The following is a 115,343-nucleotide window of genomic DNA, read 5'->3' as shown; positions in this document are numbered from 1 at the left end:
GCTTTAACCACCTCATAAACGTGGCTGAGACGATGAAGAGCATAGAGGCGATGAAGAAGCTTGAGCTCATCGTAGTGAGCGATGTCTATCTAAACGATATGGCGACCTTTGCTGATGTCATCTTGCCTGAGAGCAGCTACCTAGAGCGCGACGAGGGCATAGAGGACAAGTCAGGTCTAAAACCAGCTTATATGATAAGAAATAAAGTCGTTGATCCAGTTGGCGACACGAAAGATGGAGCGTTTATCTTTAGAGAGCTAGCACGCCGCATGAAGATAGATGAGCTTTACACTTGGAACGACATACGCGAGTTTAGGATGCAACAAGCCGGCGGAGATGTAAATTTACTTGCCGCACTAGAAAAAGATGGCTTTATCACGTGGGATGAGCCGGGAATTTTGTTTAGAGAAAAAGGTATGATCGATAAATTTATCGCTAAATATCCAGTCGCTGCTAAATTTGTAGGCGAGAATGGCCTAATGGACGATATGGCTAAGCTTAAAACAAAAAGCGGCAAGATAGAGCTATTTTTACCTGATGTCGAGGCGCAGTTTGCAGGATATGGCGCGCTAAATGATAAAGATATGGACACATTTGACGGACACGAGCTTTGCCTAACATGCGGCAAAACGCCTATTCATACCAACGGTCACACTCAGGCAGTTCCATTTTTAAATGATCTTATGAGCGATAGCCCTATCTGGATCAATCCAAACACCGCTAAAAAGCAAAATTTACGTGACGGCGACACAGTCTTAGTCAAAAATAAATTTGGCGAGCAAAAGGGCAAGCTTATGGTGACTGAGGGCATTAGAGAAGATACGCTCTTTATCTATCACGGCTTTGGACACATCACGCCAGGCCTTAAGAGCATAGATCACGTAGGGCTTAACACAAGCGTGCTTCTTGATCCAGCTGAGGGTCCGGTGGCTGCGACTATGGTTACAAATGTTGGCGTTAGCATAAGTAAAGCGTAAGGATAAAAAATGAAAAAATATATGATGATACATGATGAAAATTTATGCATCGGCTGTCAAGGCTGCTCGGTAGCTTGCAGAAGTGCAAACAACGTGCCAAGGGGACTTTACCGCTTGCAGGTGCATGCAAAGATGAGTGGGACATTTCCAAATTTAAAGACTGACTTTTTACGTCAAAGCTGCGTTATGTGCGAAGATGCACCTTGCGTTGAGGTTTGCCCAACTGGCGCTAGCTTTAAAACGGCTGATGGCGTGACACTGCTTGATCATAGAATTTGCGTTAGCTGCAAGTACTGCATCCTAGCCTGTCCATACGATGCTCGCTACGTCTTGCCAGATGGTGAGATAGGCAAATGCACATTTTGCTACGAGAGTAGGCTAGAAGAGGGCAAAGAGCCAGCTTGTGTTAGCGTCTGCCCTACAAATGCCCTAACTTTTGGCGACGTAAATGATGAAAACTCTAAAATTTCAAAAAAACTAAAAGAGAGCAAATACTACTTGCCAAAAGCGGAGTTAAACACAAAACCTTCACTTGCAATGATCGCAAATACAAAAGGAGCACACCATGAATAACATGTCAGGAAGCCTAGCTCAATACACAGAAATTTACTGGGGCTGGCCGATAGCTTTTTATCTATTTTTAGCAGGACTTAGTGCAGGTGCTAGCATCGTTGCTGTGCTCATCTCAAATAAATTTGGCAAGGACAACTACTACTTTAAAGCAGCCGTCATTATCGCTCCAGTGGCGATCATCCTTGGACTTGCTCTTTTGGTGCTTGATCTTGGCAAACCGCTTAGCTTTTACTGGATACTCTTGCTTTACAACTTTGACTCAGTTATGTCAATAGGCGTTGCGCTGCTTCTAGTTTATACGCCTCTTAGCGTTATATACGCGCTTGGTGCGTTTAAAAATGAGATCGCGTCGCTTAAAATTTCTCTTTTTGACGCGCTTGCAAATTTAGCTGAAAAACTTTCAGGTTTAATAGGAATTTTACTTTTCATCCTTGGCATTGGCGTTGGTGCATATACAGGCTTTTTGCTAAGTGCAGCTCACAAGATCGCACTTTGGAACACGCCAGTTTTGCCACTATTATTCTTAGTTTCTGGCTTAAGCTGTGCTGGTGCTTTTACATTGCTTCTTGGCGTGCTAAAAGATGAAAAGAGAGCACAAAACCAAACTGCACACTTTTTATTAAAATTTGACTTTTTAGCGATAATAGTCGAGTTTTTGCTAATAGTTGCTCTTTTTATGGTCGTAAAAGGTGCAAGTGCAAGTGGTGCGCAGAGCGTAGCAAACGCACTTAGCGCAAATTCTCTTGGGCTGATGTTTTATATCGGCGTCATAGGTCTTGGTATGGCTGTGCCTATCATTTTAGACTTAAGCGTTTTAAAGGTGCATGATTTCAAACGCGAATTTGCCGTGTTAAACGCTATTTTAGTCATTTGTGGTGTCTTTTTGCTAAGATATTACATAGTCTATGCAGGACAAATTTTTATTTAATACTTAAAAAAGAATTTTAATTTGAAATTTACCTATTAAGTATTACAATAGATACAATTCTTATTAAAGTTTGTTTTTTAGGAGAGCATTTTGAAGATTTTGCTTTTAGAAGATGATTTGGGGTTTCAAGAGAGCGTCTGTGAGTTTTTGCAGACGCTTGGTTATGAAGTTACAGCGGTGAGCGACGGTCAAGAGGCTTGCGATCTGATAGAGAAAAATTTCTATCACCTTTTTATACTTGACATAAAAGTGCCTGGAGTAAATGGTCACGAAGTCATCAAGTATATAAGAAGTCTAAATCCAAACGCTCCTATCATGATAACGACATCTCTAGTCGATATAGACGATATGGCGATTGGCTACGAACTTGGCTGTAATGAGTATCTAAAAAAGCCATTTGAGCTAGCTGAGCTTAAATTTAGAGTTGCTGAGCTTATGCGAAAATACTATGGCACTGACGATAAAAACATAGTAAAGATAAATGACGAGTTTAGCTTTAACCTAAATAAACGTGTGCTACTTAAAGATGGCAAGATGGTTGATCTTAGCGCAAAAGAGGTCGCTTTGGTCGAGTGTTTGGTCTCGCATCTAAATTCTTACGTCAGCATGGAGGAGCTTAGAGATCTTGTCTGGAACGACAAAGAGATCGAGGGCGCTGATATAAGGATGCACGTTTTAAAGATAAGAAACAAGACAACAAACGACTTTATCATCTCAAAGAGGCGCATAGGCTACAAGATAGATGCACAAGAGCTTTAAGATCCAGATCATAGCGACATTTGTCATAATGTCGCTTTTTTGCTTTCAAAGCTTTGTGATCTTAAATTTAAGCCAGAAAAACAGCAGCTCAAAAGCCCTTTTTGGTGCTATGAAGCATGAAACTATCATCAAAAATTCATTTCTCAAAAACGAAAATATAGTTAGCTCATTAAAATATAAATTTGCGATTTACGACGTAAATTTTAAACCCATCATCTCAACACTTAGCAAAGAGCCAAGCAGCTTTAAATTTGTAACCCTAGAAGAGGGCGGGTACCTTTTTTACAAGAGCTTTTTTATAAAAGACAAGACCCCTTACTACATAGTCGTAGAAAAGGAGCTTGATAATAAAAAGAACATCTTTTTAACAGCCATCATGCTGCTTGTCATCCTTGTGGCAGTGCTTTTCATCGTCTATTTTTTATATCTAAGCAGTGTTAAGCCTTACAAAGAGTTTCAAAAGTATATGAACAACTTCTTTAACGACGCCATGCACGAGCTAAAGACCCCGCTTGGCGTAGCTGGCATGAACCTTGAGATGCTTGGACTTGAAAACAAGTATATAACCCGCATCAAAAACGCCCTAAAACAGATGCAGATAACCTACGAAGATGTCGAGTACTTCATAAAGCGTGGCTACATCAAATTCCCACTTGAGAGGCTAAATTTAGGCGAGTATGTTAAAGAGCGAGTGAAATTTCTCTCAAGTGTAGCTGATGTCAAGCACATCGTAGTAAAGACAAATTTAGCAAGCGAGGCATTTACTATGCTAAGCAAGGTCGAAGCCCAGCGCATCATCGATAATACCATCACAAACGCTATAAAATACAGCCCAAAAGAGAGCGAGATAATAGTAAATTTAGAGCTTGAAGATGAGCGCATAAATCTTAGCGTGCAGGACTTTGGCAAGGGGATAAAGGACGTAAAAAGGGTCTGGAAGCGCTACGTCAGAGAGGATGAAATCCAAGGCGGCTTTGGCCTTGGGCTAAATATCGTCAGCGAAATTTGCCAAAAACATGACATTTTATACGGCGTTGATAGCGTTTATAATGAAGGCAGCACCTTTTACTATAAATTTAAACGAACTTAGATTAAGCATAAAAGCGTAAAATGAAGCCTTAAATTTAGAAGGAAAAACTTTGGATAGAATCGTTGAAATCGAAAAAGTAAGCTTTGAAAATGACTTTGAAGTCTCGCTTAGACCGACAAAATTTGAAGACTACATCGGGCAAGAAAAGATCAAGCAAAATTTAGACGTCTTTATAAAAGCAGCCAAAAAGCGAAACGAGTGCCTAGATCACGTGCTATTTTACGGCCCTCCAGGACTTGGTAAGACGACCTTAGCTCACATCATCGCAAACGAAATGGGCGTAAGTATCAAAATGACTGCGGCTCCCATGATAGAAAAGAGTGGCGATCTTGCAGCGATCCTTACAAATTTACAAGAGGGTGACGTGCTTTTTATCGACGAGATCCACCGCCTAAGCCCAGCTATCGAAGAGGTGCTCTATCCTGCGATGGAGGACTTTAGACTTGATATTATAATTGGCTCAGGGCCGGCTGCCCAAACTATCAAGATAGACCTGCCAAAATTTACACTTATTGGCGCAACGACGCGTGCTGGCATGATCTCAGCGCCTTTAAGAGACCGCTTTGGGATGGACTTTAGACTGCAGTTTTATACAAGCAGCGAGCTAAGCCGTATCGTGCAGATAGCCTCTGCCAAGCTTGGCAAAGAGTGCGACAAAAACGCCTCGCTTGAGATCGCCAAACGCTCACGTGCCACGCCTAGGATCGCTCTTAGACTACTAAAGAGGATTCGCGACTTTGCCGAGGTAAATGACGAGCTAATCATCAGCCACGAGCGCGCAAAAGAGGGGCTTAACGCACTTGGGGTAAATTCGCTTGGATTTGACGAGATGGATATTAGGTATTTAGAAATTTTGATGCAAGCAAGGCGCCGTCCTATGGGGCTTAGCACGATCGCAGCGGCTCTTAGCGAGGACGAGGGCACGGTTGAGGACGTCATCGAGCCATATCTACTTGCAAATGGCTTTATCGAGCGCACCGCAAAGGGCAGGATTGCAAGTGCGAAGTGTTTTGAGACCTTTAATGTCAAGATCGACATCGAAAAAGGGCTTTTTGAGTAGAGAAATTTAAATTTGGAGCAAAAATGGGCGAGCCACATCTTTGTCCTAAGTGCAAGCAAAGGACGATTTACTTTGACGGGATCTGCTACTGGTGCAGGCAAAAAGAGAAGCTGGAGTTTTATAAGAGCTTAAGCGAGGACGAGATAAAAAAGAGGCAGAAAAATATCCTTGCACACATTGACGAGCTAGATAAATATGATGAAATTTACAGCGACCTCACATATATTTTTTACGTGCATGGCATTTGCGACGAGCAGATCATTGAAGAGCTTACAAAAAACGGCGAGTACTACCCACCTGAAATTTACAAAAAGGCTTCAGAGGGGCTTAGAGATGAGCTTATAAAGAGACTTTCAAGCGAAGAAAATATAGTCAAGCTAAATCACATCCTCTCGGCACTTGCCTGGCAGGGCGATGAGGTGGTAAGGGAGCTATTTTTTAAGCTCTATAATGCGCCAAAGCCTTGGAAGACGAAGCTTTATGCCGACACTGATGGATACTCGCAGACTGCTGGCTGGAGCTTTGATAGCAGTGGCAAGAGAAGAAGCCTAGTTTTTGATAAGTGCTTTACCTGCCAGCCAAGCCAAAGCGCAGAGACAAGCGTTAAATTTAAAGCATCAAATGATGAGAAATGTAAATTTTGTAGCGGCGAGATGCTAGAACTCACCATTAAAAAAGAGAGCCTTAGGCAGTTTGAGCTAGAGCTTAAAAATGACGCTGTGCTTAAATTTTGCCCGACATGCGTGGGCTTGGTACAATATTTTTGCCAAAATGACGGCAATAACGTGCAAACAGAGGTAGTAGGCGAGGGTGAGAGCGAAGACTATGTAAGAGACGCTGTGGCGGTGCTTGACGGGCAAAAATTTGAGTTAGCAAACGAGGTCTGTATGCACTATGCGGCTATGATCGATGGTGAAATTTTACTTGGCGGATATCCGCAGTGGCAGCAAGACAGCGAGTATCTAGCCTGCCCAAAATGCGCTAAAACGATGAAATATCTAGCGCAAATCCCTTTTGGTGGCTTGATAGACGGCGAGGGTACTATCTATATGCAAATTTGTGATGAGTGTGAGGTCGTCGGAGCAAATTTTCAGTGCACGTAAAAGGCTAAATTTATAGAAGCTTTTGAGCTAGAAAATTTACGTAAGGTATAAATTTATCTAAATTTATTAAGCGGTGGCAGGCTAAATATGCCAAAAGCCTGCTCTTTGCAAATTTGGCGCCAAAGCGTTTTAGTAAATTTATCAAGCAAATGAGTAGCTTTGATAAATCTGCTATAATTACCCCATTTTAAGGGAGCGAAATGAATAACAGGCTGTTTTTTGGAATTTTTGCGTTTTGTGCTTTGGCTTTGGTGGTCTATCTTTTTAAACCATTTTTACTTGACATTTTTATCGCAGCACTGCTCGCGGTGGCTGTTGCAAACGTGCAGATCGCATTTTTAACGCTTACTAAAAACCGCAAAACGCTCTCGTCAGGACTTACGACATTTGCACTTCTTTGTTTGTTTATCGCGCCACTTCTTTACGCAGTCGTAGAGATCGCAAAGTACGCAGCTGGCTTTGATATAAACAACGTTACAAAGACGATCGAATTTATTAAAAACTACGACTTTAGCCTGCCAGAGTCGATAAATTTCTTAGAGCCAAAGATCAAGGAATTTATAGGCGGGCTTGATATCAAGATGCTCTTTTCGCAAGTCGCTGCTAATCTTGCAAATTTAGGCAAACTAAGCCTTAAATTTGGTGTTGATATGATCATCATCCTAGTCTTTTTCTTCTTTTGCAACCTTTATGGTAACGAGCTTATAAACTACCTAAAAGAGGCGCTTCCGCTTAAAAAAGAGGACACTGAGTCGATACTAAGCGAGGTTGGCAACGTGATGGGCGTCGTTTTTTACTCAACCATCGCAAATATGATCATCCAGGGCTTTTTATTTGCCATTGTCACCAGTTTTTACGGCTATGATGGCGTGCTAACTGGCATATTTTTTAGCTTCGCTTCACTCATCCCAGTCGTTGGTGGCTTTTTGGCGTGGGCGCCTATTAGCATTTATGAGTTTGCAAATGGCAACACAGCAGCGGCTATCACGATCGCGCTTTACACCATCATCGTGATCTCGTTTGCCGCAGATACCTTGCTAAAGCCGCTTGTCATTAAATTTATAAACTCAAAATTAGTCAAGATACCAACAAAGATAAACGAGCTACTCATCTTTTTTGCGATGATCGCTGGCATCACCACTTTTGGCTTCTGGGGCGTGATCCTAGGACCTGCGATCGTGACATTTTTTATCTCAACGATCAAGCTTTACACGCTTTTGCGAGAGAGAAATTTCGTATAAAATAGGGGCAAAATATGATATATGAAGATAAATTTATAAGAGTTGAGCGCGAAGAGAACGAGCTTCCGTGGGTGAAAATTTTTACCGCTAAGCCCTACCGCGAGCTAAGCGACTGCGATGAGGCGAGTAGAGCTAGGCTTTTTGAGGCGATGCTGGTTGCTGAAAAGGCTATGCTTGAGTTTTATAAGCCAACTAAGATAAACATCGCAAGCTTTGGAAACTACGTGCCACACGTGCATATTCACGTCATTGCGAGATTTGAAAATGATGCGTTTTTCCCAGATAGCGTTTGGGCTAGCCCCAAAAGAAAAAGCGAGCTTGAGCTGCCTAAATTTGATGAGTTTGCTAAATTTTTAGAAAAAAAACTAAGGCTTAGTTTTGAGTAAATACAAAAAATATTTTAATATCTATATCGTTTTAGTCGTTTTTGCGCTGCTTGGTAGCCTCTTTTACTTTCTTTATAGCTCATACATGGCTGAAAAAAAGCAAAACAACATGCGCGTCTTTTTTGACTACCATGTAAAGCAGCTAAACAAAAGCATCGATGATGAGAAATTTTCATCAATGGCGATCTCGATCTTGCTTGCTCAAAATGAGTCTATACAGATGTGCTTGCTAGGTCAAGACCGCGACGAATGCGTAAAAAATATCGAAAATTTAACCAAAACTCTTGGCGCAGCATCGATGTATAACAACATCAAGCTTCATCTTTACGACAAAGATCTAAAAAGCTACGTAAGAAGCTGGGACCTAAACAGATATGGCGACATGATCGCTAGTGGCAGGTTTTTAGTCCAAGAGTCAAGGCGGCAAGATAGGCCCATGGTTGGCATCGAGGCGTGGTATGCTGGAGTGCATATAAGGGCTGTTTCAAATGTGATGCATGAGGGTAAAAACATCGGTAGCATCGAGGTTTTGCTAAACTACGACTCACTTGGAAATTTTTATAAAACGCAAGGCATAGACCTTTTCGTGCTACTATCAAAAGATAAGATGCCAGCACACAAAAGCGCGCCGAGTGATCAAATTTTGAGCGATTATTACATCGAAAATTTAAGCAGTGCAAATTTAAATATAGTTGGAATTTTGCGTGATATCGACCTTAAAAAGTATGAATTTTACGTATATAAGACGCACTATTTTTGCGTTGTGCCGCTACTTGATGCTAGCAACACGCAGATAGGCCACTACGTCCTTCACGTAAATACCGACGAAAAAGAACGAAACATCTCGCAAAACTATCTTGAATCAGAAGAGCTTTTTTAAATTTACCTCTTTAAAAAGCTCTCTATAAGATCTTTTAGCTCACTTTCGCCAAGTCTATATCTAGAGATCAAGATTATGCTATTTTGTACCGCAAAAGCAAAATTTTCTATAGCGATTGGCATCTTGTTTAACAATATAAAAAAGATACCAAGCATTAAAGCTGTGCTTTTATTGACATCTAAAAATGGGCGAAGTACAACACATGAACAGATGAGGTGAGCTAGCTTGTCGCTAAAATTTGGATAGCAACTGTCATCTTTGATCTTGTCTAAAATATCCTCTAGCTTTACTATAAATTTGGCGTCATAACCAGCTTTACCACCTATCTCTTCGGCGATCTTGGCTTGTAAATTTATGGCGTCTTTTATATCAAAATATCTCATTTTTACTTTAGCCATTGCAAAATTCCTTTAATCTTTATGTTTGTGGAGATTAGTTTTTTGGTCTCATTTAGATAGTCCTCCACACTCTCATAAAGGTGATCTGGTGCTATCAAACGCTCGTTTTTTACCTCCCAATCCAAAAAACTCCACTCATCTTCATACCAGTCATAATCAGGCTCCGCAGAATAATAGTAGCTATTCCCAATAACAATCAAATAATCAAGAATAGAATAACTTTTTTTATGGTCATTTAGCGTGTAAAAGGGTGGGTGTTTTTCTTTTGCAAAGTTATAGAAAAAATAGCTTCTATAGCTCCTTTTCTTTTTTGTAGGTTGCAGTTTGCCAGCACTTTTCATCTCGTCATGCAGGCTCTTTATATCCATCGCCCACCTTTTATCTGAAAAATTCTTTAAAATTTCTATCGCTACTATCTTAAAAGATGGCGTATCGTCCGCAAGAGTGGTCGCCTTTTTGATGATCTTTATTTTTTGATCATTGCTTAGAACGTTGTAGTCTAGCACATCTATAAGCTTCATTATCTCTTTTTCACGTGCTATAAATTGATCAAAAAAGCTATCCTTTGTCGCTTCGTCAAAGATATCCATTTGACTAAGGTTAAAATAGTGAATTGCCCTGTTTGGAAAGGGGCTTTTGTTAAAAATCTCCCACATCATATCTTTATCAAATTTATAAACCATATTAAGTAGGTTTTCAAACTGAGAAAATGTTTTTACAAACTCAGAGGCTCTTTGGTAAAAGGCTTTTGTTAGTGAAATTTCACGCGGTAAGTGACGATACAGCTTTATTAGCTCATCAAATTCGTTAGTTTCGTTTATCAAGTCTGTGAACTCATCAAAAAAAGCTAGCTCATTTGATGTCTTTTTGAAATTACTAAGCAAGATATTTTTGCGTTGCTCTTTGCTAAATTCTTTTTTCATGGCTTGCTTGAAAAACCTTATAGCCAGCTCGCTATCTTGCAAAAGCCATAAAACATGCCTGCCAAGCTTAACTAACATGCCGCTTCTATTTGTATCAAAAAGTGCTCTTTCATAAATTTCTCTAGCCAGACTATCGTCTTTTAGTTCAAATTTAGCAAGTTCGGCTAGTTTTAAATACTCTTTTGTGCTGGCTATATTGTCAAGCTGCTCGTAAATTTGATCTTTTGTTATCTTGCTCATCACCTCTCCTTTGTTTTTGCATTTTACAAAGAGGATATGACAGGATGTGTCGTGTGGTTAAAATTTGCTGTAGTGAATTTACGTTTTGATTTTAGCTATAAATTTAACCCTTATACGAAAACTCTTCGCTTGGGAAAATTTTGCTTTTTACTTCGCTAGTGTAGCTTTGCACGCCTTTTCGCACAAGAGCGGCTCCGTCAAGATAGCGCTTAACAAATTTAGGTTTAAAGTCCTCGAAAAATCCCAACATATCAGACCAGACAAGTACCTGCCCATCGACGTCTGCCCCAGAGCCTATGCCCACAACTGGCACACGAACCTGTCTTGTTATCTCGCTTGCTACGTTGCTAAGTGTGCCCTCAAGAAGTATGCTAAACGCGCCAGCTTGCTCAAATGCCAAAGCCTCATCAACTAGCCTTTTTGCCTCAAGCTCGCTTCTGCCTTTTATCTTGTATCCGCCCTCAAATTTAAAAAATTGTGGCTTTAGTCCGATGTGAGCCATCACGTTTATGCCCTCTTCGCAGAGGCGTTTTACTAAATTTACCTGATGCATGCCAACTTCAAGTTTCACCGCATCGGCATTTGTCTGCTTAAAAAATTTCATCGCATTTTTGATCGCTTGTTTTTCGTTTGTGTAGCTGCCAAATGGCATATCAGCTAGGATAAAAGTCTTTTTAGCTCCGGCGCAAACGGCCTTTGTGTGATAAAGCATGGTGCTCATATCAGCACTTAGCGTGCTCTCTTTCATATTAAAGCTCATATTTAAGCTATCGCCAACAAGTATCACATCAGCATAATCATCAAAAATTTTAGCAAAAAGCGCATCGTAGGCGGTTATCATCACGATAGGCTCGGCGCCTTTTTTGTTTTTTATATCATTTATAGTTAGTTTTTTCTTTGCGATTTTTTCATCTCTCATGGCTAAGTCCGGTAAAATTTGTGATAATGCTAACAATTTTATCAAAATTTTGCTACAATTACGCCAATTTCTTAAGGACATGAAAATGGGTATATTAAAAAGGCTTGAAGTCGATTATTCTTATGATATAGTTGAGGAGTTTCTCTCTCACTACACTTTGATGTGCGATTTACTAGAGCCTTTGATAATAAATTTAGGAAGAGCTGATAAGTATAAGGAGAGCATTTTAGAGCTTTCTAGGATCTTTCACAATATCAAATCAGCAGCAGGTTTTATGCATCTTGACCCGATCTTGAAACTCACTACTTTGGCTGAAGAGGTCACTCAAGAGGCTAGAAGCTTAAAAGGTCCAGCAAATGATAAATTTATAGATTGGTTGCTGCTTATTAGCGATCAGTTTCATAAATACAAAGGCGACGTCGAGAGAGACCTAGAGTATTTTAGCGTCCTTGAGCCAAAGATCATTGACGTACCTGCAAAGCTTGACTAAACAATCCAACTAAACCATTTCATTTTTTATGGGAGCGACTTGGCTTCGACAGGAGCAGAGTGTGTACGGTGGCACGTCGCTTTGAGCAAAGCGTAAAAAGCTCAAATTAAATTTAAACGCAAACAACGTTAATTTCGCTCCTGCTTACGCTAAAGCTGCGTAAGTTCAGTTGAGCCTCGCTTTGTCTCATTCTAGCTAGGATGTAAGCGAGTGATTTAGCTAGAGTAGGCTAGCAAAATGACTGCTTGCTAGCTGAAATTTTAGTCTTAGTCTAAATTTTGGTTTTGGAAAGTGAGCCTTTTTAGATGAAATTTTCACTTTTGCTAAGCGTGTAGAGGCTGTATGGATTTTGCTTTTGGACAGGGGTTCGATCCCCCTCGCTTCCACCATCTTACTTTAAATTTCTATTAAATTTACTTACTTTTTAAAATAATATAAACTAAAATAACACAACTCATATAAACAAAGGAGAGGGATATGTTTTGGGGATTTGATGATGTTAGTATTTTTAAAGAAGGTCTAGCTCCAGTATATAAAGATGGCAAATGGGGATATATAAACACCAAAGGTGAGCAGACAATAGAGTGTGAATTTGATAATGCTGGTGATTTTAAAGAAGGCTTTGCTTGTGTTAAAAAAGATGGCAAATGGGGATATATAAACACAAAAGGTGAGCAGATCGTAGAGTGTAAATTTGATTATGCTATGAATTTTAACGAAGGCTTTGCTGTTGTTAAAAAAGATTACAAACGGGGATATATAAACACCAAAGGTGAGCAAGCCATAGAGTGTAAATTTGATGACGCTAAGTATTTTAACGAAGGCTTTGCTGCTGTTAAAAAAGATGGCAAATGGGGATACATAAACACCAAAGGTGAACAGATCGTAGAGTGTAAATTTGATTGGGCTATGGATTTTAACGAAGGCTTAGCTAGTGTTGAAAAAGATGATAAATGGGGCTATATAAACACAAAAGGTGAGCAGATCGTAGAGTGTAAATTTGATGATGCTCAGAGTTTTAACGAAGGCTTTGCTGTTGTTAAAAAAGATTACAAATGGGGATATATAAACACCAAAGGTGAGCAGATAGTAGAGTGTGAATTTGATGATGCCAGTTATTTTTACAATGGCTTTGCTAGAGTTGAGAAAGATGGTCGGAGTTATGAGATTAATACAAATGGAAATTTTATAGTACTTGATAGAGAATTAATAGATGATAATGAAATAGAAATTTCAAAAGAAATTGATGACATCTATGACTTTAACGAAGGCTTTGCTAAAGTTCAAAAAGATGGCAAATGGGGATATATAAACACCAAAGGTGAGCAAGCCATAGAGTGTAAATTTGATGACGCTAAGTATTTTAACGAAGGCTTTGCTTGGGTTAAAAAAGATGGTAAATGGGGTTGTATAAACACAAAAGGTGAGCAAGCCATAGAGTGTAAATTTGATGATGCTGATTATTTTAACGAAGGCTTTGCTTGTGTTAAAAAAGATGGCAAATGGGGATATATAAACACCAAAGGTGAGCAGATAGTAGAGTGTGAATTTGATGATGCTTGGAGTTGTTTTAGAGAAGGCTTTGCTTGTGTTAAAAAAGACGGCAAATGGGGATATATAAACACCAAAGGTGAGCAGACAATAGAGTGTGAATTTGATAATGCTGGTGATTTTAAAGAAGGCTTTGCTTGTGTTCAAAAAGATGGCAAATGGGGATATATAAACACCAAAGGTGAGCAGATCGTAGAGTGTAAGTTTGATGTTGCTTGGGTTTTTAACGAAGGCTTTGCTAAAGTTCAAAAAGATGGCAAATGGGGATATATAAACACCAAAGGTGAGCAGATAGTAGAGTGTGAATTTGATGACGCTCGGGATTTTAACGAAGGCTTTGCTAAAGTTCAAAAAGATGGTAAATGGGGTTATATAAACACAAAAGGATGTTTTGTCATTTTTGACAAAAGCAAAAATGAGATAGAGGTGTTTGATAAGGTTATAGACAGGTCAAATAATACTTTCTACTTATCACGACTAGGTGATAAATTTGGACTTTTGGATGAAAAGTTTAATGTCATTATCAAAAATAGCATTTATGGTAAATTTGAGGTGCTTCAAAGGATAAATGAAACTACTTTTTTGATAAAAATAGCAGAGCGAGAACTCTTTGTGGATAGCGAAGGGAATTTCAGATAAACTAGCCATAAAAGGCCCTGCCAGCCAGTTAAATTTAACTTGGCTGGCTTTTTATCTAAGTTTTGTTTCAAAAAATGCGCCAAAAAGCGAGTTTATGCCTTGCTTTGTAAATTTCTCCATTATCTTTTCGATCTGCGGTTTTTCTTGCCAGACGGGCTCATCTACGAGGCTCATTTTTGCTAGTTCATTTTGAGCGTCTATGTAGCTACCAAGGCTGTCTATTAGTCCCATTTTTAGGGCATTGTGTGCCAAAAAGACCCTTGCATTTGCCCACTCGTCTTTTTTCTTGATATCTAAATTTCTAGCCGCCGCCACGTCGCTCACAAAGAGCATGTAAGCGTCATTTACGAGCCCTTGCAAGCTCTCACGCTCCTGCTTGCTCCAGCTCCTCATAAAAGTGCCAGCCTCTTTAAACTCGCCAGCCTTCACCACCTGCTCGCTCACGCCTAAATTTTTGGCTAAATTTTCGATGTTTGCCCCTTGCATGATGACGCCAATGGAGCCTATGAAAGCACCTGGGTTTGCTACGATAGTGTCGGCATTTACGCCAGCGTAGTAGCTACCACTCGCCATGTTGCCAGCTGCGTATGCGAGCACTTTTTTGCTCTCTTTTAGCCTCTTGACCGCCATGGCTAGCTCCACGCTAGGACTTAGCGCGCCTCCTGGGCTGTCGATGTAGAGCAGTACGCCTTTGATGTTGCTATCACTCCTTGCTTTTTCTAGCGCTTCTAAAATTTCGCTTGTGTCCATTATCGTGCCGGTGATGTCTATGCGGGCTAAATTTGGCTCTTTCATCTTGCCATCTGGCGCGAAAATAAAAAATAAGATGAGTAAAAATATGAGCGCCTTAAAGTAGTTATTGATAAATTTAAAAATTCCCAAAATTCCTCTAAAAATAAGCCTTAAAATTTGCAAATTTTGCCTCCGATATATAGTTTTTTAGCCTCATTTGTATGAAGTATGAGCTGAAGTATTAGCTCGCTATCATCGCACTCTAGGTCGTTATAGATTGCGATATCAGCTGCGCGTCCTGCCTTTATCTCGCCGTTATTTGTCCTAAGCGCCTTTGCGCCCCCATGCGTTGCAGCGACAAAAAGCCTGGTGGCAAGCTCGTTTAGATCAAGGCTAGCATGGGTAAAAAGGGTGGCTCGTAGTTCATGCCAAAAATTTAGGCTGATATTTGAGCTAAGGCCATCTGTGCCGATGTTTAGACTGACGTTGTTTTTGAAAATTTCTTTTAAATTTAGCGCCTTTTTGCCAAGTAGCCTGTTTGAAACGGCGCAGTGTGTCACGCTGTGATGAGGCTTAAATTTAGCAAAATCACTCACATAAATGCAGTGCGTAAAGAGAGTATTTATCTCACGAAACATCGCAAAGTAGCCCTGCGCGTCATACATCGGCTTTGGATCTTGGCTAAATCTTAAAAGATGCCTTTTAAAGCCACCGCTGCCGTGCTCTAGCCACTGCTTTTCAGCCTTGCTCTCTAAAAAGTGCGTGCTAACTAGCAAGTCATCTTTTTTGGCTATCTCAAGGGCGGCTTTAGCTAGCTTTGGGTGCACAGAGTAGGGCGAGTGCAGCGAGATGGCTGGGGTGAAATTTTGGCTTTTATAGCCCTTTGTTTTTTCAAATTTAGCTAAGAAATTTTGCAAATTTTGCTGAACCATCTGCTCGCTTGAGCCCAAAATTTCACTAAAAAGCACTACTTTTAGCGGACTAGCGGCTAAAATTTCAAGCTCCGAGCCAAAGCTAGATATCTCGCCAATGGTACAAACTCCGCTTTTTAACAGCGATTTTATAGCTTCATTCATCGCTTTTTTAGCGTCCATTTTAGCTAGCTCGCCGCCTTTATCAACGATAGAGCCAAGCCACTTTATAAAGTCGCCATATTTTAGTGTGCTAACATTTGAGCTAAACTCCAAATGAACGTGCGTATTTACGAACGCTGGGGCGATCACGCTCTCACCAAAGTCGCAAATTTTCGCATCTTTAAATTTTTTTTGCGCCTCTTTTTCGCTTGTAATTTCTAAAATTTTATCGCCCTCGATGATAACACAAGAATTTCTTAAAATTTTTGGATTTTCTCCGCCAGTGATGATCTTTTTTGCTTTTAAAATTTCCATTTATAACCTTAAATTTTTGTTATTGTAGCGAAAATTTAGGAACGAAAATGTATAATTTGGGCTATTTAATCAAAAAGGAGTGACATGGATAAGAAGCTAAAAATAATGGTTATCCAAGGCCCAAATATCAACATGCTTGGCGCTAGAGAGCCAGGAATTTACGGCGTTATGAAGATGGAGGATATCCACTCTCAAATGAAGATCGTTGCCGATCAAAATGACGTTGAGATCGAGTTTTTTCAAAGCAACCTTGAGGGCGAGCTAGTCGATAAGATCCAAGAGTGCTTGGGTGAGGCTGATGGCATCATCATAAACCCAGCCGCTTACACTCACACCTCTATCGCTATCCGTGACGCGCTAAGTGCGGTTGCACTGCCAGTTATCGAGGTGCATATCAGCAACGTTTATAGAAGAGAAGAGTTCCGCCACAAAAGCCTCATCGCACCAGTTGCAGCAGGCCAGATCGTGGGCTTTGGACCAGTTGGCTATCATTTGGCGATGATAGGCATGCTTCAAATTTTTGAGCAAATCAAAGCAGTAAGAGCAAATCAAAAAGCACAATGAATTTCATCTTAAAGGACGAAAACGCCGTATTTTACGAGTGCGGCTACAGCTGCGACAATGAGTTTTTGTTATGCGTTGATGGCGTGAAATACTTTTTCACGGACGCGAGGTATTATTTTGAGGCAAAAAGCTGCGTAAATGCAGGCGTGGTCGTTCTTTTGGCTCAGAGAAATTTAATAAACGAGGTGAGGGCATTTTTAAGAAAGATGAAGCCAAGCAGCCTCATTTTTAACCCTGATGAGCTAAGTCTAAGCGAGTTTAACGCGCTTAGCAAGGGTTTTAAGATAAATTTCAAGCCAAAGCCAAATTTCTCTAGGCTAAAGAGAATTTGCAAAAGTGAAGATGAGATAAAAATTTTAAAAAGAGCTAGCGAATTTGGAGCAAAATGCTTTGATGAATTTGCTAAATTTGTGCGTGAAAATGGCGAAGGGATGAGCGAAAAAGAGCTTCATTTCAACGCCTCGCTCATCTTTAGACAAAAAAATGAGCTAGGCCTTAGCTTCGATCCTATCGTGGCGATAAACGAAAATACCGCAAAGGCGCATGCGCTGCCTGGGGATAAAATTTTAAAAAGGGGTGACTTGCTGCTACTTGACGCTGGGGTTAAATTTAAGCGTTACTGCTCTGATCGCACCAGAACTGCTTGCTTTGATGAAAATTTTAACTTCTCAAAGGAGCAAAAATTTAAAAACGCCAAGATGCAAGAAATTTATGAGATCGTAAAAGAGGCTCAGGCTGCTGCGATAAAGGTCGCTAGAGCTGGAGTTAGGGCGTGCGAGATAGACCTTGCAGCAAGAAGTGTGATAGCAAAGGCTGGATATGAAAAGGCCTTTTTTCACTCGACAGGACACGGCGTGGGAGTCGATATACACGAGCTTCCAGTCATCTCAGCAAGGAGCGAAACGCTCATAAAAGAGGGCATGGTCTTTAGCGTGGAGCCTGGAATTTATCTAGAAAATGAATTCGGTGTGCGCATCGAAGACGTGGTGGTCGCAAGAGAAGGTGGGTGCGAAATTTTATGAGGCTAGCTGGAGCAAGAAAGATCGTAAAAAGCCGTTTTTGCCCTAGTTTTTTTCATAAAAAAGATGAGTTTAGGTATGAGGCGCTAGTTGGCATGGGTGGCAACATCGGCGATAGCGCAAAGAGGTTTGATAAATTTATAAGAGCGATTAGTGAAGATAGGCGTTTTCACGTGGTTGAAGTCTCGCCGATCCTTATAAATGCGGCGTTTGGCTACGAAGCGCAGGATGATTTTAGTAACGCTGTTATAAATTTACAAACGTCTATGAGTCCTAGAAATTTGCTAAAAATTTTGGGGCACTATGAGAGTAAATTTAAGCGCGTGAGGACGTTTAAAAATGCGCCACGCACGCTTGATCTGGATATTTTGTATTTTAGTAAAAAGGTCTATAAGACGCCGCGCCTTATCGTCCCGCACCCAGGGGCAGATAAGAGGCTTAGCGTGATCGTGCCACTAGGGCTTATGAGAGGTTAAAGGATATAAATGGCTACAAAATTTCATACTTTTACAGGCGAGAGCACCATTGAGGCTTTGAAAAAGGCTCAAGAGGCGTGCGGCGAGAAGGCCATACTCGTCACCACAAAGCAAATTCAAGCCAAAACGATAAACAAAAAGCCGCTTTATGAAATTTTAGTAAGTGTCGAAGAGGACGAGGTAAAGCAGCCGCCAAAACCAAATGTAAAAGCAATAAACTATGAAAATGCCTACTCTAAATTTAGCAAAAACTACGAGCCACCAAAGCCAAAATTTGAGATAAAAGAGGAGCCTGCTAAATTTGAGGCAAAGACGACGTCGCCTGAGCCTTACGATCCAAATGAGAGTGTGCTTTTAAACATCTCAGACGTCGCAAAAGAGATAAGCGCGATCGCAAATGTCGATATGAACGAGATAAAAGAGCCAAACACAAATGGCATGAATAAAAAAATAGACGACGTGGCAAAGCAAGTAAGCGTGCTAAGCGAGAAAATAGGGCTGATAACTGACATGATCTGGGACGAAAAAGCCCCAAATCGCAACAATCTCTCGATCCCGCCAGAATTTGCTAGCATCTACAAGCTCGCAAAACAAAGCGGCATGAAAGAGGAGCATTTAGAGGCGATCATGCAAACGACGCTTGAAAATTTGCCAGTCTCTATGAAAAGCAACCCAACCGCGGTAAAAAGGTACTTCTACTCACTTTTGAGAAACATGCTGCCTTGCAGAAAAGAGCTAAGTGATAAAAAACAGCGCATAATGATGCTAGTTGGTCCAACCGGAGTTGGCAAGACGACGACTCTTGCAAAGCTTGCGGCTCGTTTTGCATACGGCAACGAAAAGCGCTATAAAACGGGCATCATCACGCTTGATACGTACCGTATAGGAGCGGTCGAGCAGCTATTTCAATACGCTAAGATGATGAAGCTACCGATCCTTGATGTGATAGAAGTCGAGGACTTTCAAAATGCCATAAAGCAGCTTAGCTACTGCGACGTGATCTTAATCGACACCACCGGAAATTCGCAGTATGACAAAGAAAAGCTTGAAAGACTTGATAAATTTTTAAAGCATAGCGGCGCAAAGATCGATGTAAATTTAGTCCTCTCAGCTGGCTCAAAGGTCGAGGATCTGATAGAAATTTATAATGGATTTTCATTTTTAGAGATCGACACTTTAATAATCACAAAATTTGACGAGACCAAAATTTTTGGCAACGTCTTTTCGCTGATCTATGAGACAAACACGCCAGTTAGCTACTTTAGCGTGGGTCAAGAGGTGCCTGATGATCTTGTGGAGGCAAAGAGCGAATTTTTAGTAGAGTGCGTGTTTGACGGCTTTACAAAGCAAAAGGCTAGCGATGAATAACCAAGCGCAAAAACTACAAAATTTAGTCCAGTCTCAAAATAAGGCTAAAAATACGCATTTTATAGCGATTACAAGTGGCAAAGGCGGCGTTGGCAAGAGTACGATAAGTGCAAATTTGGCAAATGTCTTGTCACAAAATGGCTATAAAGTAGGGCTTTTTGACGCTGATATCGGCCTTGCAAACCTTGATGTGATCCTAAATGTAAAAATGGGCAAAAACCTGCTTCATGTGCTAAAGGGCGAGTGCAGCTTAAAAGATATCTTGATACCTATAAATAAGAATTTGATCCTCATCCCTGGCGAGAGCGGCGATGAAATTTTAAAATTTAATAATCAATTTTTATTTGAGAGATTTTTAGATGAGGCGAGCGAGCTTGATCAGCTTGACTTTTTGATCATCGACACTGGTGCTGGCATAGGCGGCAGCACGCAGCTCTTTTTAGAGGCGGCTGATGAGGTTGTCGTGGTGACTGTGCCTGACCCTGCGGCGATAACCGATGCATACGCTGTCATAAAGATCGTTTCAAGGTTTAAAAATAACGAGCTTTTGCTACTAAATATGGTAAAAAACGAGGCTGAGGCTACTAGAATTTATGAAAATGTAAAGCGAGTGGCAAATGCAAATATCGGACCAAACTTAAATTTAGAGCTAATTGGCTACGTGGCTTCTGATAAGAGCGTGGCAAGGAGCATAAAGCAAAGGACACTCTTTACAGATGACGAAGCTTACGGCTCTGCTAGCGTGCAGATCAAGCAGATAGCTTCGAATTTGCTTTATAGGTTGGAACGAAAAGTGCTTAAAGATGAGCAAAGCAGGAGCTTTGGGGGCTTCTTTAAGCGTTTGATAGAACAATTTTAATGGAGATTGAGCTTTGCGTGCAGAAAATTTTATAGCATTTTTTACGGTTTGTGGATTTTTCATAGGCATAGTTTTTACCTTGCTAAAGGTGAGCGAGCCTATCGAAATGCTCGTTTATACGCTAGTTATTACTTTATTTTTTTACCTTATAATTCACATCGTGATAATGAACTACGTCGATGTAAAAAGGACTTTGAAGAAATTTTTTGACAAGCAAAGACATGAGGAGATCGCAGACTATCTCATCTCTGAGCTAAACGTTAGGGAAAAACGGATGGAAAATATCATGCTAAAAGTAACCACCGAAAATTTAGACTCTGGTAAGCAAAATGTACGAACTAAAGCAAAAGCAGCTTAACGCTTATAAAAGCACCATTAAAAAAGAGCAAGACGAGATCGTCTTAAAATACATGCCAGCTCTGCGCGCGATGGCGTTTAGGCTAAAGGAGCGCTTGCCTTCAAGTATCGACGTAAACGACCTTATAAGCGTTGGCGTTGAAGAGATGATAAAGCTTAGCAGGAAGTATGACAAAGAGCAAAACGACTCATTTTGGGGATATGGCAAAAAGAGAATTTATGGCTCGATGTTAGATTATCTAAGAGCGCTTGATGTCGTTAGTAGAAGTGACAGAAAGCTAGTAAAGAGCATAAATACCGAGATAGATAACTACTTTAACACGCACGAAGAAGAGCCAAGCGACGAGTATCTGGCTGAAAAACTAAATGAAGATATCGAAAAGATAAGAGAGGCAAGGGGAGTTAGTGGCATCATCACCATCTTGCCAATAGACGAGCAAATGGAGCTAATCGGTCAAAGCGATGTTGAAAAAAGCGTAGAAAAAGAGGATCTTATCTTAAAGATCGAAAGTGCGTTAAAAGACTTTGATGAGCGCGATCAGATGATAGTTCAGCTCTACTACTACGAAGAGCTAAATTTAAAAGAGATCAGCGAGATAATGAACATCAGCGAGAGTAGAATTTCACAAATTCATAAACGTTTGCTTGATCGCATCAGACGCAGCTTGGGGGTTTAATGGCTGATATTTTAAGTCAAGAAGAGATAGATGCGCTACTTGAAGTCGTCGATGAAGACGGCGATACGAGCAATATCGAGATAGAAGAGAGCCCACAAGGCGAGCAAAAACAGATCATTATCTATGACTTCAAGCGTCCAAACCGTGTCAGTAAAGAGCAACTCCGTGCGATAAAAGGTATCCACGACAAGCTTGCTAGAAATTTAGCCAGTCAAATTTCAAGTGTCATGAGAAGTATCGTCGAGCTTAGACTTCACAGCGTCGATCAGATGACATACGGCGAGTTTTTGATGAGTTTGCCAAGCCCAACTAGCTTTAACGTCTTTTCGATAAAGCCACTTGATGGAAACTGCATCTTAGAGATAAACCCAAGCATAGCATTTCCTATGATAGACCGCTTACTTGGTGGAACTGGTGAAAATTTCGAGGCAAACAGAGAGCTAACTGACATCGAGGTAAATTTACTTGATGCGGTGCTTAGGATGATCATGCAGCGCCTAAAAGAGAGCTGGTCGATGATAACTGATATGTATCCAAACGTCGAGGCTAAAGAGAGCAGTCCAAATGTCGTTCAGATCGTCTCGCAAAATGAGATCGTCATCATGGTCGTCATGGAGATCATTGTTGGTGGCTCAAGCGGCATGATAAATTTATGCTATCCAGTCATTTACCTAGAGCCGATCCTATCGCGCCTTGCAAACAGAGACATCATGCTTGGCGAAACTAGCGCTAAAAAGAGTAGAAACAAAGAACTAAAAACTCTAATAGGCCGTGCCGAGGTGCTTTATGAGGCGATCCTTGGTAAATCAATCGTTAGCGTAAATGAGTTTTTAAATTTAAAAGAGGGCGATATCTTAAGGCTTGATAGAGGAGCTGATGATAAGGCGATCGTTTGCATCGATAAAAAAGAGGTATTTTTGGCTGAAGTTGGGCTTCATAGATTTAGAAAGTCTATCAAGATCGAGCAGCTAATCCGCTCTGACAAAGACGAGATCAAGCACATCCTAGAAAAATACGAAGAAGAGCGAAAAGCAAAACTAATGGCATACGACGAGGCCAACGAACACAACAACGAAGAAGAGAGCGAAGATAATGACGAATGAATTTTTTAACATCTTTTCAAATGAACTAAAAGCGACCATCGAAGGGCTAACTGGCAGAGCGCCAGAGATCGGCGAGAGAAATGAATTTGACGCACCAGCGCAAAATGGCATAAAACCGCCAGTTGTCATGGCTAGTGTGACATTAAGTGGCGACATCAATGCAAAAGCTGAGATCGCCTGCACGCCAGTGCTCATAAGCGCAGTTAGCGAGTGGATGATGGGCGAGGAGGAGATTTCACATAATGAAAACCTCGGTAGCGACGAGCTTGACGCTGCAAAAGAGATATTTTCAAACCTCCTTAGCGCCTTTAGCACCTCTCTTGGAGCGCAAAAAGGCATGCCAAAGATCAGCTTTGAGGTGATAAATGTAAATTTCTTAGATGAAAACTCATCGCTTGATTTTAGCGTTTTTGAAAAGCTTTTTTTGTTTAACATAAAGATCGAGGATCTAAATGAGCATGTGGCTTTCGTCTGCGATCACACGCTTATGAGATTTTTTGAGCCAGCTAAAAGTGAGCCAGTAGATGCTGCAAAAGCTGCAGCTGCTCCCCATGCACTAAAGGGCGAATTTAGCGCAGAAGAGATGAGAAACATCGGCCTTATCATGGACGTAAGGCTACCAATGCGTGTTCGTATCGGCTCAAAAAGGATGCTCTTAAAAGATGTGCTCACTATGGATATAGGCTCAGTCATCGAGCTAAATCAACTCGCAAACGACCCGCTTGAAATTTTGATAGGAGATAAGGTGATAGCCCTTGGCGAAGTTGTCATCATAGACGGTAACTTTGGCATCCAGATCACTCAGATAGGCTCAAAACGCGAGAGGCTTCAGCAGTTAAAATAATGAATGAATTAGTAAATGACCTCTTAAAATTTCCAAGCGTTTTAAAGTATAAAAACAAAAATGTAACCTTCTTTGGCTCGGCTAGATTTGATGAAGAAAATTTCTACTGCAAAAAGGCATACGAGCTAGCTTACAAGCTAAATGAGCTAGGTTTTGCCATCTTAACTGGCGGAGGAGATGGCATAATGAGAGCGGCAAATAAGGGTGCATTTGATAGCGCAAAGTCCCCTAGCGTCGCACTAAACGTGAGGCTTCCGTTTGAGCAAAATACAAATCCATACGTCACCGCAAAATATCTCTTTTCAAATTTAAGCCCAAGAAAATTTGCCCTAACTGATAGCTCTATCGCATTTGTCGTCTTTCCTGGTGGCTTTGGCACACTTGATGAGCTATTTGAAATTTTGGTGCTAGCTCATGTTGGCAGCAAAAAAGTGAAAATTTTTCTTTATGGATGCGAGTTTTGGCAAGGGCTTGATGAGTTTATACGAAAGACGCTGATCCCTCAAAAAACGATAAACGAAGAAGATTTAAATTTATATAAAATCACCGATGATATAGAGCTTATCGTAAGCGAAATTTTGGCTATTTAAAAATAAGATATAAAATATCGCCTTTAAATTTAAAAAAGGTAAAAATATGAAAATAATGGTTGCAATGAGCGGCGGCATAGATAGCACGATGACGGCTAAATTTCTGCAAGAGGCTGGACATGAGGTAGAGGGCTGCTACATGATGCTTCATCAAAAGCCAGGATACCACGAAGAAAATATCAGAAAAGTTAAAAAAGTGGGCGAATATCTTGGCATCAAGGTGCATATACTCGATCTGCAGGATAAATTTAACGAATATGTCTATGATCCATTTGTCAGGCTCTACAAAGAGGGCAAAACGCCAAATCCTTGCGCCTTGTGTAATAAATTTATAAAGCTTGGTGCGCTACTTGACTTTGCAAAGGTAAATGGCTGCGAGAAGCTTGCTACTGGGCACTACGTGCAGGTGGTTGATGGCTTTATAACCTGCGCCAAAGATCCTAGCAAGGATCAGAGCTACTTTTTAGCTCAGGTGCCAAAAGAGGTGCTAAAAGATGTCATTTTCCCACTTGGAGATAAATTTAAAAAAGATATAAAAGAGCTAGCAAGAGGCGTAAAAGTGCTTGAAGAGTTCGCTACTCAGGCAGAAAGCAGTGAAATTTGCTTTGTTGAAAATACCTACATCGAGGTTTTAAACAAACACTACAATACAAATTTACCAGGTAATGTGGTGGGTAAAGACGGCAATATCATCGGCCGCCACCAAGGCTACATGCACTACACTATCGGCAAACGCCGTGGTTTTGAGGTTTTTGGCGCTCATGAGCCACACTTTGTCATCAAGATAAATGCCGAAAAAAACGAGATCGTTGTCGGCACGAAGGACGACCTTGCTCAAAAGGTGGTCGAGCTTGAAAATGTAAATTTATTTATCGATGAAGATAAATTTGAGTGCGAAACCAAGATAAGATATAGAAGCCCTAAACTTGAGGCTTTTGCTGAGGTTGATAAAGCTAACAAAACCGCAAAACTAACGTTAAATCAAAACGCACTTGGCGTCGCACAAGGTCAGCTTTGCGTGATGTATGAGGGCGATCGTGTCATCGCAAGTGGCTTTATAAAGAACTAAGCGCCTCTTTTATCACCTTAACGTGGCTAAATTCTGGCTCTTTGACAGCAGTTAGAAGCGCCACGTTTTTATACTCTTTTTCTAGCTTTTTAAGCTCTTTTAGCCCCTCTTGCTCCTCTTTGCCATTTAGCTCCTGCCTAAATCTTTTGCAAAACTCATCAAACCTAGCCTCTTTATCTTCATGAAACCATGACCTTAGCTCGTTTGACGGAGTGACTGATTTTAGCCAGATAAAGCTAGAAAATATCTCTTTTTTCACGCCTCTAGGATAAAGTCTATCGATAAAGACACCTTTAAATTTCTCGTCGTCGCTTTTAATAAAGTCATAAATTCTACATATCTTAAACATGTTTGTTATCTTAGTCCTCATAAATTTACAAATGTAAAATGGTTTAAAAATTTGGTGTAAATTTTGGCTTTTGGAGTAGAAAATTTGACTAAAAATAGTTGGTAAATAAATTTAAATTTAAAGCTCATTTTGATAAAATCACAACATAAAAATCACTAAAAAAGGTTACTATTATGAGAGGCTATAAAATTTTCTCAGGCACCGCAAACATCGAGCTTTCGAAGAAAATTTCGCAATATTTGTCGCTTCCACTCAGTGAAGCTAGCATTAAAAGATTTAGCGATGGCGAGATCAGCGTGCAGATCGGCGAAAGCGTGCGTGGGAAAGATGTTTTTGTCATCCAGCCAACATGTGCCCCAGCAAATATAAATTTAATGGAGCTTCTTATCTTAACTGACGCTTTAAAGCGCAGCAGTGCAAGCTCTATAACAGCGATAGTGCCGTATTTTGGCTATGCTAGACAGGACAGAAAAGCAGCTCCTAGAGTGCCTATCACTGCAAAACTTGTGGCAAATATGATGCAAACAGCAGGCATCGACAGGGTCGTTACTATGGACCTTCACGCAGGACAAATTCAAGGATTTTTCGATATCCCAGTAGATAACCTCTATGGTAGCATCATCTTTAACGACTACGTAAAAGCTAAAAATTTACCAAATCCAGTCGTCGCAAGCCCAGATGTAGGCGGTGTGGCTCGTGCTAGAGCCTTGGCAAAAAATCTAAATTTATTAGATATGGTCATCGTTGATAAGCGCCGCGAGAAAGCAAACGAGAGCGAAGTGATGAACGTGATCGGCGATGTGAAAGGCAAAGATGTGATCTTGGTTGATGATATGATCGACACCGCTGGCACCATCGTAAAAGCAGCTGAGATTTTCAAAGAGCGTGGCGCAACTAGCGTAATGGCGTTTTGCACGCACCCAGTGCTTAGCGGACCAGCCTATGATAGACTAAAACTTGGCTTTTTAGATGAGCTAGTGGTGACTGATACGATCCCATTAAAAGAAGAACTCCCTTGTATAAAAGTGCTAAGCACAGCTTCACTCTTTGGCGAAGTGATACGCCGTGTTTATCACAACGAAAGCGTAAATAGCTTATTTTAATAACCATTGCAGGCTAAAGCGTTAGCCTGCTAAATTTATCCGTTTTGGCTGATTGATATTTATCTTTTGGGTTAAATTTCTAGCCCAAAAGACTTAAAATCCTGCTTGTAACAAGCCTAGCTTCGAAGTCAAATAAACAAAAATCACAATGAAATCTCGCCGCTAAATTTCTACATGCTAGCTACTAAAATTTAAATAAGCCGTAATTAAGGTGCAGTGCCGATCAGATCCGCGTTGGAGCTGCGACAAATGCCGTCAGGATCGCACAAAAATGGATCGCGATGCAGGAGTAGTTTGCACTAAATTAATTGCGATTTTGCACCTAAATTTTAAGGAAAAAACTATAAAATACCCCCTTTTTAAATTTCACAAAAAGGGTTTTTATTGCGTAAAATATTCGAGAAAATTTTGCTTGCAAGCAACAGTTTCACGCTTTTTCCAGTAGTCTTTGGACTTTTAGGTGCGATCGTGCTTTTCATCATCGCAAGTTATGATGTCGGCAAGGTGCTTTTAGAGGTTTATAAATATTTCTTCGCTGCAGATTTTCACGTTGAAAATTTCCACTCAGAAGTCGTTGGTGAGATAGTTGGAGCGATCGATCTATACTTGATGGCGCTTGTTCTTTATATATTTAGCTTCGGAATTTACGAGCTTTTCATCTCAGAGATCACACAGCTAAAGCAGTCAAAGCAGAGCAAGGTGCTTGAAGTGCATTCACTTGATGAGCTAAAAGACAAGCTTGGCAAAGTGATCGTCATGGTCTTAATCGTAAATTTCTTCCAAAGAGTGCTTCACGCAAACTTCACAACTCCGCTTGAGATGGCCTATCTTGCAGCTTCTATCCTTGCACTTTGCCTTGGACTTTACTTCCTTCACAAGGGCGAACACTAAAATTTTAAGCGTTTTTACGCTTAAAATTTCTCCTACATCTTTTCTTTAGCTATTTTTGGATAATATCCATTTAAAAATTTAAAGGAAATTTGATGATTTTCATAGACGCTTGCCTTAAAAAACCGACCCCATACACGCCTGTTTGGATGATGCGCCAAGCTGGCAGATATCTGCCAGAATATATGGCTGTAAGAGCTAAAGCAGGGGATTTTTTGTCACTTTGTAAAGACTATAAAAAGGCTAGCGAGGTCACGCTTCAGCCAGTTGAAATCCTTGGCGTTGATGCGGCGATTTTGTTTAGCGATATCCTTGTCGTGCCTCTTGAAATGGGCATGGATCTGCGCTTTGAAAAGGGCGAGGGACCAGTTTTTACAAAGCCTTTGCGTGATGAGGCCGCACTTGATGCGCTTAGCATCGAAAGATCAGTTAAAAGCTTAGCATACGTCTATGACACGATCAAGCTTACAAGAGAAAATTTAGCCAAAGATAAGGCGCTCATTGGTTTTTGCGGAGCACCTTGGACGATAGCTACATATATGATAGAGGGTGGCGGCAGCAAAAACTATGCGGTCTGCAAAAAAATGCTCTATGAAAACCCAGAATTTTTACATCAAATTTTAGAAAAAGTGACGCAAGCGCTCATTCTTTACGTCAAAGAGCAGATAAAAGCTGGCGTAAATGCCGTGCAAATTTTTGACAGCTGGGCGGCTGCACTTGAAGAGCAGGCATATTTTGAGTTTGGATTTAACTACATAAACAAGATAGTTGATAGCGTAAAGGCTGAATTTCCAGAGATCCCAGTCATAGTTTTCCCAAAAGGTATAAGCGGCTATTTAGATAAAATTTCAGGCAAATTTGATGTTTTTGGCGTTGATTGGAGTACGCCGATCGAGCTAGCAAAAGAAAAACTTAGCCCAAGATACGTCCTTCAGGGCAATATGGAGCCAACAAGGCTATATAGCAAAAAGGCGATTGATGAGGGCGTGGATAAAATTTTAAGCACGATGAAAGGCGCACCGCACATTTTCAACCTTGGTCACGGGATCTTGCCTGATGTGCCAGTTGAAAACGCAAAATATTTCATAAAAGAGGTTCAAAGAAAAAGTGCAAGATAGCACTATTGTCTTTGGGCCGATAAATTCTCGCCGTTTTGGCATGAGTCTTGGCGTCGATCTAAGCCCAAAGCAAAAATCATGCAATTTTGACTGCGTTTATTGCGAGCTAAATGGCGCAAAGCCGGTTGAAGAGATAGAAAATCCGCCAAGCGTTAATGAGATCATAAGCGCTTTAAAAGAGGCCTTAAAAATTCATCAAAACATCGATGTCATCACGCTTACAGCAAATGGCGAGCCAACTCTTTATCCGCACTTAAAAGAGCTGATAGTAAAAGTAAATGAGATAAAGGGCAAGGCAAAAACTCTTATCTTAAGCAATGGCACAGGTGCGAGTGATCAAAAAAATTGTGAAGCCTTGCAAGGGCTTGATATAGTGAAATTTAGCCTTGATAGCGCCGTGCAAAGAACATTTAAAAAGATAGACCGCAACAAAAGTGGCATAGAAGTAAATGAACTTATAAAAGCAATGGCTAAATTTCGCAAGGAATTTAAAGGCGAGCTTGTACTTGAAATTTTGGTCGTGGCTGGATTTAACGACAAAGAAGAGGAATTTATAGCGCTTAATGAGGCCATAAACGAAATAGCTCCGCACCGAGTGGATGTGGGCACGATAGATCGCCCGCCAGCTTACAACGTAAAAGGCGTTGATGCTAGCAGGCTTGAAGAGCTAGCAAGCAAGATAAATGGCGTGCCAGTTACCATAGCTAGGGCTCACAAGATAGAGCAAAAGTATGAATTTAGCAAGAGTGAAATTTTAGCCATGCTAGAGCGACGTCCGCAAACTGCGGCAAATGTAGAAGAAAATTTCTCAGAGCACTCAAAGCAAATTTTAAACAAGCTCTTGCAAGATGGCGCGGTTTATCAAACTGACGTTGCTGGCGTTAAATTTTATAAATTAAGATGATAGATGAAGCGAATTTTAACTATACAAGACATCTCGTGCGTGGGTAAATGCTCGCTCACCGTCGCACTTCCCATAATCAGCGCCCAAGGCATCGAGGCGTGCATCTTGCCAACGGCACTGCTCTCAACTCACACTGGCTTTAAAAATTTCACTTTTCGTGATCTAACTGATGAATTTGACGCTATAACGCAGGTTTGGCACAAAGAGGGCATCAGTTTTGATGGAATTTACACTGGATTTTTAGGTAGTTTTAGGCAGCTTGAGCTTATAGAGAAGGTCTTTGCTGAATTTGACAGCAGCTCTTTGCTAAGGCTTGTGGATCCTTGCATGGGTGATAATGGCAAGCTTTATCACGGCTTTGATGAGAAATTTGTGGCAAAGATGAGGGAACTTTGCACAAAGGCTCACGTCATCACGCCAAACATAACTGAGGCAAGTTTTATGTGCGGCAAGCCATTTTTGAGCGAGGGATATGGTGAGGATTACATTTTAGAGCTGCTTGATGGCTTGGCTAGTTTTGGTGCGCGAAAGATCGTTTTAAAGGGCATTAGGTATAGGCAAAATGAGTGTGGCATCATAGCATATGACGCAAAGACGAAAGAAAAAGTGGAGTACTTTCACGAATATTTGCCATTTCATGCAAGTGGCACTGGAGATATCTTCGCTTCAGTGCTTTTTGGCTCGCTCATAAATGGCGAAAGCATGCAAAATGCTATCAAAAAGGCAGCAAATTTTGTGCTTGAGAGCATCAAGATCACGCTAAAAGATGATAATCGCACAAAATATGGTGTGCAGTTTGAAAAATTGCTTAGAAATTTTTAGCACTTTATGACAGGGAGTGATTTAAATTTGTGTCATTATAACCTCACAAAGTGACATAGTTAAAACAAAATTTCAGATTTATTTAAATTAATTTTACTTTTATATAAAAAGTTGAATAATTACGTAAATATTGATCAAGGAGTGATTTATGAAATCAATAAGGACTAAGATTTCTGTTATTTTGACAGCTGTGATCGTGCTGCTACTAGTTGGTGTTAGTATCATTAGTTACAACATAGCTCGCAATCTATATACAGAAAAAGTTGTGAAAGATGAGCTGCCACTAGCTGTCTCTAACGTTGCAGGTGAGATCGGCTACGCTATAGATAAGGTCATCAACACCTCTTATCAGATGACCAAAAACGACTATCTTCTAAAGTGGATCGACGAGGGCGAACCAAAGGACGGATTGGCAACGCTTTTTAACTATAACACCGACCTTATGAAGGCGTTTAATCTCTCAACGGCGATGTTTGTCTCTGACAGAACACTAAATTACTACACAAACGACAAAATTTTAAAGCAGCTTAGCAAGGACAATCCACGTGATAGTTGGTATTTTGACGTTAAAAACGGCAAAGAGATAAATTCTCTAAACATCCAAGTCTCAGAAGCTACTGGCTCGCTAACACTTTATGTAAATAGCAAGGTTGAAAAAGACGGCAAATTTTATGGCGTCAGCGCGATAGGTATGAACCTTGATGACATCGTAAATTTAGTCACTTCAAAAACCATGGGCGAGGGCAGTAAATTCCTAATGGTTGATTCAAGTGGTATCGTAAAGATAGAAAAGAGCGACAGGGTCGGCAAAGTAAATGTAAAAGACGTCCTTGGCAAAGAGAAATTTGATGTCTTGATGAATAAAAATGGCGGCGTCATTCATCACTTTAACGGCACGAGAAATTTGATAATTGGCTCAAAATATATCCCTAGCCTTGATTGGTACCTCTTTGGCGAGATGGACGAGGATGTGCTTTTAAAAGATTTGCATACGCTATTTTACTCAGCTATCGGCGTTATCTTAGCAGCGATCATCATCTCTGTGATAGTGTCACTTCTAATGTCTTCTTACCTCCTAAAAATCATCCTCAAACTAAAAACAGGCCTACTATCTTTCTTTGATCTACTAAATCACAAGACAAACAAAGCACAGCCTATAGAGATAACATCTAAAGATGAATTTGGCCAAATGGCAGAGCTAATAAACAAAAACACAAAGGCCATTGAAGATGGTATGAAAGATCAAAGTATCTTCATCCAAAAAGCCAACACCTTTGTAAATGAGATAAAAGATGGCAACTATGAAGCAAGCTTAGAAGCAGATACTAATAACCCAGCTCTAAATCAACTAAAAAATACATTTAAAGACCTACAGCTTGCTTTAAAAGAAGCAATATCAAGTAATGGTAAAGATGTACTTGATCTACTAAACACCTATAAAAACCAAGACTTTACAAAAAGACTTGATGATGATGGTAAGATAGCAAGTGGTATAAACTCTCTAGGCATAGAAATCTCTAAAATGCTAAATGACAATCTAAACCAAGCACAAGTACTAGAAGAAAAAGCTAAACTTCTAGCTGAATCAGTATCAAAAGTAGCTAGCTCAGCAAACACTCAAGCAAATAGCTTGCAAGAAAGTGCTGCTGCAGTAGAGCAAATGTCTAGCTCAATGAATGCCATATCTCAAAAGACAGCTGATGTTATAAGACAAAGTGATGAGATCAAAAACATCATAACTATCATTAGAGATATAGCAGATCAAACAAACCTACTAGCTCTTAATGCTGCAATAGAAGCAGCACGTGCAGGAGAGCATGGTAGAGGGTTTGCAGTTGTTGCTGATGAAGTTAGAAAACTAGCAGAAAGAACTCAAAAATCTCTTGGTGAGATAGAAGCAAATACAAATGTCCTAGCTCAATCAATAAATGAGATGAGTGAATCAATCAAAGAGCAAAGTGAAGGCATCAATATGATAAATCAATCAGTTGCTCAAATAGATCACCTAACAAAAGAAAATGTTGTAATTGCAAACCAAGCAAACGAAGTAACATCAGAAGTAGATGAGATGGCTAAAGCCATAGTTGAAGAGGTTAGGAAGAAGAAATTCTAGCTTTTTTATCCAAAGGGGGACAAGGGGACTTGAATTACGAAGCCGTCCCCTTATCCCCCTTTAAATCCCCTAAACCCCTCGCACGTTAGAGGTGCATGCGATAGCGCTTTGCGCCGCATGCGGTTTTGTTAAATTCCAGCAAATTTTAAAATTTCATGAATGAGTAATTTCGGCTCTAAAATTTGAGCTAAGCGATAAGCGAAGCCAAATTTTAGTAGTCAATTCTTGCGAGTGAATGGAATTTTAAAATTTGCTTTGAGATGTAAATTTATCAAAAGGGAGACAAAGGGACTCGAGTTACAGTCTGCTTGCAGTTGCGAGCCTGCGAAGTAAAAGAGCTCCCTTCCCCCTTAACGATCCCCTAACCCCTACACGTTAGAGGTGGCATGCGATAGTGCTGGCGCACTGCATGTGGTTTAAAACTATAGTAAATTTCAGATATGTTTGCTTATAAATTTTTAAAATTTGCCTAGCTTTCTTTAGTATGCTAAATGTGCTTATATTGTTTAAATTATTAATTGTATTTATACGTTATATGGCTTTTTGTTTGGATTTTAGAATTGTCAAAATTTATAAATTTCTCTAGCCCCAAGTGAGACCAAACAGGGCTAGGAAATTTTATTATTTTTTAGCTACAAGAGCGTTTTTTAGCACATCATCGATCGTATCAACGGCGATGATCTTCATATCAGCTTTTACTTCGGCTGGGATATCGACAAGGTCACGGTCATAGTTTTTACGAGGTATCAGAGCTGTTTTGATGCCAGCTTTGTGAGCGGCGATCAGCTTCTCTTTTAGTCCTCCGATAGGTAAAACTCTACCAGTTAGTGTGATCTCGCCAGTCATTGCGATGTCGTGTTTGACTTTTGTATCAGTTAGTATCGATGCGATCGCAGTTGCCATCGTGATACCAGCGCTTGGACCATCTTTTGGCACCGCACCTTCTGGCACGTGTAAGTGAAGGTCATAGCGTCTATAAACGTCGCTGGCTTCGAGCTTGTGCTTGTCGTCGTCAAATTTTGGCACGATAGCCATCGGCACTTTTAGCTTTTTGTTGTCTATCAGCACTTTTACGACGCTAAATGCGATCTGAGCGCTCTCTTTCATCACGTCGCCTAGCTGGCCGGTGATCTGCATATTGCCTTTGCCTTGGATCCTGATAGCCTCGATCCTTAGCACGTCGCCACCGACACTCGTCCACGCAAGGCCATTTACCAAGCCGATCTGGTCTTTCTTGTCAGCTGGCTCGATCTCATAGACCTTTTTCTCTAAAAACTCTTTTAAATTTTTAGCCGTGACGCTGATTTTGCCTTCATTCTTTTTGGTAAGGATGTTTTTGGCGACTTTTCTTAGTATATCAGCGATCCTGCGGCGTAAATTTCGCACACCACTCTCTCTTGTGTAGTCGCTGATGATTAGCTCAAGCGCCTCTTTACTGATGCTCACATCACTTGGTTTTAGCCCGTGCTTTTTAAGCTCTTGAGGCAAGAGATATTTTTTAGCGATCTCAAATTTCTCTTGTGGGGTGTATGAGCTAAGCTCGATAAACTCCATCCTGTCACGAAGTGCAGCTGGTATCATGCTCACGTCATTTGCTGTGGCGATGAAGATGATCTTGCTAAGATCAATGTTGAAATTTAGGTAATAGTCTCTAAATTTATTATTTTGCTCTGGGTCTAAAATCTCAAGTAAAACAGCAGTCGGGTCGCCTCTGTAGCTTCTGCCAACTTTGTCAATCTCGTCTAAAACAACCACTGGATTCATCTGCTTGGCTTCTATGAGCCCTTGCACGATGCGGCCTGGCATAGCGCCTATATAGGTGCGGCGGTGGCCTCTTAGCTCGTTTACGTCCTCAAGTCCGCCAAGAGCGATCCTGACTAGCTCACGCTTTAGCGCCTTTGCGATCGAGTTTGCAAGGCTTGTTTTACCCACGCCTGGGGGTCCTGCAAAGCATAAAATGGCGCCGTTATTTACCTTTTCACCAACACCTCTAAGCTCCAAAAGCTCACGCAAGGCAAAATACTCCTCTATGCGCTCTTTTGGCTTTTCTAAGCTGTAGTGATCGGCATTTAGGTGCTTGCTCACTTCGGCGATAGATGACTTTTTCTTAGTTACATTCTCAAATGGAATTTCAAGTACCCAGTCAAGGTAGCTTTGCAAGGTGTTCGCGTCTGCTGAGTCTGGGTGCATGCGAGAGAGCTTATCTATTTGTTTTTTGATCTCTTTATAGGCGTCCTCAGCCATAAATTTCTTCTTCGCATCAAGCTTTTTGCGGTACTCCTCAAGCTCCTCTTCACGGCTCGTATCCGCTCCAAGCTCAGCTTGAATTTGCTTTAGCTGCTCTTTTAAAAAGTACTCTTTGTTTGTCTTGTCGATCTTTGAATGAACCTTATTTTTGATCTCTTTTTGAAGCTTGTTTGCCTCGATCTCTTCGATGACGTAGTCGATGAGCTTTAGTAGGCGCTGCTCTAAATTTTCTTCGACAAAAAAGCTATAAGCGATCTGTTTTTTTAGGCGAAGCGCGCTTGAGACTAGGTCGCAAACTCTGATCGCCTCAGCACTCTCTTCGATCGTCTTTAAAAGATCAGGCGGGAAAAAGTGGCTAAACTGCGAAAGTTCTCTTACTTTTTCTCTTAAAACTACGATGAGAGCGTCAGTTTTGACCTGTGATGGGCGCTTTACGTGGAGCATATCGACGATGCCACGGAGTGGGTTTATGCCTGATTGTTTTAAAATTTTACCCTTGTCGATGCCCTGAAATAGCACTTTTACGCGTCCGTCAGGTAGCGGCACACGGCGCATTATCGTGCCGATCACGCCTGCATCATAGATGCCGTCAAAGTCTCTAGCGCCGTCTTGCTGGGGCTTTGTAGGCACGACAAGGATCGGCGTTTCTCCTTGTATGGCAAGCTCAAGCGCTTTTAAATTTTCTTCGTCGCTTAAAAAAAGCGGTGTTATCATAAATGGATATAAAAATAGCTCGTCCTCAACTATGATAGGTATCTCAGTTGGGAAGCCTTTGTTTTCGTTTATTTGCAAAATTTCTCCTATTCAAACAGTTTTCTATACCATGCCACGTCAGGTTTGATAAGGTCTGAGTTTTTAAACGGCGACTCTTCTAGCTTTTGCTCGTAAATTTTAGCCGAAACGTCACGGCCAGTTCTCTTGTAAAGATCTGCTATTTGCATGTCTAAGAAGTAAAGGGCTAGCTTAAATTTGATAAGCATGGTCTCAATAAGCGGCTTATACTCGGTATTTGGATACATATAAAGAAATTTCTCGATTTCAGTTACGCTATCCTCCATTAGCTTTTGGTTGCGGTTTGGCTGGGTAAATGAGTCAAAATTTGCTTTTATCTTTAGATATTGAGCAAATTCTGTTTTTGGGCCGTTATCGCCGTATCTTTTGATGTATTCATCAAGATAGTGATTTGCCATGAGATACTCTTCGTCATTTGCGTGAGCTTGGGCAAGGATGAGTAAAATTTGCTCCAAAAGCGGGCTTGCAACGTGCTCGCTAGCCATTGAAACGTAGTGTTTATCAGCTGACTCCAGATCGCCATCTTTTATGTCAGCGATAACTTGAGCGTACCACTCGTCTGGAGTTAGATTGTAAAGTTCGGTGTATTTTTCAGCACAACCACTAAAAAGCCCTAAAAGAGCTACAACTGCTAGAAATTTAGAAAATTTTTTCATGCTTTTCCTTAAAAATTTTAAATTCGCTTATTTTACATTTTTTGGCATTATTTTTGTATAAATTTTTTAAAACTATGCTAAAATAAGGCAATTTTACAAAACAGGAGTTAGTATGATTTTTAGTGTTAAAAGCCCTATTTTAGGCTTTGAGCATATCAAGACGATGGAACTGATTGAGCTCGATAAATTTTTTGTTAAGCTAGCAAGCAAAGATGACGAAACATCTTTTACAATGATAAATCCTTTTGCGTTAAGAAGTTATGAATTTGACATCCCAAGCTACTATGAAGAGCTTATGGACATTAAAGAGAGTTCGCAACTTAGAATTTACAACATCATCGTAGTTGCCCTCCCTCTTGAGAAATCAACCGTGAATTTCGTGGCTCCTATTGTTTGCAATATGGACAATATGACTTTATCTCAAGTAGTGCTTGACGTTACAAAGTATCCACAATACGGACAAGCTGAAATGATAGAAAATTTCATACAAAAGTAAGTCGCAGGGAAGCTTTTTAAAAACAATCCTTGGTTTTCTTTCGTATCAAGGAGATTACAATGAAAACTATATGTCTTCTTCTCTTTATTATTACATTTAGCTGGTGTGCGCCTAGGGAATGCACATCAGACGAAGCAAAGTCTATCGGTTGTAAAATTACTAAACCTTATATTGAAAATGACACGAAGGTACAGTATTTATGCTTTATAGATGCCGAAGAGTATGTTGATGGTTCTTCTAAAAATATCCCTCACTGCATAACGACCTATCCTAGAACTTGGACAGTAGATACAAAACCTTTCCCTCTTTTTTCTTCGCTAGCGCAAGATCACTTTCATGGTTATATTTCAAACGGATTTAAGTCATTAAAAACTGCTGTTGATGACCATTCTTCATTAGGGCTAAAACAAAGAGTTATAAATGGCAAGCTAAATACAAGAGTAAATGGCGATATGGCAACCATCGGTGCTACTGTTATGATTCAACGAGATGGTGAATATGACTTTGATCCTATCCCAGATAACAACAAATCATCGGTTTATTCTGAAAAAATTTTTAAAAATGATGGTGGCTTTAGTGTTAGTAACTATACGCAGTGTCAAAGTGATTTTGTTTATAATCCAAATAAACTTAGTTGTTGCCAAAACTCGGCATCATCTACATTCGACTTTAGTGAAAAAAACGATCATGTACAAAAATATCTAACTGGGAAAAACGTGGTCTACGCCAGGCTTTACTGGGGTGGCTCCATCTATCAAAACTGGAAATTTAAAAATGAAGTAGCGTCAGATTTTATATCAAACGCACTGAATTTTATAAAAGGATATAGCAGGATAGACTTTAAAGTCCCTGGCAAAGAACAAGCCATAACGATAGACGCTAGACCAGAAGATATCTTTTGGACAGGTTCATTTAGTGAGTATCAGCCAAAGTCAATGACTTTAGAAGCATACGATGGAAAGCCAAATGAGCACCACAAAACGGCCGTAAAAGCTGGCATAAACTACGTATATGTTGCAAGTGCTGATGTAACAAAGATCGTTCAAGATAGTCTTGGAACAACAAAAGAGGAGAGAACTTTTTATGCTGGAAACATCAGAGCTACGACCACCCCTATTAAATACGATTTGCTGGAAGATAGTGATAGGTATTTTCAAAGAAGCAATGGTGAACAAGTTGATTTAGGAGGTGTATGGGGTTCATTATTATTTTCGCCAGTTAATGGACATAAATATGGTGGATATTGGATGCAGACAAATCCAGCACAATATGCTGGTTGGAGCTTGGTTATCATCTATAATTTTGACGATGAAACTGCCAGAGAAAATAATATAGAGCCAAAGATGGTTAGTATATTTGACGGTCTTGAAAAGCTTGCTCCAGAGTGGCTTACAAATTATGAACTTGAGCATGGGGCTTCTAAACCAAAAACATCTATCGTAGAAATTAAATTTAACAATCTTAATAATCCAAAACATGGGGATATAAACGCAACACTTACGATGCTTTCTTTTGGCGCTAAAAGGGAGGTTGTAGGTGATGATATAGAGATAAAACATAAAGGTGTTTTTAAAAGTGTAACTAGCAAATATAATGAAAAAGGCAATCAGTTTAACTCAACTATGACAAAATTTGGAAAGCTTATAAATCCCGATAAGTTTTTTAATAACCAAATTGACCTAGATATATTTGATATCTCAAATTTTATAGAAAATAAAGATCCAGCAGTCCAGATGCGTTTTGCAGTTGCATCGACCTTGTTAAATAAGGGCGGAATTAAAATAGTAAATGCTGATCGTCCAAATTTAACATTAGTTGGTTTTTCTAGTCGTATGTATAGACCAGAAGTTTGCTATGTAGAGGATTTGTATTATAAAGAGCCTGGTAAAAGCGGGTTTGTAAAAGCAGATAAAATTAAGATAATGGACAAAGGAGTGTTAAAAAAAGAGATAATAGAGGCAAAAGGCATAAAAAAAGAGACTATATTAAAATTTATTGTAAAAATAATGAATAAATCAACAAATGAAGATGCTGAAAATTTTGTGCTAAAAACCATTATAGATCCGAGCCAAAAATATGAGCCAAACTCAACGAACATAGTTAAGACAACGACAGCGTCTAATTATTCTGATGGTATGCCTGGACAAAAGCATGATGCGGATAATGTTGGCTTACAACGACTTAGTGGCAATAGTCTGACTTTCTTTTTGGGACAAGGCGCTATGTCAAATAGAGGTGGTACTATCAAGAAAAATGAAGATAATTATGCCTACGTTATATATAAAACCAAACTCGAAAATAATTTTAAAGAAAATAGCTACAAAACAACTATTACAAGCACAAATCCTGCTATAAATTTAGATCCTTATGACACATATATTAAAAAATGCCAACCTTACGATTTTAATATAACACTAGAAGGAGAAGATAAGCCAAATGACTTCGTGCCAAGTAGCAAGCCAGATGATGGCACAGGTGCTTTTAAAAACAGACTTTTAACCCAGATAGTCTCAAAGCCATTTGATATCTATATCACAAACTACGGAGAGGACGGCAAAAAAAGAGCGCCACACTCTCCAGTAGATGTAAAGGTGGAGTTGGTCACATCATGCGATGCCACATCAAATTTATATGAAAAAAATATAAATTTTAGTGAAGATATGATTACAAATAAAAAAAATGAGATCTTACTAAAAGATATCAAAGTAGATAAGGCTTATAGCACTCTTAAATTTAGAATTTCTCATCCTAATCCTAAGAAAAAAACAGATCCTACAGCACCAGATAAAATCACAGCATGTGAAAATTTAGATGACTTTGCCGTTAGACCAAGCCACTTTAGACTCTGGGACAATGAGGCAGGTGCTATTATGAGTACTTCAACAAAGTCTTTTACGGGCGGCGAGACATATAATGACGCCATTTCGCTTGCTGCTATGAAGCCAAACGATAGTGATCTAGCAAGAGGCTATGCAAATAGCCTACTTGCAAGCCTTGTAGCTAAAAATGGTAACGTCTGTAATGCCATTTTAGATAGCAAAAACAGACTAAATGTAAATTTTACAGAGGCAAGCGGAGGGCTTGGCAAGATCACACGTAGCGCAAATAGCAATGATGGCTTTTCATACTCAGATATAGGCGATACAACTTTTTATGTAGTAGATAGCAGTTATACTTCAGTAGATCAGCACATTTCTCCAAGAGGTGATGACTGCGTGAAAAAATACAAAAAACCAGTGTTTGATCCAAACAACCCAGCAGATGATCCAGATGGTATCGGCAGGGTTAGCTGTGATATCGAGCTCAAAAAAGAAGGCAATGTCACATTTCAGTTTATCCCAGAAGATATGCAAATAAGTAATTTAAAAATCATAAAAGACGATGCCGTGACCTATCTTGACAATGACGGCATACAAAAAGTAAAACTTTGTTTTGATGTGACTGCAAAACTATCTGATACATTAAAAAATTTGCATCCAGAGCTTTATGGTGACTATAGATATTTAGATGAAAAATATCTACCTGCAAAGTTTTATGTCGATGCTTGCTATGCAAATGAGGCTAATTTTGAGCTAAAACTGCATAAAGTCCCTTTAAATTTCACAGATAACAACGGCAATGCTGGCACACTTGAAAAGGCAAATGAAGAAATTTTATTTTTTGAAGTTCTTGGATCAAACACTAAAAAATTAACTGATCCTAACGCTAAAAAAGGTATGTTTTATATTAAAAAAAGTGCATTTGAAGAAGGCAAAGCTAGCGCTGAGGTCTTTTTTAACTTTGCTAGAAAAGTAAATCACGCTAAAAATCCTTTTACGGTATCTAGCGATGATTTTAGTCTTGATAATTTAGATACGATCATAAATTCTAAGTCTTATAAATATGAATCTCCAGCCAAAAAAACATCGGCAAATTTCTACTATGGCAGGGTCTATGCGCCTTACTACGAGGGTCCAGCAGATGGATTTTTTGCCAAAATTTATTATGGTGCATATTGTGATGATTGCGACAAAGCTACATACTTAACAAGCGGTACTGGTATATGGCAAGCTTTTCCAGCGGCTACTTCATGGTATGTAAATCCTTCACATAAAGTAGGAGTGCTTAAATTTGATGATTTTAGCTTTTCTAATAATACAGTTTTAGGAAATAATGTAAGTGCTGTAAATAATGGTGAACAACTAATTTTCGTAAGCAACCAAAAGCCAGTTAAAGACATAGCAAAGATGCATGCAAATATGTGTCTAATATATAATGAATTTAATAAAGATGCTACAACAAATGATTTTACATTAAAATTTCTAGTGCCAGATGGCAACTGGGCTGGTAAGACGCTAAAAGAAGGCTCAGAAAAGGGCGATGTCGGAAATGTAGTGGGCGCAGAGGGAAATTTCAAAGACCTAAGCAAGAAGACAAATAGGAGAATTTCTTGGTAGATTCTAGCCATTTTTTTGCAGATTTTAAATTTCAAAAAATAAGCGTACATTTAGAACCAAAAAGATATACTTGCCCACTATGGCAAGATGCCACTATGTTAGTTACATTACGGAGATTGTAATTTGAAAATTCTTTTTTTATTCATATTTTCTTTTATCTATGTTTTTGGTGATGCTGATCCTGATGAGCTTGAGTTGCCTGCTACTGTTAGAAAGTGTACTACTGTTGAGGAGGCGGCTTGCGGTGCTAGTTTTATTTGTAGGATTGATTATGATGGCATTAGACACTGTGTAGGTGGATCTCAGGAAGTAGGACCAGTCTATCCGAAAAAGCCAGAAGTGATTAATGGTGGTTCAATAAGCCTAAGTGGATACAGGGATGTAAGCTATTATAAAAACCTAAACAATAGCAACCAAATGAACGGAAAAGATAAATTTGTAAGAATTATCGGAGATATGGATGTTGTTGGTGCTAGTGTTGTTATGCCAAGAGTGAGTGGCTTTGGTTTTGAACCATCACTAAATGGTACAAAGGACGATCCTAGTGCAAATACTTCACAAGTAATAGAAAAAATATATATAAATGAAGAACCTGGTCTTGGCACAAGTAAATTTCCAAATTCATCTCGCGCGACTTTTAATTTTGAAGATAAAAGCGAATTTGAAAGAACAAATATAGATAAAACTAAGATCATATATGCCAGGCTTTTCTGGGGCGGTGCAGTTTATGACGACTGGAAAAAAAGTAGTGGCTTACTGAATGCCATGTATGAGAATATTTTTGGTTATTCAAGTGTTAGATTTAAAACTCCTGATGGCTTAGTCCATGTTATAAAGGCTGAAGAGGGTGATATCAAATGGGATGCATCATTTACTCCGTATAATCCAAACACTGTAACACGTGATACATATTATAAATATTGTAAAAATCCGAACGACCCTGATGATACTGGTGGTTGTGATGCAAAATATACTATACCACTTCATCTTGATGATAAAGGTAATGCTGCAAAATCAACCGTTGGTGTAAGAAGTGGTATGTACTTTACTTATCAGGCGAGCGCTGACGTTACCGATCTAGTAAGGGCTAGTCTTGGTAAAACTAAAGAAGGTAGGACGTTTGCAGTTGGAGGTATAGCATCAACTATCAAAAAAACTACTCCAAGAAGCTATAAAGTAACGATAGATGCGCAAGAGCAAGACGCAAAGGTGGCTCATGGTACAGCTTTGTATGCTGATGGTGACTGGAGTATTAGCTATGTTGCATCCCAGTATGGCGGCTGGAGTCTAGTTATAGTTTATGACTTTAAAGAAGAAGGGGAGTTGAAATTGCCGCCAAAAACGGTAAATATCTATAGGGGTATGTCAAATATCTCGCCTCTTGTAAAAAGAAAAAAATCAACTTCAACACAAACTACTCAAAATACTTTATTGGATTTAACCTTTGATGACCTTTTTACACCGACTACAGGAACTGTAAAATCAACTCTGGCTTTTATGGGCTTTGGCGGACGTAAAGAGCTTAAAGGGGAAGATATAAGAATAAAAAAAGGCGATAATTTTCAGAGTGTTTTTAGGACACCATCTTCACCAGAAGATAATTTGCCAAACTATGGAAATTTAAAACACAATCAATTTGATTCATCTATAACAAGATTTGGTAAGCTTGCTAATGATAAGAAGAAATTTAATGCGATGATGGATCTAGATATCTTTGATGTATCAAATTTTGTGGGTAATAAACTAAAAAAAATAAACATGCAGTTTGAGACGGTTGCTTTAAATACTGGTGGAGATACTCAGGGTGATAGACTAAATCTTGGCATGGTTGCCTTTTCAACTGAGCTTTATGATCCTAAGGTTTGCTATAGTGAGATATTGCAAGTACTTGATGCTAAGACAAATGTTTGGAAAGATGTTGCCATAAAAGGAGCCAGTGCCAAAGAGAATGAAGGTAAGGCAAAAACAGCAAAAACTGGAGATAAGTTAAAAACCATAGTAACCATACAAAATAATGGCAACGAAGATGCAGAAGAAACTTTTTTAAAGATAAAATTTGATCCTAAATTTATAAGCTATGAACAAAATTCAAGTTGTTTACTTGTAAACACTACTAACCCAAAAGCAGTTGACTGCAATCCTTTTAATGATAAAGATAAGAGAGTGGAAATAAATCAAAAAGAACATAGCCTCGAGTACGTAATAGGTGATGGTGCAGATGTAAAGAAAGGTGGTAGGCTTAAAGCAAACCATGAAAACTATGCTAGGCTGAGATTTATAGGTGTATTAAATTCTGAATATAAAAAGACAGAATATAGTGTAAGGTTTAAAAATAGCTCAATAGGCTTAAATTACAACGGTAAGATAAAAGAGTGCGATCCTATTGCATATGATCTAAAAGTTTTAAATGAAGAAGAAAATGACTTTTACCCAAGAAGTAGAAAAGATGATCCAAGCGGAAATTTTAAAAATAAGCTTTACACAAAGATAGCAAACAAGCCTTTTGATATAACTATCTCAAACTATAAAAAGACCGATGGTACACTAAAAGCACCAGACTCGGATACTGATGTGACATTAAAGCTAGTGACTGATTGTAGTTCTGATAAATCAGTCATACCAGCTGAGACTTTGCACTTTACTACTTCAACTCACACTATCACAAGAAGAGTGACCGTGCCAAGACCATATCCTGACTTACATGTAAAGCTTAGCTATCAAAATAAAATCACAAATTTAACCGATGAAAAATGTGCTGCTTTTGATAGTTTTGCAGTAAGGCCAGCAACATTTGGTCTTTATGATGCGATTACAAATTCAGCCTATACGGACAAAACTTTAATAGGTGGCAAAAGCTACAGTGAGATCACTCTTGGAGCTTATGACGCAAATGGAGGCTTGGCAAACGGCTATACAAACACCTTAAAAGCTGATAGCACAACTGACAAAGTACTACTTGCTTCAGTAAAAAAAGGAACAAGTGATTGCATCTTGCCAACAGCTATAAGTGACGGAAGTAGCGATCAGCTTCAAGTAAGTTTTAATGATCCTGATAAAGCTATAGGGATTATAAGCAAGCTTGGATCTACAAGCGATGATGATAGTGGATTTTCTTTTTCTGATATAGGTGAAGCGTACTTTGATGTAAGGGATGCTAGCTATACAAAAGTAGATCAAAAAGCGACACAGCAAGACAGTGACTGCGCACTTGGCAAGAGTTATAATGAAGAGGATGGGGATGGTAAATTTGGTTGTGATATAAATTTTAATCAGCATAAATTTAATTTTGCGCCAAAGGATCTTGAGGTAAGCGACTTTAAGATATTAGGGGGTGGTGTTAGTTATATTGCAAATGAAAAAGAAGCCCCATCTCCAACTTTAAGTTTTAAAGTAAGAGCAAGACTTTTTAATGACAATCCAGCACTTCTTTACCAAAATGGTTGCTATGCAAACAATACAACATTTAAAATAAAAGCCGGAGAGATCATAGCTGAATATACTGATAATAGTGGCTCAAAGTTAAGCAGTGATGCTGCTGGGGTAGACAAGCTAAATAGTGAAATAATATTTTTTGATGATAGCAATCCTGCCGCACTTGTAAAAAAGGTAAATTTATCTCCACATGATGGAGCTTATAGTGTTAAGAAAGAGGCATTTGGAAGTGACGGCTATGCTGATGTAAGTCTAAAATTTAACTTCACGCGCGAAAAAAATGTAGCCAAAAATCCTTTTGAGGTGACAAGTGATGTATTCACTTTTGAAAGCTTGGCTGAGGAACAAAGTAGTAGAAATAAAACAAAGGGAGATAACTACAAAAAGCCAACTACAAAAACATCGGCGAAATTTTACTATGCTAGGACATATGCACCTTACTATGAGGGGCCAAACACTGGCTTTAAGGCGAAAATTTACTACGGAGTGTATTGCAATGGCTGCGACGAGAGTAAATTTATGTTGCAAAAGCCAGGATCAAGCGCTCGCTGGGAGGAGTTTGCAGGTACGCACTCATGGTATGTAAATCCTCTTCACGATGCTAGTTACGGCAATGTAGATAGATACGAATTTTCAAATCACACTATGCGAGATACAACCAAAGAGACGGCGCTTAGCGATGGCATAAGTTATATTTACGTAAAAAATAACCGAGCAGTTACAGATATAGCTAAGATGAAGACAGAAAACTGGCTCATATATAATGAATTTGATAAAGATGCAACGACAAATGATTTTACGCTGAAATTTCTCGTGCCAAATGGCGACTGGGCTGGCAAGACCCTAAAAAGTGGCTCTAACAAAGGTGACGTAGGAAATGTCATAGGCGGCGAAAATAACTTCAACGATCTAAGCGATAAGACAAATAGGAGAATTTCTTGGTAAAAAGAGGCTTTTCTCTTATAGAGCTTATCCTCTCGATAGTCGTTGTAGCGATCATCAGCACGTCGATACCGCTTGTACTAAAGACCACATCTGAGCTAAATCAAAAGGCGGTTACGCAAGAGAGCTTGATGAATGCTAAGACCTACATGGGGCTTATCTTGAAAGCTCCTTTTAGTAATAGGATCATAAAAATCTCAAACGTTAGTGCTAGCGCTGAGACGGCTTACTTTTTTCCTATCATATTAAAGCCAGGTGATAAAAGAAACGAATTTTATAAGATAAATAAAATAACAGGCGACGGACATAGAGTTTTTGCCTATACAAACTCACCAGATCTAGCGCCTGATACGGCCGTGAGGTCTGTGGATTATTACAAAACAAAAAATAAAAATTTAAACACGGCAAATCAAAGCAGAGACTATATAGTTGGCTCAGACTATGAAGTAAGAGTTAGCGATGATAAGGGCTGGTTTAAGCCAAATTTGGCGCTAGATAACAGCGACGTAAAAGAGATAATTGTAACTGCTACTTCATACAAAAATGATACAAAACAAGAGACGACATCAGTGCTAAGAGCCTACGCTTTTAACCTAGGTGAGGGCGGCTCGCTAAATACGAAAGCGTGGAAATGAAAAGAGCTTTTACTCTTCTTGAACTTGTAGTCGTCATCGTCGTGCTTGGTATCATCGCTATGATGAGCTTTAACGCCATAATGAACATCTACTCAAACTACTTTCAAACAAAGACTGTAAATGAGCTCGAGACGCAAACGGAGATCGCACTGGAGCAAATTTCAAAGAGGCTAGAGCACCGCATAAAGCCAAGCGTGATCGCTAGAAAAACTGATGGAGCTTTTTTGGCGCTAAATGATAGTGGGGTAAATTTAGATGCTAAGTATGAAATTTTAGAATTTATCCCCTATGCGTATGAAATTTTTAACGATGTGCCTTCTGGTAATAAAGCAGGCAGATATAGTGGCTACGTAGATCTTGCTAAGAGCTCACCAGCAACTGGTCTTATAAGTCCTGGAAGCAATTTTTCTACCGAAGTTGTTGAAACTATAAAAGATCTAACTTGTAGGGAAGATACAAATGCTACTTGTGTGGATTTCGCAAAAAAAGATGGTGGCGTTGTAGCGATATTTTCTGATGTTTATTACAATGTGCAAAGCTCTTTTGGCTATAGCAACGGAACTGTGCCTGTCAGTCTAGACATAGCAAAAGTTGGTGTAAAAGGCGGTCAAAGTGGGTTAAACGGCGATACGCTAGAAATTTCAGGATTTGATGGCAAACAAATTTCAGAGCAGTATCATCTAGCCTACACAGCAAATGCCATAGTGCCAGAGCAAAGCGCTGATCCAAAAGATACAGCAAACGGCGTCTTTGATCTAAATTTATACTACGACTATCGTCCATGGATGGGAGAAAAATATAAACAAAATGGCGAAAAAGCAACCCTCGCCAAAAATGTTACGAGGTTTGTCTTTACTGAAAAAAATGGCGTCATCGTGCTAAAACTTTGCATGAGGGCAAAAAACTCAGAGATAACCATCTGTAAGTCAAAGGCGGTTTATTGATGAGGCGAGGATTTACGCTCATTGCAGCGATATTTTTTGTGGTGATCGCAAGCTCTATTTGTATGCTAGCTCTTTCGATAGCTAGCACTTCAGTTAAGCAAAATAGTGAAATTTATCTAAGAGAGCAAAGCGAGCTAGTAGCCCGCGCAGCGACAGAATACGCCATGCTAGCTATCATAAGCAATGACTTTAGCACCACTTGCCTAGGGAACCAAAGTGAAAATGCAAGTGAAGATAATCCAATAAGTGGCGAATTTGGTGATCTCTTTACCTTTAAAGTATATGTAAAATACTTTGGCGATATGGGCATTTGCTCCGGTGACGCAGTGGCTGCTACTGGAGCAAATCAAGGCACAATAATGCTTGATGTCTTTGTCAGCTCAAAACCAGGAAAAGCCTCAAATCCTATAAATTTTCACAAACGAACTCTTCAGAAACTTTAAAATTTTATAAAGATTTTACTTTAATTTGCTTTTAGTTTCGTCGTGTTATAATCATCTCACTTTCTATAAAGGAGATTGCGATGAACATAAGCATTGTAGGAAAACAATTTGAGCTAACAGAGCCCATCAAAAACTACATCCAAGACGCTTTTGACACCCTTGGCAAGTACAACCTTGACATCATCTCAGCAAGATGCGTAGTAGGAGCGGATGAAAAGCAAGGTAAAAAGGGCTTTAATGCAGAATTTTCTCTAAATATGGCTCACAAAGACACGATAGTCGTTCGCCAAAAAGATAAAGATCTCTATGCGGCGATAGATCTTGCTATCGAAAAGGCTTCAAAAGTTTTAAGAAGAGAGCACGATAAGAAATTTACAGTAAAAGGCAAGGCTGATGATAAAGAATTTCGCTCGAGAATAGGCGAAGAAAAGATCGAAGGTGTCGAAGAGATCGTGCCTATGGAGCTTGAAATTTACAAACCTCTTGAGGTAGAAGAAGCACTTGATAAACTAAAATCAAGCGATAAACAATTTTACGTATTTAACGACGTTGATGCCAAAATGCGAGTCATCTACAAAAGAACAGACGGAACTTTTGGTCTTTACTAAAACATAGGGGCGCTTTGCCCCTAAATTATTTTTAATATAAATTTTATAATCTTTAGTTATTTAAGCTATTTTTAAATGATTGCTAACTATAATACGACTTCTTTTAAATGTTCCGGATTAGCTCAGCGGTAGAGTAGGTGACTGTTAATCACTTGGTCGCTGGTTCGAACCCAGCATCCGGAGCCATTTATCTTCAAAAAGCCTTTTAAAACCCCGATTTTAATGATGTTTCAAGAACTTTAAGTTTTCTTATTTTTTGTATTTTTCCCCTTTATTTCCCCTCAGTTTTATTGCTATTTCAAAGTATATCATTTTGCTTTGTTATCAAAATATGATTATATGTTCGGCTTTTGGCGAAGTTAAAATAATTTCTTCATTCATCCTAGCTTCATTTAAGACTTTTATAATGCGCTCATCCAAACAAATATTTGGAAATCAAAAATAAAAGGATCAAAAATGAAAAAGGTACTAGGCGCAGCAGTTTTAGCAGCAGTTTTAGGAGCGACAGGTTTGCAAGCAGCCATCACATCAAAAGAGGCTTTAAACATAGCTGAGAAAAACTTTCCAGGCTCAAGCGTCAAAGATATTGAGATGAACGTCAAAAAGGGCGTGATTTTTTACAAGATAGAGTCATTTAAAGACGGCGTCAAACAAGAGATCAAGATCGATGCTAACAGCGGTCAGATCGTTAAAGTAGAGAATAAAAATAAAAAACATATCTTGCCGATCGAAGCGGTAGATTTTTCAAAATTTGCTCTTAGCATCGACGAGGCTGTGACTAAAGCTCAAGCGCTTGAGGCTGGCTGGAGCCTTGATGAGGCAGAGCTTGATAATAAAAATGGTGCTTGGATATACAAAGTAGAGCTTAAGCGCGACAGGAGCGAGAAAAAAGTGATCATAAACGCTCAAAATGGTGAGATAATCGGCAACTACACAAAGTGATCTAGCGCCCTTTTTGGGCGTTAAATTTTTGTAAAGGTGAAAAAGATGAGTGAAAATTTAGAGAAAAATTTAAACGATAAAGTTGGCGAGCAGGTTTTGGAGAAAAATTTAAACGAAAATTTTAGCCAAAGCGCGAGAGAAAATTTAAGTAAAAATGCCGAGGCTAGTGCTAATAAAAATAGTTGCGAAAATTTAGGAGAGAGCGAGCAAATGCCTGAAAATTTAAATAAAAATTCAAGCCAAGCAGCTCCAAAATGCAAAGCTCAAAATTTCTTTAAAAATGCGCTTGAGCTTTCGCTTCAAGGTGCAGCGGATTTGCTTATCTACACTGGCAAGGCTGGAGTTTGGCTATCAAACGCTTCAAACTGCCTAAAAAACGAGGCGCAAAGGGCGGAGCTATCAAAGATAAATGAAGAGCAGGCCAAATTTGAAGGGCTGGCTCACATCTTGCCAGAAAGAGTTAAAGAGCTCATTTTAGAGCGCCTAAAAACAAAGCCAGAAGAGGTGGAATTTTCGCCGATCTATCTAGCGAAAAAACAAAGTTTTGGTACGCTTGGAGCGGAGTATTTTTATGACGCAAGGGCTAAATTTAACGGCTTTTTATATGATTTTAAGATAGGCGCAGCAAATGGCGAAATTTTAAATCTAAAAATAAAAAGCCAAATTTGATAAAATAGCTGGCAAAACCAAGCGAGGCAGGTAAGGCAGGGATGAAAATTTTAGTCGTCGAGGACGAAATGGACCTAAATAGCGTCATCACAAGGCACCTAAAGAAAAACGGATATAGCGTCGATAGCGCGTTTAACGGCGAGGAAGCGATGGACTTTACCGCCGTCGCGCACTACGATCTTATCGTGCTTGATCTGATGATGCCGGTGATGGACGGACTTACATTTTTGCAAAGATCGCGCGCCGCAAAGCTAGCGACCCCTGTGCTGATACTAACGGCAAAGGACGATGTGGATGACGTTGTAAAGGGGCTTGACGCGGGTGCGGATGACTACTTGGTCAAGCCATTTGACTTTAAGGAGCTGCTAGCTAGGGTGCGTACGCTCATACGCCGAAACAGTGGTAACGTGGTTAATGAAATTTACGCAGGCGAGCTAAAGATCGACCTTTCTAAAAAGTCAGTCGAATTTAGCGGCGAGCGGGTAGAGCTCACCGGCAAAGAGTATGAAATTTTAGAGTTTTTGATGCTAAACAAGGGCAGAATTTTAACTCGCGACCAGATCAAAGAGCACGTCTGGGACTTTGACTACACGGGCGGCTCAAACGTCATCGACGTGCTTATAAAAAACATAAGAAAAAAGCTTGGCGAGTGCGAGGCGATCCAGACTAAAAGAGGGCTTGGCTATGTTGTTAAGGATTAAACAAGCGCTTGCAAACATCCCGATAACCGCGCGCGTAACGCTTTGGTACTCGTTTTTTATCATCGTTATCGTGGCGGCTCTCATTGTCATCTCGGCGGTCGTGGCGGATGAGGTTTTTGAGGACGTGAGCCAAAAAAAGCTAGCCAAATCAGTCACCAAAATAGCCAACAATATGGATGAGTTTGAGCCATACGATGATGGGATATTTTTTATAAAATATAACGCAAAAGGCGATGTAGTCGGTGGTCTAGCACCAAAACACTTTCAAATTTCACTTAAAATGAACAGCGGTGCGGTGCAGCTTTATGAAGAAAGCGAAAACCGCTTTTACTACTACGATATCGCAGCTAAAGGCAAAGAAGTCTGGGTCAGAGGCGTGATAAATGCGGAGAAATTTTTCAAAAAAGAAGGGCTATTTTTACTAGCACTTGGCGTTTTTGTGCCGGTTTTGTTTCTCTTTGTGCTTTACGGTGGCTATAAAACGATAAAAAACGCGATGAAACCAGTCGCCACGATGTCAAAAACTGCGCTTGAGATAGGTAGCAGCCGGGACTTTTCAAAGCGCATAGACCTACCTGCTGGCAAAGACGAGCTACACGCGCTTGCAAGCGTTTTTAATCAGATGCTTGACTCCCTTGAAAAGGTCTATCAAAACGAAAAACAGCTCACCTCAGACGTCTCGCACGAGCTACGAACGCCGCTATCTGTCATCATGGCTGAGAGCGACTATGCTGCGAGCTATGCGCAAAATTTAGGCGAGGCCAAGGAATCGCTGGAGGTCATCTCTAGGCAGTCAAGAAAGATAACCTCGCTGATAGATCAAATTTTGGAGCTCTCAAGGCTAGAAGCTGGCAGAAATTTGGAGCTAAAGCGCATAAATTTAAGCACTATCTTGCAAAATTTAGCTACCGACTATGAAAAGCTAGCAAGTGCAAAGGGGCTAAAATTTAGCTGCGTGGTAGCACCAGATGCCGTAATCCTCGGCGATGAGCTGATGATATCAAGGCTGGTGGATAACTTTTTAAGCAACGCTCTTAAATTTGCAATGGCTAAGATCGAGCTAAATTTAAGCGTGTCGAAAACGCACGCACTTTTGTCTGTAAAAGACGATGGCTTAGGCATCTCAAAAAAAGATAGCGAGCTAATCTGGAATAAATTTTACCAAGTTGAAAGCTCAAGAAACAAAAGCCAAAACAGAGGTAGCGGCCTTGGTCTTGCTATCGCTGCAAATATCGCTAAAATTCATGGCGCAAAGCTTGGCGTAAAAAGCGAAGCAGGAGCTGGAAGCGAATTTTTGGCTGAATTTGAACTTGTAAATTCAAAAGAAGCATAAATTTAAGCAGTTTGCTAGACAAAATTTACGCAAGAGTAAAACAAATATAAGAGCGAATTTAAATTTCACACAAAACGGCATCTATTCACAAGCACAAAACTATCAAGGCTATAAGATAGATGAATATTGAGCAAAGTATTAAGATGTCTGATTTAAAGCCAATTTAAAGAGTTTAAAAAGAGTTTATAAAAGATGTTTTGCAAAGTAATGTAAAGAAATTTTCGCCACCTTGCTTTAGAGCAAAACTCACTTTAATTACGAATTAACCGCACTTTTCTATGTCTTTTTATAACTTTGATATCTAACAAATTTTACAAAATTTAGCCAAGAGCCATGAGCTGCAAGGCACGCATGCTGTAAGCCACGAACCACGCGAGCAAAAAACAAAAAACAAAATGCAAAAAGACACTAAATTTAGTGTCTTTTATCGTTATCTTTCACCAAGCTTCCCGCACGCATCAGCGCGGCACCTACTGCAGTGCGTCATCTGGTCTATATCGCTAGCTATCGATCTTCGTATGCGGTGGATCTCATCGGTTGAAGGGGATTTTAAATTTTCAAAAGGGGTGTCATGCACCGGTATCATCGCCATGCAGTTCATTATGTCAGCTCCCCACTGCTTTGCCTTTGACGAGATGCTTTGGACGTGGTCCATATTGACCCCGGGGATGACTACGGTGTTTATCTTTACTAGCATGCCAGCCTCTTTTAGCTTGCGGATGCCCTCGTCCTGGCGCGCTAGCAGTATCCTAGCAGCCTCTTCGCCGTAGTAGTTTTTATCCTCATACCTCACCCACGAATAGACCTTCGAGCCAACATCTGGCGTCACGGCATTAACAGTCACTGTCACGTGGCTCACGCCAAGACGCACGATCTCATCAATGTGCTCAGGCAGCGCTAAGCCATTAGTCGAGAGGCAGAGCAGGGCATTTGGGAAGTGGGACTTACACTTTTTAAAGGTCGCTAGCGTCTTGTCAGCGTCGCACATCGGATCGCCAGGTCCAGCGATGCCGATGACTGAGATGTCTTGTCTAAATTTAAAGAGCTTTTCTAGAAATTTCACCGATTCATCTGGCGTTTGCACCTTTGCCGTTACGCCAGGGCGATTTTCATTAGCGCAGTCATATATGCGGTTGCAGAAGTTGCACTGGATGTTGCAGTGAGGTGCTACTGGCAGATGCACGCGTCCGTAGCTAGCGGAGGCCTTTTTGTTAAAGCATGGGTGGTTATCTAGATCAGCTTTGGTGCGAAAGATCATTAGCTCTTTTCCTTCCAAATTTAATGGCATTTGCATGGCAGACATTTAGGCAGTCTCCGCAGTTTGTGCAGTTTATCTCATCAGGTCTTGTCCCCATTTCGCACTTACGCAAGCATGCGTCGCAGTCATCACAAGCACTTGTTTTATAGACGCGAAAGATCGAAAATTTACGCAAAATTTCAAGCACGCCACCTGATGGGCAGACAAAACGGCACCAAAGGTTGGCTATGATTAGCGAGGCTAGCATGACTGAGATGATGATCGCCGTGCGTGTGACCCACTCCCATTCGCCAAAGCGAAGTGACAAAGTAACGGCAGTTAGGTACTCATCGCTCGTTCTTATAGGTATCATCATGCGTGGATTGCCCCAGACGAAATAGACCCAAAGGCTGATTGCTATGGCAATTAGCATGCCTATTTGAGCGAATATTAGCTTTTTGCTGCGAATTTTTAGCTTGAAAAAGGCAAATTTACCAAGCATTTGATTGACAAAGCCAGCTGGACAGACCCAACCGCAAAATGCCCTGCCAAAGAGGATGACTAGCGCTGGGATAAATAGCCAAAATCCAAAAAACAGCGACGTGATCCGCCCCCAACAGGTGATGATAGGGCAGTTTTGGCAATTTACAAAAGGCACTACAAAAGGGCATCTAAAAATGCCGTAATACGCCCATTGTCCGATGCCTGCTATAAAGATGAGCTGTACTAGGCGTCTTATCTTTGTTGTGGGAGAGTTTTTGCTTTTCTTTTTTAAATTTACATTGCCGCATGCACTACTATTAGAGCATGCGCTATTACAGCTACTACACATCTTTTACACCAAACCTTTCTATAAGCTCTAGCCCACGCGCTGAATAAATGGAGGTAAAGCCATGTTTTTCAAAAATTTCTTGACCCTCAGTGCCGCAAACAAAGTCTGCAAAGTCATTTGCTAGCCTTTCATCTTTTACATATTTCATTATATTTAGCGTAAAAGTGAGTGGTCCAGGCGGGATGAGCTTTTCATCGATGGGCATACACTCGATCTTGTCTTTAAACCTATCGTGCGTTGTTAGGCGCTTTTCGATGATCGAAGCATCGCCCTTGCCATCAACTAGCTCGCACATCATATTTATGACGCATGATCCATTTGCGACCATGTTTTTCATCACCGCATCAGTTAGGTTTGAGTTTTTTAAGATCCCTTTGACTGGGCCACTGCCAGGGGGTGATGATCTAAGAGGCAGCATCACTCTAACACCTGGTTCTGCAAGGTCCTTTAAGTCGCGAATGCCTGCTGGATTGCCTTTTGGCACGACTAGGACGTAGTCAGTAAAGCATAGTGGTCTAAAGTGGAGGCTAAGACCAGCTTTGCGAAGTTTTTTAGAAAGCTCTAAAACCCTTGCTCCAAAGAGCTCGGTCGTGCTTTGAAGTGCTAAAAGCGACTTGCCAAGAGCGCCAGCAAAAGCGCCAGTGTATTGGATGTTGTGTCCTGTTCTTGACTCGTAAATGGCATTTAGCTCGTTAAAAGCTTCAGATAGGCCTCCACACGACCAAACCTGAAGCGAGTCAGACTTAAATGGCGTAAAGCCAGCCAGCATCGTTTGCGGCGTGGCAATAGCCGCTGTGGCTAAAGCACCTTTTAAAAAGCCACGGCGTGATATACCGGTTTGTTTTAATTCCACGAAATCTCCTTTTGGGATTTAAGAAATGTAAATTTGATATTTTCGGCACGCGAAACTTGTGAAATTTGACTTTTGAAATTTGCAAAAATGGTAGTTGAAGGTAAATTTATGCAAATGTAAATCGCAACTGCGACCAAATTTGGTGTAATTATAACCAAAAGTAAGTTTAAAAAGCGAGATAATTTTAATAAGATAAAAATTTATATTGTAAATTTAATGTCTAAAAAATGATTAAAATTTTAGCCGACAATTTGATGTATTATTTTAGAAATAATATAAAAAATATATTGCTATTTTTACTTTTTTTGTTATACTTCACTCATAAAATCATTAGTATTATTTTTAAAATAATACAGAAAGGGGCATCTTAAAATGATAAAAATAGGCGACGTATCTGAGATAAAAACTGGTCTAGTTTTAATCCGCAAAAAAGCAGATAAAAACGTAGATGAGAAATTTCTCTATAAAGTAGTCTCGCTAAAGTCCTTTAACGAAAGTGCACTCTTTGATGACACATTTGCCGATGAGTTCATATCAAGCGAAAAAATAAGCGATGAGTATAAAGTGAGCCGTGGCGATATTTTACTGCGGCTTAGAGAGCCAAATTTTGCCGTTTATATAGACAAGGATTATGATGATCTTATCTATACATCTTTGATGGTTCGCATAAGGGTTAAAAGTGCTAAATTTGATCCGCATTTTGTGGCTCATTATCTAAACAGCAGCGCCGTTAAAAGAGCCCTTGCGCCAGATGTTTCAGGCACTACAATAGCGATGATAGGCGTTGCAAGTATAAATAATCTAAAAATACCGCTTGTAAATTTGCAAACTCAAGACAAGATAGTAAAATACCTAAATTTAGCTCGCCAAGAGAGCGAAATTTTACAAAATTTAGCAGCCCAAAAGCAAAGATACCACAAAAGCATATTTGAAAATTTAATAAAAGAGGAGAACTAGGATGCAAAAGACCACACAAGATACCATAAATAACGTAGTTTGGAAGGCTTGCGACACATTTCGCGGCACAATGGACGGAAGCGACTATAAAGACTATGTTTTAACGATGCTTTTCGTCAAGTACCTATCTGATTTTTATAAAGAAAAGCTTGAGTTGCTAAGAGCTGAATACGGCGAGAAGAGCGAGAGGATCGAAGCAAAGCTAAAGAAAGAGAAATTTAAGCTTGATGAGAGTTGCACATTTGAGTATCTTTTAGCGCACAAAGAGGCTGCAAATTTAGGCGAGATAATGAACAAAACGCTAGAAAAGATCGAAGAGGACAACAAAGATAAGCTCGAAGGCATCTTTAGAAGCATCGACTTTAATAACAAAAACAAGCTTGGTGACACAAAAGAGAGAAACGCTATCTTGAAAAATTTACTTGAGGACTTTAGCGACGCTAGGCTAGATCTTCGCCCCTCTATGCTTGAAGGCAACGACATAATAGGCGATGCATACGAGTATCTTATAGCTCATTTTGCAAGTGACGCTGGCAAAAAAGGCGGAGAGTTTTACACACCAAGCGAGGTTTCGACGCTTCTTGCAAAGCTGGTTGAGCCAAAAGATGGCGATATGATCTACGATCCTACTTGCGGCTCTGGCTCGCTTCTTATCAAGGCTTCAAAAGAGGTCGGCAGCAAAAATTTCCGCCTTTACGGACAGGAGAAAAACGGACAAACTCACGCACTTTGCAAGATGAATATGTTTTTGCATGAGATAAATGACGCCGTGATCGAGTGGGGCGACACGATCAGAAACCCGCTTCATCTACAAGACAATCTTATAAAGACATTTGATATAGTCGTGGCAAATCCACCCTTTAGCCTAGATAAATGGGGCGCTGACTTTGCTGGGAACGATCCTTTTATGAGATTTGCTAACTACGCTTTGCCGCCAAAGAGCAAGGGCGACTACGCATTTGTCGTGCACATGATAAAAAGTCTAAACAATAACGGCAAAATGGGCGTCGTGCTTCCGCATGGAGTGCTATTTCGCGGGGCAAATGAGGGCAAGATCCGCCAAAAACTAATCGAAGAAAATTTACTAGACGCCGTCATCGGACTACCGGCAAATTTATTTTATGGCACGAGCATCCCTGCTTGCATACTCGTTTTTAAGAAAAACCGTGCAAACGAAGATGTGCTATTTATCGACGCTAGCAAAGAATTTGAAAAAGGCAAAAACCAAAACTCGCTAACCGAGCAAAATATCAAAAAGATAGTCGCTACCTACAAAAACAAAAGCGTGATAGAAAAATACTCCCACCTAGCAAGCCTTAGCGAGATAAAAGAGAACGACTACAACCTAAACATCCCTCGCTACGTCGATACCTTTGAAGAAGAAGAGCCTGTAGATATCGAGGCTACAAAGGCTGAGATTTCACACTTAGAAGCCGAGCTAAAAAGCGTTCAAAGCAAGATGAGCGAGTATCTTGCGGAGCTTGGGCTATGAGCGAATTTAAAAATTTACCAAGCGGATGGAGTAAATACGAACTAGGCGAAATTTGTAAAATATCATCGTCCAAATTTGATCCAACCAAAAATAGCGAAGTCAAAAAGTGTATTGAGCTTGAGCATTTATCTCAAAAAACAGGTCAAATTTTAGGTTTTATAAGTTCTAGCGAGCAAAAAAGCATAAAAAACGAATTTAAAACAGGTCAAATTTTATACGGGAAACTTCGTCCGTATTTACAAAAATTTTGTCAAGCTAAATTTGATGGAGTTTGTTCGTCTGAAATTTGGGTATTACAAGGCAAAAAAGTCACTAACGACTTTTTATTTTATTTGGTTCAGTCGGATAAATTTAATCAAATCGCAAATAAAACATCTGGGACAAAAATGCCGCGTGCAGACTGGGAATATATGTCTGAAATGCCATTTTTTATACCGCTTGAACCTGAGCAAAAAAAGATAGCGGAAATTTTATCTACTTGGGATGAGGCTATAAATTTGACTATAAATTTGATAGAAAGCAAAAAGCAGTTTAAAAAAGCTCTTATGCAAAATTTACTCACAGCCAAAATTAACTGGCATACTACAACACTTAGTAATGTAGGCGAGATTATAACAGTTAGTACGCCTAGCACAACAAATGAAAAATTTTGGAATGGTGAAGTTGCTTGGATAACGCCAACTGATATTGGCGATAAAAAAGATATTTTTATCGGAGAGCGAAGTATTACACAAGATGGATTAAAGGCTATTAGAGAGTTACCCGCAAATTCTTTGCTTGTAACTTGCATAGCGAGCATTGGTAAAAATGCTGTTTTAAAGGTAAAAGGTTCGTGTAATCAGCAAATAAATGCATTAATTCCAAATCAAAATTTTAATGTTGATTTTTTGTATTATCTTTTGGAATTTGAAAAAGAAAAACTTAAAAAATTAGCTGGAATTACGGCTACTTTAATAATATCAAAGGCATTGTTTTCAAAATTTAAAATTTCTTTTCCAGACATTACTGAACAACAAAAAATCGCAGAGGTTTTAATGGCTTGCGATGATGAGATAAATTTACTAAATTTAAAGCTAGAAAATTTGAAAAAACAAAAACAAGGCTTGATGCAAAAACTACTAAAAGGAGAAATGAGAACATGTTATGTGAAAAAAGCAATGTAATAATGGCAATCGCATATGATTTTGACGGAACACTAGCAAGAGGCAATATACAAGAAAATTCTTTTATACCAACAACACTATATATAAAAAAAGAAGATTTTTGGAACAACGTAAAGGAACTATCTGAAGAAAACAATATGGATGAGATATTGTCATACATGTATTTGATTGTGAAGAAAGCAGATGGTGCTGGTGCAAAAATTACAAGAGAGGAGCTTAGCAAACACGGTAAAACTGTTAAATACTTTAACGGTGTGGAAGAGTTTTTTGAAAGGATTAATGATTATGCTGCACAAAAGGGGGATATCGATTGAGCATTATATAGTATCATCAGGCACCAAAGAAATGATCGATGGAACGACTATAGCGAATAAATTTAAAAATATTTATGCGTCATCATTTATGTATGATGAATACGGCAAACCGACTTGGCCAGCTTTGGCAATTAACTATACGACAAAAACTCAATATTTATACAGGATAAGCAAAGGAATTCTTAACGCTTGGGACAATAAACTAATTAATAAATATATACCAGAGAATGAAAGACGTATTTTATTTGAGAATATGATATATATAGGTGATGGAGAAACCGATGTTCCAGCTATGAAGTTACTAAAAACTAATGGTGGAACTTCAATTGCTGTTTATGATGAAAATAAAGAGACTGCCAAAACTCTTTTGGAGCAAAATAGAGTTAATTATATCGCTAAAGCTGACTATACTGACGGATCGGAGATAGATGCTATTATAAAATCTACGATAGATAGAATTAGTTTAAACTTAACAAATGGAAAATTGCAAATATATAATAAGCAAAATACTGCAGAAATAAACATACAAAAATCCAATAATCAAGTAAGAGATAAACAATATTATTTAAGTGTTCTTAAAACGGAAGGATTTAAATTAGAAGATACTAACAAGGCGAATAAAATATATTTAAAAAAATATTCATGGGATGACCACGGATATCAAACCTCGTTTTATATATGGGATAATGGAAATTATATTGGGACAGCTAAGATAGCGAAACTAAGTCAAAATAAAAAAGAGCATACTGCAGATTTACTGGAGAAGAATTTTGATAAGTTAGATGATGATTTTTTCTCTGTTATACGCTTTAAAAAAGATGAGATAGATGAAGAGACTAAAGAGGCATTGAGGTTTTTATTGAATGATATTAGTAATACTAATAAATACGATAATAATGAAATTGTAAAAAAATCTTTAAAGAGAAGTTAGCCAAATAAGGATACCAAATGACACCAGATACTTCAGAATATAAGATCCAGCAAAATAGCATAAATTTACTTCAAAGCTTAGGCTATAAATTTATAAGCAGAGAGGAAAATTTAAAGCTTCGTGGTGGTAAAACTAGCGAGGTTTTGTTTAGGGAAATTTTAACCCAAAAGCTTGGTGAGATAAACGGCTACGAGTATAAGGGCAAGAGGTATAAATTTAGCCAAAGTAACGTTTTAAAAGCGGTCGATGAGCTAGCTGGGGTATCTTTAAACGAAGGGCTAATGGTCGCAAACGAAAGGATCACAAATTTACTCTTACTTGGCACCAGTTTGGAGGAAAATTTAGAAGGTGGGACAAAAAGGAGCTTCTCTTTTAAATTTATAGACTTTGAAAATTTACAAAACAACGACTTTTACGTGACTGAAGAATTTGAAGTAAGCAGAGTAAGCCAGAGTGACGCACAAAAGCACAGAAGGCCTGATCTTGTGCTTTTTATAAACGGCATACCAATAGTCGTGATCGAGCTTAAAAAATCAAGCGTGAGCTTTGAAAACGGCATAAAACAGCTTGAAAAAGAGCAGGGCAAAGATGAGATAGCGCATCTTTTTAAATACATCCAGCTAACCATCGCAGCAAATGGAAGCGGGGCAAGATATGGCACTACTGGAACGCCGTTTAAATTTTATAGCGTGTGGAAAGAGCAGGACGGCGTAAATGAGAACCTAGAAAGCGCTATAAAAGATAGAAAGATAAGCACGCTTGATACTACGCTCTTTGCGCTACTATCTAAAGATAGGCTGCTAAGGCTAGTTAGGCACTATATACTGTTTGATCAAAAGATGAAAAAGGTTTGCCGCTATCAGCAGTTTTTTGCTATCGAAGAGACGCTAAAGAGAGTATCGATGGTAAAAGACGGAGCAAGAGCAGGCGGACTCATCTGGCATACGCAAGGAAGCGGTAAATCGCTCACGATGGTAATGCTAACGAAGCTTTTAAAGCAAATTTATCCAAACTCAAAGATCATCGTCGTAACCGATAGGATAGACCTAGATGAGCAGATACACGAAACGTTTAAAAACACGGACGTAAAAGCAGGACGAGCAAGTAGCGGAAGCGATCTGATAGAAAAGCTACAAAGTGGCGTTAGCGTGATAACTACGCTCGTGCATAAATTTGAAAAGGTGAAAAACCAAAAGGTAGTGATAAGAGATGGCGATATATTTGTGCTAGTGGATGAGAGCCACCGCACGCAAGGCGGCGATCTTCATAAGGCTATGAAAAAGGCGTTGCCTCTTGCTTGTTATATAGGATTTACGGGCACTCCACTTTTAAAGCGCGAGAAAAACAGCTTTGCGAAATTTGGCGGAGAAATACATAGATATACGATAGATGATGCGGTAAAAGACGGAGCTGTCTTGCCGCTACTTTATGAAGGGCGATATGTGGGTCAAGAGGTGCTAGACCCTGAGGGGCTAACTAGGAAATTTGACCTCATATCAAGAGAGCTTGGCGATGAAGCAAAAAGGGACTTGCAGCAAAAGTGGGCGAGGTTTGAGCGTGTAGCATCAAGCGAGCAAAGGCTAGAGCTAATAGCTGTGGATATAAATGAGCACATTAAAAAGACTTTGAAAGAAAGTGGCTTTAAAGCGATGCTGGCAACGCAAAGAAAATATGACGCTATAAAATATCATGAGATATTTGAAGAATTTGGAGAGATAAAAAGTGCCTATGTGATATCAAGTAATGAGCACGAGGAGCTTGAGGGCGGGCATAAAGAGTATGTCGCAAAGGCGTGGCAAGATACTATAAGGGGCTACGGCAGCGAGAAAGAGTATCTAAAACATGTGAAGGATGAATTTATTTACGGCGACGAGATAGACCTGCTTATCGTCGTGGATAAACTTTTAACTGGATTTGACGCGCCAAGAGCAAGCACGCTTTATATAGATAAACAGCTAAAAGAGCATAATTTGCTCCAAGCTATAGCTAGAGTAAATAGGCTTTATGACGGAAAAGATTATGGCTACATTATTGATTATAGAGGGCTTTTGGGCGAGCTTGATCAGGCGCTTACTAGCTATGCGTCGCTAAGCGGCTTTGATCCAGAAGATATAACTGGAGCTGTGATAGACGTAAGAAGCGAGATCATAAAGGCTAAGACTTACTATACTCATCTGGATGATCTTTTTAGCAGTGTGAAATTTAAAGATGATCTGGAGAGCTACGTGGCGGTTTTAGAGGACGTGCAAAAACGAGACGACTTTAAAGAGTGGCTATCACAGTTTGCTAGGGCGTTTAAACTAGCGCTTTCAAGCGAGAAAATTTCTGATATCTTAAGCGAAGAGGAGATCAAAGCTTATAAGCAAAGGGTTAAATTTTATAACGAGCTAAGAAAGGCGGTGCAACTAAGGTATCACGAGGCTTGCGACTTTGGAAAATATGAAGCGCAGATGCAAAAGCTGCTCGATACTTACGTAAATGCACAAGGGGTCAATGAGCTTACGAAGCTCGTAAATATCTTTGAGACAGAATTTGACGATGAGGTGCAAAGAGTTGAGGGCAAAAACGCAAAGGCTGATACTATCATCAGCGCCGTAAGCGCGGTGGTAAAAGAGAAAATGGACTCAAATCCAGCGTTTTATAAATCAATAGCGCAGCAGATACAAGACATCATCGACGAGTATAAAGCAAAAAGGCTAAGTGAGGAAGAAAAACTTGCCAAAGTAAAACAGCTAAAAGACCTCATAACTGGCGCTTTAAAACCAAATGAAGATAGATATCCAAAAGAATTTAACGGCAAGGAAATTTTGTTTGCCATTTATGATAATTTGCTTGATATTTTAGGCGATGTGGGGCTTATGGATGTTGAGACGGTCGCTAAAAATTTGAGCTTGAAATTTTATGAAATTTATGAAAAAGCCTCTAAAAAACCAGAATGGCACAAAAATAAAGATGTAGAAAACGAGATAACAAGCCAGATGGAGGATGCTCTTTGGGATGTCGAGGACGAATACGGCGTTTCTATTGATGAGAAGGAGAAAATTTACCAAACTATCCGAGGCATAGGGATAAGTTTTTATGCTTGAAGGCGTAAAAATCGTCCGAAAAGACGTAAAAAATATCACTTTAAAAGTTAGACCAAATGGCGAAGCTATCCTAACCGCGCCAAAAACGGCAAGCGATGAGCATATAAAATTTATCATAGAAAAAAGAGCCAAGTGGATAGCGCAAAAGCGCGCGTTTTTTGCTTCGTTTAAGACGCCGAAAAAAGAGTATGTAAGCGGCGAGGATTTTAAGTATCTTGGGCGAAGTTATAGGCTTAAAGTCGTGCAGTCTAAAGAGGAGCGCGTAAAGCTTCAAAGGGGATACCTGGAACTATTTGTTAAAGATAAAAGCGACCTAAAGCGAAAAGAAAATTTAGTTTATGAGTGGTATCATGAAAAGGCGATGCTATATTTTTTTAACATCTTGCAAGAGTTTAATAAGATAGTAAAACAAGATATCAAAAATGTAAAAATAAGGCAGATGAAAACAAGATGGGGGAGCTGCAATTCATATAAATCATATATAAATTTAAACATAGAGCTTATCAAAAAGCCAAAGGCGTGTATCGAGTATGTGGTATTTCATGAGCTAGTTCACTTACTGTATCCAAACCACTCAAAGAAATTTTATGATTATCTAAGCATTTACATGCCTGATTGGCAAAAGCGCAAGGAAATTTTAGAGAGAACTTAAAAATTTGGCTTATATTTTGGAATATTTAAAATTTTTACATTTTTCAATTTTGAAAAATATTTTAAAATTTAAAGAAAAAATGGTGAAATCTTGATCTTATGATGTTGGTGAAGTAGGTGGTGGGTTCACCAGGACTCGAACCTGGGACCATCCGGTTATGAGCCGGATGCTCTAACCAACTGAGCTATGAACCCACAGTTGAAAGAAAATCGTATTATACAAGAAAAAGCTTATCTAAATATAAAAATAGCCTTTTTAATATGGTGTATAAAACGAACAAAATTTAAAAAAGAAAAAGCCCTAAAATAGGGCTTATAAATTATTTATAATTTTTTATCGCAGTGTCTAAAATCTCTTTTGCAGCGTTTGCATCTTTAAATTCTTTTACTTTGACCCATTTGTTTGGCTCGAGAATTTTATAAGTTTCAAAGAAATTTTTGATCTTATTTAGTGTCGCAGTTGGCAAGTCTTCGTAGCTTTTTATCGCCTCGTATCTTGGATCGATCTTTGTAACTGGCACAGCCAAAAGCTTCTCATCCATACCTGCTTCATCCTCCATTACTAAAACGCCTATCAAACGGCAAGGGATGACGCTACCAGCTTGGAGTGGATACTCGTTTAGCACCAAAATATCAGCCGGATCGCCGTCGGCTGCAAGTGTGTTTGGCACAAAGCCGTAGTTTGCTGGGTAGAACATCGCTGAGTAAAGCACGCGATCAACTACGACTGCACCGCTATCTTTGTCGATCTCGTATTTGATATTTGAGCCATAAGGTATTTCGATTACGGCATTGATTTTATCTGGGTTTGAGCCAAATTTGATCTTTGAAACGTCCATATATTCGTCCTTTGTGTTAGAAATTTTCGTGATTTTAGTATTTTTTGCATTAAATACTCGTAAATTTAACTACCTTACAACCTCTACGCCATCTATGTCGATCTTCGTTTTTGTAAGGTCTTTATCCACTTCGCCTCTTATTCTTAAAAGTGTATCTTCGTTAGCTGTTACATTGCCCCACTTGTTATTGTCAATCTCAACAACGATAGTATCGCCATTTTTATCGGCAAATTCATATTTGTCTGATTTGATGTGTGACTTTATCTTGCCCTCAAGCATGACTTTTGCGTCATCATTTAGTTTTAAAGCCTCTTTTACGCTTATAACATTTTCGCTTTTATGATTTGAGACAAAGCCTCCAGCCATTGCGATGCTAGCAGCCAGTGAAGCGATGAAGATTTTTTTCATTTTTATCCTTTTGGGTTGATTGTTAAATTTAAAGGATATTACATTTTTGGTGTTAATAAATGGTAAGTTTTAAAACCTTGCACCTTTTTGATGCAAGGTCTGTAAATTATATAAGTTTAGCTAGTAAATTTTTGATGTCAGCTACGATCTCGTCTATGCCGCGCTCGCCATTTACTACGTGAAGCAGCTCTTTTTCGCTGTAAAATTTGCGGATAGGTTTGATCGGATCAAGATAGACTTTCATGCGGTTGTTAAAGACTTCGTTATTATCGTCAGCGCCTCTTGCACGGCCAAGCACTCTAGCCCTTGCCACGTCCTCGCTAACATCCACTTCGATGACGCCTTTTAGAGAAATTTCATCTTGCTCGCTTAAGACTTTGTCAAGCTCAGTCATTTGCTCAACGCTTCTTGGATAGCCGTCGATTATGATGTTTGATTTATTCGAGCTTTTGATAGCTGAGACGATCGCATTTACAACAACGTCAAGTGGGACTAAATTTCCTTTTGAGATAAATCCGTCTATTAGTTTGCCAAGCTCGCTACCGCTAGCTACTTCAGCTCTTAAAAGATCGCCAGTTGAAAAGTGTGCAAATTTCTCATCATGCTGTGCGATGAGTGATGCGTCTGTTGTTTTGCCGCTGCCCGGAGCGCCTATGATTAAAAATAAATTCTTCATTTTTTCCCTTTTATTGCCTTTGTCTTTTGAGCGCTTTTTGCGGAGCTAGTAAAATTTAGCTTGATGAACTAAGTGTTCTATCTGCGCAAAATTTTACGTCGCAACCACAAAAATCATCTTAAACTACTTAGGCAAGTTTTGATTTAATTAGCCGCCAAGTCGGAGGCATCTTTTTTATAAATTTAAATTTTAGGATGGGAATTTGTCTAAGAAAAATATCTAAAGACAAAATTCCATCTCTTTTTAAAGGCAAATTTTAAGCCTTTTGCTCTTTTTCTCTTATCCTTAGTCCTAGCTCCCTAAGTTGTTCGTTGCTAGCGTAGCTTGGTGCCTTTGTGAGTGGGCACTGAGCGCGCTGCGTTTTAGGGAAGGCTATGACGTCGCGGATCGAGCTTGCTTTATTTACAAGCATATTTAATCTGTCAAAGCCGATCGCGATACCACCATGTGGAGGCGCACCAAATGTCAAGGCATCAAGCAAGAAGCCAAATTTCTCACGCTGCTCGGCTTCATCTATGCCAAGAAGCTTAAAGACTTTTTGTTGGATGTCGTTTTTGTGAATTCTTATGCTTCCGCCGCCAAGCTCAAAGCCGTTTAGCACGACGTCGTGAGCGATAGAGAGGATATCTTCAAGATCAGGCTCGTCTATATTTTTTGGCATAGTAAATGGATGGTGCATCGCAGAGTAGCTGCCATCGTCATTTTGCTCAAACATTGGGAAGTCAAGCACCCATAAAAACTCAAGCTTATTTTGATCGATGATGCCCATTTGCTCAGCTAGGAAAATTCTAAATCGTCCCATATAATCAAGCACGATTTTTTTCTTGCCAGCACCAAAGAATACGACGTCGCCAACTTTTAGCTCACATCTTGAGACTATCTCGTCAAGATCGCTTTGCTCAAAAAATTTGCAAAGCGGGCCTTTTAAACCATCTTCTTTCATCTGGAAGTAGCCAAGGCCTTGAGCACCAAATTTACGTACAAATTCCTCAAATCTATTCATCTCGCGCTTACTAAAGATGTTGTCGCCATTTGGCACTTTTAGCGCTTTTATGCGGTTTTTCTTCTTATCTTTTGCGATCCCGCTAAAAATTTCATTGCTTGAGCGCTCGAAAATATCGATCACGTCGATCATTTTTAGATCATATCTAAGATCGGGCTTGTCTGAGCCGTAAGTCTCGGTCGCCTCTTTATAGCTCATGCGTCTAAATGGCGTTTTGATGTCGTGTCCGCAGGCTTTAAAGATATCTTTTAGCATCGTTTCAGCCATATTTATGATATCTTCTTGCTCGACAAAGCTCATTTCGATATCTATTTGAGTAAATTCTGGTTGGCGATCAGCCCTTAAGTCCTCGTCGCGGAAGCATTTTGCTATCTGAAAATACTTATCAAAGCCAGAACACATTAAAAGCTGTTTAAATAGCTGTGGGCTTTGCGGGAGCGCGTAAAATTGGCCTGGATACACGCGGCTTGGCACTAGGTAGTCTCTCGCACCTTCTGGAGTTGCGCGTGTTAAAACTGGAGTTTCAAACTCGATAAAGCCCATTTTATCTAGGCTGTTTCTAGCTGCGATCGCTGCGCGAGAACGCATTTTAAAGATATTTTGCAAACGCTCGCTTCTAAGGTCTAAAAAGCGGTATTTTAGCCTGATGTCCTCATTTACGCTCTCATCGCCTATCATAAATGGTAGTGGCTCGCTTGGATTTTCGATGATGAGCTCGCTTACTATCACCTCTATCTCGCCAGTTTTTAACTTTGGATTGGTTAGTCCTTCGCCCCTAGCTCTTACTTTTCCTTTTGCTTTTAAGACATATTCATCTCTTACTTTTGCAGCCACGTCGTGTGCTTCTTTGCTGTCAGCAGGGTCACAAACTAATTGTATAAGCCCGCTAACGTCTCTTAAGTCGATGAAAACAACGCCGCCGTGGTCTCTATATGTGTTTGCCCAGCCACAAAGTATTACTTCTTTGCCGATATCAGCTTTGCTAAGATCGGTGCAATAATGACTTCGCATAAAATGCTCCTTTGCAATGTTTTTTAGGCAATTATAATCGCTTTTTTCTTTTGAAAAGCTTTGTTAAAATAAAATATGTTACAATCATTTCTATGAAAAATGAACAAAAATTTAATACCACAGACGCCAAAAAAGTGGGACTTATCGCGAAAGATTATCCATTATTTAAGCAGGATTTAGCAAAGCTAGAAAAAATTTTAAAAAAGTATAACGCAGAAATTTTGCTTGAAAAAAGCTGTGCAAAGCAGGTAGAAAAAAGTGGCTTTGAGCTGATAAAACTAGCCAAAGAGTGCGAATTTCTTATTACGCTTGGTGGCGATGGCACGATCATTTCAACTTGCAGAAAGCTAGCTCACATCTCGCCGCTAATCCTAGGCATACACGCTGGTAGGCTAGGCTTTTTAACGGATATCACGATAAATGAGAGTGAGAAGTTTTTTAAAGACTTTTTTGATGATAAATTTGAGGTAGAAACGCCTTTTATGCTTGATGTGACGCTTCATAAAAATGATGGCAAAACTGAGCAAAAGATAGCATTTAACGACGCGGTCATCGTTAGTAAAAATGGCGGCTCGATGACGCATATCGAGGCACTTTTAAATGAAAAGTATTTTAACTCATATTTTGGAGACGGTGTCATAGTGGCGACACCTGCTGGTACCACGGCATATAATATGAGCGCAAATGGCCCGATTATATATCCGCTAAGCGAGGTCTTTGCGCTAACTCCCATCTGCTCGCACTCGCTCACGCAGCGTCCAGTCGTGCTTACCAAAAATCACACGGTTAAATTTAGAACAAATAGCGACGCCATTTTAGTTATAGACGGCCAAGACCGCTTTGATATGAGTAAAATTTCAGCCGTCAGCATGAGTCTGAGCGACAAAAAAGCTAGGCTAATACGCCACATCGGCAGGGATTATTTTCAAATTTTAAAAGAGAAACTTCACTGGGGTTATAATGATTGATCGAATTTTGATTAAGGATTATCTAAATTTTAAAAATGTCGAGCTAAATTTCAAAGAGGGTCTTAGCGTATTTACGGGTGTTAGCGGCGCTGGTAAGTCGGTGCTGATGAGCGCTATAATGGCTGTTTTTGGGCTAAAAGATAGCGAAGCAAGGCTAATAGAAGCTGACGTAGAACACAAATTTGAGCTTGATGAGTTTGGCATAGAAAACGAAGAGGTCAATATTTTCAAGCTTTTAAAAGATAAGAGCACGAGGTATTTTATAAACCAACAAGCCATCTCAAAGAGAAATTTAGCCCAAGTGGCGCGCGAGCACATCAAATATCTCTCGGCAAAAGAGGCAAATGAATTTGAAAATGAGAAATTTCTAAATTTGCTTGATAGGCTAGAAATTTCAAAAAATGAGAAATTTAAAGAGATAAAGCAGGAATTTGAAGAGGCGTTTTTAGAATTTTCTAAAATTTCAAAAGAGCTAGCCATTATAAAAGAGGAAGAGAAAAAGGTCGAGGAGCTAAAGGAGCTTGCCAGCTTTGAGATCGAGAAGATAAGAAGCGTTGGGCCTAAAAAAGGCGAGTTTGAAGAGCTTATGGAGACTAAAAAAAGGCTTAGTAAAAAAGATAAGATAAATGAGGCGTGGGCTAGAGCTGAGCGGATATTTGAGCTAGAGCACAGCGTAAATGAGGCGCTAAGCATCAGCGACCTTGATAATGGCTTTTTTGAAGATGCGATGAATGAACTAAGGGTCGCAAGAGATAGCCTAAATATGGAGGAGCTTGACGATATCGACGTGGAGAGCGTGCTTGATAGGATAGAAGCTCTTAATGCCATCATTAGGCGCTATGGCAGCGAGGAGGAGGCGCTAGAGGCGCTTGATAAAAAGGAAAAAGAACTTGCTAGATATGAAAATTTAAGCTTTGAAAAGAGTGAGCTAGAGAAGAAATTTGAAATTTTAAGCAAAAAGGCAAATGAGCTAGCCAGCACTTTAAGCAAGGCAAGGAGCGTAAATTTAAAAGAGCTTGAAGCGATGATAAATTTATACCTAAAAGAGCTTTATATGCCAGATATCACGCTAAGGATCGGGGGCAAAAAGCTTGATATCTTGGGTCTTGATGAAATTTTTCTAAATTTAAACGAGACCTCGCTTAAAAATTTAAGCTCAGGCGAGCTAAACCGCCTAAGGCTAGCCTTTATAGCTGCCTCTAGTGAGATCACAAAAACGGGCGGTGATGTCATCATTTTAGACGAAATAGATGCAAATTTAAGCGGAAAAGAGGCGATGAGCATCGCAAATGTCTTGCTTAAGCTTGCAAATTTTTATCAAATTTTTGCCATTTCTCACCAGCCACAGCTTAGCTCAAAGGCAAATTCGCACTTTTTAGTAGAGCGCGACGGTGAGAGCTCAGTCGTAAGAGAGCTTGACAAAGAGGAGCGTGTAAATGAGCTTGCACGTATGATAAGTGGCGAGCATATCAGCGAAGAGGCGATAAATTTTGCAAAAGGACTTTTAAAATAGCTTGAAATTTAAGTTTTAAATTTAAGCTTTGTGATTAGGTTTATTTGTTAAAATCCGAGCTAGTTTAATAAAAAATCGCAGGAATAATATGGAAAGAATTCTAGTAGTTGATGATAATAAGGCACTTGCTAAGCTAATCGTCATGCAGATGGAAAAGAGCATTGAGGATATGGCGATCGACGTTGCGTATGATTTTGCCGAAGCCAAGATGCTTATTAGCGAGCACGGCAAAGATTATTTTATGACTATCTTGGATCTAAATTTGCCCGACGCACCAAATGGTGAGATCGTTGATTACGTCCTTGCACAAGGGCTCTGTGCTATCGTTTTAACTGGCAGCATCGATGATAAGACGAAAGAATTTTTTATAAACAAAGATATAGTTGATTACGTCTATAAAGGCAACATGGATGATATCAACTATATCTTTCAAATGATAAATAGACTAAGCAAAAATAGACAATACAAAGTCCTTGTCGTTGAGGACTCGCTGCCTTTTAGAAATATGATAAAAAAAATCTTAACTAGTCTTCAGTTTAAGGTCCTAGCAGCAGCTCACGGCGAAGAGGCGATGAGCTATTTTGCTGATAATCCTGATATAAATTTAATCATAACTGACTATAGAATGCCTGTCAAAGATGGTTTAGAAGTCTTAAAAGAGGTTAGAAAAGAGAAAGATAAAAACCACCTTGGCGTGATCGTCATGACCTCGCCTAGCGAAAAGACTGATGCTTCGATATTTTTAAAAAATGGAGCTAGCGACTTTATAGCAAAGCCATTTTCAAAAGAAGAGCTCATTTGCCGTGTAAATAACACCATTGAGGCGATGGAAAATATAAATAAGATAGCAAATTTTGCCAACCGCGACTTTTTGACTGGCGCTTACAATAGAAGATTTTTTTATCAAGATATAGAAGAGTACGTCCAAGCGGCTGAAGAGCTTGATGAGCCTTATGCATTTGCTATGCTTGATATAGATCACTTTAAAAAGATAAATGACACATACGGACATGATGGTGGTGACAAGATACTAAAATCACTCGCAAAGATACTGACTGACAACACAAAAGGAAGAGATGTAGTCGCTAGGTTTGGTGGTGAGGAATTTTGTGTCGTTCTTAAAAAGATAGCAAAAGAGGAGGCAATTAAATTTTTTGTAAATTTAAGAGCAAAAGTGGCTGAAAATGAGGTAATTATAAAAGATAAGATCGTAAGAGTGACCGTCTCTATCGGCATATCTTTTGGAAAAGGTCACTGCGAGATAGATGATATGCTCGAAGCTTGTGACTCAGCGCTTTATGTCGCAAAAGAAAATGGCAGAAATAGGGTAGAAATAGCTTTATGATTATAGATACGCATTGTCATTTGGATAGTAAAGTTTATGATTTTGACCTAGAGCAAATTTTATCTGAAGCCAGAAATTTAGGGCTAAAAGGCTTTATTATCCCTGGAGCTGATATTAATGATTTACCAAAAGCGGCTAAAATAGCGCACGAAAAAAATGATATTTTCTTTGCCGTTGGGGTTCATCCCTATGATAAAGAAAATTTTAATATAGAGACTTTAAGAGAATTTGCCAAAGACAAAAAGTGCGTGGCTATCGGCGAATGTGGGCTTGACTACTACCGCTTGCCAAAAGATGAAGATGAAAAGCTAAGAGAAAAAGCTGATCAAAAACGTGTTTTTTTAGCTCAACTTGATTTGGCAGTTGAGTTAAAAAAACCCGTTATCCTCCACATCAGAGAGGCTAATGAGGACTCTTTTAACATCTTAAAAGAGTATGCGCCAAAGCTTGAAGCTGGAGCGGTTTTGCATTGTTATAATGCTTCGCCACTTCTTTTGGAGCTTTGTAAATTTGGGAATTTTTACTTTGGCATAGGTGGCGTTTTGACATTTAAAAACGCTAAGAATTTAGTTGAAATTCTGCCAAAAATTCCTTTTGATAGGGTATTGATAGAGACTGACGCCCCTTATCTCACGCCAGAACCAAATCGTGGTAAGAGAAATGAGCCGGCGTTTACGACATTTGTTGCTAAAAAGATAGCTGAAATTTTAAACCTTGAATTTGAAGTAGTTTGCAAAACGACTTCAAATAATGCCAAAAGGTTATTTAAGTGCTTTGCCTAAATTTTGGGCATTGTGCTTGCTTAAGATGCTAGCATCATTAAGCTTTGACACGAAAAAGGATAGAAATGAAAGCAATGCTTAAGATATTTTTATTATTTGCATGTAGCACCTTGCTACTAGCAAACGCCCCTGAGAAGAGCTCTTATGACACTCAGGTTAAAATTTTAAAGGAGCTAGACATCGATGCTAGCTTTATGAAAACTTCTCACTATGCAAAGATGAGACAAGGCATACAAAACTCACAGGTAAGAACATTTACAGATGCCTTGAAAAATGGCTATATGTATATACCAATGATTAAAGAGCAGATCAAAAAATCAGGCGTGCCTGAGTCGTTTTTCTATCTAGCGATGATAGAGTCAGGCTTTTCAAATCACACTGTTTCAAACGCTAAAGCTACTGGTATGTGGCAGTTTATGGAGCAAACAGCAAGAATTCACGGCCTAAAAGTAGGTCAATACACCGATGAGAGAAAAGATCCGGTTGAATCAACTGTCGCAGCTACAAACTATCTAAGATCACTTAAAAATCAATTTGGCAAATGGTACTTGGCAGCAATGGCATATAACTGCGGCGATGGTGCGCTAAAAAAAGCTATACAAAAAGCTGGTACAGACGATCTTGTCACACTTCTTGACGCTGAGAAAAAATACCTCCCAGCTGAGACTAGAAATTTCATCATTAAAATTTTAAGAGCAGCATATATAGCAAAAGATGCGGACTTTTTGATATCTAAAGAGTCATCTTTGCTAAACATAAATGGCGGATTAAGACTTACGAAAGTAAAAGTGCCTGGCGGTACAAATTTAGCTCAGATAGGCGATAGCATCGGTCTTAGCACAAAAAAAATGAAAAGTAATAACCCACATTTAAAATTTGTATTTACTCCTCCAACTTTAAAAGATTATTACGTTTATATCCCTGAAAATAAAAAGCAACTTTTCTCAGATAATTTCAAACCATTTAATGGCAAAAATAACTTCTACGCATACACTGTCAAAAAAGGCGAGACCTTGCTTTCTATCTCTAAAAAGACAGGCGTTAGTCACAGAGCGATCAAGGACTACAACGAGCTTAGCACAAACGCAGTAAGTTATAATCAAAAACTAATAATCCCTTTTTCTACTCAAAATAAATCTCACAACTACGTAGTTCAAACAGGCGATACAATCGCATCTTTATCAAAGAAATTTAATGTAAGCGAAAAAGATATAAAAGATGCAAATTCTTTGGCTAGTTCAAATTTAAATGTCGGAGCAAATATTGTCATACCGTAAGAGCCTAAATTTCTACTTAGGACTAAGTTTTACACTTCTAATCACTGGTTGTTCTTGGAGCGGGGCTCCATTTACTCCAAGTGGCCCAACTAATGTAAGAGGCAACAACTCCGCCTCAGTTCAAAAAGCAACAATGAGACCATACACGATAAATGGCAAAACATACTATCCGACAGTCGTAAGTGTCGGCGATAAAGCCAGCGGAACGGCAAGTTGGTATGGTCCAAATTTTCACGGCAAAACAACATCTAATGGCGAAGTTTATAATATGTATAATATGACTGCGGCGCATAAGACTTTGCCGATGAATACAATACTTAAAGTAACAAATTTAAGAAATCAAAAAAGCGTCATCGTGCGTGTAAATGATAGAGGACCTTTTGTGGCTGACAGGGTGCTTGACCTTTCAAAAGCAGCTGCGATGAAGCTCGATGTCATCGGCACTGGTACAGCTCCAGTTAGTATGGAGGTTATCGGCTTTAATGAAGACATTAACGCTGTTACAACCGCTAGCGCACAACCAACAAAACCAACAAGCACTGGCATAAAAGTGCCAAATCCAGTCTCTCCAACGGCCCCAGTTGGCGGTATCGTGATCTCATCAGAGCAACGCGTTGTGGGTGGAGATTTTATGGTACAAATTGGCTCGTTTAAAAACCTTGAAGGCGCAAACAGATACCAAAGAGAGCATAAAAGCATAGATGGTTATAGATCAGTCGTTAAGACATTTACGATAGATGGCTCAACCATTTATAGGGTATTTTTAAATGGCTTTAGAAGCGAGGACGAGGCTAGGGATTACGCAAGAAGCGGTAAATTCCAAGGCGCATTTATAGTAAGAGGTTAGGGCGTGAGAGAGGAAATTTTAGAACTAACTAGAAATACAAAAGAGACGCAAATCTCAATGAAGCTCAAAATTTACGGCTCTGGGGTTGCAAAGATAAGCACAGGCATTGGCTTTTTTGACCATATGCTTGAAGCTTTTACCAAGCACTCTTTGCTCGATCTTGAAATTTCATGCAAGGGCGACACGCATGTGGATTTTCACCACAGCGTCGAGGATGTAGGCATAGTTTTAGGACAGCTTTTAAGAGAGGCTTTATATCCATTAAGCGGTGTTGAGAGGTTTGGCGAGGCTAGTGTTGTTATGGATGAGGCGGCTGTTTTTTGCGCGCTAGATCTTAGTAACAGGGCTTACCTTGTATATGAAAATTTTAATGAAAATGCCAAAGTTGGCGAGTTTGACACTGAGCTTGTGGAGGAGTTTTTTAGAGCAGTTGCCATAAATTCAGCCATCACTCTTCATCTAAATCAAATTCGTGGCAAAAACACTCATCACATCATCGAAGCAACGTTTAAATCATTTGCTGTAGCACTCCGCAGAGCGCTTGCTAAAAACGCAAGGATCGGCACTCCAAGCACTAAGGGCGTTTTATGATAGAAATTATATTTTTAGACGTTGATGGGTGCCTCACTGATGGCAAGATCATCTACAATGCAAACGGCGAAGAGCTTAAATTTTTTGATGTAAAAGATGGCTACGCGATAGAGAGCTGGCTAAAGCTTGGCAAGAAAGTAGCTATCATCACTGGCAGAAAGTCGGCTATCGTTGAGCGAAGGGCTGAGGATCTAAAGATAAATCACGTCTATCAAGGCGTTGGCGATAAATTTGAAGTAGCAAGCGAGATATTAAAATTTGAAGGGCTTAGCTTTAAAAACGCAGCAGCTATCGGTGATGACTATAACGACTATAAAATTTTAGACGCAGTTGCATGGAGCTTTAAGCCAAAAGATGCCATTAAAGAGCTTGATGTAAAGACAAAGCTAAAGCACAAAGGTGGCAATGGCGCTGTTAGAGAGATGATCGAGATGATCATAAAATCAGAAAATTTATATGATGAGTGGTCTAAGCGTTGGTTGTAAAAATTTTCTACTTCGTCGTGGCCATTTTTAGTGCTGTGATGATATTTTTAGCGGCTCAAGACCCATACCTAGCAAACGTGCTAAAGGTTGATACCAAGATATCAAATATGCAGGTAAATGACGTGGTTGATTATGAGATAAACTCGACCAAGATAAGCGGAGTTTATGAGAGTGACGAGCTAAACAGATATAGCGATAGGGATGAATTTTTAGACTTTAAAGCGAGAATTTTAAGGGGAAATTTAAGACATTTTCTAAGCTCAGACAAGGCTATCTCGCAAAACGATGAGATAATCTTTCAAAAAAATGCAAACTATGAAAACAACGATAGTTTGAAATTTAAAAGCGATGAAGTTATATATAACACAAAGACAAAAATAGTAAGATCAGAGGCAAATTTCACAGTCACTAGAAACGGCGATAGGGCACTAGGCGAGAGCGGAAGCTACGATCTAAATAAAAAACAAACGCAGATAAAAGGGTTAAGGGCATGGGTAGAAGAAAAGCAGCGATTTTAGCAATGATTTTGGGCTTTACATTTTTAAATGCAGAGCAGGTTGAGATCACATCAAACGATTTTTTTGCTGACGAAAACAAGCAGATCAGTGAATTTGTAGGCAATGTAAATATCAAAAAAGGCTCATACGATGAGCTAAAGGCAAACAAAGTCGTTGTGCATTTTGATAAAAAGCGCCAGCCAGTAAAATATGTAGCCACAGGCAACGCCAGAGCTAAAATTTTCATGAAAGATAAGCACTATGACGGCAAGGGCGATACGCTCACATACGAGCCAGCAAAGCAGATATACACAGTAACTGGCAATGGCTATTTGCACGAAGTGGAGACTGATAAAAATGTCTATGGCGAAAAGATCGTGGTCAATCAAAAAGATGGCACATATAGCGTAAATAGCGACGAGAAGAAACCGGTTAAATTTATCTTTCAGATCGAGGATAAAACCAAGTGATAAGAGCCTTGAGCGCTAAATTTATCACATCAAGCCCAAGCATAAAGGAGGCTCCAAGCTTTGTGACAAGCGAGGTGGTCTTTTTGGGTAGGTCAAATGTGGGTAAAAGTAGCCTCATAAACGCACTTGTAAATCAAAAAAATTTAGCCAAAAGCTCGTCTACGCCGGGCAAAACGCAGCTTATAAATTTCTTTGAGGCTGAGTTTTGTGAGGAAAAAGAAGAGAGTGAAAAAGAGAAATTTAAGCTCATCTTGGTCGATCTACCAGGCTTTGGCTACGCAAAAGTTGCAAAGTCAAGACACGACGAGTGGCGCAAAAATTTAGATGAGTTTTTGAAATTTAGAAGCGACATCAGACTTTTTATACATCTAATCGACGCTAGACATTTTGACTTAGACATCGACGTAAACGTGGATTCATACCTAAAAAGCTTTTTAAGAGCTGATCAGAAAATCTTAAATTTATACACAAAAAGCGACAAGCTAAATCAAAGCCAAAAGAGTGCGATAATGAAATTTGACCCAAGTGGCATTTTGGTCTCGACACTCAGCAAAAGCGGTATCGACAAGGCACGGGAAGCTATCATAAACCACGCTCTTGGTAGGTAAAATGCAAACCATAAGCAGCTTAGATATTAAAATTTTTAAAGGCTTTTGGTGGGTCATTTTTTTGCTCTCTTACGAGATCGCAACTACGCAGTTTGGCTTCTTGCCGCCACTTATTGGCATCTTTTTTACCTATATGATTTTGGAGTATTCAAGAAAGCAAAAGCAGTATGATGAGTTTAAGCCTTCGTGGTATTTTTCACTCGTTTTTTTGGTCTTTGCCGAGCAAATTCATGGCTTTTATCTCTTCTCAACGATCATTGCGTTTTTGCTATTTTACAACTTCGTGCTAGACTGGCTCTATACGACGATGAAATGGCGAAACTGCCTGCTCATCATCTTTGTCGCCTCTGGCTATGTGCTAACTTTTCTTGTAAATAACCTTTTTGCCTACGTCTTAAACGAGCCAAATTTGACTTTTAGCACAGAGTATCTATTTTTCATAGCGCTTGAAAGTGTGCTTGCTATCGTGCTTTTTAGGGATAAAGTGCTATGAGGATGCGTATCGTTTTTGGCGTGATCGCTCTTTTTTGGATCATGCTTTTGGGGCGGATTTACCACCTAAGTGTCAATTCAAATACTTATTACAACGAGATCGCCGAGCAAAATGCGATAAAAACTATCTACATACCGCCAGTTAGAGGCATCATCTTTGATGCACACGACAAGCCTATGGCGGTCAATCGCCTTGGCTTTTCTATCTATGTAAAGCCGCACCTTAGCGCTAATAAAAAGGTGAAAATTTTAGACGACGAGTTAGCCTATATCGGCTCGCTATTTGGTGATCTAAACGTCACTAAGCTTAAAAATGAATATATCAAAAACGACTCAGCCTACAACCAAGACTTTATAAACGTGGTCGAATTTGTTGATTATGATAAATTTCTGCCATTTTTTGCGCCCCTTTCTCTGCGTGAAAATTTAGAGATAAGACCCGCATCAAAACGCCACTATCCATACAACGACCTAGCTTCTCACATCATCGGCTACGTCGGTAGGGCAAATCAAAAAGATATGGAAAATGACCCCTTGACAAAGCTTACAAACTATATTGGCAGAAGTGGCGTCGAGCGCTTTTATAACCCTATCTTGCAAGGAATTCAAGGCTTTAAAAAGATCAAGGTAAATGCGCTAAATGAGGAGATCGAGCAGGTGAGCTATCAAGCGCCACAAAGTCAAAACATAAAGCTCGCCGTCGATCTTGAGCTGCAGCAGTTCGTCGCTGATGTCTTTGGTAAGGATGCAGGAAGCGTCATAGTTATGAGCCTAAAAGATGGCGCCATCATCGCAGCAGGAAGCTTTCCTGAGTATGATCTAAATCCGTTTGTGCTTGGGATTTCTCAGGCTGAGTGGGAAGAGCTTGTAAAAAACGTCGATCACCCATTTACAAATAAGCTAATAAACGGCCTCTATCCGCCAGGATCTGTCATAAAAATGGGTATGGCGCTTGCTTTTTTGGACAATGGCATGAACAAATATGATAGCTTTTTTTGCAGTGGCTCGTATGAGCTTGGAGGGCGTAAATTTCGCTGCTGGAACTCGCATGGTCATGGCACGGTCAATATGAACACGGCCATTAGAGAGAGTTGCGATGACTATTTTTACAAGGGTAGTCAAAAGATCGGCATAGACGCCATTGTGCCGATACTTGAGCGTATGGGCTTTGGTAGAAAAACGGAGGTTGATTTGCCAAATGAGTTTGTGGGGACCTTGCCAAGCAGGGAATGGAAGATGAGGAAGTATGGCAAGGCGTGGTTTCAAGGCGAGACGCTCATCACCTCTATCGGACAGGGAAATTTTCTAGTCACGCCTATGCAGGTGGCTAAATACACAGCAGGCCTTGCAACTGGGCTAAATGTGACGCCACATTTTTTAAAGAGCATCGATGGCAAGGATGTTGATTTTACGCCAACAGATGATGCTTTTACACCGTTTGAGAAGTCACAGCTACCCGCCATTAGGCATGCGATGTATGAGGTGGCAAATCACCCAAGAGGTACGGCAAATAGGCACTTTGTGGGAAGTCTTGTAAAGGTTGCGGCAAAGACTGGAACCGCTCAGGTCGTTGGCATCTCGCAAACTGAAAAGAAACGTATGAAAGAGGAGGATATGGCGTATCTGCAAAGATCTCACGCGTGGATGACGACCTATGCGCCTTTTGAGGATCCACAATACGTCATCACGATGGTTGTCGAACACGGCGGTCACGGTGGTAGCGCTGCTGGACCAAAGATCTCTCAAATTTATAACAAACTAGTTGAAATGGGATATATAAAGCTAGATAAAGTCCAGACTGAGAAAGATAAAAAACAATAAATTCTATCTCCAAAAATTACTAAATTTATCTGCGTTATTTGTTTGATTGCAAAACGTAAAATAGTTCTTGAAATATAAAAAATATAATTAATGATTAGCTACCTTATGGGTGACATGTATTCTTAATTTTGATATTAATTAAAATAAATATTTAAATTTGTAATGAAGTGATTAAAAATAGTTTTTGAAATTTTAGCCCAAGAAAGGGCTAAAATTTATGGATTATAGACCTTCAAAAGGATTTGAAGCTACGTCTTTGCGATCAACTATGTAAGGTATGATAGCTGCGTGGCGAGCTCTCTTGATCGCTTTTTCTACCATCTCTTGGTATCTTTTTGATGTGCCAGTTAGGCGTCTTGGCATGATTTTAAATCTCTCTGACAAGCAATACTTCAAAAGTGAAGTGTCTTTGTAGTCTATAAAATCAATTTTTGCTTCTGTAAATTTGCAATATTTGCGTGAATATTTTCTTTTTTCTGCCATTTTTTATCCTTTAAAATTAAAACGGTATTTCTTCATTGTTGAAACTATCAGCATCAACGTCTATATCAGGAACTTCTGAATAACTCTCTTGCTTTCTTTGCGGCGCAGCTTGTGGTCTAGCTTCTTGTTGGCGGTTATATTGGTTATTTTGATATCCGCCTTGCTGTCCGTAGCCACCGCTATTTTGGCTATTCATAGAGTATCCGCCTTGTTGCGTTTGGTTATTTGAGCCAAGCATCTCCATGCTTTCAACGGCGATAGAGTGTTTTGAACGATTTTGTCCGTTATTGTCGGTCCACTGATCAAATTTGAGTCTTCCTTCGATAAGCAGCTTCGATCCCTTGTTGAGATATTGGTTTGCTATCTCTGCACTCTTGCCAAAAAATGATATATCAATAAAGCAAGTCTCATCTCTTCTTTCCCCATTTGAGGTGATTTTGCGTGTCACAGCTATACTAGAATTTCCTATGGCAACGCCGCTAGTAGTATATCTAAGCTCTATATCTCTGGTTAAATTTCCAACTAATACTACTTTATTGAACATTTTTTATCCTTGATTATTCTTCTGTAAATGTTTGCTCGTCTACTTTTTCAGCTCTTGGCTCGCGTGGTGCTCTTGGCTCGCGAGGTTCTTTTTTTATAGTTTGCTTGATACCTTTGCAAAGTCTTTCCCAAGCTGCGATTTCGCGTTTGTTTTCATATTTAACGCTTAAAAATCTTATGATATCTTCTGTAATCCTTACGTTTCTTGTAAGCTCTGCAAGAAGTGCTGGTGGAGCTTTGTAGTAGATAACAAAATATGTTCCACGCTCATATTTTTTGATGGTATAAGCTAGCTTTCTAGTGCCCATCTCAACGACAGTAGCGATCTCGCCGCCGTTTTTTGTTATGACTTCTTTTACGAAATCAACCTTAGCTTTAACTTCCTCTTCCGTCAATGTCGGCTTAAGAATGAATAAAAGCTCGTAATGTTTCATTTTTTCTCCTTATGGATATTTAGCTCACTTTGTGAGCAAGGATTTTGCATTAAGCAAGGGTGGATTTTAGCTTAAATTTACTTAATATTTGCTGTTGATATGAGGTGTTGCAGATTTAAAATGGTTGATAAAACGAAAATTTCTTTATCCATTTTTGTATTTGTTTTTAGCTCTAGCTCGGCTAAATTTAGCGTTTTAAATATCTCTAAATAGGCATTTAAGCTTAGCTTTAAGCTATTTGCTTTTAGTAAATTTGCCACATTTACAGGTGGCTGATAGCCGATCGCTTTGTCTAAATTTAAGCGGCCATTTATCTTGATGTAAGAGTAAATTTTAAATAGCCTAAAAAAAGCTTTGTAAAGTGAGTTTAAAAGTAAAATTTCATTAAAATTTGGATCTTCTAAGTAGGTAAAAAAGTCGTTTTTTATATCTTTTAGAGCCATAAATTTATTGAAAAAATCGTCAAAATTTATCCCACCAAGTCCAAAAACTAGCCTTTTTACATCGTCTTGTTCGATGTGGATGTTTAGGCTCTTTAGTTTTGTAAGCTCGCTTGCTGCAAGGTATAAATTTTCATTATGTGTAAAATAAAGCTCATAAAGTGCATTTTTGGTTATATTTAGACCTATTTTAGCTGAGCTTTTGGCTAGTAAATTTATCGCTTCATCTGGGTTTGAGGGCTTAAAAAATCTAGCAAAATTTGTCCCAAATGTCTTTTGCGTATCAAAAACTAGCTTCATATCAGCCTCATAAAGCTCGAACAAAAAGTAGTTGTCATGGCTTTTTGAGCAAAGCGAGATGAGCTCTTTTAGCTCTTTTGCCGGGATCTTTTTGTCGCTTTTTACATAGAGGATATTTTTGCCGCCAAAAAGCGACTGCTCGCTTAGGTGAGAGCTTGCTTGAGCGTAGTTGTACTCGTCAAAATAAAGGCTTAATAAATTTGCATCTTCGCTTGAGTAAAAGCTCAAAATTTCCTTGCCAAAAAGCTCTATCTGAAACTCATCCGCCCCAAAAAGCAAGAAGTAGTTGCTTAAATTTGCATTTGCTAAATTTAGCTCTAAATCTTTTCTATACATCGATCTTTCTTACTACTTTTGCAAAAATTTTAGCGCTCGCGATGTCGGCCTCTGTGATCTTTACGACAAGCTTTTGAAGTAAATTTGCGCTGTATCCAGTGATGAAAATCCTAGCTCCAACAAAGTAATCATCAAGCTTAGCGACCAAAACATTTTGGTTTTCGCTCACGTAGCAGCGCACCTCTTTGCCGATGTTTGCAGCTGCCCAGCGTGCAAATTTCCTATCCATAAAGTCATAGGCTACCTTGTCGGCCTCTCTTTCAAGCTCGCTTAAGGTTGCGCAGGTGCTTTGGATGTTTAAAAGCAAGAAGTTGTAAAGCTTCTCATCTTTTGAAATTTTAGCCTTTAAGAGTCTGTGTAAAATAAGGTCAGAATAGCGTCTAATAGGGCTTGTAAAGTGCGTGTATCTATCAAATCCAAGCCCAAAGTGGCCTAAATTTTCACTTGAGTATTCAGCCTTTTTTTGAGACTTGATGATGAGCTTATCTATCTCTTCGCGGTTGCCCATTTCATCGGCCTTTGTTTGGATCTTTCTTATTAAATTTGCAAGGTCGCTCTCGTAGGCAAAGTCAAGCCCCAAAAGCTGCAAGTCCTCAAGCAAGGTATCTATCTTTTTAAAATCAGGCGAAGCGTGGTTTCTAAAAACGCCTTTTGTGATGAGCTTTGCGGCGGCTTTATTTGCTAAAAGCATGCAGTCCTCGACTAGTCTGTGTGAGTCGGAGTCACTTTCAAACCTAGTTTGCGAAATTTGACCCTCGTCATCAAGGCTCATTCTAAGCTCTTTTGTCCTAAAGTCAAATGCGTGCAAAAGCCTTTTTTTGCGAAGCTTCGTGGTGAGTTTAAAAAGTGGCTTGATCCATGAAATTTCACACTCTCTTTTGCCTTCTAAAATTTCATCGATCTCATCGTAGTTAAAGCGCCTTTTTGAAAGGATGATCGCCTCAAAAAGCTCCTCTTTTTTTACCTCGTTGTTTGCATCGAGTGAAATTTTAAAACAAAATGCAAGGCGTGGCACGTCTGGTTTTAGCGAGCAGATATTTTCACTAAGTGCTCTTGGTAACATCGGCACTGAAATGTGCGGAAAGTAGATAGAAAAGCCTCTTTTTTTAGCCTCGCTATCAATGGCGCTATACGCGGTCACATACTCGCTTACATCGGCGATTGCTACGTAAATTTCGCGCTTTTTCTCATCAAAATATATGGCATCGTCGAAGTCTTTGGCATCGACTGGATCGATCGTGCAAAACTCTAAATTTCTTAGATCAACTCTGTTTGGATACATGCTAGCATCGACTTCATCGCCAAATGCCTTTGCTTCAAGCTCGCAAGCCTCGCTAAATTTATCGTTTTTATTATAAATAGCAAGCGAAATTTTCTCATCGCTTAGCGGATCTTCTAAATTTCCTAAAACATCGACTATTTCGTTGTTTAGGTTGTTTATCTTTAGTAGCGTCCCAAGCGGGAGCATCTTTAGGCTTTTTTGTGTTGCCTTTAGGGTTGTGCTTAACCCTGTTTTTAAATTTACCCCTAAAATGGCCGCCCCAAAGCGTTTTGTATAGACCACGCTTGTCTCATTTGCAAGCTTTAGGCTCATCACTATCTTAGCGCTTTGGCGTTTTTTCTTAAGCGGCAAAAGCTTTGCTAGCACGATATCGCCAAGGTGAGAGTTGTTTAAATTTTTATTTTCGACGATGATATCTTGCTTGAAGCGCTTGTCAAATGGCATGATAAAGCCAGTTGCATTTTGGCTGATGTCTAGCTTGCCGCAGACATAGCCGTTGTTTAGGTAAAATTTATCTTTATGAGAGCTTACGGCACCAAGATTTAGGAGATTACGCAAGACCTCTTTATCTTCGTTTGATATCTCTTTTTCTTTGATGCCAACGAGAAGTGATGTTAAAAATTCTTTCACAAATTGTCTTTGACTTTGCTAACAGCCATTAAAAATGTATCTCTCTCAAAGCCATATTCGTTTATAAGAAGTGTTGCGTTATTTACGCTCACATCGTCAAGCTGGTTAAAGATATTAACCGCTGTTTTTACCACTTTTAGTGCCCTTGCGTACTCTTTTATATGGTCAGGTGCCTCTTCTGGAGTGTTTGAGTAGAGGATAGAATTTCCAAGCTCTATCTCTAAATTCCACTGCTCAAAAATTTTAGCCGTGACCTCTTCGTTTGTGATGTCTAAAATTTCAGACTCTAAAAGCGCAAGATCATAGGTAGATGAAATTTGTTTTAACTTTGTTTTAAACTCAGCAACTTGGTTGTTTTCTGTGAGTTCATGAGCTAAAACGATCTTGCCAACTTCAAGCATAAATGAAGCAGGAGAGAGAATTTCTAGATTTTTAGGTTTTATCTTAGAGTACCAGTGATACATCAAAGCATTTTGCATGATTGAGATATTTAAAAAATCTTGTGCGGTAATGTCATACGGCTCTAAATTTATAGAAAAGGTCTTTTTAATGGCACTTGATAGCGCAAAACCGCGGATAGTAGCCATGCCAAAAAGTGAAATGGCTCTTGCGATAGTTGTGATCTCTTGAGAAAAACCGTAAAGTGGTGAGTTTGCTGAACGCAAGATATTTGCTGTTAGCATAGGGTCTTTCTCGACCACTTTTGTGAGGTCATTTATCGAGCTATTTTCGTCAGCATGTAGGCGCTGGATCTGTATGACAGTGTCGTCTAGTGGCGGAAGCGCTTTGATTTTTTTAAAAATTGATTCATTCATGTAAAGTGACTCTTTTGGTTAAAAATTTTTTCACATTATAGCAAAAAGCTGCAGCATAAAACTTAAAGATACTTTTTTGCTCTTTTTCAGCAACGTTTTTGTTGCTAAAATGTATAATTTCGCCAAATTTTAACAATAGGAGAAACAATGGCTATAAATGTTTATTATGATAAAGACTGCGATTTAAGCCTTATTCAAAGTAAAAAAGTAGCGATCATTGGCTTTGGCTCACAAGGTCACGCACACGCTGAAAATTTAAGAGATAATGGTGTAAGCGTCGTAATCGGTCTTGCAAAAGGCGGTAAAAGCTGGGCAAAAGCTGAGGCAAAGGGCTTTGAGGTAAAAACTGTTAGCGAAGCTACAAAAAGCGCTGATGTAGTTATGATCCTAACACCAGACGAACTTCAAGCTGAAATTTATAAAAATGAGATCGAGCCAAATTTAAAAGATCATGCTGCTATCGCGTTTGGACATGGTTTTAACGTTCATTTTGGACAGATCAAAGCTCCAGCAAACATAGACGTCATCATGATCGCTCCAAAAGCTCCAGGACACACAGTTAGAAGTGAATTTTTAAGGGGTGGCGGCATACCTGATCTTATCGCTGTTGAGCAAAACGCAAGTGGAAAGGCTAAAGAGATCGCTCTAAGCTATGCTTGCGGCATAGGTGGCGGTAGAACTGGCATCATTGAGACAACATTTAAAGATGAAACTGAAACAGATTTATTTGGCGAGCAAGCTGTGCTTTGCGGTGGTCTTTGCGCGCTTGTAAATGCTGGATTTGATACACTTGTAGAGGCTGGATATGAGCCTGAGATGGCGTATTTTGAGTGTTTGCATGAGCTAAAACTAATCGTTGATCTAATGTATCAAGGTGGCATGGCTGATATGCGCTACTCTATCTCAAACACAGCTGAATACGGCGACTACGTAAGCGGCGTAAGAGTAGTTGGCGAAGAGAGCAGAAAAGCTATGAAAGAAGTTTTAAGAGAAATTCAAAATGGCAAATTTGCAAAAGACTTCATCCTAGAGAGAAAAGCAGGATATGTTAGAATGAACGCTGAGCGCGGTATAGCTGAGAGAAGCTTGCTAAATAAAACTGGCAAAAAACTTCGCGCAATGATGCCTTGGATAACTAACGGCAAACTTATAGATCAAAGCAAAAACTAAGCCTTGAGCGAAAAAAAGACTACAAAGAAGCGTCCTGCGAAAAAGAGTGCAGGTCGCTCTCATAATAAAATTTTACTTGGTATCGGTGTTATCGCTGCTATTTTGATAGTGGCACTCATCGCAGCTCTTAGCATCAAAAACAAAGATGTTGAGCAGATAAGTAAAGTAAATGAGCCAAAGAGCGAGAAGCAAATTTCAAAAAAAACAGAGCAAAAAGTTGCTAGCAAAGATAAAAAACAAGAGTATGAGAAGAGAAAATACCCTCTAAAATTTGATGAAGATGAAAATTTAAGTAAAATTTTTACCGATCCTAAACACAAAAGCGAACTTGCTCTAAAGCCAAAAACTGAGCCAAAAGAGCAAAAAAAGATAACTCCTGAGATAAAACCTGAAGTAAAAGTAGAAACTAAAAAAGAAGAGCCAAAAAAAGAGCAAAACGATACGAAAAATTTGCTTGCAAATTTATATAAAAATATGCAAAGTAGCGCAGATGCGAGCTCTGAAGCAAAGAGTGAAGAAAAACCTGAGTCAAAGGTCGAGCAAGTAATCGAGCCATTTTACGCAGGCAAGACAGAGACAAAAACAGAGCAAAACAAAAGCGCTGAAGCAAATTTAAGCGTAAAAGAAAATTTAAAGCATAGTGAAATTTTAAAACCAGAACCGGCTAAAAAAAGTGAGGTTGAGCCTAGCAAAAAAGATAAGAAGCAAATTTACAGCGAAAAACCGCAAAAAGAGAGTGCGAAAAAAGATGACTTCGTTGTTGTGCCATTTACCTCAAATAGCAGCGTAAAAGGGCGTGCTAAGCTAGTGTTAATAATCGATGATGTGGCGACATTTGAGCATGCTAGCATGGTAAAGTCAATCGGTCTAAAGATAACGCCGTCTATTTTTCCAGCGACAAAAACTCACCCAGATACACCAAATATCGCTAGGTCGTTTGAGTTTTATATGATACATCTACCGATGCAGGCAAAGCACTTTGATAGCCCAGAGATAGGCACTCTAACGATAAATGAGAGCTTTGAGAGTATGCATGAAAAGATAAAAAAGATACGCAAAGACTTCCCGCGTGCAAAATATACAAACAATCACACAGGATCGCGTTTCACGAGTGATTATGACGCGATGGACAAGGCTTATAGAGCACTGATAGAGCAGGGTTTTATCTTCGTTGATAGCAAAACTATCGCTCAAACTGCGGTGGCAAGGGCTGCGAAAAAGTATAATCAGCCTTACATTTCACGAGATATATTTTTAGATGATGATCCATCGGCTAGTGCTGTCAGACGTGAGCTTGTGGCTGCTGTAAATTTAGCCAAAAAAAGGGGCTATGCGATCGCCATCGGACATCCAAAGAAAAATACGATTGCAGTGATAAAAGCTAGCAAAAACAACATCTTAAAAGATGTAGAAGTTGTTTATCTAAAAGATATTTTATGAAGCTTGAAATCATCCCAGAGGCGCTAAATAGGCTAAAAAATCCCCCAAAAGAGCTAAATTTCATAGGTGACACCTCGCTTCTTAGCATGCCAAAAGTCGCAGTCGTTGGCTCAAGAAAGGCAAGTGTCTATACAAAAGAGTGCGTCACAGCACTTTGCGCAGCGCTAAAAAGCGCAAATGTCTGCGTGGTAAGCGGCGGGGCTATCGGCGTGGATATCACGGCGCACAAGGCTGCCATGCCGCGAACTATCGGCGTTTTTGCAAATGGACTTGATATCATCTATCCAGCTCAAAATAGGGCGTCGATAAAAGAAATTTATGAAAAAGGCTTGGCTCTAAGCGAGTATGACGATGGCGAGCCACCGATTGCGTATAGATTTTTAGAACGAAACCGCATAGTTGTGGGGCTTGCACAAGCTCTGGTTGTTGCTCAGGCTGATCTAAGAAGCGGCTCTATGCAAAGTGCAAGGCTTGCAAATGAGCTTAAAATCCCTCTTTTTGTCCTACCTCAACGCATAAATGAGAGCAATGGGACAAATGCCTTGCTAGCTAGCAAAAAGGCCGAGCTTATCGATGATTATGTTAAATTTGCCTCACTTTTTGGCGAGGTAAAAGAGCAAGAAAAAACAAGCGACGAGATCTTGAAATTTTGCAAAAACGGAGTTAGTCTTGATGAAGCATTGTCTAAATTTGGCGAGATTATCTATGAATACGAGCTTGATGGGCTAGTTGAAATTTCAAATTTAAGAGTAAAAAGCGCGCTATGAGAGAGAAATTTATGGCGATCGATGTTGGACTAAAGCGCATAGGGCTTGCTTTTGGCTTTGGCGAGGTCGTGACGCCCCTTGAGCCAGTTCTCAGAAAAAACAGAAATCAAGCCGCAAGAGATGTGAGCCAAAAAGTAAATGAATACGCTCCAAACACGCTTGTAGTGGGCGTGCCAATCGGCGGTAGTAGCGAAGATGAGATGAGAAGGCGCATCGAACATTTTGTCTCGCTTCTTGACGTGCAGGCTAATATCGTTTATCAAGACGAGGCATTTAGCAGCAGCGAGGCAAGCGAAATTTACACCGATACAAAGCGTGATGGCAGGCTTGATAGCGTCTCGGCCACTATCATATTAAAGAGATACCTAAAAATTTTATAAATTTCTAGCCACTATCCCCAAAGTCTCGTGCAAACTATCGCTAGTAAATGGCTGTCTAAGTGTAGTCATCTTCTCGCTTTTGATGCTTTTGGCTTCATCCTTGCTGATGATGACAATGTAGAAATTCTTAAGCTTTTGATAAGTTAGCATCTCATCAAGCCTTGTTTTGTCGCTTAGATACTCCTTTTGCACGAAGATGATGTCTGGCTTAAAAATGGCATCTTTTATGTGTAAATTTAAACTCTCAAAGCTCTTTTGCTTGCTGAGCTTCAGCCCTGTAAAGCTTAGCTCATGACTGAGCGTTAAAAATAAATTTTCGTCATCGCAAGCTATTATCGCATTTTTGCCTAAGAGGCTTGCTATCTCGACGCTTTGCCTTTTAAATGTCCCGCTTTTTGGTAGTGGCACGCTTATGCTTATGCTAAAGCCATCTTCAGCTTTACTCATCTTGGCATTTAGCTCTTTTAGTAGCTCGCCAGCTTCTTTAACTAGCCTCTCATTTGGCTTTTGCGGGCATGAAGTGCATCTTATATGTATGTCAAAATGCACTAAACTTAGGCTGTAGCTTACTAGAGTAAAGGAGATCAGCAGTTTTGAGTTGCTTACGTCATTTAGGTAAAATTTGCTTAAATTTTTGATCGCGCCTATTAGCTTATGCGCTTCAAAGCTTAGATAGCGTGGGTAGTTTGGGTTGTAGTTAAAGACGATGGCGTTGTTTCTAGCTGTTGCGTCCTTAAAAAGTGCTTCTAAAAAAAGCTCCATTTGCGCGACAAAATCGACATTTTTCATATCACAAGCATCCCATCGCCATAAGAGTAAAATCTATACTTTTCACTAACTGCCGTTTCATAAATCCTCATCGTCTCTTCAAGCCCTATAAAGCTAGTAACTAGCATGATCAGTGTTGATTTTGGCAGGTGAAAATTTGTTAAAAGGTAGTTTTGTCTGATTGGTCTATTATTTAAATTTAAAAATAGCTTGCAAAAGCCGCTTGGCTGCTTGCTCCTTGCAAATTCTTCAACGCATCTAGTAACCGTCGTGCCAACGCCAAGGATTGGCTTATCTGAGTTTATGATCTCTTGAGCTTTTTCACTTAGTTCGTAAAACTCAGAGTGCATTTTGTGATCATTTATGTTTTGGCACTCCACGCCCTTAAATGTCCCAGCACCCACGTGAAGCGTTATGTAGGCGACCTCGTGCTTTGCCTTTATCTGCTCTAGCATCTGCTCGCTAAAGTGCAGACTAGCTGTCGGAGCTGCTACTGCGCCGCTATTTTTGGCAAATATACTTTGATACCAGCTCTCGTCGTCCTTAGTATCAGCTCTTTTTATATATGGCGGAAGTGGGACGTGGCCGATCTTTTCTAGCTCGCTAAAAAGTCGCGCCGTATCTAAAATAACGCCATCTTTGGTGAAATTTACCACCCTTGAGCCATCATCATTTAGCTCAAGCACATTTACCTTTATATCATCAGCGAAATTTAAAACGCTGCCGACACTTACTTTGCCCCTTATATAGACGCTAAATTTATTATCATTAAGCGGTTGATTTAGCATCACTTCGCAAGCTCCGCCGCTTTGTTTGTGTCCTAAAATGCGGGCCTTAACTACCTTTGTATTATTAAAAATGACCGCCGCGTCCTCTGGGATGAGACTGGCTAGATCTTTAAATTTATAGTGCTTTATCTCTTTTGTCTTTTTAAGATAAACAAGCAGTCTTGCCTCTTCTTTGGGCAAAACTGGCTCTTTTGCGATGAGCTCGTTAGGCAAAAAGTAGTCGTAGCTTGAGATATCGTTTATATCACTCATCGCCCGCGTCGCTGTTTGTGTCGCTATCTTCTTCATCATCGTCGCTTTTGCCAGCTCTTTTGGCTACGATGATAGAAATTCCATAAAGTCCGATGAGTGGCAGTGCCATTAAAATTTGACTTATAACATCTGGCGGTGTGACGATGGCTGCGAAGATAAAGATGACGACTACTGCGTATCTGAAGTAGTCTTTTAGCATCTTGTCATCGACTAGGCCTATCTTTGCTAAGAAAAATGTAATGACTGGCAGCTCAAATGAAATTCCAAAGCCGATTAGTAGCTTTGTAAAAAAGCCCACGTACTCGCCTATGCTTGGCAGCGCCGTAAAGAGCTGACCGCCAAAATTTACCAAAAATGTAAAGCCAAGCGGGATGACCACATAGTAGCAAAACGCCGCCCCGCACGCAAACATAAATGAAGCAGAGAGGACAAATGGGATCACATATTTTTTTTCATTATCATAAAGTCCAGGTGCGACAAATAGCCAAAACTGCCAAAAAATGATGGGCAAAGCAAGCACCAAACCAGCAAAAAAGGCGACCTTCATCGCAGTGAAAAATGGCTCTTGGATCTGTGTAAAGATGATGTTTGAGCCAGCTGGCAAGACCTGCTTTAGCGGCTCGCTCATCCATGCAAGCAGTGGATTCCAAAATGTAAAGCAGATGCCAAAACAGACAAAAACGCTTACTATGCTTATAAAAAGCCTCTTTCTAAGTTCGATCAAATGGGGTCTTAGCTCTTCAAACATCACGCCTCTTTTTTATCGTTTAAGATCGCATCTTTAACTAAATTTGTTGGATTTTGTATATTTTCTACCGTTTTTTTCGTGTCGCTTACGACGTTTTGTATGCTCTCAGTGACGTCGCTTGCGCTTTTTTTGATCTCGTCAAGCTCTTCAAAAGTGAGTTTTTTACGCACGCTTTGAGCGCTTTGGGTTATGCTCTCTTTATATTTTTGAGCGTCCTCTTTTAGCTCGGCTATCTTCATCTCTTGATCAAATGTTGATTTTGCGTCATTTATGCCTTTTTTAAACATCTTTAGAAATTTGGCGATCTGCACCATAGCGCTTGGCAGCTTGTCAGGGCCCAAAACTAGCACGGCGATCACGGCGATGACCAAGATCTCAGAAAAACTCATTCCAAACATTTTTGCCTCTGTTAAATTTTATTTAAGCTTTGTATTTTATCTTGACTTTGCTCAAATTTTTATAAATTTAGCCCTCGATAAAGAGTGCGATCTCGTCGCTTAGTAAGAAATTTGGGTTGTAAAATTTGCCATTTTTAAAGAGTAGTTTTTCATTTTCTACAAGTAAATTTGCTCTTTTTTTCTGAGCCTCATTTAAACGCCCAGCCTCCACGCCAACGATGCTTCTAAACCCTAAAAATATATGCTCTCTTGCTAGCTCGCTTTGGTTTAAAATTTCTCTTTCTCTATGCGTTGGCTGCGTGATGTAGGCATCTATGCTGTTTTTGGCGTAGTATCTAGTGTCATCCACAAAGCCCACGCTAAAAGCCCCAACGCCAAGGTAGTTTTTGCCTTGCCAGTAGCCAAGATTGTGCTTGCAAATTTGCCCGAAATTTGAAATTTCATACTGCCTAAAGCCAGCTCGCTGGGTCTGCTCTATCATAAATTTAGCCAAAGTGTCGCTATCCTTTTTATAGCTTTTTTTGCCAGCAAATGGGGTGTTTTCTTCAAGCGTGAGCGAGTAGGCGCTTAGATGTGTGATAGCAAGATTTTTTAAGCTTTCAACCTCAGCCAAAAGGCGCTTTTTGGTATCAAATTTAGTGTCATATATGAGGTCTAAATTTATACTCTTAAAGCCAGCTGTATGGGCATTTTCAACCGCTTTAAAAATTTGCTCACTGCTGTGGATGCGTCCTAGAAATTTAAGCTTATCTTCAAAAAAGCTTTGCGCGCCAAAGCTGATGCGGTTTGCACCTAAATTTTTTATATGCTTTAGCCAAGCTAAATTTGCAGAATTTGGATTTGCTTCAAAGGTGATCTCAGTTTTAGTCGTGCAAAGTGGAGCTAAAATGCTAAAAATTTCATCATAAAATTTGGCATTTACCGCGCTTGGTGTGCCGCCACCAAAAAAAATGGTTGAAATTTCTTTTACATTTTGGCTTTTTAGCTGAAAATTTAGATCAAGGCAAAGCGCTTTAAAATAGGCGCTAACCTTCTTAAATTCATCATCGCTTGAGCCAAAGGCGCAGTAAGGACACTTGCTTTCGCAAAATGGCACGTGGATATAAACTTGCAAATTTCTCTCTTTTTTAAATTTTGGCGATTATAAGAAATTTGGCATTTAGCGCAGTTTAAAAGTAGCTTTTTTGCCTTATTAGCTCGCTTGGTAAAAAGCCAAAAGTGCCTTTAAAAATTTTTGCAAAATGCGCTGCATTTGTGTAGCCAACGATGCTGGCAGCCTCTTTTATGCTGATATCATTTTGTTTTAAAAGGGCAAATGCAAGCTTTAGCCGCTCTTTTGCTAAAAGCTGATAGATCGTATCTTTGAAAAAGAGTTTGAAATTTTTCTTAAGCCAAAAGTCATTAGTGCCGCAAAGATGGGCTAACTCCTTAATGCTTGGGGGATTTTGCATGCGAGTAAGTAAAATTTTCTTAGCCTTTAAAAGCACTTTTTCTTCGTCACTGCTAAAGCAAATTTTCTCATCTTTTAAAGCTTTACTCTTATAGATAAGCTCCAAAATTTTTGACTCTATAAAGATCTCTCTCATCATACCATCATATAAATTTGTCGTCTCAAGCTCGTTTAAAACGCAAATTTGAGCCTTATCTTTTTTGTATTTTATAAGATCAAATTTCTCTTCAAATTTTAGCTCACTAAAAATTTCAAGCTTATTTGCGTAGTGTTCTTCAAAAAGCAAGGTTTTAGTTTTATAAAATTTATTTTGATATTCAAAAACGCCTTTTAAGCTATCATTTACTAGCCCTACGCAAAACTCATCCTTGCTTAAAAGATACTCTTTTTTATCAAGCTTAAAGCAAAGATTATCTTTTGCTTCATTAAACATCAAAAAAAGATATTTTTTATCTCCCTGGCTCTCTCTTTTTATGATTTCATTGCATAAAATCTCGCTTTTTAGGTAGCTGATACCATTATTTTGTTTGAAAAATTCTACATTTATCCGCTTGTTGTTTTGTGAGATTTTACTTATGCCATATCTTTTATCTAAATTTATCATTTTATCCCTTGAGCGTTAAATTTAATCCCTCTAGCGTTATGTCTGATATTGATAACGATTATTTTATTTTAGTAAAATGCGATTTAAATTTTAATAAGGAGTTTTTTGTGAAAAGTGCATTAAAAATTTCTATTTGTGCGGCAGTTTTTATAAATTTACCGCTTTTTGCAAATGAAGATAAGCTCTTGCCAGAGGTCAAAGTAGTGAGCGCAACTGGCTTTGAGCAAAACATAAAAGACGCCCCTGCAACGCTTAGCGTCATCACTCAAGATGCGCTAGAAAAGAGAAATCACAAGGACGTTGAGAGTATGGTCAAAGACGTGCCAAGCCTTTTTGGAGCGACACTTGGTGCGGCAAATAGGCGAGGCATCTCCATAAGGGGGCTTTCGCAAAGATATACAAAGATCTTAGTAAATGGCATACCAGTACCAGGAGATAACGATTACAAGGGGTTAAGAAGTGTCGGAGGCTCATATAGCTTCATCCCACCAGCAAGTGCGATAAGCCGTATCGAAGTGATACGCGGCCCTATGAGCTCGCTTTATGGTAGTGACGCACTGGGCGGTGTGATAAACATCATAACAGACGAGTTTAGCAACGACTTTCATGCAAATCTTGGCTCAAGCTATAAATTTGCAAGAAATAAAAACATAAGCGGCGAGTTTTACAACAGCCTCTATCTGCACTCTGGGCTAATAGACGATGTTTTAAGTGTTTCTGTTTATGGTAAAAATTTAAACAAGTCAGAGGATAAAATCTCATACGCAAATAGAGAGCAAAAGGATAGAAATTTTGGTACGAAGCTCTTTTTTAGGCCAAATGAAAACAATGACATCACGCTTGAGCTTGCAAGAAGCGATGTGAAGTATAAAAGAAGCAAAGGCAAAACTTTAGCCTCTGGCACAAATAATAGCTCAGTCGATCTTGAGCGCATAAAAGGCGATATGATAAATTTAAGCCACGAAGCAAGGCTTGATGATATCTTGCTTCAAAGCTACCTCTCTTACGGCAAGATAAAAGAGATCGCACAACAAAATTTAACGCTAAAAACGCTAAATTTTGATACAAAAGGTTCATATTTTACTGATAATAACGCCTTTACTTTAGGGCTAAACGCCAAAAAAGAAAAGCTTGATGAAATGGCAACCACTGCAGACGCTGCAAATGTAAAAAGATATGACATTTCGCTTTACGGCGAGGATGATTATCACCTTACAAAAGACTTCATCTTAAGCGCTGGGGTTCGTTACAACTACGATGAGAACTATGGCTCGCACGTTTCGCCAAGGATTTATGGCATCTATAGCTTCAATGACTTTTTTGCACTAAAAGGCGGAGTTAGCACAGGATACGCGACGCCTGACATCAAACAACGCACGCAAGATCTTGCATTGCCATTTGCTGGAGGACGTGGAGCACAACTTGGTAGAAGCAGCCTTAAGCCAGAGACAAGCGTGAGCTATGAATTTGGTGGCGTTTATAATAATAATGAAGGCTTTGAAGCATCGCTAACTGGCTTTTACACAAGTTTTAAAGATATGTTAAGCTATAGCCCTATCTGCTCAAGAGGCAGCGTTTGTGTGCATAAAGGCAAAATTTATCCAAATGGTATTTGGGAGAGTGTAAATATCGGCAAAGCAGAAATTTACGGAGTTGAACTAACAAATGAGTGGCAAGTCACAAACGCTCTTAGGCTAAATCAAAGCTATGTTTATACAAGATCAAAGCAAAAAGATGGAGCGGAGATAGGCAAAAGTTTAAACAACTATCCGCTTCATACATTTAAATTTGGAGCGAACTACGAGCTAAACAGATGGCTAAATTTCTGGTCTCAGATAAATTATTATGGTAGGACTAAAAACTCATTTAGCTATGCTGATGACATCAGACCTTACGTGATCGCTGATCTTGGCATAAACTACAACGTAACTAAAAATTTCAGTCTAAATTTGAGCGTTTATAACCTCTTTAATGAGTACTTTACGACAAGATCAGGCAGATACGACATCTTGATAGCTGACGGGCAAAAGATCGAGCTTGGTTTTAATCTAAAGTTTTAAAATGATAAAAATTTTGAAAAAATTTCATCTTATCTTGGCTTTTATCTTTGCCTTGCCGCTTCTTGTGCTTAGCATTAGTGGAGCGATCATCTCGTATCACGATGGGATAATCGATATCTTTAGCAAAGATGAGGTCGTGGCTGGCAAAAAGCCTTTAGAGATAGATGAAATTTTAAAAATTTTTAGCAAAAGTGAGCCAAATTTTAATCTTAGCTACCTAAAGATAAAATCAGAGGCAAACAAGGCTTACGTCATAAGCGGAACCAGCGAAAATGGCGAGTTTGAGTCGTTTTTCGTTAATCCTTATACTGGAGAAATTTCTGGCAAAAATAGCGCGGAGAAATTTATCGGGCTGGTTTTAAATTTGCATAAAAACTTAGCCCTTTCGCTTTTTAAAAATGAAAATTTGACCAAATTTGCAAGCGAACTAGTAGCGCTCTCTACGATTGCGTTGCTTTTTATCTTGATAAGCGGGGCGGTGATATATTTTTGGAGGTTTAGAAGCAGAGTAGGGGATGCTTTTAAGCTAAATTTAAAGGCAAGAAAATTTGCATTTTTGTATTCGCTACACGGCTTTTTGGGTATCTATCTTGGTGCTGTTTTAAGCGTGATTTGCATTAGTGGGCTTTACTTTTCTTATGAGAGCTTTGCTAAGGTTATAAATCAAATTTGTGGCGAAGAAAAGGTCTTTAAAAAGCCAAATTTTACAAACAAAAATGGCTTTAGCTTAAGCGACGAGCAAAAGGTGGCAAACCTTAAAAAAGCTTATGAAATTTTCATCTCTAAATTTGGAGATGAGTTTGAGGCTTTAAATTTTATAGCAAATAGCGGCGGCGTCAAATTTATGCTCTTTTACCTGCCAAAGGGGGCTAGTGAGAGAGATGGCGTTAGGCTTTTAGTAGATACTAAAAGCGAGCAAATTTCAAAAAATGCCATGCCAAAGTCATTTGAAATTTATAAATTTATGCTCGATTTGCACGCTGGATATATCTTTGGTGAGCTTGGTAAATTTATATTTTGCCTAGCATCGTGCAGTGTGGTTTTGCTACTTTTTAGTGGAGGTGTGATTTATTACAAACGGCGTAAAAACTAACTCTTATTTATCTATCTCTTAACTCTTTTTCGTTATCATCTCAAATAAAATTTTTTTGGAAAAAACATGCAAAAAAAATATAGACCAAATGTAGCAGCTGTCATTTTGTCTAGCTCTTACCCTTTTAAATGCGAAATTTTAGTCGCAAAAAGGGTTGATATGGACGATATCTGGCAGTTTCCTCAAGGCGGCATAGACGAAGGCGAAAGTCCAAAACAAGCGCTAAAAAGGGAGCTCAAAGAGGAGATCGGAACTGATAAATTTGATTTCTTAGAAGAGTATCCTGACTGGCTTAGCTACGACTTTCCAGCAAATGCGTCAAAGAAATTTTACCCATATGATGGGCAGACGCAAAAGTATTTTCTGGTTAGGCTAAAAAATGGTGCGAGCATAAATTTAAAGACCGAGCATCCAGAGTTTAGCGAGTATAAATTTGTAGATATCAACAAGGCTTTAGAGGGGATAAACCACTTCAAAAAGCCTATTTATGACAAAGTTTTGAGTTATTTTAAAGAGAAAGGATATTTTTGATGTTAATCGTTCAAAAATTTGGCGGAACTAGCGTAGGCACGCTTGAGCGCATCGAAGCTGTGGCAAATAGGGTCATAGAGACTAAAAACAGCGGCGCTGACGTGGTTGTGGTAGTTTCTGCGATGAGTGGAGTTACAAATCAATTGGTTGAATATAGTGAGTATTTCTCAAAGCACCCAGACGGCGTTGCTACTGATATGCTTTTAAGCTCTGGAGAGCAAGTAACCACCGCACTTTTGACGATTGCACTTAATGCAAAAGGCTATGCGTGCGTAGGGCTAACTGGCGCAATGGCTGGGATAATAACAGATGAAATTCACACAAAAGCTAGGATAGAAAAGATAGACACCACTAGGCTAAAGGCTGAGCTAAAAGCTGGCAGGATCGTCGTCGTAGCAGGCTTTCAAGGCATAGACGACAAAGGTGATATCACCACACTAGGTAGGGGCGGAAGTGACCTTAGTGCGGTTGCATTAGCAGGGGCGCTTGAAGCTGATCTGTGTGAAATTTTTACCGACGTTGATGGCGTTTATACGACTGATCCAAGGATAGAAAAAAAGGCAAAAAAGCTAGAAAAGATAAGCTATGACGAGATGCTTGAGCTTGCCTCTGCTGGGGCGAAAGTGCTTCAAAATCGCTCAGTCGAGCTAGCAAAAAAACTAAATGTCAAACTAATCACAAGAAGCAGTTTTAACCACAACGAAGGTACATTAATAGCAAAGGAAGATAATATGGAAGCGGTTTTAGTAAGCGGTATAGCACTAGATAAAAATCAAGCAAGAGTAACTTTAAGAGGCGTAGTAGACAAGCCCGGCATCGCAGCTGAAATTTTCACAGCTCTAGCTCGTCAAAATATAAATGTAGATATGATCATCCAAAACGTAGGACACGACGGCACGACAAATTTAGGCTTTACAGTGCCACAAAACGAGCTTGAGCTAGCAAAAGAGACTATGCAAAAGCTCTCAGCTGCAAAACATGTCGAGTATGACGATGCGATCGTGAAAGTCTCAGTCATCGGCGTAGGCATGAAGAGCCACAGCGGCGTAGCATGTCTAGCATTTGAGACGCTTGCAAAAGAGGGGATAAATATCCAGATGATCTCAACAAGTGAGATAAAAATTTCAATGATCGTCGATCAAAAATATGGCGAGCTCGCGGTTCGCGTACTTCACGATGCGTATAAGTTAGATAAATAATGCAAGATTTTATCCAATGGACGCTTGAGACTATAAGAAGCGAAAGATATATGAGCTGGATGGAGGAGAAGCGCGTCGAATGGACGCCTTTGCTTGCATCTAGGCTTAAATTTTTGCTTGATAGCAAGGCTTTTATAGTCATCTGCGACGATGAGCGAGAGTGGTTTGAAAACTATCTTTTAAGAAATATCAACCGCACAAAAAGCGAGCGTCCATTTTTGCCATTTTTCAGCCTAAGATCGCTCTATCCAGCCTTTGACAGCGTCGAGACAAACGAGCAAAAGCAGCTTTTAAAAGATATGCTAAGCCTTGCCTTTCCAAATGGCTACATCTTTTTTTACATCGGCAAAAGCATAGACAAGCGTGCAAATTTAGCTAAGACTGACGAAAACAGCTATATGTGGCTCTTTGATGAGCAGGCACAAAACAGCTTCACGCTAAGCTCGAGCGATGAAAACTTAGACATCAAACTTCTAAATTTATATAAACTTTTTGACAAGAGCATAGACGCTGTGCTATTTGCAAAGGTGATACTCTAAATGCTAAATAAAATCGTCATAACAAGCGATTTTGAAAATTTAAAAGCCAAGCTTGAAGCCGAGTTTGGCGTAAATAACTTAAGATTTTTTATAAGCGATGATTTTTTACTAGAAAATGCAAAAGAGGTCATCGCCGAAGCTTACATCGCTGAAAAAGATGAGAAAATTTTAGTCATAGAGGCTAAGTCTTTTCGCACCGAGGCTCAAAACGCACTTTTAAAGATCATCGAAGAGCCTCCAAGAAATATCAAATTTATAATAGTAACGCAGAGTAAAAATTTACTTCTACCAACGATCAGATCGAGGATGCTCATAGAAAATAAGCTCACCAAAAAGCCAAAAATGAGTGTGGAGCTAAATTTAAAATCGCTCAGCCTAAAAGAGCTAACAAGCTTTATCGATCAAAAGATAGCAGAGGAGCAGGCGCAAAAATTTGGCAAAAACGAGCTAAAAGAGCTTGTGGGCGCTATCGTGACAAAGGCGGTTGATAGCGGGTATAAATTTAGTGGCGAGGAGATGGAGTATTTTTTCTCACTCATCAAGCTTGCTGATCTAAACGCCAAGTCTCACGCCATTTTAACGCCACTCTTGCTTACTATCTTTGAGAAAGGACGACGTTGAAATTTTATAAGATAAATAACAAAAGCGACTTTGATCAAATTTGCAAGGCCGTCTCGCCAAGTCCGGCTGGTGCGAAGCTCATGCGCGAAAAGAGCGAGATAAATTTTATCTTCATTGACGAGATAAAGACCCCAGCGGCAAATATCCTAAAGCAAGACGCCCTAAGTGTTGGCGCCGAGCTAGTTACGCATAGTGATACGATTTTAGGTCGCGAGAGCCTAAATAAAGCCTTGCTAATGGCGACAAACGCGCAGCTAAGGCAGCTAGCTAAAAAAGAGAAGCTGCAAGACTTTGGGCTTAAAAAGCTTGCCGCCTTTTTAGAGACTAAATTTACAAAGCCCACAAAGCCACTTATAATGGGCGTTGCAAATATAAATAGTGATAGTTTTAACGAGCAAAGCCGCATAAATACGCAAAATGGCATAGCAAAAATAGAAGCCATGATCGAAGCAGGCGCAGACTATATCGATCTTGGCGGCGTTAGCTCAAGGCCAGGGAGCGAGTATTGCGGCCGCGAGGAGGAGTTTAGGCGTATAAAAGATATCATAGAAGAAATTTACAAGCTAAATTTACACAAAAAAGCAAAATTTAGCCTTGATAGCTTTGATGAGTATTGTTTAGAATTTGCGCTAAACCACGGCTTTAAGATGATAAATGACATCACGGCAAATACAAATTTAGCCCCGCTTGCTGCAAGATATGATGCCCAGTTTTGCATGATGCACATGCAAGGAGACCCTGCCACGATGCAGATTGCGCCAAAGTATAACGACCTAATTGGCGAAATAACGGATTTTTTTGAGCAAAAGATTGTCCTTGCAAGGGAGCTTGGCGCTAAAAAGATAGTGCTTGATGTTGGCATCGGCTTTGGCAAGACGGCTGAGCAAAATTTGCTGCTTATTAAGCATTTGGAGCATTTTTTGAAATTTGGCTGCCCGCTGCTAGTCGGCGCTAGCCGCAAATCAGTCATAAATCACTACTATAAAAGCGAGGTCAAGGAGCGCTTACCAGGCTCACTTTATCTGCATCTAAAGGCCTTCGAAAACGGTGCGCAGATCATTAGAACGCACGACGTGGCAGAGCATAAGCAGCTTTTCGATATGCACGAGGCGATGAGTCAAGCCACGCTTTGGTAGGGCGCTTGGCTAAAAAGAGGCTAGATGAGAAATTTATTGCCACCACCTTGGATCAAATTTCCAGATATTAGCCCCTTTTCTATCGGCTGGAGGATGGGCTGCGGCGAGGATTATAAGTTTAAATTTAAAGAGTGGCTAAAAACGCTAAGTCAAGACGAGCAGCGCGAATACCAGCAGCTCTTTGCTGAGCCTGCGACGTGGCGTGGCTACTGGGATGAGAGACTAGGCTCTGATGAAAGCACGCTTTTTATCAAAGATGAATTTGTCACCGACCTTTGGGAGCGTGAGCCTAGATATGAGTTAAAGTGGCTAAAAAAGCGCTACAACGCTGGCAAGTCGGATAAATTTATATTATTTTGGGGTCATCAAAAGAGCGCAAATTTAAGTGCAAGCTGTCTTAGTCAGTGGTACGCCTCTAGCTTTTGGCAAGACGAGAGTAGATACATTTGCGCCGAGCAATATATGATGGCTAAAAAGGCTCAGTGTTTTGGCGATAAAGAGGCTTTGGAGCAAATTTTATCCGCCAAAGATCCAGCGCAGATGAAGGCGCTTGGCAGGCAGGTGCGTGGCTTTGATGCTAAGGTATGGGACGAGGTCAAATTTGGCGTCGTGCTAAATGCGAGCTATCTAAAATTTAGCCAAAATGCCCCTTTGCGAGATTTTTTACTACAAACTGGGAGCAAAATTTTAGTCGAGGCAAGCCCGGTTGATAAAATTTGGGGTATAGGCTTGGGCGCAAGCGATGAAAATGCGCAAAATCCTATGAAGTGGCGCGGGCAAAATTTGCTCGGCTTTGCGCTGATGAGGGCTAGAGACGAGATAGCAAAGGTCTATAAAAATGTCCATTTATGTGACGCCAGAGAGTTAAATTTGGATCATTTATAAAGTATGTTTAAGATAAAATGCGGTGTAAATTTGGAGCAAAAATGACAAAACAAGAGTATGAAAAAGCAGTAGATACGCTAAATGCGTGGGCAAAGGCCTACTACGACGAGGACGAGCCACTTGCAAGCGACGAGGAGTATGACGCGCTATATCACGCGGTGCTTGAATATGAGAGGGCAAATCCCAGTGAAATTTCGCTATTTTCGCCGACTAAGCGAGTGGGTGGAGGCGTAAAAGAGGGCTTTAGCAAGGCAAGCCACATAAAGCGCATGTGGAGCATGGAGGATATCTTTAGCCTTGGCGAGCTTGAAGCGTGGCTAAAGCGTGGCGATAAAGAGAACTTAACCTTTGTCGCTGAGCCAAAATTTGACGGAGCGAGCCTAAATTTACTCTATGAAAATGGCGTTTTAGTTAGGGCGATCACAAGAGGCGACGGCGTTACAGGCGAGGATGTGACACAAAATGCAAGGACGATAAATTCTGTTTTAAAAAGCATTAGCTACAAAGGGCTCATTGAAATTCGTGGCGAAGTCGTCATAAGAAAAGATGATTTTGAGCTACTAAACGCAGAGCGCGCAAAAGAGGGCGAGGCGCCACTTTCAAACCCTAGAAATGCAGCTGCTGGAAGCCTAAGACAGCTTGATAGTGCGGTGACTGCTAAAAGAAAGCTACTTTTTATACCTTGGGGCGTGGGCGAGCATACTCTTGGGCTAAAAGATCACAGCGAGGTGATGAAATTTGTGCGAGATCTTGGCTTTGAGAGAGATGAATTTTTCAAAATTTTAAAAAAAGATGAGCTTGAGACTGCCTATAACGAGCTACTAGCTAGCCGTGAGTCAAAGAGCGTGATGATGGATGGCATGGTGATACGCGTAAATGACCTTGCACGCTGTGAAGAGCTAGGCTACACAGTCAAATTTCCAAAATTTATGGTGGCGTTTAAATTTCCAGCCATTGAAAAGGTGACTAGGCTAAGAGACGTAGCACTTCAAGTTGGCAGAAGCGGCGTAGTAACGCCTGTTGGCGTGCTTGATGAGGTAAATATAGATGGCGCCAATGTAAAATCCGCCACCCTTCACAACTTTGATGAGATCGAGCGCCTTGGCGTTATGAAAAACGACTACATCGGCATCATCCGCTCAGGAGATGTGATACCAAAGATCACAAAGGTTTTTAAAGATAGGCGAGACGGCAGCGAGCAAGCGATTGATAGGCCTAAATTTTGCCCAGTTTGCGGCTCACACCTGCTTGATGAAGGGGTCTTTGTAAAGTGCCAAAATTTAAGCTGCAGAGCAAGAGTGGTGGGCTCAATAATCCACTACGCATCGAAAAAATGCCTAAACATCGACGGCCTTGGCGATGCGATCGTAAATTTGCTATTTGACAAGGGGCTGATTGCTTGCATAAAAGACATCTACAGCCTTAAATTTGATGATCTCATGGCGCTTGAGGGCTTTAAAGAGAAAAAGGTAAATAACCTTTTAAATGCCATTGAGGCTAGCAAAGGTGCGGAGCTATCTCGCTTTATCACGGGTCTTGGCTGCGAGCACATCGGCGAAGTGGCGGCTAAAAAGCTAGCAAGCAGTTTTGGGCTAGGTTGGCTTGATGCTAGCTTTGAGGAGCTTATCTCGCTTGAGGGCTTTGGCGCGGAGATGGCAAATAGTCTAATTGATTTTGCTGAGGTAAATAGGGACGAAATTTTAGCTCTTAGTCAGATCGTGCAGCCAAGCGTGACGCAGGTGCAGAGCATCTCAAACGCGCTAAGCGGTAAAACGGTCGTGATAACTGGCACGCTAAGTCGCCCAAGAGATGAGATAAAAGCCGAGCTTGAGAGCTTTGGCGCAAAGGTTTCTGGCTCAGTTTCTAAAAAAACGGACTTCGTCCTAGCTGGCGAGGAGGCTGGCAGTAAGCTTGATAAAGCAAATGAGCTAGGCGTGCTGGTGATCGATGAGAGCGAATATGAGAGGCTAAAACTTGAGGTTTGATAACTACGTCGCAAGCGTTTTAAATATAAGTAGAAACAAGGCTAGCGAGCTTATAAAATCTGGCAAGGTGCTAGCAAATGGCGAAATTTGCACCAAGGTTTCAAGCGAGGTTAGCGAGGCTAAGATTTCACTGCTTGATGAAATTTATGTTGGACGAGGTGCACTTAAGCTAAAGAGCTTTTTGGAGGCGATGAAATTTTACCTAGCTGGCAAAAACGCACTTGATATAGGAAGCTCAACTGGTGGCTTTATGCAAATTTTGCTTGAGCGTGGCGTAAAGGGCGTGACTGGCGTCGATGTGGGCACTGATCAGCTAGATGCTAGTCTAAGAAGCGATGAGCGAGTGAAAATTTATGAGAAAACTGACGTCAGGGAGTTTGCTAAATCGCATCAAAATAAATTTGATCTAATAACCTGCGACGTGAGCTTTATCTCTTTGGCTGAAATTTTGCCTGCTATTTGCGAGCTAGCAAGCAAAAATTCGCTCATCATCACGCTTTTTAAACCGCAGTTTGAAGTGGGCGTTGGCGTAAAACGCAACAAAAAAGGCGTTGTCACCGACGCTAAGGCTGTAAATTTAGCTATGAAGCGCTTTGAAGTGCTAGCAAGTAGCTTGAAATTTGAACTGATAGCTTGCAAAGAGTGCGAGGTCAAGGGAAAGGAAGGAAATGCCGAATTTTTCTACGCTTTTAACAAAAGATAACATCACTGCCGTTGCGATCGGGCACTTTGACGGCGTGCACAGGGGGCACAAGCAGCTTCTAAAACAGCTTGGCGAGTTTGGCGGACTTGTCGTCATCGACAAAAACAAGGCAAACATAACGCCAAAGCTAAAGCGAGCCGAGTACTCGAGCTACCCATGTTTTTTGTATGATTTTGACGCTATAAAGGGGCTTAGCGGCGAGGAATTTATCGCGCTTTTAAAGCATGATTTTAAAAATTTAAAAAAGATCGTTGTTGGATTTGATTTTAGATTTGGCAGAAATAGGGCTTGGGACAAGTATGATCTGGAGAGAATTTTTGATGGCGAGGTGGTCGTCGTTGATGAGGTTTGTTATGACGGTATGGGCGTGCATAGCTCATCAATCAGAGAGCTGATACGCCAAGGCAACATCGATGAGGCAAACAGGCTGATAGGCAGGGAGTACTCGATCGAGGGCAACGTGATAAAAGGGCAGGGCATCGGCGCAAAAGAGCTGGTTGCGACGCTAAATTTAGATATAAAAAGCTATCTTTTGCCGCGCGAGGGCGTCTATGCGACAAGAACCAGAATGGGCTCATACACCTATGGCTCGGTCACTTTTATAGGCAACAGGCTTAGCACGGATGGAAATTTTAGCGTCGAGACGCACATCTTAGACGAGGTCGCGCCAAAAGTGACGAAGCACGTTGCCGTTTGCTTCATAAAACGTTTGCGCGATAATAAAAAATTTAATAATCTAAGCGAGCTAAAAGAGCAGATAAAGCGCGATATAAACGAGGCTAGGCAGTGCGTGGGCGTGTGTGATCTCTTTTTTGGAGAGACGATGAGATATTTTGATGGATATGGAGCTGGTATATGAGAGATGAAATTTTTAAAGAGCCTATAAGCAAGCAGTTTGAATTTGATGACTTTGTGGCGAGTGTTTTTGACGATATGATCTCGCGCTCGGTACCATTTTATGACGTTAGCTCAAATTTAAACGCAAAGTTGCTGACTAAAATTTTGCCAAAATCAGCAAAAGTGTGCGACCTTGGCTGCTCTACGGCAAATAGCCTGCTTTTGATAAACAACCTTAGAAACGACCTCGTGCTAAGCGGTGTGGATAACTCTGAGGCGATGCTTGCAAATGCAAAAAACAAGGCAAAGGCTTATGGGGCTGATATAGAGTTTATCTTAGATGACATTTTAGAGTGCGAGCTAGAGGGCTTTGACGCTGTTTTGGCAAACTATACATTGCAGTTTATAAGACCGCCAAAAAGGGCTGATCTGGTGCAAAAAATTTATAACGGACTAAATGAAAATGGAGTCTTTTTGTTTAGCGAAAAGATCATCTTTGAAGATAAAAAGCTTACTAAAAGTGTAATAGAAATTTACGAGGACTACAAGCAAGCGCAAGGCTACTCACGCTACGAGATCGCCCAAAAAAGAGAGGCGCTTGAAAATGTGCTGGTGCCATACACCGAAGAAGAAAATAGAAACTTAGCCCTAAATGCTGGCTTTAAGCGTGTCGAGAGCACATTTAAATGGGGAAATTTCATGAGTTTTTTGGCGTTTAAGTAAAATTCTCTTTTGAAAAAGCTATTTTATTCTCAAATATTTAGGGCATGCTTTATAAAACTAATGCCCCAAAAACTTCTAATATAGATATGGCTTAAATAATAAAAATTTAAAATTAAAGACTAAAAATCAGTTTTGATCTGCTTAATAATCGCTTGAAACTTATAAAATTAATTAAAAAAATATAAAAACAAGTGATATCTTAGGATTTGTAAAACTAGAAATTTAAATTTAGTAGTAAATAAATTTAGCGGGAGTTACCCGCTAAATTTACTCATTTATCGCTGCGTTTCCGTGGTGGTGGAAGTCATCATAGATGATCTTAGAAGTTTGGAATTTCTCGCGTTTTAGCTCGCGAACTCGTAAAAATTCCTCTTCATCGATCTTTTTGATCTGGATAGCTGCTTTAAATGTCGGAGTCTTGCTAATGAAGTCCCAACCGCTGCTTGTTAGCTCGTTGCAAGAGCTCTCCCAGTAGTGGAAAGTCATCTGGATGATGCCATCAGGTACGATGTCAGTCACTTCAGCTTTTACGACGATGTAGCCGTATCTACTCCAAGCTTTGATAAAGTCGCCTTGTTTTAGTCCGTATCTTTCTGCAAGCGCTGGGCTCATCTCAGCGATAGGTCCGATGCTATCTCCGCCTTCTTCGATGGCACGTGAGCGTCTTGTCATGGTGCCAACTGTGTATTGATAAACTTTTCTTGTAGTTAAAAGCTGTATCGGATACTCAGCGTCAGTCTTCTCATCAACTGAGCCAGCCATGATAGGATACTCAGGCGACATATTCATCTTCTTAGCAAACTCAAGTTTTGCTGGCTCGATCTCGTCGGCACTGTCCACAAATAGGCATGGTACAAAGCGACCTTTACCATCAGGAGTAAAGAATTTCTTATCAAGATAGAGGCTTTGACCGCCCATATCATCTTCAGTTGGGCATGGCCAGTGAAGTCCGTGGTATTTTTTGATGCGGTAGTAGCTCATGCCACCATATCGTCTAGGGTCGCATTTTCTAACTTCTTCCCAAATCTCTTCTGGTGAGTTAAAGTTAAAGCCCTCAGTTGCGCCCAAACGACGTGCGATCTCGCAAACGATCCACCAGTCTTGTCTAGCATCACCTGGAGGTGTGATGACTGCTTCGTTGTGCTGGACACGGCGCTCTGCGTTTGTGTAAAGACCCTCTTTTTCGCTACTTGCAACGCCAGGGAGAACGACGTCAGCTTTTAGTGAAGTCTCAGTTAAAAATAGATCTTGAACCACGTAGAAATCGACATTTGCGATGCCTTTTAAGAAGTGGTTTGTATTTGGCTCAGAGATGACTGGATTTTCGCCGATAGTCCAGAAGAAATGCACTCTGCCATCAAGGATCGCATCAGGTACTTCAGTTTTATGGATGCCTATCTTTGAGTTTAAAAATCCAGGCTCTAAGTGCCACATTTTCTCAAACCAAGCTCTTTGCTCTGGGTCGGTAACTGAGCCAAGATTTGGGAATATGTTTGGTAAAACGCCCATATCGCAGCAACCTTGAACGTTCTCTTGACCTCTAAGCGGTAAGTCGCCTGTGCCAAGCTCGCAGATGTTTCCAGTGATCAAGAATAAATTTGATACGTCGCAAACTCCGCCAACACCGTGGTTGAAGTGAGTTACGCCCATGCCGTGAGTGATGACGGCTGGTTTTGTGGTGGCATACATTCTAGCAGCTGCTCTGATATCCTCTGGATTTAGCCTTGTGTATTTAGCTACGACCTCTGGAGCATAGTCTTTTACAGCTTCTTTAACGTACTCGATGCCTATTGTATGATCTCTTACAAATTCCTCATTTACAAGGCCTTCTTCGATGATAGTGTAAAGAAGTGCGTTGATAACAGGGATGTTGTGCTCAGGCTCTAGCTGCAAGTGGATGTCTGCTCTACTTGCAAACTCAGTCTTGATAGGGTCGATAACGATCAGTTTTGCACCGCGGTTTAGCGCTCTTTGGATGTGCATAGCTGCGATTGGGTGACCATTTTCTGGGTTTGAGCCTATCATTAATATACAGTTACTATAAGTGCCAATCTCTGTAAAGCTATTTGTGGCAGCTCCGTTTCCGATTGTTTTAGCAAGTCCTGCTACTGTCGGAGCGTGTCAAATTCTAGCGCAGTGATCGACGTTATTTGTACCAATTACAGCGCGCATTAGCTTTTGAGCGACATAGTTGTCCTCTAATGTACAGCGTGCTGAGAAGTTTCCTGCTAGTGAGTCAGGGCCGTATTTCTCTTTTGCCTCTTTCATCTTTTCTACGACAAGATCAAGCGCCTCGTCCCAGCTTGCCTCTTCAAATTCACCGTCTTTTGAAAAGACCCCATTTTTCTTTCTAATAAGCGGCTTTGTAAGTCTGTCTGGACTTGCAACGTAGTCCCAGCCATAAAAGCCCTTTAAACATAAATTTCCTTGATTGACTGGATTGTCTTCGACGCCAGTAGCGGCACGAACGACGTTGTTTTCCACGTGCAAGGTTACTTGACAGCCTGTCCCGCAATAAGGACAGATGACTTTGCCTTCTTTCATCACTTTCTCCTTCTAATTATGCATTTTCTGCATATTTATTTTGAGTAATATTACTAGTGCGAAACTTAATCTTTTATGAAAAATTCTTTATTTAAAAAATAAATTTTAATTTTAAGTTATATTTTATATAGAATTTAAAAAGCCGAATATATAGGAATTTAAAAATATGCTAAATTTGCATGAATTTCTAAAATTTATCAAATAAGAAATAAATTGTGTAAATTTGACACAGAAGCTGAAAGATGAAAAATTAAATTTAAATTTAGTTTGAGGCAAGCTGTTTAAACTATAAAAATAAAGAGAAATTTTGAAAGTAAAAGGCGAAATTTAAAAGGAGAGCAGATCGCTCTCCGTGGATTATTTATCTCTTAAGCCAAGCTCAGAGATTAGTTTTGAATATGTAGTGTAGTCTTTGTTTTTAAGATACTTTAAAAGTCTTTTTCTTTGACCAACTAGTTTCAAAAGACCTAAACGTGATGAAAAGTCTTTTTTGAAAATTTTAAGGTGTTCTGTAAGTTCAGTTATTCTAGCTGTTAAAAGAGCTATTTGAACTTCTGGAGAGCCTGTATCTCCCTCTTTTCTAGCGAATTTCGCAACTATTTGAGCTTTTTTAGCCGAATCCAAAGCCATGATGACCTCCTGATTGGTGAATTTTGGAAGAGCGATTATAGCATTTAAAACATAAAGTTAGATAAAATTACGCTTTTTAAAAATTAATAAAAAATGCAGTAAAAATTTAATAAAATTAGGGCTATTTAAAGAGTTAATGAATATAAATGCTTTTTACAAAGGCAAGCGAATACGCTCTACTTTCGCTTATTTTAATATCTCAAAAATCATCTCCAGTTGATGTTGATACGATCTCAAATGAGCTTAAAATTTCAAAAAGTTTTCTGGCAAAAATTTTACAAAATTTGGCAAAAGATGGAGTTTTAAAGTCATTTAAAGGAGCAAATGGCGGTTTTGCACTAAACGGCGAACCTGAAAATTTAAGCATAAAAAAGATAATCGAATGTGCCGAAAAGCGCGAACTAAGCGTCTTTGAGTGCTCATCTTCAGCGCTTGGTTGCCCGTCAAACAAAGCCTCAAGCTGTCAAATTTGGTCAATGTTTAGCGGCCTTCAAGGCAAGATCGACGAGATGCTTGACGCGATAAAACTAAGTGACATCGTTAAGAAGTAAAGTTGGCAAAGCAAAAAAATAATATCTTGACTCTTGTCGCACCGTTTCTTGCGCCGATTGTCAAATTTAAAAGTCTTAGCATCGTTGGCATCATCGTTGCCATCCTTGCTATCATCATCGTGCCGCTTCCAAGTGCGGTGCTTGACTTTTTCTTGGCACTTTCGATCTCGATTTCAGTGCTTATTATTTTGATATCTATTTACGTGCCAAAGCCGACTGACCTTAGCACGTTTCCGACGCTCATTCTCATCATCACGCTTTTTCGTCTCTCGCTAAACATCGCAACCACGCGTATGATCTTAAGCGAGGGTCACAACGGCCCAGAAGCGGTCAGTGAGATCATCTCAAGCTTTGGAAATTTCGTCGTTGGTGGCAACTTCATCATCGGCACCATCGTCTTTTGTATCTTAGTACTCATAAATTTCATGGTCGTAACAAAGGGCTCAACCCGCGTGAGTGAGGTGCAAGCACGTTTTACACTTGATGCGATGCCTGGTAAGCAAATGGCGATAGATGCCGATCTAAACGCAGGTCTAATAGACGAAAAAACGGCGCGCGAAAGACGTCAAGCCATCATCGGCGAGGCAAATTTCTACGGCGCGATGGATGGTTCGTCTAAATTTATAAAAGGTGACGCCGTCGCTGGTATCATCATCACTATCATCAACATCATCGGCGGCTTTGCTATCGGCTCGTTTCAGCACGGCCTTGATATGGCGACATCGGCTCAGTACTATACGATCCTAACTATCGGTGATGGCCTAGTTAGCCAGATACCTGGACTTATCACTTCAACAGCGACTGCTATCATCATCACAAGGGCTAGCAAAGACGACGAGGACTTTGCAGAGGGCACGCTAAATCAGCTATTAGGCGACTATAAAACCTTGCTGATAGTGGGCTTCATACTATTTATGTTTGCCCTTGTCCCAGGACTTCCAACCCTATCTCTTGGCTTTATCGCACTGCTATTTTTGGGGCTTGGCTACATCATCAAGCAGACCAAAGATGGCGGGCTAAATTTAAGCCTTGCACCAAAAGAGAAAACTGCTTCTAAAAAGGCTGGAACTGCTACGCCAAGTGGGGCAGGGGCAGCAGCTGCGAGTGGTGGGACTGCTAAGGCACCAAAGAAGAGCGACGAGGAGATCGCAAGAGAAGAAGAGACAAAGATAAATGACATCTTAAAGCTTGAAATTTTAGAGCTTGACCTAGGATATGGCCTACTAAAGCTAGCTGATGTGGATCTAATAGAGAGAATTCGCGCTATGAGGCGAAACATCGCTTCAAGTCTTGGCTTTTTGATGCCAAAGATAAGGATCCGCGACAACCTCCAGCTACCACCAAACGAGTACCGCTTCAAGCTAAAAGGCATCGTGATCGGTCAGGGCGAAATTTACGCGGATAAATTTCTAGCGATGGATAGTGGCCTAGTGAGCGAGGATATAGAAGGAATTCCGACAAAAGAGCCAGCTTTTGGGCTAGACGCTCTTTGGATCGATGCTAGCGTCAAAGAGGACGCCATACTTAGTGGCTACACGATAGTTGATCCTGCAAGCGTCATCTCAACGCACATGAGCGAGCTTATCAAGCAAAACGCAGCCGAGCTTTTAACTCGCCAAGAGACGCAAAATTTACTAGACAAACTAAAGATCGACTACCCAGTCGTGGTCGAGGATACGCTAAGGATCGCACCTATAAATTTGATCCAAAAGGTCTTAAAAACGCTGCTTAAAGACAATATACCGATCAAAGACCTACTTAGCATACTTGAAGCCATCAGCGACATCGCCGAGGTTAGTAAAAATTTAGATATGATCATCGAGCACGTGCGTGCAGCGCTTTCACGTGTCATCACTTCACTTTATGTAGATGAAAAGGGACAGCTAAATTTCTACATCCTAGACACTGCCGCACAGCAAAAGCTTATGGACGCGGTGCAGTATAAAGACGGCGCATATCACTTGATGATAAACGTGGCGCAGACGTCATCGATCGTGCAAGCACTTAGGCGTGAAAAAGAGAAACGACCGATGAGCCAGCACGGAGAGATGGTGCTTTGCGTGGAGCCAAGCTTGCGCAAATTTATAGCAAATATCTGCACAAATTTTGCCATCGACATAGTGGTGCTAAGCTTTGCTGAGATCTCGGCAAATACGCCATTTGAAACAGTTGGCGTCATAGAAATAGAAAATTTATAAAGGAAAAAGATGAAAATTTATCACCTCTCGCACACCGATCTTGACGGATACGGCGCGCAATACATAACAAATTTTTACTTCAAAGATGTGAAATTTCTAAACTCAAACTACGGCAGAGAGATAGATGATAAATTTGCTCAAATTCTATCTGAGATAGATGCCTCAAACGATGATAAAAACGTCATTTTAATCACTGATCTAAATTTAACTCCGGCTCAGTGTGAGAGCTTTGAGGAGATGATAGATGGTAAAAATATAAAGCTATTTTTGCTAGATCATCACCAAAGTGGTGCCGAGTGCGCGAGCGCTTACCCATGGTATTTTTTAGATAGTTCAAGGTGCGCTACAAAGATCACTTACGACTTTTTTGCGGGTATTTTTGGTAAAAACAAAGAGCTTGAAATTTTTAGTGACGTCGTAAATGCCGTGGATATCTGGCTAAAAGATGATAAAAATTTCGAGATGGGCAAGGTCTGCTTGGGGCTTGTAGCAAACGCTAAAGAGATAAATAAGGTGATGTTTGAAGCTGAAAACAACCTATATATGGATCATCTCTTAAAAGAAGCGAGCAAATTTTTTAACGATAAAAACGACTATATAGGCCTTGACATGCAGGTGCATGCCATTAAAAAGTCATTTTTCAAAGAGGATAAAGACGATACGCTAAGCAACCTGATCTCAAACTACGTCGTAAAAAAACTTAGTGAAAATAAAGAGAAATTTAGCATCACTTATAAAGATCATAAAGGAATTTTAACCTACAATGTCGGCAATGTTTCGGTTATCGGCAACGACTTTTTGGTGGCAAATCCTGAATTTGACTTTTTTATCGACGTGACAAATAAAAAAACGCTAAGCTTTCGTGCAAATGGTAAGCTAGACGTTAGCGCCATGGCAAAACACCTAGTTGGTGGCGGCGGACACGTCAATGCTAGCGGTGGCTTGTTTGCAAATTTCAAAGATGGCTTTAGCTATGAGCCGATCAAGGCGCAGATAGTTGATCTAATAACTAAAAAAACACAGGAGGAGATATGAAAGAAGAAGAGGTAAGCGTAGAGGAGCTTAGCTATGAGCTTAGCATGGTGCTTGAAGCGATGTTTTACTATGCTGGCGTGAAAAAAGAGAAGCTTGAAGAGGCGGCAAATCTCTATGTAGAGTGCATCGACGATGCGCTAGAAAACTCTGATGCTAGCGGTAGCGACGAGGTCATAGAGATAGTTGAATATATGAAAAAACACCATCCAAAGTTATTTAAATAAGGAGAAAATATGAAGAAAATTTTAGTTTTTGCAGCGGCAATTTTTGCGTTAAATGCTATGGCAAATGAAAATTTAGACAAGGCAAACGAGCTTTATGCAAAGAAAAATTTTAACGAGGCCTATCTTGCTTTTAACAAAGCTTGCGGCGAGGGTGAGAAGAAAGCTTGCACGATGAATGCGATCATGCTATTTAACGGCGATGGCGTGGCGAAGGATAGAGTTCAGGCTGAGAAAATTTTTACAAAAATGTGCGACGAAAATGAGGGCATGGCCTGCGAAAAGCTAGGCGAAATGACAGCTTATGGCCTCATAAAAGACAAAGATGATAATGAAGCAAAAAGCGAAGAGAAGGCAAAAGCTTTGTTTAAAAAAGCTTGCGACAATGGCTACAAACCGGCTTGTGACTTTGTAATAAAATAGATCAAAAAGGGCTTAAAATGAGCTACAAACATAAAGATTTGATAGGAACTAGAGAGCTTAGCAAGGAAGAAATTTTATATTTTCTAGAGGCGGCGAAAGAGTTTAAGGAGCTAAATTTAAGCCAAGTGAAAAAAAATGACTACCTTCGTGGAAAGACCACGATCAACGCATTTTATGAAAACTCGACAAGAACTAGAACATCCTTTGAGATCGCAGCAAAGAGACTTGGAGCTGATACGATAAATTTCAGCTCATCAAGCTCTAGCGTGACAAAGGGCGAGAGCCTAAATGACACGATGAATAACATGGCTGCTATGAGAACTGATATCATCGTGCTTCGTCACCCAAGCTCTGGAGCGGCGAAATTTGCAGCTGATAGAACAGAAGCTAGCGTCGTAAATGCAGGGGACGGCACAAATGAGCACCCAAGCCAAGCTCTGCTTGATCTTTTCACACTAAGAGAGCACGGCAAAATTTTGGATAAAAATTTAAACGTGGCGATCATCGGCGACATCGCTAGAAGCCGCGTGGCAAGGTCTGACATCTGGGCGATGAAGAAATTTGGCATAAATTTAAAGCTCTTTGCGCCAAGAATGATGATGCCAAAAGACGCTGAGGTATTTGAGTCTCAAATTTGCAAAAATATGGAGGAGGCTTGCGAGGGTAGCGATGTCATCATCATGCTTCGCATCCAGCTAGAGCGTGGCGGTGCGGACGTGGCGTTTCCAAGCTCGAGAGAGTACTCGAAATTCTTTGGACTAAATAAAAATAGGATAAAACTAGCAAAGCCTGATGCGATCGTGCTGCACCCAGGACCGATAAATAGGGGCGTGGAGTTAAATTCAGACGTGGCTGACGGCACGCACTCAGTCATACTAAATCAAGTTGAAAACGGCGTTGCGATAAGAATGGCGATACTAAATACGCTTGCAAAAAATAGGGGCTAACGATGAAAATAGCAATAATTAACGGCACTATTGTAAATAGCGACGAGAAATTTAAGGCAAATATCCTAATAGAAAACGGCAAAATAGCCAAAATCGGAAGTGAGAAATTTGAGGCTGATAAGGTCATAGACGCTACAAATAAGCTCGTCATGCCAGGACTTATCGACATGCACGTGCATTTTCGTGATCCTGGTCAAGAGTATAAAGATGACATCATCTCAGGCTCGCAAGCGGCCGTAGCTGGAGGAGTGACCACCTGCCTTTGCATGGCTAACACAAACCCAGTAAATGACAATGCCTCAATCACAAGAGCGATGATAGAAAAGGCTAAAAACTGTGGACTGATCGACCTTTTACCAATCGCAGCCATTAGCAAAGGGCTTGGTGGCAACGAGATCGTTGAAATGGGCGATCTTATAGAAGCTGGCGCAGTCGCATTTAGTGATGACGGCCTACCAGTGACTAGCTCAAGCGTGATGAGAGCGGCACTTGAGTACTCAAGCATGTTTAATAGCTTTTGTATAAGCCACTCAGAGGACTGCTCGCTTTGCAGGCAGGGCGTCATGCACGAGGGCAAGGTCTCAGCCATACTTGGACTTCGCGGCATGGCGAGAGAGAAAGAGGAGATCGCAGTGAGCCGTGATATGCTGCTCGCAAAGCTCACCAAAGCGCACATCCACATCGCTCACGTAAGCTCAGAGTACTCGCTAAAGATCATCGAAATGGGCAAAAAAGAGGGCATAAATATCACTTGCGAGGCGACACCTCACCACTTTAGCTTTAGCGACGATGAAATTTTGAAAAATGCCTACGATACAAATTTCAAAATGTCGCCGCCACTTCGTGAGATAAGCGACGTAAAAGCGGTAAGAGAGGCACTAAAAAGTGGTCTTATAGACGTTATCGCCACCGATCATGCACCGCACCACACAGATGAAAAGATAATGGAATTTGACAAGGCGCCATTTGGCATCATCGGACTTCAAACCCTTGTGCCACTCACTCTTAAGCTCGTAAATGAGGGCGTTATAAGCCTAGAGCGCATGGTGGAGCTAACATCTACAAATGCAGCTAAGATGCTAAATTTAAAAGATAAGGGCAGACTTGCTGAGGGCTTGTTAGCTGACATCGCGGTGATAGACCCTGAGATCGAGTATGTTTATGATGAGAAGATAAACCGCTCAAAATCGGTAAATTCTCCACTTTTTGGCAAAAAGCTAAAAGGCGCAGCGACTACCACGATAAAAAGTGGCAAGATCGTTTATGAGTTTGGGAAATAGTCTAAAGTTGCTCGCACTTGCGGGCAAATTTGCTTTAGATGCTTTGAAATATAAAATTTGCTAGAAATTTCTAGCAAATTTTACTTTTTTTATGAGTTATATTTAATGATAATTTTGCAAACGATATCTTGGATGAACTTAAAATTTATAAGCCAAATGCAAGGATAACAGCCGTGCATGCTGGACTTGAGTGTGGAGTGCTTTTAGAGAAAAAAGCAGGTCTTAGTGCATGTTCTATTGGACCAAACA

The 115,343-nt window shown here is 39.9% G+C and carries 112 protein-coding genes, 2 tRNA genes, 1 other RNA gene and 3 pseudogenes (1 of these 118 only partly in view); 87 read left to right on the top strand and 31 right to left on the bottom strand.

Going from position 1 to position 115,343, the window contains the following annotated elements; genetic code table 11:
* From phsA to F3G91_RS03280, 7 genes and pseudogenes are all read left to right on the top strand, one after another.
* Positions 1-977 (top strand): annotated as a pseudogene (phsA, locus tag F3G91_RS03310) (thiosulfate reductase PhsA) (it extends 1,298 nt beyond the left edge of the window).
* Positions 978-986: 9 nt separating this feature from the next.
* Positions 987-1,550 (top strand): 4Fe-4S dicluster domain-containing protein, encoded by a 564-nt coding sequence (locus tag F3G91_RS03305; RefSeq protein ID WP_012140133.1) that lies wholly within the window; start codon positions 987-989, stop codon positions 1,548-1,550.
* Positions 1,543-2,478, top strand: coding sequence for an NrfD/PsrC family molybdoenzyme membrane anchor subunit (gene nrfD, locus F3G91_RS03300; RefSeq protein WP_149700677.1), 936 nt, complete (start codon positions 1,543-1,545; stop codon positions 2,476-2,478). The genes F3G91_RS03305 and nrfD overlap by 8 nt, the downstream gene beginning before the upstream one ends.
* Before the next feature lie 90 nt (positions 2,479-2,568).
* Complete coding sequence (locus F3G91_RS03295) at positions 2,569-3,237, top strand: response regulator transcription factor (RefSeq protein ID WP_149700676.1); 669 nt, start codon at positions 2,569-2,571, stop codon at positions 3,235-3,237.
* Complete coding sequence (locus tag F3G91_RS03290; RefSeq protein ID WP_149700675.1) at positions 3,221-4,327, top strand: HAMP domain-containing sensor histidine kinase; 1,107 nt, start codon at positions 3,221-3,223, stop codon at positions 4,325-4,327. Before F3G91_RS03295 ends, F3G91_RS03290 begins: the two co-directional genes overlap by 17 nt.
* Before the next feature lie 49 nt (positions 4,328-4,376).
* Positions 4,377-5,387 carry a Holliday junction branch migration DNA helicase RuvB gene (gene ruvB, locus F3G91_RS03285; protein ID WP_009294236.1) on the top strand — a complete coding sequence of 337 codons (1,011 nt, stop codon included), beginning with the start codon at positions 4,377-4,379 and terminating at the stop codon, positions 5,385-5,387.
* Positions 5,388-5,410: 23 nt separating this feature from the next.
* Positions 5,411-6,490 carry a cytochrome C gene (locus F3G91_RS03280; RefSeq protein ID WP_149700674.1) on the top strand — a complete coding sequence of 360 codons (1,080 nt, stop codon included), beginning with the start codon at positions 5,411-5,413 and terminating at the stop codon, positions 6,488-6,490.
* Between the two features lie 10 nt (positions 6,491-6,500).
* Here the strand turns inward: F3G91_RS03280 and F3G91_RS10570 are convergent, their stop codons facing one another.
* Positions 6,501-6,635, bottom strand: coding sequence for a hypothetical protein (locus tag F3G91_RS10570; protein WP_262974799.1), 135 nt, complete (start codon positions 6,633-6,635; stop codon positions 6,501-6,503).
* Between the two features lie 55 nt (positions 6,636-6,690).
* On the opposite strand from F3G91_RS10570, the gene F3G91_RS03275 reads away from it, so the two are divergent.
* From F3G91_RS03275 to F3G91_RS03265, 3 genes are read left to right on the top strand one after another with little or no spacing between them, the layout of a single operon-like run.
* Positions 6,691-7,731: an AI-2E family transporter gene (locus tag F3G91_RS03275; protein ID WP_149700673.1), complete on the top strand. Its 1,041-nt coding sequence runs from the start codon at positions 6,691-6,693 to the stop codon at positions 7,729-7,731.
* A 14-nt stretch (positions 7,732-7,745) separates the two neighbouring features.
* Positions 7,746-8,117 (top strand): HIT family protein, encoded by a 372-nt coding sequence (locus F3G91_RS03270; RefSeq protein WP_012140125.1) that lies wholly within the window; start codon positions 7,746-7,748, stop codon positions 8,115-8,117.
* Positions 8,110-8,997 carry a cache domain-containing protein gene (locus tag F3G91_RS03265; protein WP_149700672.1) on the top strand — a complete coding sequence of 296 codons (888 nt, stop codon included), beginning with the start codon at positions 8,110-8,112 and terminating at the stop codon, positions 8,995-8,997. Before F3G91_RS03270 ends, F3G91_RS03265 begins: the two co-directional genes overlap by 8 nt.
* Positions 8,998-8,999: 2 nt before the next feature.
* Here F3G91_RS03265 and F3G91_RS03260 read toward each other — a convergent pair whose 3' ends face one another.
* The 3 genes from F3G91_RS03260 to panB form a co-directional block, all read right to left on the bottom strand.
* Positions 9,000-9,395, bottom strand: coding sequence for a Fic family protein (locus tag F3G91_RS03260; RefSeq protein WP_149700671.1), 396 nt, complete (start codon positions 9,393-9,395; stop codon positions 9,000-9,002).
* Positions 9,383-10,558 carry a hypothetical protein gene (locus F3G91_RS03255; RefSeq protein WP_149700670.1) on the bottom strand — a complete coding sequence of 392 codons (1,176 nt, stop codon included), beginning with the start codon at positions 10,556-10,558 and terminating at the stop codon, positions 9,383-9,385. Before F3G91_RS03255 ends, F3G91_RS03260 begins: the two co-directional genes overlap by 13 nt.
* 103 nt (positions 10,559-10,661) lie before the next feature.
* Positions 10,662-11,477, bottom strand: a complete 816-nt coding sequence (panB, locus tag F3G91_RS03250) for a 3-methyl-2-oxobutanoate hydroxymethyltransferase (protein ID WP_149700669.1) — start codon at positions 11,475-11,477, stop codon at positions 10,662-10,664.
* Between the two features lie 85 nt (positions 11,478-11,562).
* Here panB and F3G91_RS03245 point away from each other — a divergent pair, with 85 nt between their 5' ends.
* From F3G91_RS03245 to F3G91_RS03235, 3 genes are all read left to right on the top strand, one after another.
* The gene (locus F3G91_RS03245) at positions 11,563-11,967 is read left to right on the top strand and encodes a hypothetical protein (RefSeq protein WP_009294227.1); all 405 of its coding nucleotides are present in this window, start codon (positions 11,563-11,565) and stop codon (positions 11,965-11,967) included.
* A 30-nt stretch (positions 11,968-11,997) separates the two neighbouring features.
* Positions 11,998-12,356, top strand: a transfer-messenger RNA (tmRNA) gene (gene ssrA / locus F3G91_RS03240).
* Positions 12,357-12,444: 88 nt separating this feature from the next.
* Positions 12,445-14,157 (top strand): WG repeat-containing protein, encoded by a 1,713-nt coding sequence (locus F3G91_RS03235; protein ID WP_149700668.1) that lies wholly within the window; start codon positions 12,445-12,447, stop codon positions 14,155-14,157.
* A gap of 51 nt (positions 14,158-14,208) precedes the next feature.
* Here the strand turns inward: F3G91_RS03235 and sppA are convergent, their stop codons facing one another.
* Positions 14,209-15,072, bottom strand: coding sequence for a signal peptide peptidase SppA (gene sppA, locus F3G91_RS03230; protein ID WP_149700667.1), 864 nt, complete (start codon positions 15,070-15,072; stop codon positions 14,209-14,211).
* A complete protein-coding gene (mqnF, locus tag F3G91_RS03225) occupies positions 15,060-16,277 on the bottom strand; it encodes an aminofutalosine deaminase family hydrolase (protein WP_103636689.1) in 1,218 nt (405 codons plus the stop codon). The genes sppA and mqnF overlap by 13 nt, the downstream gene beginning before the upstream one ends.
* A gap of 84 nt (positions 16,278-16,361) precedes the next feature.
* On the opposite strand from mqnF, the gene aroQ reads away from it, so the two are divergent.
* The 11 genes from aroQ to mnmA are packed head-to-tail and all read left to right on the top strand — an operon-like array spanning position 16,362 to position 25,203.
* Entirely contained in the window at positions 16,362-16,841 is a 480-nt protein-coding gene (gene aroQ, locus F3G91_RS03220) for a type II 3-dehydroquinate dehydratase (RefSeq protein ID WP_103585720.1), read from the top strand.
* Positions 16,838-17,863 (top strand): aminopeptidase P family protein, encoded by a 1,026-nt coding sequence (locus F3G91_RS03215; protein WP_149700666.1) that lies wholly within the window; start codon positions 16,838-16,840, stop codon positions 17,861-17,863. Before aroQ ends, F3G91_RS03215 begins: the two co-directional genes overlap by 4 nt.
* Complete coding sequence (gene folK / locus F3G91_RS03210; RefSeq protein WP_149700665.1) at positions 17,860-18,336, top strand: 2-amino-4-hydroxy-6-hydroxymethyldihydropteridine diphosphokinase; 477 nt, start codon at positions 17,860-17,862, stop codon at positions 18,334-18,336. The genes F3G91_RS03215 and folK overlap by 4 nt, the downstream gene beginning before the upstream one ends.
* Before the next feature lie 9 nt (positions 18,337-18,345).
* Positions 18,346-19,704, top strand: a complete 1,359-nt coding sequence (gene flhF / locus F3G91_RS03205) for a flagellar biosynthesis GTPase FlhF (protein ID WP_149700664.1) — start codon at positions 18,346-18,348, stop codon at positions 19,702-19,704.
* Entirely contained in the window at positions 19,697-20,563 is an 867-nt protein-coding gene (locus tag F3G91_RS03200; protein ID WP_004317632.1) for a P-loop NTPase, read from the top strand. The genes flhF and F3G91_RS03200 overlap by 8 nt, the downstream gene beginning before the upstream one ends.
* Before the next feature lie 13 nt (positions 20,564-20,576).
* Positions 20,577-20,921, top strand: coding sequence for a hypothetical protein (locus tag F3G91_RS03195; RefSeq protein ID WP_012140116.1), 345 nt, complete (start codon positions 20,577-20,579; stop codon positions 20,919-20,921).
* On the top strand, positions 20,893-21,597 hold the full coding sequence (locus F3G91_RS03190; protein ID WP_004317527.1) for an RNA polymerase sigma factor FliA: 705 nt from the start codon (positions 20,893-20,895) through the stop codon (positions 21,595-21,597). The genes F3G91_RS03195 and F3G91_RS03190 overlap by 29 nt, the downstream gene beginning before the upstream one ends.
* Positions 21,597-22,700 carry a flagellar motor switch protein FliM gene (gene fliM, locus F3G91_RS03185; protein ID WP_012140115.1) on the top strand — a complete coding sequence of 368 codons (1,104 nt, stop codon included), beginning with the start codon at positions 21,597-21,599 and terminating at the stop codon, positions 22,698-22,700. Before F3G91_RS03190 ends, fliM begins: the two co-directional genes overlap by 1 nt.
* Positions 22,690-23,544 (top strand): flagellar motor switch protein FliY, encoded by an 855-nt coding sequence (fliY, locus tag F3G91_RS03180; protein WP_149700663.1) that lies wholly within the window; start codon positions 22,690-22,692, stop codon positions 23,542-23,544. Before fliM ends, fliY begins: the two co-directional genes overlap by 11 nt.
* Positions 23,544-24,134, top strand: a complete 591-nt coding sequence (locus tag F3G91_RS03175) for an LOG family protein (RefSeq protein ID WP_087581466.1) — start codon at positions 23,544-23,546, stop codon at positions 24,132-24,134. Before fliY ends, F3G91_RS03175 begins: the two co-directional genes overlap by 1 nt.
* Positions 24,135-24,150: 16 nt before the next feature.
* Positions 24,151-25,203 (top strand): tRNA 2-thiouridine(34) synthase MnmA, encoded by a 1,053-nt coding sequence (mnmA, locus tag F3G91_RS03170; protein ID WP_262974803.1) that lies wholly within the window; start codon positions 24,151-24,153, stop codon positions 25,201-25,203.
* On the opposite strand, the gene F3G91_RS03165 is transcribed toward mnmA, so the two are convergent.
* Complete coding sequence (locus tag F3G91_RS03165; protein WP_004317578.1) at positions 25,190-25,552, bottom strand: DUF488 domain-containing protein; 363 nt, start codon at positions 25,550-25,552, stop codon at positions 25,190-25,192. The genes mnmA and F3G91_RS03165 overlap by 14 nt on opposite strands.
* 173 nt (positions 25,553-25,725) lie before the next feature.
* On the opposite strand from F3G91_RS03165, the gene F3G91_RS03160 reads away from it, so the two are divergent.
* From F3G91_RS03160 to F3G91_RS10695, 8 genes and pseudogenes are all read left to right on the top strand, one after another.
* Complete coding sequence (locus F3G91_RS03160) at positions 25,726-26,655, top strand: ribose-phosphate pyrophosphokinase (protein ID WP_004317514.1); 930 nt, start codon at positions 25,726-25,728, stop codon at positions 26,653-26,655.
* A gap of 206 nt (positions 26,656-26,861) precedes the next feature.
* Positions 26,862-26,948 (top strand): annotated as a pseudogene (locus F3G91_RS10410) (hypothetical protein); the annotation flags it as partial.
* A gap of 91 nt (positions 26,949-27,039) precedes the next feature.
* The gene (locus F3G91_RS03155) at positions 27,040-27,546 is read left to right on the top strand and encodes a YqhA family protein (protein WP_148823545.1); all 507 of its coding nucleotides are present in this window, start codon (positions 27,040-27,042) and stop codon (positions 27,544-27,546) included.
* Between the two features lie 92 nt (positions 27,547-27,638).
* On the top strand, positions 27,639-28,661 hold the full coding sequence (gene hemE / locus F3G91_RS03150; RefSeq protein WP_149700661.1) for a uroporphyrinogen decarboxylase: 1,023 nt from the start codon (positions 27,639-27,641) through the stop codon (positions 28,659-28,661).
* A complete protein-coding gene (locus F3G91_RS03145; protein WP_149700660.1) occupies positions 28,651-29,565 on the top strand; it encodes a radical SAM protein in 915 nt (304 codons plus the stop codon). Before hemE ends, F3G91_RS03145 begins: the two co-directional genes overlap by 11 nt.
* 3 nt (positions 29,566-29,568) lie before the next feature.
* Positions 29,569-30,387 carry a pyridoxamine kinase gene (locus tag F3G91_RS03140; protein ID WP_149700659.1) on the top strand — a complete coding sequence of 273 codons (819 nt, stop codon included), beginning with the start codon at positions 29,569-29,571 and terminating at the stop codon, positions 30,385-30,387.
* 148 nt (positions 30,388-30,535) lie between these two features.
* Positions 30,536-31,357: pseudogene (locus F3G91_RS10700) on the top strand (cache domain-containing protein); the annotation flags it as partial.
* Entirely contained in the window at positions 31,346-32,500 is a 1,155-nt protein-coding gene (locus F3G91_RS10695) for a methyl-accepting chemotaxis protein (protein ID WP_411160729.1), read from the top strand. The pseudogene F3G91_RS10700 and the gene F3G91_RS10695, both read left to right, overlap by 12 nt.
* 621 nt (positions 32,501-33,121) lie before the next feature.
* On the opposite strand, the gene lon is transcribed toward F3G91_RS10695, so the two are convergent.
* Positions 33,122-35,539: an endopeptidase La gene (gene lon / locus F3G91_RS03130; protein ID WP_107848218.1), complete on the bottom strand. Its 2,418-nt coding sequence runs from the start codon at positions 35,537-35,539 to the stop codon at positions 33,122-33,124.
* An 8-nt stretch (positions 35,540-35,547) separates the two neighbouring features.
* Positions 35,548-36,195 (bottom strand): outer membrane protein assembly factor BamD, encoded by a 648-nt coding sequence (locus tag F3G91_RS03125; RefSeq protein ID WP_021084369.1) that lies wholly within the window; start codon positions 36,193-36,195, stop codon positions 35,548-35,550.
* Positions 36,196-36,307: 112 nt separating this feature from the next.
* Here F3G91_RS03125 and fliW point away from each other — a divergent pair, with 112 nt between their 5' ends.
* The 12 genes from fliW (at position 36,308) to F3G91_RS03065 (ending at position 51,776) form a co-directional block, all read left to right on the top strand.
* Complete coding sequence (fliW, locus tag F3G91_RS03120) at positions 36,308-36,691, top strand: flagellar assembly protein FliW (protein WP_012140104.1); 384 nt, start codon at positions 36,308-36,310, stop codon at positions 36,689-36,691.
* A 59-nt stretch (positions 36,692-36,750) separates the two neighbouring features.
* Positions 36,751-41,127, top strand: coding sequence for a hypothetical protein (locus tag F3G91_RS03115; RefSeq protein WP_149700657.1), 4,377 nt, complete (start codon positions 36,751-36,753; stop codon positions 41,125-41,127).
* A gap of 123 nt (positions 41,128-41,250) precedes the next feature.
* Positions 41,251-45,504, top strand: coding sequence for a hypothetical protein (locus F3G91_RS03110; RefSeq protein WP_149700656.1), 4,254 nt, complete (start codon positions 41,251-41,253; stop codon positions 45,502-45,504).
* Entirely contained in the window at positions 45,498-46,136 is a 639-nt protein-coding gene (locus F3G91_RS03105; protein WP_149700655.1) for a type II secretion system protein, read from the top strand. The genes F3G91_RS03110 and F3G91_RS03105 overlap by 7 nt, the downstream gene beginning before the upstream one ends.
* Positions 46,133-47,080: a prepilin-type N-terminal cleavage/methylation domain-containing protein gene (locus F3G91_RS03100; protein ID WP_149700654.1), complete on the top strand. Its 948-nt coding sequence runs from the start codon at positions 46,133-46,135 to the stop codon at positions 47,078-47,080. Before F3G91_RS03105 ends, F3G91_RS03100 begins: the two co-directional genes overlap by 4 nt.
* A complete protein-coding gene (locus F3G91_RS03095; protein WP_149700653.1) occupies positions 47,080-47,523 on the top strand; it encodes a hypothetical protein in 444 nt (147 codons plus the stop codon). The genes F3G91_RS03100 and F3G91_RS03095 overlap by 1 nt, the downstream gene beginning before the upstream one ends.
* An 80-nt stretch (positions 47,524-47,603) precedes the next feature.
* Complete coding sequence (hpf, locus tag F3G91_RS03090) at positions 47,604-48,131, top strand: ribosome hibernation-promoting factor, HPF/YfiA family (RefSeq protein WP_004317788.1); 528 nt, start codon at positions 47,604-47,606, stop codon at positions 48,129-48,131.
* A 111-nt stretch (positions 48,132-48,242) separates the two neighbouring features.
* Positions 48,243-48,317 (top strand) — tRNA-Asn (locus tag F3G91_RS03085).
* Between the two features lie 270 nt (positions 48,318-48,587).
* Positions 48,588-49,073: a PepSY domain-containing protein gene (locus F3G91_RS03080; RefSeq protein ID WP_149700652.1), complete on the top strand. Its 486-nt coding sequence runs from the start codon at positions 48,588-48,590 to the stop codon at positions 49,071-49,073.
* A gap of 45 nt (positions 49,074-49,118) precedes the next feature.
* The gene (locus F3G91_RS03075) at positions 49,119-49,742 is read left to right on the top strand and encodes a hypothetical protein (RefSeq protein ID WP_149700651.1); all 624 of its coding nucleotides are present in this window, start codon (positions 49,119-49,121) and stop codon (positions 49,740-49,742) included.
* Between the two features lie 41 nt (positions 49,743-49,783).
* Positions 49,784-50,443 (top strand): response regulator transcription factor, encoded by a 660-nt coding sequence (locus tag F3G91_RS03070; RefSeq protein WP_149700650.1) that lies wholly within the window; start codon positions 49,784-49,786, stop codon positions 50,441-50,443.
* Positions 50,427-51,776, top strand: a complete 1,350-nt coding sequence (locus tag F3G91_RS03065; protein WP_149700649.1) for a HAMP domain-containing sensor histidine kinase — start codon at positions 50,427-50,429, stop codon at positions 51,774-51,776. Before F3G91_RS03070 ends, F3G91_RS03065 begins: the two co-directional genes overlap by 17 nt.
* Positions 51,777-52,206: 430 nt before the next feature.
* Here F3G91_RS03065 and nifB read toward each other — a convergent pair whose 3' ends face one another.
* Genes nifB through F3G91_RS03050 form a run of 3 tightly spaced genes read right to left on the bottom strand, consistent with a single transcriptional unit; the run spans position 52,207 to position 54,698 of the window.
* Entirely contained in the window at positions 52,207-53,034 is an 828-nt protein-coding gene (gene nifB, locus F3G91_RS03060; protein ID WP_149700648.1) for a nitrogenase cofactor biosynthesis protein NifB, read from the bottom strand.
* A complete protein-coding gene (locus F3G91_RS03055) occupies positions 53,012-53,845 on the bottom strand; it encodes a 4Fe-4S binding protein (protein WP_149700647.1) in 834 nt (277 codons plus the stop codon). The genes nifB and F3G91_RS03055 overlap by 23 nt, the downstream gene beginning before the upstream one ends.
* On the bottom strand, positions 53,838-54,698 hold the full coding sequence (locus F3G91_RS03050) for a substrate-binding domain-containing protein (protein WP_149700646.1): 861 nt from the start codon (positions 54,696-54,698) through the stop codon (positions 53,838-53,840). Before F3G91_RS03050 ends, F3G91_RS03055 begins: the two co-directional genes overlap by 8 nt.
* A 372-nt stretch (positions 54,699-55,070) precedes the next feature.
* Here F3G91_RS03050 and F3G91_RS03045 point away from each other — a divergent pair, with 372 nt between their 5' ends.
* Genes F3G91_RS03045 through F3G91_RS03020 form a run of 7 tightly spaced genes read left to right on the top strand, consistent with a single transcriptional unit; the run spans position 55,071 to position 63,293 of the window.
* Entirely contained in the window at positions 55,071-55,655 is a 585-nt protein-coding gene (locus tag F3G91_RS03045; protein ID WP_149700645.1) for a restriction endonuclease subunit S, read from the top strand.
* A 1-nt stretch (position 55,656) separates the two neighbouring features.
* The gene (locus F3G91_RS03040; protein WP_149700644.1) at positions 55,657-57,147 is read left to right on the top strand and encodes a type I restriction-modification system subunit M; all 1,491 of its coding nucleotides are present in this window, start codon (positions 55,657-55,659) and stop codon (positions 57,145-57,147) included.
* Positions 57,144-58,310 carry a restriction endonuclease subunit S gene (locus F3G91_RS03035; RefSeq protein WP_149700643.1) on the top strand — a complete coding sequence of 389 codons (1,167 nt, stop codon included), beginning with the start codon at positions 57,144-57,146 and terminating at the stop codon, positions 58,308-58,310. Before F3G91_RS03040 ends, F3G91_RS03035 begins: the two co-directional genes overlap by 4 nt.
* Complete coding sequence (locus F3G91_RS10405; protein ID WP_223227803.1) at positions 58,286-58,624, top strand: hypothetical protein; 339 nt, start codon at positions 58,286-58,288, stop codon at positions 58,622-58,624. The genes F3G91_RS03035 and F3G91_RS10405 overlap by 25 nt, the downstream gene beginning before the upstream one ends.
* On the top strand, positions 58,578-59,555 hold the full coding sequence (locus tag F3G91_RS10400) for an HAD family hydrolase (RefSeq protein ID WP_223227802.1): 978 nt from the start codon (positions 58,578-58,580) through the stop codon (positions 59,553-59,555). The genes F3G91_RS10405 and F3G91_RS10400 overlap by 47 nt, the downstream gene beginning before the upstream one ends.
* A gap of 17 nt (positions 59,556-59,572) precedes the next feature.
* Entirely contained in the window at positions 59,573-62,641 is a 3,069-nt protein-coding gene (locus tag F3G91_RS03025; RefSeq protein WP_149700642.1) for a type I restriction endonuclease subunit R, read from the top strand.
* On the top strand, positions 62,634-63,293 hold the full coding sequence (locus tag F3G91_RS03020) for a M48 family metallopeptidase (RefSeq protein ID WP_149700641.1): 660 nt from the start codon (positions 62,634-62,636) through the stop codon (positions 63,291-63,293). The genes F3G91_RS03025 and F3G91_RS03020 overlap by 8 nt, the downstream gene beginning before the upstream one ends.
* Positions 63,294-63,410: 117 nt before the next feature.
* Here F3G91_RS03020 and F3G91_RS03015 read toward each other — a convergent pair.
* The 5 genes from F3G91_RS03015 to aspS all read right to left on the bottom strand — a co-directional run bounded on the left by F3G91_RS03015 (position 63,411) and on the right by aspS (position 67,229).
* Positions 63,411-63,487: transfer RNA gene (locus F3G91_RS03015), tRNA-Ile, on the bottom strand.
* Between the two features lie 125 nt (positions 63,488-63,612).
* On the bottom strand, positions 63,613-64,131 hold the full coding sequence (ppa, locus tag F3G91_RS03010; protein ID WP_012140089.1) for an inorganic diphosphatase: 519 nt from the start codon (positions 64,129-64,131) through the stop codon (positions 63,613-63,615).
* Between the two features lie 69 nt (positions 64,132-64,200).
* The gene (locus F3G91_RS03005; RefSeq protein ID WP_012140088.1) at positions 64,201-64,539 is read right to left on the bottom strand and encodes a NirD/YgiW/YdeI family stress tolerance protein; all 339 of its coding nucleotides are present in this window, start codon (positions 64,537-64,539) and stop codon (positions 64,201-64,203) included.
* Between the two features lie 106 nt (positions 64,540-64,645).
* Positions 64,646-65,215, bottom strand: a complete 570-nt coding sequence (locus F3G91_RS03000; RefSeq protein ID WP_012140087.1) for an adenylate kinase — start codon at positions 65,213-65,215, stop codon at positions 64,646-64,648.
* A gap of 256 nt (positions 65,216-65,471) precedes the next feature.
* Positions 65,472-67,229 carry an aspartate--tRNA ligase gene (gene aspS, locus F3G91_RS02995; RefSeq protein ID WP_149700640.1) on the bottom strand — a complete coding sequence of 586 codons (1,758 nt, stop codon included), beginning with the start codon at positions 67,227-67,229 and terminating at the stop codon, positions 65,472-65,474.
* 92 nt (positions 67,230-67,321) lie between these two features.
* Here aspS and F3G91_RS02990 point away from each other — a divergent pair, with 92 nt between their 5' ends.
* The 13 genes from F3G91_RS02990 to mrdA all read left to right on the top strand — a co-directional run bounded on the left by F3G91_RS02990 (position 67,322) and on the right by mrdA (position 78,925).
* Positions 67,322-68,197 (top strand): NAD(+) kinase, encoded by an 876-nt coding sequence (locus F3G91_RS02990; RefSeq protein WP_149700639.1) that lies wholly within the window; start codon positions 67,322-67,324, stop codon positions 68,195-68,197.
* The gene (locus F3G91_RS02985; protein WP_188116789.1) at positions 68,190-69,710 is read left to right on the top strand and encodes an AAA family ATPase; all 1,521 of its coding nucleotides are present in this window, start codon (positions 68,190-68,192) and stop codon (positions 69,708-69,710) included. Before F3G91_RS02990 ends, F3G91_RS02985 begins: the two co-directional genes overlap by 8 nt.
* Positions 69,711-69,798: 88 nt before the next feature.
* On the top strand, positions 69,799-71,055 hold the full coding sequence (locus F3G91_RS02980) for a diguanylate cyclase (protein ID WP_149700638.1): 1,257 nt from the start codon (positions 69,799-69,801) through the stop codon (positions 71,053-71,055).
* Positions 71,052-71,837, top strand: coding sequence for a TatD family hydrolase (locus tag F3G91_RS02975; RefSeq protein WP_149700637.1), 786 nt, complete (start codon positions 71,052-71,054; stop codon positions 71,835-71,837). The genes F3G91_RS02980 and F3G91_RS02975 overlap by 4 nt, the downstream gene beginning before the upstream one ends.
* A gap of 65 nt (positions 71,838-71,902) precedes the next feature.
* Positions 71,903-73,114: a lytic transglycosylase domain-containing protein gene (locus tag F3G91_RS02970; protein ID WP_021092790.1), complete on the top strand. Its 1,212-nt coding sequence runs from the start codon at positions 71,903-71,905 to the stop codon at positions 73,112-73,114.
* Positions 73,101-73,961: a septal ring lytic transglycosylase RlpA family protein gene (locus F3G91_RS02965; protein WP_009294185.1), complete on the top strand. Its 861-nt coding sequence runs from the start codon at positions 73,101-73,103 to the stop codon at positions 73,959-73,961. Before F3G91_RS02970 ends, F3G91_RS02965 begins: the two co-directional genes overlap by 14 nt.
* 15 nt (positions 73,962-73,976) lie before the next feature.
* On the top strand, positions 73,977-74,552 hold the full coding sequence (gene hisB / locus F3G91_RS02960; RefSeq protein WP_035142394.1) for an imidazoleglycerol-phosphate dehydratase HisB: 576 nt from the start codon (positions 73,977-73,979) through the stop codon (positions 74,550-74,552).
* Positions 74,549-75,037, top strand: a complete 489-nt coding sequence (locus F3G91_RS02955) for a KdsC family phosphatase (RefSeq protein WP_004317467.1) — start codon at positions 74,549-74,551, stop codon at positions 75,035-75,037. The genes hisB and F3G91_RS02955 overlap by 4 nt, the downstream gene beginning before the upstream one ends.
* The gene (gene lptC / locus F3G91_RS02950; RefSeq protein WP_149700636.1) at positions 75,028-75,555 is read left to right on the top strand and encodes an LPS export ABC transporter periplasmic protein LptC; all 528 of its coding nucleotides are present in this window, start codon (positions 75,028-75,030) and stop codon (positions 75,553-75,555) included. The genes F3G91_RS02955 and lptC overlap by 10 nt, the downstream gene beginning before the upstream one ends.
* The gene (gene lptA / locus F3G91_RS02945) at positions 75,528-76,004 is read left to right on the top strand and encodes a lipopolysaccharide transport periplasmic protein LptA (protein WP_149700635.1); all 477 of its coding nucleotides are present in this window, start codon (positions 75,528-75,530) and stop codon (positions 76,002-76,004) included. Before lptC ends, lptA begins: the two co-directional genes overlap by 28 nt.
* Positions 76,001-76,612, top strand: coding sequence for a ribosome biogenesis GTP-binding protein YihA/YsxC (gene yihA, locus F3G91_RS02940; protein WP_149700634.1), 612 nt, complete (start codon positions 76,001-76,003; stop codon positions 76,610-76,612). The genes lptA and yihA overlap by 4 nt, the downstream gene beginning before the upstream one ends.
* A gap of 1 nt (position 76,613) precedes the next feature.
* The gene (locus F3G91_RS02935) at positions 76,614-77,105 is read left to right on the top strand and encodes a hypothetical protein (RefSeq protein WP_149700633.1); all 492 of its coding nucleotides are present in this window, start codon (positions 76,614-76,616) and stop codon (positions 77,103-77,105) included.
* On the top strand, positions 77,102-78,925 hold the full coding sequence (gene mrdA, locus F3G91_RS02930) for a penicillin-binding protein 2 (protein WP_149700632.1): 1,824 nt from the start codon (positions 77,102-77,104) through the stop codon (positions 78,923-78,925). The genes F3G91_RS02935 and mrdA overlap by 4 nt, the downstream gene beginning before the upstream one ends.
* 222 nt (positions 78,926-79,147) lie before the next feature.
* Here mrdA and rpsR read toward each other — a convergent pair whose 3' ends face one another.
* From rpsR to F3G91_RS02900, 6 genes are all read right to left on the bottom strand, one after another.
* The gene (rpsR, locus tag F3G91_RS02925) at positions 79,148-79,408 is read right to left on the bottom strand and encodes a 30S ribosomal protein S18 (RefSeq protein ID WP_087582546.1); all 261 of its coding nucleotides are present in this window, start codon (positions 79,406-79,408) and stop codon (positions 79,148-79,150) included.
* Between the two features lie 16 nt (positions 79,409-79,424).
* Positions 79,425-79,952: a single-stranded DNA-binding protein gene (locus F3G91_RS02920; RefSeq protein WP_021087759.1), complete on the bottom strand. Its 528-nt coding sequence runs from the start codon at positions 79,950-79,952 to the stop codon at positions 79,425-79,427.
* A gap of 13 nt (positions 79,953-79,965) precedes the next feature.
* Positions 79,966-80,385 (bottom strand): 30S ribosomal protein S6, encoded by a 420-nt coding sequence (gene rpsF, locus F3G91_RS02915; RefSeq protein ID WP_004317779.1) that lies wholly within the window; start codon positions 80,383-80,385, stop codon positions 79,966-79,968.
* A 77-nt stretch (positions 80,386-80,462) separates the two neighbouring features.
* Positions 80,463-81,461, bottom strand: a complete 999-nt coding sequence (gene holA, locus F3G91_RS02910) for a DNA polymerase III subunit delta (protein ID WP_149700631.1) — start codon at positions 81,459-81,461, stop codon at positions 80,463-80,465.
* The gene (locus tag F3G91_RS02905) at positions 81,454-83,373 is read right to left on the bottom strand and encodes an RNB domain-containing ribonuclease (protein WP_149700630.1); all 1,920 of its coding nucleotides are present in this window, start codon (positions 83,371-83,373) and stop codon (positions 81,454-81,456) included. Before F3G91_RS02905 ends, holA begins: the two co-directional genes overlap by 8 nt.
* Positions 83,370-84,188, bottom strand: a complete 819-nt coding sequence (locus tag F3G91_RS02900) for an HDOD domain-containing protein (protein ID WP_012140069.1) — start codon at positions 84,186-84,188, stop codon at positions 83,370-83,372. Before F3G91_RS02900 ends, F3G91_RS02905 begins: the two co-directional genes overlap by 4 nt.
* 147 nt (positions 84,189-84,335) lie before the next feature.
* Between F3G91_RS02900 and ilvC the strand changes: the two genes are divergently transcribed.
* The 4 genes from ilvC to ruvX are packed head-to-tail and all read left to right on the top strand — an operon-like array spanning position 84,336 to position 87,945.
* On the top strand, positions 84,336-85,358 hold the full coding sequence (gene ilvC / locus F3G91_RS02895; RefSeq protein ID WP_149700629.1) for a ketol-acid reductoisomerase: 1,023 nt from the start codon (positions 84,336-84,338) through the stop codon (positions 85,356-85,358).
* Positions 85,359-85,361: 3 nt separating this feature from the next.
* Complete coding sequence (locus F3G91_RS02890) at positions 85,362-86,798, top strand: divergent polysaccharide deacetylase family protein (RefSeq protein ID WP_149700628.1); 1,437 nt, start codon at positions 85,362-85,364, stop codon at positions 86,796-86,798.
* Positions 86,795-87,565 carry a DNA-processing protein DprA gene (gene dprA, locus F3G91_RS02885; protein WP_149700627.1) on the top strand — a complete coding sequence of 257 codons (771 nt, stop codon included), beginning with the start codon at positions 86,795-86,797 and terminating at the stop codon, positions 87,563-87,565. Before F3G91_RS02890 ends, dprA begins: the two co-directional genes overlap by 4 nt.
* Positions 87,562-87,945 carry a Holliday junction resolvase RuvX gene (ruvX, locus tag F3G91_RS02880; RefSeq protein ID WP_149700626.1) on the top strand — a complete coding sequence of 128 codons (384 nt, stop codon included), beginning with the start codon at positions 87,562-87,564 and terminating at the stop codon, positions 87,943-87,945. The genes dprA and ruvX overlap by 4 nt, the downstream gene beginning before the upstream one ends.
* Here ruvX and F3G91_RS02875 read toward each other — a convergent pair.
* The 6 genes from F3G91_RS02875 to F3G91_RS02845 form a co-directional block, all read right to left on the bottom strand.
* Complete coding sequence (locus F3G91_RS02875; protein ID WP_149700625.1) at positions 87,940-88,734, bottom strand: hypothetical protein; 795 nt, start codon at positions 88,732-88,734, stop codon at positions 87,940-87,942. The genes ruvX and F3G91_RS02875 overlap by 6 nt on opposite strands.
* Complete coding sequence (gene queA / locus F3G91_RS02870) at positions 88,731-89,753, bottom strand: tRNA preQ1(34) S-adenosylmethionine ribosyltransferase-isomerase QueA (protein WP_103612050.1); 1,023 nt, start codon at positions 89,751-89,753, stop codon at positions 88,731-88,733. The genes F3G91_RS02875 and queA overlap by 4 nt, the downstream gene beginning before the upstream one ends.
* Positions 89,746-90,501, bottom strand: a complete 756-nt coding sequence (gene tatC, locus F3G91_RS02865) for a twin-arginine translocase subunit TatC (RefSeq protein ID WP_103570348.1) — start codon at positions 90,499-90,501, stop codon at positions 89,746-89,748. The genes queA and tatC overlap by 8 nt, the downstream gene beginning before the upstream one ends.
* Complete coding sequence (gene tatB / locus F3G91_RS02860) at positions 90,501-90,899, bottom strand: Sec-independent protein translocase protein TatB (protein ID WP_012140063.1); 399 nt, start codon at positions 90,897-90,899, stop codon at positions 90,501-90,503. Before tatB ends, tatC begins: the two co-directional genes overlap by 1 nt.
* Positions 90,900-90,966: 67 nt before the next feature.
* The gene (gene hemW / locus F3G91_RS02850) at positions 90,967-92,013 is read right to left on the bottom strand and encodes a radical SAM family heme chaperone HemW (RefSeq protein ID WP_149700624.1); all 1,047 of its coding nucleotides are present in this window, start codon (positions 92,011-92,013) and stop codon (positions 90,967-90,969) included.
* Between the two features lie 55 nt (positions 92,014-92,068).
* Positions 92,069-92,953: a helix-turn-helix domain-containing protein gene (locus F3G91_RS02845; protein ID WP_149700623.1), complete on the bottom strand. Its 885-nt coding sequence runs from the start codon at positions 92,951-92,953 to the stop codon at positions 92,069-92,071.
* A gap of 107 nt (positions 92,954-93,060) precedes the next feature.
* Here F3G91_RS02845 and F3G91_RS02840 point away from each other — a divergent pair, with 107 nt between their 5' ends.
* The 12 genes from F3G91_RS02840 to cmoA all read left to right on the top strand — a co-directional run bounded on the left by F3G91_RS02840 (position 93,061) and on the right by cmoA (position 105,265).
* Positions 93,061-95,013: a TonB-dependent receptor domain-containing protein gene (locus F3G91_RS02840; RefSeq protein ID WP_149700622.1), complete on the top strand. Its 1,953-nt coding sequence runs from the start codon at positions 93,061-93,063 to the stop codon at positions 95,011-95,013.
* Position 95,014: 1 nt separating this feature from the next.
* Entirely contained in the window at positions 95,015-96,106 is a 1,092-nt protein-coding gene (locus tag F3G91_RS02835) for a PepSY-associated TM helix domain-containing protein (RefSeq protein WP_149700621.1), read from the top strand.
* A 66-nt stretch (positions 96,107-96,172) separates the two neighbouring features.
* Entirely contained in the window at positions 96,173-96,637 is a 465-nt protein-coding gene (locus F3G91_RS02830) for an RNA pyrophosphohydrolase (RefSeq protein WP_021085954.1), read from the top strand.
* On the top strand, positions 96,637-97,836 hold the full coding sequence (locus tag F3G91_RS02825) for an aspartate kinase (RefSeq protein WP_149700620.1): 1,200 nt from the start codon (positions 96,637-96,639) through the stop codon (positions 97,834-97,836). Before F3G91_RS02830 ends, F3G91_RS02825 begins: the two co-directional genes overlap by 1 nt.
* Entirely contained in the window at positions 97,836-98,375 is a 540-nt protein-coding gene (locus F3G91_RS02820; protein WP_021087775.1) for a HobA family DNA replication regulator, read from the top strand. The genes F3G91_RS02825 and F3G91_RS02820 overlap by 1 nt, the downstream gene beginning before the upstream one ends.
* Positions 98,376-98,996 (top strand): DNA polymerase III subunit delta', encoded by a 621-nt coding sequence (locus tag F3G91_RS02815; protein WP_103580876.1) that lies wholly within the window; start codon positions 98,376-98,378, stop codon positions 98,994-98,996.
* Positions 98,993-100,132, top strand: coding sequence for a dihydropteroate synthase (folP, locus tag F3G91_RS02810; RefSeq protein WP_149700619.1), 1,140 nt, complete (start codon positions 98,993-98,995; stop codon positions 100,130-100,132). The genes F3G91_RS02815 and folP overlap by 4 nt, the downstream gene beginning before the upstream one ends.
* Before the next feature lie 24 nt (positions 100,133-100,156).
* Positions 100,157-101,017 carry a riboflavin biosynthesis intermediates N-glycosidase gene (gene ybiA / locus F3G91_RS02805; RefSeq protein WP_149700618.1) on the top strand — a complete coding sequence of 287 codons (861 nt, stop codon included), beginning with the start codon at positions 100,157-100,159 and terminating at the stop codon, positions 101,015-101,017.
* A gap of 41 nt (positions 101,018-101,058) precedes the next feature.
* Complete coding sequence (gene ligA / locus F3G91_RS02800) at positions 101,059-103,002, top strand: NAD-dependent DNA ligase LigA (protein WP_149700617.1); 1,944 nt, start codon at positions 101,059-101,061, stop codon at positions 103,000-103,002.
* The gene (gene tlyA / locus F3G91_RS02795) at positions 102,992-103,705 is read left to right on the top strand and encodes a 23S rRNA (cytidine-2'-O)-methyltransferase TlyA (protein ID WP_149700616.1); all 714 of its coding nucleotides are present in this window, start codon (positions 102,992-102,994) and stop codon (positions 103,703-103,705) included. Before ligA ends, tlyA begins: the two co-directional genes overlap by 11 nt.
* The gene (locus F3G91_RS02790; RefSeq protein WP_149700615.1) at positions 103,671-104,564 is read left to right on the top strand and encodes a bifunctional riboflavin kinase/FAD synthetase; all 894 of its coding nucleotides are present in this window, start codon (positions 103,671-103,673) and stop codon (positions 104,562-104,564) included. The genes tlyA and F3G91_RS02790 overlap by 35 nt, the downstream gene beginning before the upstream one ends.
* Entirely contained in the window at positions 104,561-105,265 is a 705-nt protein-coding gene (gene cmoA / locus F3G91_RS02785; protein WP_149700614.1) for a carboxy-S-adenosyl-L-methionine synthase CmoA, read from the top strand. The genes F3G91_RS02790 and cmoA overlap by 4 nt, the downstream gene beginning before the upstream one ends.
* Before the next feature lie 267 nt (positions 105,266-105,532).
* Here the strand turns inward: cmoA and fdhF are convergent, their stop codons facing one another.
* On the bottom strand, positions 105,533-107,809 hold the full coding sequence (gene fdhF / locus F3G91_RS10690; RefSeq protein ID WP_411160722.1) for a formate dehydrogenase subunit alpha: 2,277 nt from the start codon (positions 107,807-107,809) through the stop codon (positions 105,533-105,535).
* Positions 107,810-108,166: 357 nt separating this feature from the next.
* The gene (rpsO, locus tag F3G91_RS02770; RefSeq protein WP_004317763.1) at positions 108,167-108,439 is read right to left on the bottom strand and encodes a 30S ribosomal protein S15; all 273 of its coding nucleotides are present in this window, start codon (positions 108,437-108,439) and stop codon (positions 108,167-108,169) included.
* Between the two features lie 146 nt (positions 108,440-108,585).
* Between rpsO and F3G91_RS02765 the strand changes: the two genes are divergently transcribed.
* From F3G91_RS02765 to F3G91_RS02735, 7 genes are read left to right on the top strand one after another with little or no spacing between them, the layout of a single operon-like run.
* Positions 108,586-108,990: an Rrf2 family transcriptional regulator gene (locus tag F3G91_RS02765; protein ID WP_004317794.1), complete on the top strand. Its 405-nt coding sequence runs from the start codon at positions 108,586-108,588 to the stop codon at positions 108,988-108,990.
* A gap of 2 nt (positions 108,991-108,992) precedes the next feature.
* A complete protein-coding gene (gene flhA, locus F3G91_RS02760; RefSeq protein WP_149700612.1) occupies positions 108,993-111,188 on the top strand; it encodes a flagellar biosynthesis protein FlhA in 2,196 nt (731 codons plus the stop codon).
* 9 nt (positions 111,189-111,197) lie between these two features.
* Positions 111,198-112,223 (top strand): DHH family phosphoesterase, encoded by a 1,026-nt coding sequence (locus F3G91_RS02755; protein ID WP_149700611.1) that lies wholly within the window; start codon positions 111,198-111,200, stop codon positions 112,221-112,223.
* Positions 112,220-112,447, top strand: coding sequence for a hypothetical protein (locus F3G91_RS02750; RefSeq protein ID WP_012140046.1), 228 nt, complete (start codon positions 112,220-112,222; stop codon positions 112,445-112,447). Before F3G91_RS02755 ends, F3G91_RS02750 begins: the two co-directional genes overlap by 4 nt.
* 9 nt (positions 112,448-112,456) lie before the next feature.
* Positions 112,457-112,867, top strand: a complete 411-nt coding sequence (locus tag F3G91_RS02745; protein ID WP_149700610.1) for a tetratricopeptide repeat protein — start codon at positions 112,457-112,459, stop codon at positions 112,865-112,867.
* A 17-nt stretch (positions 112,868-112,884) separates the two neighbouring features.
* Positions 112,885-113,814, top strand: coding sequence for an aspartate carbamoyltransferase catalytic subunit (locus F3G91_RS02740; RefSeq protein ID WP_103603331.1), 930 nt, complete (start codon positions 112,885-112,887; stop codon positions 113,812-113,814).
* A gap of 2 nt (positions 113,815-113,816) precedes the next feature.
* Positions 113,817-115,094, top strand: coding sequence for a dihydroorotase (locus F3G91_RS02735; protein WP_149700609.1), 1,278 nt, complete (start codon positions 113,817-113,819; stop codon positions 115,092-115,094).
* The last annotated feature ends 249 nt before the right edge of the window (positions 115,095-115,343 follow it).

The sequence above is a fragment of the Campylobacter concisus genome (assembly GCF_902460715.1).
Classification (GTDB): Bacteria; Campylobacterota; Campylobacteria; order Campylobacterales; family Campylobacteraceae; genus Campylobacter_A; species Campylobacter_A concisus_AK.
The sequence above is the reverse complement of the archived record's forward strand: the minus strand, read 5'-3'. Positions and strand labels throughout refer to the sequence as shown.

Excerpts from the sequence above, each read along its gene's own strand:
- rpsR (WP_087582546.1), bottom strand. The coding sequence starts at position 79,408 with ATGGCAGAAAAAAGAAAATATTCACGCAAATATTGCAAATTTACAGAA.
- F3G91_RS02920 (WP_021087759.1), bottom strand. The coding sequence starts at position 79,952 with ATGTTCAATAAAGTAGTATTAGTTGGAAATTTAACCAGAGATATAGAG.
- F3G91_RS02845 (WP_149700623.1), bottom strand. The coding sequence starts at position 92,953 with ATGATAAATTTAGATAAAAGATATGGCATAAGTAAAATCTCACAAAAC.
- mqnF (WP_103636689.1), bottom strand. The coding sequence starts at position 16,277 with ATGGAAATTTTAAAAGCAAAAAAGATCATCACTGGCGGAGAAAATCCA.
- cmoA (WP_149700614.1), top strand. The coding sequence starts at position 104,561 with ATGAGAGATGAAATTTTTAAAGAGCCTATAAGCAAGCAGTTTGAATTT.
- F3G91_RS02735 (WP_149700609.1), top strand. The coding sequence starts at position 113,817 with ATGAAAATAGCAATAATTAACGGCACTATTGTAAATAGCGACGAGAAA.
- F3G91_RS03140 (WP_149700659.1), top strand. The coding sequence starts at position 29,569 with ATGAAGCGAATTTTAACTATACAAGACATCTCGTGCGTGGGTAAATGC.
- aspS (WP_149700640.1), bottom strand. The coding sequence starts at position 67,229 with ATGCGAAGTCATTATTGCACCGATCTTAGCAAAGCTGATATCGGCAAA.
- F3G91_RS03270 (WP_012140125.1), top strand. The coding sequence starts at position 7,746 with ATGATATATGAAGATAAATTTATAAGAGTTGAGCGCGAAGAGAACGAG.
- nifB (WP_149700648.1), bottom strand. The coding sequence starts at position 53,034 with ATGATCTTTCGCACCAAAGCTGATCTAGATAACCACCCATGCTTTAAC.
- F3G91_RS03000 (WP_012140087.1), bottom strand. The coding sequence starts at position 65,215 with ATGAAGAATTTATTTTTAATCATAGGCGCTCCGGGCAGCGGCAAAACA.
- F3G91_RS02740 (WP_103603331.1), top strand. The coding sequence starts at position 112,885 with ATGAGCTACAAACATAAAGATTTGATAGGAACTAGAGAGCTTAGCAAG.
- F3G91_RS03190 (WP_004317527.1), top strand. The coding sequence starts at position 20,893 with ATGTACGAACTAAAGCAAAAGCAGCTTAACGCTTATAAAAGCACCATT.
- ybiA (WP_149700618.1), top strand. The coding sequence starts at position 100,157 with ATGAGAAATTTATTGCCACCACCTTGGATCAAATTTCCAGATATTAGC.
- F3G91_RS03215 (WP_149700666.1), top strand. The coding sequence starts at position 16,838 with ATGAATTTCATCTTAAAGGACGAAAACGCCGTATTTTACGAGTGCGGC.
- dprA (WP_149700627.1), top strand. The coding sequence starts at position 86,795 with ATGAAGCTTGAAATCATCCCAGAGGCGCTAAATAGGCTAAAAAATCCC.
- tatB (WP_012140063.1), bottom strand. The coding sequence starts at position 90,899 with ATGTTTGGAATGAGTTTTTCTGAGATCTTGGTCATCGCCGTGATCGCC.
- F3G91_RS02835 (WP_149700621.1), top strand. The coding sequence starts at position 95,015 with ATGATAAAAATTTTGAAAAAATTTCATCTTATCTTGGCTTTTATCTTT.
- lptA (WP_149700635.1), top strand. The coding sequence starts at position 75,528 with ATGGGTAGAAGAAAAGCAGCGATTTTAGCAATGATTTTGGGCTTTACA.
- nrfD (WP_149700677.1), top strand. The coding sequence starts at position 1,543 with ATGAATAACATGTCAGGAAGCCTAGCTCAATACACAGAAATTTACTGG.
- queA (WP_103612050.1), bottom strand. The coding sequence starts at position 89,753 with ATGAGTGATATAAACGATATCTCAAGCTACGACTACTTTTTGCCTAAC.
- F3G91_RS03045 (WP_149700645.1), top strand. The coding sequence starts at position 55,071 with ATGATAAAAATAGGCGACGTATCTGAGATAAAAACTGGTCTAGTTTTA.
- fliM (WP_012140115.1), top strand. The coding sequence starts at position 21,597 with ATGGCTGATATTTTAAGTCAAGAAGAGATAGATGCGCTACTTGAAGTC.
- F3G91_RS02935 (WP_149700633.1), top strand. The coding sequence starts at position 76,614 with ATGCAAACCATAAGCAGCTTAGATATTAAAATTTTTAAAGGCTTTTGG.
- F3G91_RS02755 (WP_149700611.1), top strand. The coding sequence starts at position 111,198 with ATGAAAATTTATCACCTCTCGCACACCGATCTTGACGGATACGGCGCG.
- F3G91_RS02825 (WP_149700620.1), top strand. The coding sequence starts at position 96,637 with ATGTTAATCGTTCAAAAATTTGGCGGAACTAGCGTAGGCACGCTTGAG.
- aroQ (WP_103585720.1), top strand. The coding sequence starts at position 16,362 with ATGGATAAGAAGCTAAAAATAATGGTTATCCAAGGCCCAAATATCAAC.
- F3G91_RS10405 (WP_223227803.1), top strand. The coding sequence starts at position 58,286 with ATGTTATGTGAAAAAAGCAATGTAATAATGGCAATCGCATATGATTTT.
- ligA (WP_149700617.1), top strand. The coding sequence starts at position 101,059 with ATGACAAAACAAGAGTATGAAAAAGCAGTAGATACGCTAAATGCGTGG.
- F3G91_RS02790 (WP_149700615.1), top strand. The coding sequence starts at position 103,671 with ATGCCGAATTTTTCTACGCTTTTAACAAAAGATAACATCACTGCCGTT.
- ilvC (WP_149700629.1), top strand. The coding sequence starts at position 84,336 with ATGGCTATAAATGTTTATTATGATAAAGACTGCGATTTAAGCCTTATT.
- F3G91_RS03035 (WP_149700643.1), top strand. The coding sequence starts at position 57,144 with ATGAGCGAATTTAAAAATTTACCAAGCGGATGGAGTAAATACGAACTA.
- F3G91_RS03070 (WP_149700650.1), top strand. The coding sequence starts at position 49,784 with ATGAAAATTTTAGTCGTCGAGGACGAAATGGACCTAAATAGCGTCATC.
- F3G91_RS03020 (WP_149700641.1), top strand. The coding sequence starts at position 62,634 with ATGCTTGAAGGCGTAAAAATCGTCCGAAAAGACGTAAAAAATATCACT.
- F3G91_RS03275 (WP_149700673.1), top strand. The coding sequence starts at position 6,691 with ATGAATAACAGGCTGTTTTTTGGAATTTTTGCGTTTTGTGCTTTGGCT.
- flhF (WP_149700664.1), top strand. The coding sequence starts at position 18,346 with ATGGCTACAAAATTTCATACTTTTACAGGCGAGAGCACCATTGAGGCT.
- F3G91_RS02975 (WP_149700637.1), top strand. The coding sequence starts at position 71,052 with ATGATTATAGATACGCATTGTCATTTGGATAGTAAAGTTTATGATTTT.
- F3G91_RS02820 (WP_021087775.1), top strand. The coding sequence starts at position 97,836 with ATGCAAGATTTTATCCAATGGACGCTTGAGACTATAAGAAGCGAAAGA.
- F3G91_RS03040 (WP_149700644.1), top strand. The coding sequence starts at position 55,657 with ATGCAAAAGACCACACAAGATACCATAAATAACGTAGTTTGGAAGGCT.
- F3G91_RS03100 (WP_149700654.1), top strand. The coding sequence starts at position 46,133 with ATGAAAAGAGCTTTTACTCTTCTTGAACTTGTAGTCGTCATCGTCGTG.
- F3G91_RS03160 (WP_004317514.1), top strand. The coding sequence starts at position 25,726 with ATGAGAGGCTATAAAATTTTCTCAGGCACCGCAAACATCGAGCTTTCG.
- F3G91_RS02900 (WP_012140069.1), bottom strand. The coding sequence starts at position 84,188 with ATGAATGAATCAATTTTTAAAAAAATCAAAGCGCTTCCGCCACTAGAC.
- F3G91_RS03065 (WP_149700649.1), top strand. The coding sequence starts at position 50,427 with ATGTTGTTAAGGATTAAACAAGCGCTTGCAAACATCCCGATAACCGCG.
- F3G91_RS02765 (WP_004317794.1), top strand. The coding sequence starts at position 108,586 with ATGCTTTTTACAAAGGCAAGCGAATACGCTCTACTTTCGCTTATTTTA.
- holA (WP_149700631.1), bottom strand. The coding sequence starts at position 81,461 with ATGTATAGAAAAGATTTAGAGCTAAATTTAGCAAATGCAAATTTAAGC.
- F3G91_RS02990 (WP_149700639.1), top strand. The coding sequence starts at position 67,322 with ATGAAAAATGAACAAAAATTTAATACCACAGACGCCAAAAAAGTGGGA.
- hpf (WP_004317788.1), top strand. The coding sequence starts at position 47,604 with ATGAACATAAGCATTGTAGGAAAACAATTTGAGCTAACAGAGCCCATC.
- fliW (WP_012140104.1), top strand. The coding sequence starts at position 36,308 with ATGATTTTTAGTGTTAAAAGCCCTATTTTAGGCTTTGAGCATATCAAG.
- F3G91_RS02815 (WP_103580876.1), top strand. The coding sequence starts at position 98,376 with ATGCTAAATAAAATCGTCATAACAAGCGATTTTGAAAATTTAAAAGCC.
- F3G91_RS03280 (WP_149700674.1), top strand. The coding sequence starts at position 5,411 with ATGGGCGAGCCACATCTTTGTCCTAAGTGCAAGCAAAGGACGATTTAC.
- folK (WP_149700665.1), top strand. The coding sequence starts at position 17,860 with ATGAGGCTAGCTGGAGCAAGAAAGATCGTAAAAAGCCGTTTTTGCCCT.
- rpsO (WP_004317763.1), bottom strand. The coding sequence starts at position 108,439 with ATGGCTTTGGATTCGGCTAAAAAAGCTCAAATAGTTGCGAAATTCGCT.
- tatC (WP_103570348.1), bottom strand. The coding sequence starts at position 90,501 with ATGTTTGAAGAGCTAAGACCCCATTTGATCGAACTTAGAAAGAGGCTT.
- F3G91_RS03080 (WP_149700652.1), top strand. The coding sequence starts at position 48,588 with ATGAAAAAGGTACTAGGCGCAGCAGTTTTAGCAGCAGTTTTAGGAGCG.
- F3G91_RS03175 (WP_087581466.1), top strand. The coding sequence starts at position 23,544 with ATGAATGAATTAGTAAATGACCTCTTAAAATTTCCAAGCGTTTTAAAG.
- hemE (WP_149700661.1), top strand. The coding sequence starts at position 27,639 with ATGATTTTCATAGACGCTTGCCTTAAAAAACCGACCCCATACACGCCT.
- F3G91_RS03095 (WP_149700653.1), top strand. The coding sequence starts at position 47,080 with ATGAGGCGAGGATTTACGCTCATTGCAGCGATATTTTTTGTGGTGATC.
- F3G91_RS02955 (WP_004317467.1), top strand. The coding sequence starts at position 74,549 with ATGATAGAAATTATATTTTTAGACGTTGATGGGTGCCTCACTGATGGC.
- panB (WP_149700669.1), bottom strand. The coding sequence starts at position 11,477 with ATGAGAGATGAAAAAATCGCAAAGAAAAAACTAACTATAAATGATATA.
- F3G91_RS03125 (WP_021084369.1), bottom strand. The coding sequence starts at position 36,195 with ATGAAAAAATTTTCTAAATTTCTAGCAGTTGTAGCTCTTTTAGGGCTT.
- F3G91_RS03055 (WP_149700647.1), bottom strand. The coding sequence starts at position 53,845 with ATGTGTAGTAGCTGTAATAGCGCATGCTCTAATAGTAGTGCATGCGGC.
- F3G91_RS03245 (WP_009294227.1), top strand. The coding sequence starts at position 11,563 with ATGGGTATATTAAAAAGGCTTGAAGTCGATTATTCTTATGATATAGTT.
- F3G91_RS03260 (WP_149700671.1), bottom strand. The coding sequence starts at position 9,395 with ATGGCTAAAGTAAAAATGAGATATTTTGATATAAAAGACGCCATAAAT.
- F3G91_RS10695 (WP_411160729.1), top strand. The coding sequence starts at position 31,346 with ATGGACGAGGATGTGCTTTTAAAAGATTTGCATACGCTATTTTACTCA.
- F3G91_RS02745 (WP_149700610.1), top strand. The coding sequence starts at position 112,457 with ATGAAGAAAATTTTAGTTTTTGCAGCGGCAATTTTTGCGTTAAATGCT.
- F3G91_RS03305 (WP_012140133.1), top strand. The coding sequence starts at position 987 with ATGAAAAAATATATGATGATACATGATGAAAATTTATGCATCGGCTGT.
- mrdA (WP_149700632.1), top strand. The coding sequence starts at position 77,102 with ATGAGGATGCGTATCGTTTTTGGCGTGATCGCTCTTTTTTGGATCATG.
- F3G91_RS03290 (WP_149700675.1), top strand. The coding sequence starts at position 3,221 with ATGCACAAGAGCTTTAAGATCCAGATCATAGCGACATTTGTCATAATG.
- F3G91_RS02875 (WP_149700625.1), bottom strand. The coding sequence starts at position 88,734 with ATGAAAAATGTCGATTTTGTCGCGCAAATGGAGCTTTTTTTAGAAGCA.
- F3G91_RS03255 (WP_149700670.1), bottom strand. The coding sequence starts at position 10,558 with ATGAGCAAGATAACAAAAGATCAAATTTACGAGCAGCTTGACAATATA.
- F3G91_RS03075 (WP_149700651.1), top strand. The coding sequence starts at position 49,119 with ATGAGTGAAAATTTAGAGAAAAATTTAAACGATAAAGTTGGCGAGCAG.
- F3G91_RS02980 (WP_149700638.1), top strand. The coding sequence starts at position 69,799 with ATGGAAAGAATTCTAGTAGTTGATGATAATAAGGCACTTGCTAAGCTA.
- F3G91_RS03235 (WP_149700668.1), top strand. The coding sequence starts at position 12,445 with ATGTTTTGGGGATTTGATGATGTTAGTATTTTTAAAGAAGGTCTAGCT.
- rpsF (WP_004317779.1), bottom strand. The coding sequence starts at position 80,385 with ATGAAACATTACGAGCTTTTATTCATTCTTAAGCCGACATTGACGGAA.
- F3G91_RS02970 (WP_021092790.1), top strand. The coding sequence starts at position 71,903 with ATGAAAGCAATGCTTAAGATATTTTTATTATTTGCATGTAGCACCTTG.
- F3G91_RS03115 (WP_149700657.1), top strand. The coding sequence starts at position 36,751 with ATGAAAACTATATGTCTTCTTCTCTTTATTATTACATTTAGCTGGTGT.
- ruvX (WP_149700626.1), top strand. The coding sequence starts at position 87,562 with ATGAGAGAGAAATTTATGGCGATCGATGTTGGACTAAAGCGCATAGGG.
- F3G91_RS02830 (WP_021085954.1), top strand. The coding sequence starts at position 96,173 with ATGCAAAAAAAATATAGACCAAATGTAGCAGCTGTCATTTTGTCTAGC.
- ppa (WP_012140089.1), bottom strand. The coding sequence starts at position 64,131 with ATGGACGTTTCAAAGATCAAATTTGGCTCAAACCCAGATAAAATCAAT.
- F3G91_RS03200 (WP_004317632.1), top strand. The coding sequence starts at position 19,697 with ATGAATAACCAAGCGCAAAAACTACAAAATTTAGTCCAGTCTCAAAAT.
- F3G91_RS02750 (WP_012140046.1), top strand. The coding sequence starts at position 112,220 with ATGAAAGAAGAAGAGGTAAGCGTAGAGGAGCTTAGCTATGAGCTTAGC.
- F3G91_RS03025 (WP_149700642.1), top strand. The coding sequence starts at position 59,573 with ATGACACCAGATACTTCAGAATATAAGATCCAGCAAAATAGCATAAAT.
- F3G91_RS02985 (WP_188116789.1), top strand. The coding sequence starts at position 68,190 with ATGATTGATCGAATTTTGATTAAGGATTATCTAAATTTTAAAAATGTC.
- fliY (WP_149700663.1), top strand. The coding sequence starts at position 22,690 with ATGACGAATGAATTTTTTAACATCTTTTCAAATGAACTAAAAGCGACC.
- F3G91_RS03165 (WP_004317578.1), bottom strand. The coding sequence starts at position 25,552 with ATGTTTAAGATATGTAGAATTTATGACTTTATTAAAAGCGACGACGAG.
- F3G91_RS03005 (WP_012140088.1), bottom strand. The coding sequence starts at position 64,539 with ATGAAAAAAATCTTCATCGCTTCACTGGCTGCTAGCATCGCAATGGCT.